The 115,343-nt window shown below is 40.8% G+C and carries 97 protein-coding genes and 5 pseudogenes (2 of these 102 cut by a window edge); 71 read left to right on the top strand and 31 right to left on the bottom strand.

The features are described 5' to 3' along the window. The 3 genes in view from L4D20_RS17055 to L4D20_RS17045 are tightly spaced (at most 25 nt apart) and all read left to right on the top strand, a layout consistent with a single transcriptional unit that may run on beyond the window. Nucleotides 1-304, top strand: partial view of a glycosyltransferase family 9 protein gene (locus L4D20_RS17055; protein WP_428802783.1) — the 3' end only. 758 nt of this gene lie to the left of the window's left edge; only the last 304 of its 1,062 coding nucleotides appear in the window; its start codon lies beyond the left edge, outside the window; the stop codon is at nucleotides 302-304. Between the two features lie 25 nt (nucleotides 305-329). Further along, complete coding sequence (gene coaD, locus L4D20_RS17050) at nucleotides 330-818, top strand: pantetheine-phosphate adenylyltransferase (protein ID WP_428802782.1); 489 nt, start codon at nucleotides 330-332, stop codon at nucleotides 816-818. 18 nt (nucleotides 819-836) lie between these two features. After that, on the top strand, nucleotides 837-1,796 hold the full coding sequence (locus L4D20_RS17045; protein WP_428802888.1) for a glycosyltransferase: 960 nt from the start codon (nucleotides 837-839) through the stop codon (nucleotides 1,794-1,796). A 48-nt stretch (nucleotides 1,797-1,844) separates the two neighbouring features. On the opposite strand, the gene lpxM is transcribed toward L4D20_RS17045, so the two are convergent. Further along, nucleotides 1,845-2,801 (bottom strand): lauroyl-Kdo(2)-lipid IV(A) myristoyltransferase, encoded by a 957-nt coding sequence (lpxM, locus tag L4D20_RS17040; protein WP_428802781.1) that lies wholly within the window; start codon nucleotides 2,799-2,801, stop codon nucleotides 1,845-1,847. A gap of 98 nt (nucleotides 2,802-2,899) precedes the next feature. Further along, nucleotides 2,900-3,841 (bottom strand): ADP-glyceromanno-heptose 6-epimerase, encoded by a 942-nt coding sequence (rfaD, locus tag L4D20_RS17035; protein ID WP_428802780.1) that lies wholly within the window; start codon nucleotides 3,839-3,841, stop codon nucleotides 2,900-2,902. A 235-nt stretch (nucleotides 3,842-4,076) separates the two neighbouring features. Between rfaD and L4D20_RS17030 the strand changes: the two genes are divergently transcribed. The 29 genes and pseudogenes from L4D20_RS17030 (at nucleotide 4,077) to L4D20_RS16890 (ending at nucleotide 35,533) form a co-directional block, all read left to right on the top strand. Beyond that, the gene (locus tag L4D20_RS17030) at nucleotides 4,077-5,243 is read left to right on the top strand and encodes a Wzz/FepE/Etk N-terminal domain-containing protein (protein ID WP_428802779.1); all 1,167 of its coding nucleotides are present in this window, start codon (nucleotides 4,077-4,079) and stop codon (nucleotides 5,241-5,243) included. A gap of 137 nt (nucleotides 5,244-5,380) precedes the next feature. Further along, entirely contained in the window at nucleotides 5,381-6,154 is a 774-nt protein-coding gene (rfbF, locus tag L4D20_RS17025; RefSeq protein WP_428802778.1) for a glucose-1-phosphate cytidylyltransferase, read from the top strand. Nucleotides 6,155-6,158: 4 nt separating this feature from the next. Continuing rightward, nucleotides 6,159-7,256, top strand: coding sequence for a CDP-glucose 4,6-dehydratase (gene rfbG / locus L4D20_RS17020; RefSeq protein WP_428802777.1), 1,098 nt, complete (start codon nucleotides 6,159-6,161; stop codon nucleotides 7,254-7,256). Nucleotide 7,257: 1 nt separating this feature from the next. Further along, nucleotides 7,258-7,677, top strand: coding sequence for a dTDP-4-dehydrorhamnose 3,5-epimerase (locus tag L4D20_RS17015; RefSeq protein WP_428802776.1), 420 nt, complete (start codon nucleotides 7,258-7,260; stop codon nucleotides 7,675-7,677). A 4-nt stretch (nucleotides 7,678-7,681) separates the two neighbouring features. After that, nucleotides 7,682-8,548, top strand: a complete 867-nt coding sequence (locus L4D20_RS17010) for an SDR family oxidoreductase (protein ID WP_428802775.1) — start codon at nucleotides 7,682-7,684, stop codon at nucleotides 8,546-8,548. Between the two features lie 255 nt (nucleotides 8,549-8,803). Continuing rightward, nucleotides 8,804-10,060 (top strand): protoporphyrinogen/coproporphyrinogen oxidase, encoded by a 1,257-nt coding sequence (locus L4D20_RS17005; RefSeq protein ID WP_428802774.1) that lies wholly within the window; start codon nucleotides 8,804-8,806, stop codon nucleotides 10,058-10,060. Between the two features lie 3 nt (nucleotides 10,061-10,063). After that, nucleotides 10,064-11,317, top strand: coding sequence for an oligosaccharide flippase family protein (locus L4D20_RS17000; protein ID WP_428802773.1), 1,254 nt, complete (start codon nucleotides 10,064-10,066; stop codon nucleotides 11,315-11,317). Continuing rightward, on the top strand, nucleotides 11,304-12,548 hold the full coding sequence (locus L4D20_RS16995) for a hypothetical protein (protein ID WP_428802897.1): 1,245 nt from the start codon (nucleotides 11,304-11,306) through the stop codon (nucleotides 12,546-12,548). The genes L4D20_RS17000 and L4D20_RS16995 overlap by 14 nt, the downstream gene beginning before the upstream one ends. A 218-nt stretch (nucleotides 12,549-12,766) precedes the next feature. Next, nucleotides 12,767-13,450: an acyltransferase family protein gene (locus L4D20_RS16990; protein WP_428802772.1), complete on the top strand. Its 684-nt coding sequence runs from the start codon at nucleotides 12,767-12,769 to the stop codon at nucleotides 13,448-13,450. A gap of 319 nt (nucleotides 13,451-13,769) precedes the next feature. Further along, nucleotides 13,770-14,666, top strand: a complete 897-nt coding sequence (locus L4D20_RS16985; RefSeq protein ID WP_428802771.1) for an SGNH hydrolase domain-containing protein — start codon at nucleotides 13,770-13,772, stop codon at nucleotides 14,664-14,666. A gap of 545 nt (nucleotides 14,667-15,211) precedes the next feature. After that, nucleotides 15,212-15,553 (top strand): annotated as a pseudogene (locus L4D20_RS16980) (ISAs1 family transposase); the annotation flags it as partial. Nucleotides 15,554-15,723: 170 nt separating this feature from the next. Beyond that, nucleotides 15,724-15,902, top strand: a pseudogene (locus L4D20_RS16975) (transposase family protein); the annotation flags it as partial. 522 nt (nucleotides 15,903-16,424) lie between these two features. Then, nucleotides 16,425-17,474 carry a glycosyltransferase family 2 protein gene (locus L4D20_RS16970; RefSeq protein WP_428802770.1) on the top strand — a complete coding sequence of 350 codons (1,050 nt, stop codon included), beginning with the start codon at nucleotides 16,425-16,427 and terminating at the stop codon, nucleotides 17,472-17,474. Beyond that, nucleotides 17,467-18,450, top strand: a complete 984-nt coding sequence (locus tag L4D20_RS16965; RefSeq protein ID WP_428802769.1) for a hypothetical protein — start codon at nucleotides 17,467-17,469, stop codon at nucleotides 18,448-18,450. The genes L4D20_RS16970 and L4D20_RS16965 overlap by 8 nt, the downstream gene beginning before the upstream one ends. Nucleotides 18,451-18,453: 3 nt before the next feature. Further along, nucleotides 18,454-19,677 carry an alkaline phosphatase family protein gene (locus tag L4D20_RS16960; RefSeq protein ID WP_428802768.1) on the top strand — a complete coding sequence of 408 codons (1,224 nt, stop codon included), beginning with the start codon at nucleotides 18,454-18,456 and terminating at the stop codon, nucleotides 19,675-19,677. A 934-nt stretch (nucleotides 19,678-20,611) separates the two neighbouring features. Next, nucleotides 20,612-21,598, top strand: a complete 987-nt coding sequence (locus L4D20_RS16955; RefSeq protein WP_428802767.1) for a glycosyltransferase family protein — start codon at nucleotides 20,612-20,614, stop codon at nucleotides 21,596-21,598. Nucleotides 21,599-21,608: 10 nt separating this feature from the next. Then, nucleotides 21,609-22,646 carry a polysaccharide biosynthesis protein gene (locus L4D20_RS16950; protein WP_428802766.1) on the top strand — a complete coding sequence of 346 codons (1,038 nt, stop codon included), beginning with the start codon at nucleotides 21,609-21,611 and terminating at the stop codon, nucleotides 22,644-22,646. Beyond that, nucleotides 22,646-23,524, top strand: a complete 879-nt coding sequence (locus L4D20_RS16945; protein WP_428802765.1) for a dTDP-4-dehydrorhamnose reductase family protein — start codon at nucleotides 22,646-22,648, stop codon at nucleotides 23,522-23,524. Before L4D20_RS16950 ends, L4D20_RS16945 begins: the two co-directional genes overlap by 1 nt. Then, on the top strand, nucleotides 23,511-24,638 hold the full coding sequence (gene wecB, locus L4D20_RS16940; protein WP_428802764.1) for a non-hydrolyzing UDP-N-acetylglucosamine 2-epimerase: 1,128 nt from the start codon (nucleotides 23,511-23,513) through the stop codon (nucleotides 24,636-24,638). The genes L4D20_RS16945 and wecB (L4D20_RS16940) overlap by 14 nt, the downstream gene beginning before the upstream one ends. Next, entirely contained in the window at nucleotides 24,638-25,843 is a 1,206-nt protein-coding gene (locus tag L4D20_RS16935; RefSeq protein WP_428802763.1) for a glycosyltransferase family 4 protein, read from the top strand. Before wecB (L4D20_RS16940) ends, L4D20_RS16935 begins: the two co-directional genes overlap by 1 nt. 103 nt (nucleotides 25,844-25,946) lie before the next feature. Next, nucleotides 25,947-27,083, top strand: a pseudogene (locus L4D20_RS16930) (IS3 family transposase); the annotation flags it as partial. A gap of 94 nt (nucleotides 27,084-27,177) precedes the next feature. Then, nucleotides 27,178-27,558, top strand: coding sequence for a GtrA family protein (locus L4D20_RS16925; RefSeq protein ID WP_428802762.1), 381 nt, complete (start codon nucleotides 27,178-27,180; stop codon nucleotides 27,556-27,558). A 99-nt stretch (nucleotides 27,559-27,657) separates the two neighbouring features. Beyond that, on the top strand, nucleotides 27,658-28,374 hold the full coding sequence (locus L4D20_RS16920) for a glycosyltransferase family 2 protein (protein WP_428802761.1): 717 nt from the start codon (nucleotides 27,658-27,660) through the stop codon (nucleotides 28,372-28,374). Then, on the top strand, nucleotides 28,371-28,715 hold the full coding sequence (locus L4D20_RS16915; RefSeq protein WP_428802760.1) for a DUF2304 domain-containing protein: 345 nt from the start codon (nucleotides 28,371-28,373) through the stop codon (nucleotides 28,713-28,715). The genes L4D20_RS16920 and L4D20_RS16915 overlap by 4 nt, the downstream gene beginning before the upstream one ends. Nucleotides 28,716-28,822: 107 nt before the next feature. After that, a complete protein-coding gene (locus L4D20_RS16910; RefSeq protein ID WP_428802759.1) occupies nucleotides 28,823-30,706 on the top strand; it encodes a hypothetical protein in 1,884 nt (627 codons plus the stop codon). Between the two features lie 175 nt (nucleotides 30,707-30,881). Then, nucleotides 30,882-31,963: pseudogene (locus tag L4D20_RS16905) on the top strand (IS3 family transposase). Between the two features lie 58 nt (nucleotides 31,964-32,021). After that, on the top strand, nucleotides 32,022-32,975 hold the full coding sequence (locus L4D20_RS16900; protein WP_428802758.1) for an NAD-dependent epimerase/dehydratase family protein: 954 nt from the start codon (nucleotides 32,022-32,024) through the stop codon (nucleotides 32,973-32,975). Beyond that, on the top strand, nucleotides 32,972-33,520 hold the full coding sequence (locus L4D20_RS16895) for a sugar transferase (protein WP_428802757.1): 549 nt from the start codon (nucleotides 32,972-32,974) through the stop codon (nucleotides 33,518-33,520). The genes L4D20_RS16900 and L4D20_RS16895 overlap by 4 nt, the downstream gene beginning before the upstream one ends. Before the next feature lie 81 nt (nucleotides 33,521-33,601). Next, nucleotides 33,602-35,533 carry a polysaccharide biosynthesis protein gene (locus L4D20_RS16890; protein WP_428802756.1) on the top strand — a complete coding sequence of 644 codons (1,932 nt, stop codon included), beginning with the start codon at nucleotides 33,602-33,604 and terminating at the stop codon, nucleotides 35,531-35,533. Between the two features lie 42 nt (nucleotides 35,534-35,575). Here L4D20_RS16890 and L4D20_RS16885 read toward each other — a convergent pair. From L4D20_RS16885 to L4D20_RS16875, 3 genes and pseudogenes are all read right to left on the bottom strand, one after another. Continuing rightward, a pseudogene (locus tag L4D20_RS16885) lies at nucleotides 35,576-36,788 on the bottom strand (IS3 family transposase). After that, nucleotides 36,782-38,122: a CDP-diacylglycerol--serine O-phosphatidyltransferase gene (pssA, locus tag L4D20_RS16880; protein WP_428802755.1), complete on the bottom strand. Its 1,341-nt coding sequence runs from the start codon at nucleotides 38,120-38,122 to the stop codon at nucleotides 36,782-36,784. The pseudogene L4D20_RS16885 and the gene pssA overlap by 7 nt, the downstream one beginning before the upstream one ends. Before the next feature lie 147 nt (nucleotides 38,123-38,269). Next, nucleotides 38,270-38,731, bottom strand: a complete 462-nt coding sequence (locus L4D20_RS16875) for a GNAT family N-acetyltransferase (protein WP_428802754.1) — start codon at nucleotides 38,729-38,731, stop codon at nucleotides 38,270-38,272. 64 nt (nucleotides 38,732-38,795) lie between these two features. Between L4D20_RS16875 and murB the strand changes: the two genes are divergently transcribed. Both murB and birA read left to right on the top strand, forming a co-directional pair. After that, complete coding sequence (gene murB, locus L4D20_RS16870) at nucleotides 38,796-39,881, top strand: UDP-N-acetylmuramate dehydrogenase (protein ID WP_428802753.1); 1,086 nt, start codon at nucleotides 38,796-38,798, stop codon at nucleotides 39,879-39,881. Next, nucleotides 39,881-40,882 (top strand): bifunctional biotin--[acetyl-CoA-carboxylase] ligase/biotin operon repressor BirA, encoded by a 1,002-nt coding sequence (gene birA / locus L4D20_RS16865; RefSeq protein ID WP_428802752.1) that lies wholly within the window; start codon nucleotides 39,881-39,883, stop codon nucleotides 40,880-40,882. Before murB ends, birA begins: the two co-directional genes overlap by 1 nt. Before the next feature lie 90 nt (nucleotides 40,883-40,972). On the opposite strand, the gene L4D20_RS16860 is transcribed toward birA, so the two are convergent. Then, nucleotides 40,973-41,314, bottom strand: coding sequence for a DUF3135 domain-containing protein (locus tag L4D20_RS16860; RefSeq protein ID WP_428802751.1), 342 nt, complete (start codon nucleotides 41,312-41,314; stop codon nucleotides 40,973-40,975). Between the two features lie 407 nt (nucleotides 41,315-41,721). Here L4D20_RS16860 and L4D20_RS16855 point away from each other — a divergent pair, with 407 nt between their 5' ends. Together L4D20_RS16855 and L4D20_RS16850 are read left to right on the top strand one after the other, a co-directional pair. Next, the gene (locus L4D20_RS16855) at nucleotides 41,722-42,663 is read left to right on the top strand and encodes a response regulator (RefSeq protein WP_428802750.1); all 942 of its coding nucleotides are present in this window, start codon (nucleotides 41,722-41,724) and stop codon (nucleotides 42,661-42,663) included. Further along, nucleotides 42,660-43,637: a sensor domain-containing diguanylate cyclase gene (locus tag L4D20_RS16850; protein WP_428802749.1), complete on the top strand. Its 978-nt coding sequence runs from the start codon at nucleotides 42,660-42,662 to the stop codon at nucleotides 43,635-43,637. Before L4D20_RS16855 ends, L4D20_RS16850 begins: the two co-directional genes overlap by 4 nt. 20 nt (nucleotides 43,638-43,657) lie before the next feature. On the opposite strand, the gene L4D20_RS16845 is transcribed toward L4D20_RS16850, so the two are convergent. Continuing rightward, nucleotides 43,658-44,275, bottom strand: coding sequence for a helix-turn-helix transcriptional regulator (locus tag L4D20_RS16845; protein WP_428802748.1), 618 nt, complete (start codon nucleotides 44,273-44,275; stop codon nucleotides 43,658-43,660). A gap of 311 nt (nucleotides 44,276-44,586) precedes the next feature. On the opposite strand from L4D20_RS16845, the gene L4D20_RS16840 reads away from it, so the two are divergent. From L4D20_RS16840 to L4D20_RS16830, 3 genes are all read left to right on the top strand, one after another. Next, complete coding sequence (locus L4D20_RS16840; protein WP_428802747.1) at nucleotides 44,587-44,880, top strand: co-chaperone GroES; 294 nt, start codon at nucleotides 44,587-44,589, stop codon at nucleotides 44,878-44,880. 80 nt (nucleotides 44,881-44,960) lie between these two features. Then, nucleotides 44,961-46,607: a chaperonin GroEL gene (gene groL, locus L4D20_RS16835; protein ID WP_428802746.1), complete on the top strand. Its 1,647-nt coding sequence runs from the start codon at nucleotides 44,961-44,963 to the stop codon at nucleotides 46,605-46,607. A gap of 356 nt (nucleotides 46,608-46,963) precedes the next feature. Beyond that, nucleotides 46,964-48,409, top strand: a complete 1,446-nt coding sequence (locus L4D20_RS16830) for an ATP-binding cassette domain-containing protein (RefSeq protein ID WP_428802745.1) — start codon at nucleotides 46,964-46,966, stop codon at nucleotides 48,407-48,409. Between the two features lie 69 nt (nucleotides 48,410-48,478). On the opposite strand, the gene glpX is transcribed toward L4D20_RS16830, so the two are convergent. Continuing rightward, entirely contained in the window at nucleotides 48,479-49,486 is a 1,008-nt protein-coding gene (gene glpX / locus L4D20_RS16825) for a class II fructose-bisphosphatase (protein ID WP_428802744.1), read from the bottom strand. 275 nt (nucleotides 49,487-49,761) lie between these two features. Between glpX and zapB the strand changes: the two genes are divergently transcribed. Then, nucleotides 49,762-50,004, top strand: a complete 243-nt coding sequence (gene zapB, locus L4D20_RS16820) for a cell division protein ZapB (RefSeq protein ID WP_428802743.1) — start codon at nucleotides 49,762-49,764, stop codon at nucleotides 50,002-50,004. 113 nt (nucleotides 50,005-50,117) lie between these two features. On the opposite strand, the gene metF is transcribed toward zapB, so the two are convergent. The 3 genes from metF to L4D20_RS16805 all read right to left on the bottom strand — a co-directional run bounded on the left by metF (nucleotide 50,118) and on the right by L4D20_RS16805 (nucleotide 54,908). After that, complete coding sequence (gene metF, locus L4D20_RS16815; protein WP_428802742.1) at nucleotides 50,118-51,008, bottom strand: methylenetetrahydrofolate reductase; 891 nt, start codon at nucleotides 51,006-51,008, stop codon at nucleotides 50,118-50,120. A 285-nt stretch (nucleotides 51,009-51,293) separates the two neighbouring features. Continuing rightward, a complete protein-coding gene (locus L4D20_RS16810) occupies nucleotides 51,294-53,705 on the bottom strand; it encodes a bifunctional aspartate kinase/homoserine dehydrogenase II (RefSeq protein ID WP_428802741.1) in 2,412 nt (803 codons plus the stop codon). Nucleotides 53,706-53,708: 3 nt separating this feature from the next. Then, on the bottom strand, nucleotides 53,709-54,908 hold the full coding sequence (locus L4D20_RS16805; protein ID WP_428802740.1) for an O-succinylhomoserine (thiol)-lyase: 1,200 nt from the start codon (nucleotides 54,906-54,908) through the stop codon (nucleotides 53,709-53,711). A 273-nt stretch (nucleotides 54,909-55,181) separates the two neighbouring features. Between L4D20_RS16805 and metJ the strand changes: the two genes are divergently transcribed. Continuing rightward, nucleotides 55,182-55,502 (top strand): met regulon transcriptional regulator MetJ, encoded by a 321-nt coding sequence (gene metJ / locus L4D20_RS16800; protein WP_248008295.1) that lies wholly within the window; start codon nucleotides 55,182-55,184, stop codon nucleotides 55,500-55,502. 176 nt (nucleotides 55,503-55,678) lie between these two features. On the opposite strand, the gene L4D20_RS16795 is transcribed toward metJ, so the two are convergent. Then, nucleotides 55,679-56,968 (bottom strand): malic enzyme-like NAD(P)-binding protein, encoded by a 1,290-nt coding sequence (locus L4D20_RS16795; protein ID WP_428802739.1) that lies wholly within the window; start codon nucleotides 56,966-56,968, stop codon nucleotides 55,679-55,681. A 361-nt stretch (nucleotides 56,969-57,329) separates the two neighbouring features. Next, on the bottom strand, nucleotides 57,330-57,545 hold the full coding sequence (gene rpmE / locus L4D20_RS16790) for a 50S ribosomal protein L31 (RefSeq protein ID WP_428802738.1): 216 nt from the start codon (nucleotides 57,543-57,545) through the stop codon (nucleotides 57,330-57,332). Between the two features lie 282 nt (nucleotides 57,546-57,827). Between rpmE and priA the strand changes: the two genes are divergently transcribed. The 3 genes from priA to L4D20_RS16775 all read left to right on the top strand — a co-directional run bounded on the left by priA (nucleotide 57,828) and on the right by L4D20_RS16775 (nucleotide 61,951). Beyond that, a complete protein-coding gene (gene priA / locus L4D20_RS16785) occupies nucleotides 57,828-60,029 on the top strand; it encodes a primosomal protein N' (RefSeq protein ID WP_428802737.1) in 2,202 nt (733 codons plus the stop codon). 205 nt (nucleotides 60,030-60,234) lie between these two features. Next, the gene (gene cytR, locus L4D20_RS16780) at nucleotides 60,235-61,272 is read left to right on the top strand and encodes a DNA-binding transcriptional regulator CytR (protein WP_428802887.1); all 1,038 of its coding nucleotides are present in this window, start codon (nucleotides 60,235-60,237) and stop codon (nucleotides 61,270-61,272) included. Between the two features lie 121 nt (nucleotides 61,273-61,393). Further along, nucleotides 61,394-61,951 carry an SPOR domain-containing protein gene (locus tag L4D20_RS16775; protein ID WP_428802736.1) on the top strand — a complete coding sequence of 186 codons (558 nt, stop codon included), beginning with the start codon at nucleotides 61,394-61,396 and terminating at the stop codon, nucleotides 61,949-61,951. Nucleotides 61,952-62,060: 109 nt separating this feature from the next. Here L4D20_RS16775 and L4D20_RS16770 read toward each other — a convergent pair whose 3' ends face one another. Continuing rightward, complete coding sequence (locus L4D20_RS16770; protein WP_428802735.1) at nucleotides 62,061-62,306, bottom strand: hypothetical protein; 246 nt, start codon at nucleotides 62,304-62,306, stop codon at nucleotides 62,061-62,063. A 302-nt stretch (nucleotides 62,307-62,608) separates the two neighbouring features. On the opposite strand from L4D20_RS16770, the gene hslV reads away from it, so the two are divergent. Both hslV and hslU read left to right on the top strand, forming a co-directional pair. Then, on the top strand, nucleotides 62,609-63,151 hold the full coding sequence (hslV, locus tag L4D20_RS16765; RefSeq protein ID WP_428802734.1) for an ATP-dependent protease subunit HslV: 543 nt from the start codon (nucleotides 62,609-62,611) through the stop codon (nucleotides 63,149-63,151). Between the two features lie 76 nt (nucleotides 63,152-63,227). Next, nucleotides 63,228-64,562: an ATP-dependent protease ATPase subunit HslU gene (gene hslU / locus L4D20_RS16760; RefSeq protein ID WP_428802733.1), complete on the top strand. Its 1,335-nt coding sequence runs from the start codon at nucleotides 63,228-63,230 to the stop codon at nucleotides 64,560-64,562. A gap of 103 nt (nucleotides 64,563-64,665) precedes the next feature. On the opposite strand, the gene L4D20_RS16755 is transcribed toward hslU, so the two are convergent. The 5 genes from L4D20_RS16755 to frdA all read right to left on the bottom strand — a co-directional run bounded on the left by L4D20_RS16755 (nucleotide 64,666) and on the right by frdA (nucleotide 68,912). Then, the gene (locus L4D20_RS16755) at nucleotides 64,666-65,283 is read right to left on the bottom strand and encodes an outer membrane beta-barrel protein (protein WP_428802732.1); all 618 of its coding nucleotides are present in this window, start codon (nucleotides 65,281-65,283) and stop codon (nucleotides 64,666-64,668) included. A 282-nt stretch (nucleotides 65,284-65,565) separates the two neighbouring features. Next, nucleotides 65,566-65,946, bottom strand: coding sequence for a fumarate reductase subunit FrdD (gene frdD / locus L4D20_RS16750; RefSeq protein ID WP_428802731.1), 381 nt, complete (start codon nucleotides 65,944-65,946; stop codon nucleotides 65,566-65,568). Nucleotides 65,947-65,956: 10 nt separating this feature from the next. Next, a complete protein-coding gene (gene frdC / locus L4D20_RS16745) occupies nucleotides 65,957-66,340 on the bottom strand; it encodes a fumarate reductase subunit FrdC (protein WP_428802730.1) in 384 nt (127 codons plus the stop codon). A 2-nt stretch (nucleotides 66,341-66,342) separates the two neighbouring features. After that, nucleotides 66,343-67,101 carry a succinate dehydrogenase/fumarate reductase iron-sulfur subunit gene (locus L4D20_RS16740; protein WP_428802729.1) on the bottom strand — a complete coding sequence of 253 codons (759 nt, stop codon included), beginning with the start codon at nucleotides 67,099-67,101 and terminating at the stop codon, nucleotides 66,343-66,345. Beyond that, nucleotides 67,101-68,912 carry a fumarate reductase (quinol) flavoprotein subunit gene (frdA, locus tag L4D20_RS16735; protein WP_428802728.1) on the bottom strand — a complete coding sequence of 604 codons (1,812 nt, stop codon included), beginning with the start codon at nucleotides 68,910-68,912 and terminating at the stop codon, nucleotides 67,101-67,103. The genes L4D20_RS16740 and frdA overlap by 1 nt, the downstream gene beginning before the upstream one ends. 418 nt (nucleotides 68,913-69,330) lie before the next feature. Here frdA and epmA point away from each other — a divergent pair, with 418 nt between their 5' ends. Next, a complete protein-coding gene (gene epmA / locus L4D20_RS16730) occupies nucleotides 69,331-70,305 on the top strand; it encodes an elongation factor P--(R)-beta-lysine ligase (RefSeq protein ID WP_428802727.1) in 975 nt (324 codons plus the stop codon). Between the two features lie 75 nt (nucleotides 70,306-70,380). Here epmA and L4D20_RS16725 read toward each other — a convergent pair whose 3' ends face one another. From L4D20_RS16725 to L4D20_RS16705, 5 genes are all read right to left on the bottom strand, one after another. After that, the gene (locus tag L4D20_RS16725) at nucleotides 70,381-71,097 is read right to left on the bottom strand and encodes a S1 family peptidase (RefSeq protein ID WP_428802726.1); all 717 of its coding nucleotides are present in this window, start codon (nucleotides 71,095-71,097) and stop codon (nucleotides 70,381-70,383) included. A 259-nt stretch (nucleotides 71,098-71,356) separates the two neighbouring features. Further along, the gene (locus L4D20_RS16720; protein WP_428802725.1) at nucleotides 71,357-73,543 is read right to left on the bottom strand and encodes a YjbH domain-containing protein; all 2,187 of its coding nucleotides are present in this window, start codon (nucleotides 73,541-73,543) and stop codon (nucleotides 71,357-71,359) included. Further along, the gene (locus L4D20_RS16715) at nucleotides 73,540-74,316 is read right to left on the bottom strand and encodes a capsule biosynthesis GfcC family protein (RefSeq protein ID WP_428802724.1); all 777 of its coding nucleotides are present in this window, start codon (nucleotides 74,314-74,316) and stop codon (nucleotides 73,540-73,542) included. Before L4D20_RS16715 ends, L4D20_RS16720 begins: the two co-directional genes overlap by 4 nt. Continuing rightward, the gene (locus L4D20_RS16710; RefSeq protein WP_428802723.1) at nucleotides 74,313-75,002 is read right to left on the bottom strand and encodes a YjbF family lipoprotein; all 690 of its coding nucleotides are present in this window, start codon (nucleotides 75,000-75,002) and stop codon (nucleotides 74,313-74,315) included. Before L4D20_RS16710 ends, L4D20_RS16715 begins: the two co-directional genes overlap by 4 nt. Before the next feature lie 70 nt (nucleotides 75,003-75,072). Further along, a complete protein-coding gene (locus L4D20_RS16705) occupies nucleotides 75,073-75,309 on the bottom strand; it encodes a hypothetical protein (RefSeq protein ID WP_428802722.1) in 237 nt (78 codons plus the stop codon). 750 nt (nucleotides 75,310-76,059) lie between these two features. Between L4D20_RS16705 and L4D20_RS16700 the strand changes: the two genes are divergently transcribed. The 17 genes from L4D20_RS16700 (at nucleotide 76,060) to cysE (ending at nucleotide 97,886) form a co-directional block, all read left to right on the top strand. After that, on the top strand, nucleotides 76,060-76,497 hold the full coding sequence (locus tag L4D20_RS16700) for a hypothetical protein (RefSeq protein WP_428802721.1): 438 nt from the start codon (nucleotides 76,060-76,062) through the stop codon (nucleotides 76,495-76,497). Nucleotide 76,498: 1 nt separating this feature from the next. Continuing rightward, nucleotides 76,499-78,232 carry a polysaccharide biosynthesis/export family protein gene (locus tag L4D20_RS16695; protein WP_428802720.1) on the top strand — a complete coding sequence of 578 codons (1,734 nt, stop codon included), beginning with the start codon at nucleotides 76,499-76,501 and terminating at the stop codon, nucleotides 78,230-78,232. A gap of 31 nt (nucleotides 78,233-78,263) precedes the next feature. After that, the gene (locus L4D20_RS16690) at nucleotides 78,264-79,049 is read left to right on the top strand and encodes an ABC transporter permease (protein ID WP_428802719.1); all 786 of its coding nucleotides are present in this window, start codon (nucleotides 78,264-78,266) and stop codon (nucleotides 79,047-79,049) included. Nucleotides 79,050-79,064: 15 nt separating this feature from the next. Further along, entirely contained in the window at nucleotides 79,065-80,495 is a 1,431-nt protein-coding gene (locus tag L4D20_RS16685) for a KpsE/RkpR family capsule polysaccharide export protein (RefSeq protein ID WP_428802718.1), read from the top strand. A 117-nt stretch (nucleotides 80,496-80,612) separates the two neighbouring features. Beyond that, nucleotides 80,613-81,776 (top strand): non-hydrolyzing UDP-N-acetylglucosamine 2-epimerase, encoded by a 1,164-nt coding sequence (wecB, locus tag L4D20_RS16680; RefSeq protein ID WP_428802717.1) that lies wholly within the window; start codon nucleotides 80,613-80,615, stop codon nucleotides 81,774-81,776. 39 nt (nucleotides 81,777-81,815) lie between these two features. Then, nucleotides 81,816-83,051 carry a UDP-N-acetyl-D-mannosamine dehydrogenase gene (gene wecC / locus L4D20_RS16675; RefSeq protein WP_428802716.1) on the top strand — a complete coding sequence of 412 codons (1,236 nt, stop codon included), beginning with the start codon at nucleotides 81,816-81,818 and terminating at the stop codon, nucleotides 83,049-83,051. 149 nt (nucleotides 83,052-83,200) lie between these two features. Further along, nucleotides 83,201-87,172, top strand: a complete 3,972-nt coding sequence (locus L4D20_RS16670; protein WP_428802715.1) for a glycosyltransferase family protein — start codon at nucleotides 83,201-83,203, stop codon at nucleotides 87,170-87,172. A 2-nt stretch (nucleotides 87,173-87,174) separates the two neighbouring features. After that, the gene (locus L4D20_RS16665) at nucleotides 87,175-89,400 is read left to right on the top strand and encodes a DUF6270 domain-containing protein (RefSeq protein WP_428802714.1); all 2,226 of its coding nucleotides are present in this window, start codon (nucleotides 87,175-87,177) and stop codon (nucleotides 89,398-89,400) included. Further along, nucleotides 89,397-90,539, top strand: coding sequence for a hypothetical protein (locus L4D20_RS16660; RefSeq protein WP_428802713.1), 1,143 nt, complete (start codon nucleotides 89,397-89,399; stop codon nucleotides 90,537-90,539). Before L4D20_RS16665 ends, L4D20_RS16660 begins: the two co-directional genes overlap by 4 nt. A gap of 184 nt (nucleotides 90,540-90,723) precedes the next feature. Beyond that, entirely contained in the window at nucleotides 90,724-91,938 is a 1,215-nt protein-coding gene (locus tag L4D20_RS16655; RefSeq protein ID WP_428802712.1) for a glycosyltransferase family 4 protein, read from the top strand. Then, on the top strand, nucleotides 91,935-93,113 hold the full coding sequence (locus L4D20_RS16650; RefSeq protein WP_428802711.1) for a glycosyltransferase family 4 protein: 1,179 nt from the start codon (nucleotides 91,935-91,937) through the stop codon (nucleotides 93,111-93,113). Before L4D20_RS16655 ends, L4D20_RS16650 begins: the two co-directional genes overlap by 4 nt. Nucleotides 93,114-93,155: 42 nt before the next feature. Next, nucleotides 93,156-93,806, top strand: a complete 651-nt coding sequence (locus tag L4D20_RS16645; RefSeq protein ID WP_428802710.1) for an ABC transporter ATP-binding protein — start codon at nucleotides 93,156-93,158, stop codon at nucleotides 93,804-93,806. Between the two features lie 193 nt (nucleotides 93,807-93,999). Next, entirely contained in the window at nucleotides 94,000-94,569 is a 570-nt protein-coding gene (locus L4D20_RS16640; protein ID WP_428802709.1) for a hypothetical protein, read from the top strand. An 83-nt stretch (nucleotides 94,570-94,652) separates the two neighbouring features. Further along, nucleotides 94,653-95,087: a rhodanese-like domain-containing protein gene (locus tag L4D20_RS16635; RefSeq protein WP_428802708.1), complete on the top strand. Its 435-nt coding sequence runs from the start codon at nucleotides 94,653-94,655 to the stop codon at nucleotides 95,085-95,087. 172 nt (nucleotides 95,088-95,259) lie between these two features. Further along, nucleotides 95,260-95,739, top strand: coding sequence for a protein-export chaperone SecB (secB, locus tag L4D20_RS16630; protein ID WP_428802707.1), 480 nt, complete (start codon nucleotides 95,260-95,262; stop codon nucleotides 95,737-95,739). A 222-nt stretch (nucleotides 95,740-95,961) separates the two neighbouring features. Further along, nucleotides 95,962-96,999, top strand: coding sequence for an NAD(P)H-dependent glycerol-3-phosphate dehydrogenase (gene gpsA / locus L4D20_RS16625; protein ID WP_428802706.1), 1,038 nt, complete (start codon nucleotides 95,962-95,964; stop codon nucleotides 96,997-96,999). Between the two features lie 65 nt (nucleotides 97,000-97,064). Further along, nucleotides 97,065-97,886 carry a serine O-acetyltransferase gene (cysE, locus tag L4D20_RS16620; protein WP_428802886.1) on the top strand — a complete coding sequence of 274 codons (822 nt, stop codon included), beginning with the start codon at nucleotides 97,065-97,067 and terminating at the stop codon, nucleotides 97,884-97,886. 122 nt (nucleotides 97,887-98,008) lie between these two features. On the opposite strand, the gene L4D20_RS16615 is transcribed toward cysE, so the two are convergent. From L4D20_RS16615 to argE, 3 genes are all read right to left on the bottom strand, one after another. After that, on the bottom strand, nucleotides 98,009-98,548 hold the full coding sequence (locus L4D20_RS16615) for a PadR family transcriptional regulator (RefSeq protein ID WP_428802705.1): 540 nt from the start codon (nucleotides 98,546-98,548) through the stop codon (nucleotides 98,009-98,011). 499 nt (nucleotides 98,549-99,047) lie between these two features. After that, nucleotides 99,048-101,681 carry a phosphoenolpyruvate carboxylase gene (gene ppc, locus L4D20_RS16610; RefSeq protein ID WP_428802704.1) on the bottom strand — a complete coding sequence of 878 codons (2,634 nt, stop codon included), beginning with the start codon at nucleotides 101,679-101,681 and terminating at the stop codon, nucleotides 99,048-99,050. A 258-nt stretch (nucleotides 101,682-101,939) separates the two neighbouring features. After that, nucleotides 101,940-103,076, bottom strand: coding sequence for an acetylornithine deacetylase (gene argE / locus L4D20_RS16605; RefSeq protein ID WP_428802703.1), 1,137 nt, complete (start codon nucleotides 103,074-103,076; stop codon nucleotides 101,940-101,942). Between the two features lie 173 nt (nucleotides 103,077-103,249). On the opposite strand from argE, the gene argC reads away from it, so the two are divergent. From argC to L4D20_RS16580, 5 genes are all read left to right on the top strand, one after another. Further along, a complete protein-coding gene (gene argC / locus L4D20_RS16600; RefSeq protein ID WP_428802885.1) occupies nucleotides 103,250-104,254 on the top strand; it encodes an N-acetyl-gamma-glutamyl-phosphate reductase in 1,005 nt (334 codons plus the stop codon). A gap of 61 nt (nucleotides 104,255-104,315) precedes the next feature. Then, on the top strand, nucleotides 104,316-105,107 hold the full coding sequence (gene argB / locus L4D20_RS16595) for an acetylglutamate kinase (protein ID WP_428802702.1): 792 nt from the start codon (nucleotides 104,316-104,318) through the stop codon (nucleotides 105,105-105,107). A 154-nt stretch (nucleotides 105,108-105,261) separates the two neighbouring features. Then, a complete protein-coding gene (locus tag L4D20_RS16590; RefSeq protein ID WP_428802701.1) occupies nucleotides 105,262-106,482 on the top strand; it encodes an argininosuccinate synthase in 1,221 nt (406 codons plus the stop codon). 284 nt (nucleotides 106,483-106,766) lie between these two features. Further along, complete coding sequence (gene argH, locus L4D20_RS16585; protein WP_428802700.1) at nucleotides 106,767-108,641, top strand: argininosuccinate lyase; 1,875 nt, start codon at nucleotides 106,767-106,769, stop codon at nucleotides 108,639-108,641. Between the two features lie 326 nt (nucleotides 108,642-108,967). Continuing rightward, complete coding sequence (locus L4D20_RS16580) at nucleotides 108,968-110,431, top strand: alkaline phosphatase family protein (protein WP_428802699.1); 1,464 nt, start codon at nucleotides 108,968-108,970, stop codon at nucleotides 110,429-110,431. A gap of 50 nt (nucleotides 110,432-110,481) precedes the next feature. On the opposite strand, the gene L4D20_RS16575 is transcribed toward L4D20_RS16580, so the two are convergent. Beyond that, complete coding sequence (locus L4D20_RS16575) at nucleotides 110,482-110,775, bottom strand: DUF3624 domain-containing protein (protein WP_428802698.1); 294 nt, start codon at nucleotides 110,773-110,775, stop codon at nucleotides 110,482-110,484. Between the two features lie 66 nt (nucleotides 110,776-110,841). On the opposite strand from L4D20_RS16575, the gene L4D20_RS16570 reads away from it, so the two are divergent. After that, nucleotides 110,842-111,189, top strand: a complete 348-nt coding sequence (locus tag L4D20_RS16570; RefSeq protein ID WP_428802697.1) for a RidA family protein — start codon at nucleotides 110,842-110,844, stop codon at nucleotides 111,187-111,189. A gap of 90 nt (nucleotides 111,190-111,279) precedes the next feature. Here the strand turns inward: L4D20_RS16570 and L4D20_RS16565 are convergent, their stop codons facing one another. Continuing rightward, on the bottom strand, nucleotides 111,280-112,752 hold the full coding sequence (locus L4D20_RS16565; protein WP_428802696.1) for a dihydrolipoyl dehydrogenase: 1,473 nt from the start codon (nucleotides 112,750-112,752) through the stop codon (nucleotides 111,280-111,282). A gap of 215 nt (nucleotides 112,753-112,967) precedes the next feature. Beyond that, nucleotides 112,968-113,696: a glutathione peroxidase gene (locus L4D20_RS16560; protein ID WP_428802695.1), complete on the bottom strand. Its 729-nt coding sequence runs from the start codon at nucleotides 113,694-113,696 to the stop codon at nucleotides 112,968-112,970. Between the two features lie 208 nt (nucleotides 113,697-113,904). Between L4D20_RS16560 and oxyR the strand changes: the two genes are divergently transcribed. Then, nucleotides 113,905-114,801 carry a DNA-binding transcriptional regulator OxyR gene (gene oxyR / locus L4D20_RS16555; protein ID WP_428802694.1) on the top strand — a complete coding sequence of 299 codons (897 nt, stop codon included), beginning with the start codon at nucleotides 113,905-113,907 and terminating at the stop codon, nucleotides 114,799-114,801. Nucleotides 114,802-114,890: 89 nt separating this feature from the next. On the opposite strand, the gene L4D20_RS16550 is transcribed toward oxyR, so the two are convergent. Further along, nucleotides 114,891-115,343, bottom strand: the 3' end of a protein-coding gene (locus tag L4D20_RS16550) for a penicillin-binding protein 1A (protein ID WP_428802693.1). Its footprint extends 2,163 nt past the window's final position; only the last 453 of its 2,616 coding nucleotides appear in the window; its start codon lies off the right edge, out of view; the stop codon is at nucleotides 114,891-114,893.

The following is a 115,343-nucleotide window of genomic DNA, read 5'->3' as shown; positions in this document are numbered from 1 at the left end:
AGCGAGCGTTGTTATTGCCCCTGATTCTGGTCCTGCTCATATTGCAACGACTCAAGGGACAAAAGTGATTGGTTTATATGCGCACAGTAACCCTAACCGAACGGGCCCTTATAATAGTTTGGATTATACTGTGTCAGCGTATAAGCAAGTGGCTGAAGAGCAGTATGGTCAGTCAGTTGAGGAATTACCTTGGGGCGCTAGAGTTAAAGGAAGTAAACTAATGCAGCATATAGAGGTTGGAAGTGTAATAGAGCGGCTTGAGCATGCGTTAGCTCCACACGATATAAGTGATAGAAATCAGTAATAATAAGAATTATTTAAGGACCGTCATGCGTATAGCAGTTTATCCAGGAACGTTCGACCCCGTAACCAATGGGCATTATGACCTTGTCAAGCGTGCAGCAAGTATGTTTGATCATCTTGTTATAGGTGTTGCAGCCAGCCCAAGTAAAAACACCTTATTTAGCTTAGATGAAAGAGTGAGCTTGTTAAGAGAAACGACAAAAGAGCTTTCTAATGTCTCTGTTGGTGGATTTAGCGGGTTATTAGTTGATTTCGCATCAGAGCAAAATGCGACAATCTTAGTTCGAGGGTTGAGAACGACCATGGATTTTGAGTATGAGTTTGGTCTTACTACCATGTACCGTCGATTGAAGCCTGAATTAGAAAGCCTGTTTCTTACTCCATCAGAAGAGTACGCTTTTTTATCATCAACTTTGGTTCGTGAGGTTGCTATTCATGGTGGTGAAATTCAACAATTTGTCCCCGAGTGCGTTCATCAAGCGGTACTTGCCAAAATTACTGCGCAAAAAAGTTAGGGCCTTATGAATATTCTAATGTATACCCGAGCCACTTTGCCTGTTGTTAACTATGGTGGAACAGAGCGAGTTATCTGGGATCTTGTTTATTCTCTGCATTTGTTAGGACACAAAGTGACTTTGCTTGCGGGAAAGGGAACTCAATGTGATTGGGCTAGAGTCATCGAGTATCAAGCTGACGTACCGCTACAGAGTCAGCTTCCTCAAGATATTGAAGTTGTTCATTTTCACTCTAATTTTGAAGAGATAGATGTTCCGTATATTTTGACTCAGCACGGGAACTCTGACGGACCGATAAATCCAAACACGGTGTTTGTATCTTCACGGCATGCGAAGAATCATGGTGGTGAAGCTTATGTATACAATGGCCTAAATTGGGATAACTATCTTAAACCGGACCTAACTTCGACTCGTGAGCGATTTCATTTTTTGGGCAAAGCAGCTTGGCGGGTGAAGAATGTACAGGGCGCTATCGATATAACCAAAAAATCGAAGCAGCCGCTTGATGTTCTTGGTGGACATCGTCTGAATCTGAAGATGGGCTTTAGACTTACGCTAGATAAACATGTACGCTTTTTAGGCATGGTTGATGATACGGTTAAATCAAAGATCATGACCCAGTCGAAAGGGCTGGTTTTTCCAGTGACGTGGCATGAACCATTTGGTTTGGCGATTACGGAGAGTCTCTATTTTGGTTGTCCGGTATTTAGCACTCCTTACGGGTCTTTGCCCGAACTTATACATGCTGATGTAGGTTTTCTTTCTGCTAAAGAGTCCGAACTGGTAGAGGCTGTAGCCAATGCTAGTCATTTTAGTGCTACTCAGTGCCATGAATATGCAAGAGAGTTATTTAATGCAGATGTGATGGCGTGCGCTTATGTAGAAAAGTATCAAGAGGTTGTGAATGGGTGCGTACTTAATTCCCCGCTTGGTGATGTAATATCCGAATTTAAGCGACTTAAATACTCAAAAGTGTAAATATAAAAGAGTTGCGTACGTTCGTATGCAACTCCATAGCTTTGTTATTTAGTATCCCACATAAGGGTCATTACCATCTCGGCGAGTTTTGAGCAACTTTAGGATCCACATGTATTGTTCAGGCTTAGGGTTAACAAAGTCTTCTACTACTTTATTCATTACACGAGCATCTATGTACTCATCACCAGAAAGCTCATCAATAGGTGGCTTTATCTCAATCTCATATTGACCAGTCTCGATATTGTAGCTAGCAAAGGTTGGAACAATCTTTGCTTTGCTAACCTTTGCCAATTTTCCTAGCCCTGGAAGAGTCGCTTTTTCTGTGGCAAAAAAATTAACAAATACGCTTTGTTGTGGGCCATGGTCTTGATCGGGTAGGTAGTAGCCGAGATAACCATCTTTGACTGATTTTATGAATGGTTTGATGCCCCCGCTACGATCATAAACACGACCACCATATTGAACCCTCTGTTTGTGCATCAGCCAGTCTGTTAGAGGATTCTTTTGACTGTTCGCCATTGCTGATACAGGTAGGCCTGTTGATGCAAGCAAGATAGCTGGGATATCAATACACCATGAGTGAGGGACGAGTAAAATCGCACTTTGATTGTTATCTTGCAGCTCTTGAAGGTATTCAAGTCCAATAATTGATGAGTTTTGCTCAAGCCACTTTTTACTTCTTAAGCTAATTGCGGGAAAACCCAATAAAAAAGCACCTGCAGTTATAAGGCACTTTTCTAAAATAGCTTCTCGCTCTTGTTCGCTTTTTTCTGGGAAACAGAGTTGTAAATTGATTCTCGCTTTTTGCACAGAGCCTTTTCTATTTTTGCACATTTTTTTTGAAACAAAGCGTGCTAAAGAAACACGAATGAGATTAGGAAGCAGTGTTAACGGAAGGCCCAAAAGTAGACCTAGCCAAGTTCCCCAGTGCTTTGGTGTGAGAAAGCTGCGTTGAAACGTAGGGTTGTATGCTTTTGGGTCGTAATCGTTGCGTGTTTTAGTCACAGGGAAACCTTCTGCGGGCATCAAAAATAAAAAAGCCAAGAGCTATAAGATAAATCCTTGGTTTAATGACGGCAAACTTAGATTATTGGTTGATAGCGCTATTGATTGATGATGGTCATATATTCAGTAACACCTTCCGAAACAGTTTTAAACTGATGTTGGCAGCCAGCAGCTCGAAGCTTGGTTAAATCAGCCTGAGTGAATTCTTGATAGGCGCCTTTAAGGTGTTCTGGAAAAGGTATGGTTTCGACTTCTCCTTTGCCGTGAAACTCAATGACTGCTTTAGCTACTTCTTCAAAAGACTCAGCATTACCAGTGCCTAAATTGAAAATCCCAGACTGACCATTTTGTAAAAACTCAAGATTGACTGAAGCAACGTCACCAACGTAAACAAAATCACGTTTAAACGTTTGACTTCCCGCAAACAGCTTTGGGTTTTCACCTGCATTCATTTGATTGTTTAGGTGAAAAGCAACCGATGCCATTGAACCTTTGTGTTGTTCGCGAGGGCCGTAAACGTTGAAGTAGCGAAAGCCTGTAATCTGAGAAAGCTTTTCACCGTGTGCCTCTGCATCTTGCCATAAACGGCGTACATAGTTATCGAACTGCTGTTTTGAGTAGCCGTATACGTTAAGTGCGCCTTCGTATTGTTTCTCTTCAATGAAGGTGTCAGTTTCTCCATAGGTTGCAGCGGAAGAGGCATATAGGAATGGGATTTCACGTTCTAGGCAATAGTGAAGAAGCTCTTTAGAGTACTCGTAGTTATTGAGCATCATGTACTTACCATCCCACTCTGTAGTGGCAGAGCAAGCGCCTTCATGGAAGATTGCTTCGATAGGCCCAAAGTTTTCACCAGACATGATCTGAACCAGGAAATCATCTCGGTCCATATAATCAGTAATATCTAAATCGACGAGGTTTTGAAATTTCTTACCGATTTTTAGATTATCGACAACCAAAATGTCGCTGACACCTTGTTCATTAAGTGTTTTGACAATGTTGCTGCCAATCATACCAGCCCCACCAGTTACAATGATCATAAAAAGTCCTAAATATTATCTGATTCACAAAAGTATACCACCACATGTTTTTAGTAACTAATCTTTAGTGTTATCGCTAGTATCTACCCCCCACATCTTGTACACTTTCGCCGATACATAGCCCTTAGCTATGGACAGTTGAAGTTACTATTTAATTAGCGATATTAGCCTTTGAGGGCTTGACTCAAGGGCGGTAGCGTATTAGAGCATTATAGGTTTCTTAAAAGGAGTTCATGTGAAGCAAGTTGGAACAAATTATCACTCGCCTGATTTACCAGAGTTGCCTCGAGAGAATCCCAGCTTTGAGCCCCGAAATGATGACGTGGATCTATTTGAACTTTTTGGGGTTTTGTTGCGTGGCAAATGGGTTGTGACTTTAACTGCTCTGGTTGTTTCGACTATTGCGGTTGTTTACGCCATTACAGCGCAAGAGTGGTGGACTAGTCGAGCACGAATAACGCTTCCTCAAACCCAAGACTATTCCCAATATCGATTGCAGATAAAACAGTTCCAACCGTTGTTTGATATATACTCTGACAAAGGTACCTTGATCGTCAGTGATGCTTTGGATGACTTGGTTGACTCAGAAGCTATCTTTTTGGCATTCATAACAGCCTTTAATTCAAATCAAAACAAGAAAGACTTTCTAGACAATAATCCACTTTTCAATAAAATTAAGGGTGAATCGGGACTGCCTCTAGAAGCCAGCACTAGCCTCTATGAGGTAGATGAAGCAACCCGAAGGTTATACCGAGAATGGTTTGGAAGGTTATTGGCTCTGAAAGTTAAAGGGTATCGAGATGAAGTCGAGGTGTTTGATGTTTCGATGCAAGCAACCACGAAATCCGACAGTTACAAAATGCTAAATGATTATGTTTTATATGTTTCGCGATTAGTACAAAGAGATTTGCTTTTAAACCTGCAGGCGCTAATAACAAGTAAGAAAAATGAGCTTCTGCAGCAAAAGTCGGCTCTAAACTCACAAGCTAAACAGATGCTAGAAGTTGAAATTCGTCGTGCGGAGTATGCATTGGATATAGCTAAATCAGCTAATGTCAGCGAGCCCATTCAGGATTTAGGTGAGCAAGAAATATTCTCTATTAGCTTAGGTTATGACGCTATTAAAGCAAAAATTAGTGCTTTGAAAAGTGTAAATAACTTAAGTTTGATTGACCCAAGGCTACATCAAGTAGAATCAAAACTGTTGTTACTTCAGAACACACAGATAAACAGAAACGTCGAGTTTAATACATTTCGATACCTCGAAAGGCCTCAACAACCTCTTGATAGAGACGCCCCAAAGCGTGTTTTGTTGGTATTAGGTGGAGGACTATTGGGGCTAATTTTGGGTGTTGCTATTGTATTGGTGCGCTATGCGTTGTCCAAAGAAGATAATCACTAGATGTGCCTTTAGGGCGTATCCATCTTGGGATATACCCAAGATGGAGGAGAGTAGACTCGCAATACTTTAAAACTAACAATTCTTTGCGTATCATTGTGCGTAAGCTATGGAAATCGAATTCAGTATTTGGAGATAAAATGAAAGCAGTAATTCTTGCTGGTGGGTTAGGTACAAGGCTTAGCGAGGAAACATCAATTAAGCCTAAACCAATGGTTGAAGTTGGTGGTAAGCCTATACTTTGGCATATCATGAAGATGTACTCATCCCATGGTGTAAATGATTTTGTAATCTGCTGTGGATATAAAGGTTATGTAATCAAAGAGTACTTTGCTAACTACTTTATGCATATGTCTGATATCACATTTGATATGAAAGAAAATAGTATGATTGTTCATCAGAAGCGTGCAGAGCCATGGACAGTTACTCTTGTTGATACTGGCGACAAATCTATGACTGGCGGTCGTTTACGCAGAGTTAAAGAGTATCTAAAAGACGAAGAGTCATTTTGTTTTACTTACGGTGATGGCGTTGGTGACATCAATATTTCCGAACTTATCGAATTCCATAAAAAACATGAAAAAAAGGCAACGTTAACTGCAACTTATCCGCCGGGTAGGTTCGGTGCTCTAGACATTGAAAATGGAACTGTAAATAGCTTTAAGGAAAAACCGAAAGGAGATGGCGCCATGATTAATGGTGGATTCTTTGTGCTTTCTCCGGAGGTTATAGATTACATCGATGATGATAGTACTGTTTGGGAACAGTACCCTCTTAAGCAGCTTGCGGCTGATAAAGAACTTATGGCTTATGAGCATCAAGGTTTTTGGCAGCCGATGGATACGTTAAGAGATAAAAATCATCTTGAAAAGCTTTGGGATTCAAACAAGGCACCGTGGAAAAGTTGGGATTAATAGAATGTATAGTCACAAATTTAAAAATAAGAAAATACTAATTACTGGACACACTGGTTTCAAGGGCACTTGGCTGACATGCTGGTTATTGAAACTAGGTGCAAAAGTTACAGGAATATCTGATTGTATCCCGACAACCCCTTCAATGTTTGAAGAATTGAGTCTAGAGAATAAAATTGAGCATATAATTTGTGACATTCGAGATTTAGAGTCGTTGTCATCTCACATTAACCGAGTTCAGCCTGATTTTGTTTTTCATTTAGCTGCTCAACCGATTGTTTCGGAGTCTTACAAGAATCCGATTGATACTATTACGAGTAACGTTGTTGGTACAGCGAATGTATTGGAATCTCTTCGAAAAGCTGATTTTGAAACAACAGCAGTCTTTATTACGTCTGATAAATGTTATGAGAATGTCGAGTGGGAATGGGGCTATAAAGAGACTGACCACCTAGGTGGTAAAGATATTTACAGTGCCTCAAAAGGCGCTGCAGAGGTTATTTTTCATTCTTATTATGAATCGTTTTTTAAAAACAATGACAAAGTAAGGCTAGTGACTGGACGAGCTGGCAATGTAATCGGCGGTGGTGACTGGGCTAAGGACAGAATAGTTGTTGATTGTATGAAAAGCTGGTCTGTTGGTGACAAGGTTGAAATTCGAAGCCCTCAATCAACGCGTCCTTGGCAACATGTTTTAGAGCCATTAAGCGGTTATCTGACACTTGCAGCCAAACTTAGTGAAGATAAGTCACTAAATGGCCATTCATTTAACTTCGGACCTAAATCCGAGCAAAACCGTACCGTTTTGGAACTTTTGCAAGATTTAGGCACTTATTGGAATATTGACTCATCTAAAGATGGCTATGCAGTTACTGATAATATCCCATTTCATGAAGCTGGATTATTAAAACTTAACTGTGACAAGGGCCTTTTTCATCTAAAATGGGAAGCGAATCTGTACTACAGTGAGTGCGTTAAGTTTGTTGCTGAGTGGTATTACTCTTTTTATAAAGAGTCTATAAATATGATGGATATGACACTGGCACAAATTGACGAGTATGAGAACAAAGCGGAAGAAAGAAAACTCACTTGGGCCAATTGAAATGAAGCTAGATGACTTTGTAAACATTGTAGAGTTAAAGAAGATAGTCAACGTTAAAGGGGATATCTACCGAGCTTTAAAGTCATCTGAGGATTCATATCATGGATTTGGTGAAGGTTACTTTACCAATATCTACTCAGGTGAAATTAAAGGATGGAAAAAGCATAATCGCATGGTGTTAAACCTGATTGTGCCGGTAGGTTTGGTAAGGTTTCATGTTTACTGTGAACAGACCGATGAAACCAAACACTATGACATTGGATTGGATTGCTACTCACGGTTGACAATACAGCCTGGCGTTTGGGTAGCTTTTGAAGGGCTTTCTAATAATACCAGTCTAATATTGAACTTAGCATCTATTGAACATGATCCTGATGAGTCAGAAAACCGCGAACTTAATGCTATTAAACTGAAAGGTTAAGCCTATGAGAATTGGAGTAACTGGATCAACAGGAATGTTGGGAAGTGAAGTTGTTAAAGCTATTTCAAGTTCAGGATACGAGCCTCTGAGCTTAACACGTAGTAAGCTATCAAATCACACTTCATTGGAAGAAGTTGTAAAGCTGCTTTCTACACTCAATTTGAAAGTGCTAATACACTGTGCCGCTAATACCAACGTAGAGTTTTGTGAGGAACAGCCAGAGTCATGCTGGATAGAGAACAGCCTTTTTTCGGAAATATTGGCAACAGCGACAGAAAAGCTTGGTATCAAGCTTGTTTTTATTAGTAGTACAGGGCTCTACGGTGACTGGAAGGCAACGCCCTATATTGAGTATGATAAAGTGTCTCCTACAACGGTACACCATAAATCTAAATATAGTGCTGAAAACTTTATTAAGAGCCATAATAAAGACTATCTCATTATCCGTACGGGATGGTTGTTTGGCGGAAATTGGCAATCAAAAAAGAACTTTGTCGCCAATAGAATTGTAGAAGCTAAAGCTAGTGATGGTATTATTTACTCTAATGCGACACAGGTAGGTAACCCTACCTATGCTCTAGATGTGGCTAGTACTATTGTTGAGCTTATAACATTAGAATATGTAGGTTTGTTTAATTGTGTTAGTGAGGGGACTGCTTCTCGTCATGAATATGTGGCTGAAATATTGAGGATAGCTCAAATTGATGTAAAAGTGTTGCCAGCAGAAAAAAACACTTTTAACAGACTTGCTAAGGTTTCTGACAATGAGTCTGCAACTAACTTTAAATTAAATGCGCTTGGAATCGGTACTATAAGGTCTTGGCAAGATGGACTTAAAAAATATCTCTTAGAACGTAACTTATTGAAATAATAATCTTTCTTATTTGTAATTTTCGGATGTATTACTATTTAGTTGATATCTTATTGCATGTATTAACTTCCATCGGAGTGGAAGTTCTTCTAATTAATAGTGATGGCTACGTATAAGAAAAGTGTAGTTCAGTATTTTGCTAACTAAGAAAAAAGGTTTTGTATTTAATCGCTAAGAATTCTTCTTCTATCAACAATAAAAGATTTTAACCTTGGACGGAGAATTTAACGGCTCAACTAACAGAGTGCATTGATTGTGAAAAATAAGCTGGTTATATTAGGCGCGGGAGCTGCGGGTCTAGGAGCATATAACAGAGCCCAAGAGTTAAATTTGGATGTGAATGTGTTTGAAGCTAACTCTACACCAGGTGGCTTACTTGATAACTTTTCTATAAATGGTTTTAGATTTGATAATGCTGTACACCTGTCGTTCACAAAAAATGAGGTTGTACGCTCTCTATTTGACATGACTGAAGCCTATAAACACGAACCTGATTGCTTTTGTATCGAAAACGGTACCTGGCTCAAGCACCCAATTCAAAATAACCTATATCCACTTTCTTCAGAAGATAAAGTTAGTATCATTTCATCTATGTTTTGTAGAAAGGAAGCCCCGATCGAAAACTATTCAGATTGGCTAAGGGCTCAATATGGAGATGTATTTTCATCGAGATACCCAGAGAAATATACTGTTAAGTACTGGGGTCTAGCAGCCAAAGAGTTGTCGACTACTTGGGTTGGCGAACGAATGAGAAAACTAGATATTGATGAAATATTGAGAGGCGCATTTACGGAAAATAGGGAAAACCATTATTACACTAAAGAAATGAGATATCCAAAGAAGGGCGGTTTTTTCAGCTTTTTATCAAAAGTACCAAATCTAGACAGAATTAACTATAACAAAAAAGTAATGGAAATTGACACTAGAGATAAAGTCGTAAAATTTGTCGATGGTACCTCTTATTCTTATGACAAACTTGTTAGCTCATTGCCTCTTCCAGTAATTATAGGCATGCTTTCCAATGTTCCGGAAAAAGTTAGTCTTGCTTGCGACAGATTGTTATGGACAACAGTTGACTTGATTTCAGTTGGATTTAATCGAGAAAATATACCAAAAAGTCTATGGTATTACATTTATGATGAAGATATTTTATCATCTAGAGCATATTCCCCTTCGGTAAAGTCTCCAGACAATGTGCCTAAAGGAAAGTCTTCTATGCAGTTTGAAATATATAATCTATCAACTGAGTCAAGACTAGATAAAAGTGAATTGATATCTAATGTAAAAACGCATCTGCTTACCGATGGAATTTGCAAAGAAGACGACATTCTTTTCATGAAACACAAGCATTTAAACTATGGAAATGTTGTGTTCTATAATGGGATGGAAAGTGACCGAAACATAGTTTTAAACTTTCTTAATGAAACTTGCATTAAGTCAGTTGGAAGGTTTGGAGAGTGGGAGTATTTCTGGAGTGACCAAAGTTACTTGAGTGGCTATAAGGCTATCTAAAAGATGCTCTTTCACAAAATAAAAACTATAGTCAAAGATCTTGCCGCTTTATCTTTGCTCCAACTCGTAACTATGGTTATGCCTGTTTTAATGATACCTTTTCTAGCAACAGCGTTGGGAAAAGAGCAATTAGGGCAGTTAGCACTATTTCAAGCGATAGCATTTTACATTGCGTTAGCTGTAGAGTTTGGAATGGATTTTAGTGGCACTCGTCATACATCAAAGTATAAAGATGATAGGGGTATTATTAGTAGTTACTTTTTTTCTGTATTAACTATAAAATCACTTATCATATTATTATGCGCTATATTACTTCTTATCTTTGAACTGATTTTTCAAAAAGTTGGATATGCGTTACTACTGTATTGCATCGGGATCGGGGTTTTTCAAGGGCTGAATATTAACTGGTTTTATCAAGGAATTGGTAAAGTAAGAATAGTATCCATGGGCGAGAGTACTATAAAAACATTAATGTCCTGCTTAATTATCTATTGTAGTGTTATATCTGAAATAAACGTCGATCTTGTCCTACTTTTACTTTGTGTTTCAAACGCACTGACATTTGTTTTTTCATATACTTTGGTTTTTAAGTGCGTAACTTACATAAAACCGTCATTGACTGATTTAAAGTCTGTAATTAAAGGTTCGACTAAATTATTTGCCTTTAAGTTTATGTCCAATACATACTCATCTGGGGGGGTAATAATTCTAGGGGTTCTAGCTCCGATTGAGTATGCAGGCTTTTATTCATATGCAGATAAAATATTACGTTCTGTGCGGGGAGCTGTTCAACCGCTGATTAGGCTCATCTTTGCAAAGGTGTCTAGCCTCTCTAGAAAAAGCGTTCATAAACCCGCATTTAAAGCAATTGCATTGATAGCATTAATTAACACTTCATTAGCGCTGGTAATTCATGTCTATAGTGACACTATAGTTAACGTTCTGTTTGGTGAGGGTTGGGATGAGGTTAGCTCATTATTGAAATATATGGTCATACTATTGCCTATTATCGGTTTTAATACTTCGGTTACGATGTTCTATCTGATGCCTTTAGGTGAAGACTCATATCTTATTAAGCTAATTTGCATATTTTCTTTGCTATATTGTTTGATCTCTCCATTTTTAGTAAATCATCTATATGATTTTGGTGCGTTGATATCTCTGGTAGTTGTAGAAGTGCTAATAATGATTTTGTTAGCTTTAAAAGTAGGCACAATGTACAGTCGAATAGAAGGTAGTATAAATGCGAATTCTTAGGATCGGGAGTACTCACGGGTCTCCATTAAGGTACTTAGATATCCTGAATAATAAGGATATTGATCATATCACTTGGGTCACTCATGAAAATGATCTGATGGTGAAGAAAGTTTTCGAAAAGTGCCAAGAATTAGAGCCAAATTTCTCTAAAAAGTTCACTTTAGTCACATTTAAAATGACCGTAGTCGCTAACTTTTGGATTAGAGTTCTTAACTTTTTAGCTAGCAAAAAGATTAAGCTACCAGGATTTCTGGAAAAGTTTTTGATATTGATAACTAATGTTGTCTTTTATTTAACTACCAGTCAAATATATCGGAAGGTGTTAACAGAGAGCAAATACGATTTTGTTTGGTCTGGAAACAATGATTCAGACGGTGTTAATTATTCAGTTTGGGCACTTAGTATAGTGTCACCTATAAATATCGTACACTCTTATCAAGAACATCGTTGTTCATATCGCGTAGATGAAAAAGTAGCTATTTGTGCTGCTCACCATTTAATTCTTCCATCGGAAAGGAATTTACAATCATTTAATACAACTTATAACGTTGATCTTCAATACAAGACATCATTTGGAAATGAGGATTGGAGATCACAATATCTGATGAACAAAATTTCGAAAATAGCAGCCGTGAACCACCATAGCTCTAATGAGCCTAGTGTTATCATATTAGCAAGATTTGCTACTTATGGTAGAAATGGATCTAGAAGAGGCTCTAGGATCAACTATGTTGATGTAATGGAAGAGCTAGCGTCACGTGGGATCCATGTCCATTTAAATTGTCTAAAAATTGTTGATGACATAGATACTATGAACTATCAAGAGGGTAACCCTTACGATTGCTTAAAAGATAAATATCCAACATTTATTCATATCGACTCAGCTTTAGATCTCAATGATTTTAATTCGTACGGCTCCCTGAAAGGATACACAGCTGGACTTTTACATAACTATGTTGAAGACGAAGATATTAACGCCTTTAGCGAAATGAATGTACCCAACCGTCTTTTTGAGTATTTGATATCAGATGTCCCTTCGGTACTTAAATTAAGCACGTTAAAGGATGCAGAAGATTTAATTAAGTCTATGGACTTTGGAATACTTTATCAAGACTATGACGAGCTGGAAGAGAAATTAAGGAATATGAATACGACCAAAGCACCTTTAGAAAAAAAAATGAAATATTCCTTTGGGAGTTTCGTAGATATTATAATGTTGTCACATAGCTAGAATAGTACGTGTTGCTTATGTTTTTAGTAGAAATTAGCTAATTATATGATGCATTAAATATAATTACATCTCAACTTTTTCCAACCTCTTGGTAAGCGTTTATTTATAAAGATGGTAATAGATATCCCTTTCGCGTGTGTGTGACAATCAAGCAATGCCTCTTACTAATAGTATTTGGGATTTTCTACTTTATATAGTTATTCCTTTGAGTATGTATAATGACGTTTAGATATGACATAAATGGCCTAAGAGCGATAGCTATTATTGCTGTTGTTCTTTTTCATTTTAACCCTATGTGGGCTCCTGGTGGCTTTGCAGGGGTTGATGTGTTCTTTGTTATCTCTGGGTTCTTGATGACAGGAATTATTTTTACGGGATTAGAGAAAAGTAACTTTAGTTTGTTCAAGTTTTACTTGGCTCGTGCTAATAGAATCATTCCAGCCCTTTCCATTCTATGTTTGGCACTTTTGATTTTTGGCTGGCTTTATCTGATACCGCAAGATTACAGTATTCTTGGTAAAGATGTAGTTAGCAGTATGAGCTTTCTATCGAATATAGTCTATTGGACGGAGTCTGGTTACTTTGACAATGCATCTTCTGGAAAATTGTTGTTACATACATGGTCTCTTTCTACAGAGTGGCAGTTCTATTTCATCTATCCTATTGTGCTTATTGTTTTAAATAAAATTGTTCCTTTAGAATGCTTGAAAGTACTAATTGCTATAGGAACTGTTTTAGGTTTTATTTTTAGTGTTGTAGCTACGGTGAAGTGGCCAGACTTTTCTTACTATCTTCTTCCTACAAGAGCATGGGAAATGATGATAGGAGGTATGGCTTTTATCTATCCTTGGAATTTATCAGATAAAAAAGTAAACTTATCGAGATTATTGGCTTGGTGCTGATACTTACATCATATACACTTGTAACAAGTGATGTGCCTTGGCCTGGCCACACTGCATTAATTCCAGTTATTGGAACTTACTTAATGATTGTTGCAAATCAACAATCTAGCTTGATTACGAAGAATGTTCCATTTCAATATTTGGGTAAATGGTCATATTCTATTTATTTATTTATTTATGGCATTGGCCATTGATTATTATAAACAAAAACTTTTTTTCATATCATGATATATCTGTTTTACTTCTTACGTTATTTCTTGGTTTTGTATCCTACAAGTTTATTGAGTATAATAAATTCCCAAACAAGATAAAGACCGTAGTGTTCATATGTATTATATCTTTCTCTGGCATAGTTGTTAACAACAATATACTCGAATTTAATGAGAATGAAAGTTCAAGACTTGTATCAAAATATAGAAATTATCTTGATTTAAAAAATAGTATATTTAGTGATGAATATTTAAATTTATATACTAGATGTAACTACTATGATTTTGTGAATGAACGTGTGCATGATGAAATTGATAAGTCTTGTACTTCTTATACTGACAGCAGTAGTTTAAAAGGCTTCATTTGGGGTGATTCTCACGCTCAGTCCGTAGCTCACGGAATAATTAAAAAGATACCTGAAATAGAATTCATCCAGGTAACTGCATCTGGCTGTGCTCCTTCAATTTTGAAGAGAAAACAAAGTTCTCCTGTAGATAGAGCTTGCGATTATTCAAATGAAAAGGCATTCGAAGTCGTGGTGCGTAATAATCCAAAATTTATAATCTTTGCTCAACGCATATATCACCATGTAAACGAGTATGAATCAATAATTAAAAAACTAAGAGTAAGAGGGGTCACGTCTAATATTATTATATTAGGTCCAGTACCACAATGGCTACCATCGCTGCCATTAACTGTAGCCAGGAGGCATATGGATAAAAATGATGTTAAGTTTTTTGATTTTACTTTTGACGATAGAGTTAAGGTTGTAGATGAAGAAATGAAATTGAAAACTTTTGACACCGATGTTTCATATATCTCTTTGTATAGCAACTTATGTGACGATGAAGGCTGTCTTGCTAAAGTTGATGAAAATAATACTCTTTTAGTATGGGACTATGGACACTTGACCTTCGAAGGTTCTAGTTATGTTGTTAGGAATATAATTCGACCTAAAGTTATACAATATTTGATTGCAGGGCAAGATTATAAAAAGCCTAAGTAAATATAGGGCACCTATGCTCTGGATATTTCGCTATTTCCACATTGAAGCGTCGAAATGATAATAAAACCTGCTTTAACTTGAAGATCAAGTGTTTCAGTATATATACAGGCTTATACCAGAATAATGTCAGTAGTATGTTTTTAGATTATATTAAAGTTATTTAAGACTTGCGGAAGTACTGTACGGTAAAATATAAGCTTTCATTCCTTGTGTAAAAAGGCACTAATGTATTTTCCCTGAAATTAAGGACGTTTAGAGCAAGTCTTCGATATATATTTCGATATAATTAGAGCTGCAATAGACAAAGGCAGTTTTTACTATAAATCAGCATGATAGATAACCCGCTAGTTCAGGGAAACCGGATGAACACCCTTGATATATAAGGGCTCGTGAGAGGCGAGTCTTTTGTATTTAGGTTATAACCATCGCAGAGTTTTTATGTAACCCTATGAAATAAATGACCACCTTGTAGATAATTCCCATTGTTTTTAATAACTCCGAGTCTATTTCGGAGGCATAATATGAGCGAATTATAGAACCAATTTATGCATTTTCATATCATCAAAGAATATCGACAAGAAAGTAAAATTGACCAATAAATTATCGGACATTATTTTGCTGACTATTTGTGGTGTCTTGTCAGGCCATGACGGTTGGGATAGTATTATTGATTTTGGCAACGCTCGCTTAGATTTCTCAAAACGATATGTTAACTTTGTAGCTAGCATTCGATCTGCAGACACGTTGTCCCGAGTGGTGGGCATGATTAGTCCAACAGCTTTGCAAAAAAGCTTTATAGCTTGGATGAAAGATTGTCACACACTCACGGAAGGTGAAGTCACGCGACTCACGGTAAGACTTTACGAGGTTCATATGACCGCTCACAGGGAAAATTCATGAACATGCCCATGTTTAATGCGTTGATGAGTTAGTGAGTTCTCAATTTTTGAATATCGTTAGTTAGCCTAATCACATAACAATCAATTTTATGATGATCGATTTGTAGTTCATTTTCAGTGTTTTCTAATAGCTCCATTGACAAATTGGAGGTCAACCTATGAGTAACCAGCACCCATTTATGCATTTCGATGTCATTCCAGATTACCGTCAACAAGGCAAAGTCGAGCACAAGTTAACTGATATCATTCTGTTAACAATTGTGTCGTTCTGTCCGGGCAAGATGATTGGAAAGCAATTCGACTTTACGGTGAAGTTAGGTTGGACTTCTTGAAGCGATGTGTGCGATGGATTCTGAGTATCTTTTGAAGGTTCTAGCGAGCCTTTATTGACGGGGGATGTTCATGATTTTTCCGTGCCGTTCCCCCTGTCTGGTATTAGCGAGCATACATTTGGTGTTTCAGCTGACTTAGAGTTTTATAGCTCAAGTATAAAAACAATGGGTCTAGTTGTTTCGTTGAGGTTAGAAAAATCCAGCTCATAGGGTTAGAATTTACGGTTCTATATTACATAAGTTCGAAGCAATCAAATGCTAAAGAATTGCTAAATTCAATGCATTCATATTTGTTAGTTGACTCTGTGCGTTGCTTTCTTTATTGCTAGTTTAGCGAAGCTGCTAGCCGGAAATGATCAGAAAATAATGTAGATAATTTTATGGGCTTAACAGAAGTGTTGGATGATTCAGAGTACCTTTGAAGATTCTAGCGAATTTAATTACGAGGATTTCTATAAATTTCCCATGTAAATAGGTCTTATTTTGGTGAGTTTTTTAATTTTCAATTCCTAATTTGGTATTAGTAAATGTCAAACAAAAAAGTACTAGTAGTAGTTTGTGCCTATAACGAACAAGATGGTATTTTCCACTGCCTAGATAGCCTTAGAATTTCAATTGAAAAGCATAATTTAAAAGGATGCTTTTCAGTTGTTTGCGTCGATAATTCATCAACAGATGAAACTCAGGATATAGCATTTAAGTTTGCTCGAGAAAATAAGGGTTTTAACTATGTTAAAATAGAGCATTGCAATTTATGCATTTCAAGGAACACGTACAAGTCATTTGAAGGTTTTAGCTACATCGCTTATATTGATGGCGATGGGTATGTGGCCGAAGATTGGGCAATTAGTTTGGTTAAAATTCTCAATCGAAATTCCGACGCTCATATAGTTTCAGGTCCTGTGTTTGATCTAGAGTCAAAAACTGAAAACCTAGTTTGGGATATGTACTTCGACAGCAATTTGTACGGCGTCGACAACTACCTAATTGGCGCAAATATGGTGTTTAGTAGAGAACTATTGGACAAAGTTGATGGTTTTCCCTCTTTCTTTCCCGTACGAGGGGATGAGAGTAGTTTGTTACTTAGAATCAGTAATTTGGGGGAGGATATAAACCATATATTCGACACAAGTTTAGTAGCATATAACTATTTTCCAAGTGATTTATCTACTTTCCTTAAAGTCCAGTATACTGACGGAAAAAGATCGTATGATATATCTCAACTCAGTGGAACCTATCTGAAAACGAAGTTAAACGGCGTACTAAAACTCGTTTCACTACTACTTTTACTATCCGCACCGCTAATAGCCTTATTATCTCCTGCACTGGCTATGCTGTCATTTTTAGTCTCTATCGGACCGTTTTTATTACGGCACAAGACATACGTTAAAAATGTTTTTGGAAAAGTACGTAGCCCTAGTTTGATGCGAAAATTTAAATACGCATCTACTATCATTCTTTCGAGGTATTTGTTTGACGTAGGCTTTCTATCTAGATTTATTGAAAATAAAGTTATAAAGAGCGAAATGCTAGCGGAAACTAAAAATCCGACAGTAGTGGAGAGCATTAATGGATAACTCACGACTCAGCTTGTATTTTAAACAATTTGATATTTTAGATTATGTTATTGTATATGGTAGTATGGGAAGAGGGGAGACCCCTTATGTAAAAAATGTTGATGGAAAAGATTGTATTTATAATGATCTAGATTTGATACTGGTAACAGAAGATAAAGCCAAAGTAACATCATTAATACCAATGTTTAAAAAAGAAATTAAAGAATTGCTTGGTGTGACGTGGGTTGATCTACTTGTATGGAATAGCAAGCAGTTGAGAAAAAAGCGTAGCACTGTCTTTTATTATGACCTGTGTTTCAAGAATCTGGTTATAAAAGGTAATAAACAAGAGTTAGATCAAATACTGCAACTATTTCCCCAAGAACGAATAAGTACATATGATTTTTATTGTATGTATCAAACTCGTATGTGGGCCGCAATGTCTTTGTTGATTAATGAAAAAGATGGCCATGAGTATAGTGATAAACAGTTTAAAAGCTATCAATGTGCAAAAGCTCTCATCGCTATCTGTGATTTTATACTTTTTTCATATGATGCCTATACACCTATGGCTGCTGAAAAGGTCAGTAAAATTCGGCCTAATAGTGGTAGCGATGTTGAAAAATTTTTGTCTTGTCACCTACGTAATGCCGTAGAGGTGAAGTTAAATCCAGATTCAAACGCTCTCCACTATTTCATTAAAGATGAGTCTTTGGTCATTGAACTGCTACACATATATCAAGTCGCATTTGAAACATTGCTAAATTCTAAGTATTTGAATCCGTCGCTGTCATGCTGGCTAGCGGTAATTCGCATGGATGTTTCTGTTGTTGTTCATGCGGCGCTTCTTAGAGATAGAAAGATACTGACAAGAAACTCCAAAAGGAAACTGCTTAACCGATTGTTCGAACTGGAATCAAATAGTAAACTCACTACATCGAATCGGAGATATGAGAAAAGTACGTTGCCTGTTTTGTTGAAGGAACTAAGTGAATAACTGATGGAAAAAACAATTTTGGTCGTCCTTGATGCATTTAGACATGACTATGTTAACTCCAAGTCGACGCCTTTCCTATATTCGTTGCTGAGTACCAGCAAGTATTATAAAAAGCTTACTCCTAGCTACGGCTTTTGCGAGCGTACAGAGCTCATGGTGGGGTTGGAAGCAAATGAGTCAAACTACTTTACCGCCATTGGCTATGACGAAAAAAATAGTCCTTATAAACATATTAGTGGTGTGCTAAGAATATTATCAAAGATAGAAAAAGCTAGCCCCAATATAGTCAGGAAAGTTATTCGACGCTTACTTTGGGAGTATATTAGTCGCAGAAACCTTGGTTTTTCAAGTGTTAACATACCCATGGAAAGTTTGGTCTACTTTTCATTAACAGAGGATGGTGAGGGTTCGATTATTAATGAATCACCTGCGTCGATCATTAATTTTGCCAAACGTCACGATAAATCAGTTAATTTGTCTTCATTTACATCGCTTGATAGTAAGATGGCCGGGAATGATGATGATCGTATTAGCAATCTTATTGAACAGTTGAATAAAACTCCTGACTCAATCTACCTGCTATATATTAGTGCAGCTGATCACTATGGCCATAAATATGGTCCCGATTCAGATAGCTTCAAGGATGAGTTACAAAAACTCGATAAGAAACTGAAGAAATTGTATCACTCGGTCAATAAGAGTCTTGATGATGTAAACTGGATGTTTGTTGGTGATCATGGGATGACTCAGATTGAACATAAATTAGATGTGGTACAAGACGTCGACTCAGTGCTGTCTGACTATCGATTTGGTGACGATTATATCTATTTTGCAGACTCTACAGTATTCAGACTCTGGTGTTTGGATAAAAGCAAAGCGGCTGATATTGAAGTAAAATTAGAGAAATTGTTTTCTCAAACAACTTATAAAGACAAAGGTAGAATGACAACAGAGCGAGAGTTAGGTCTAATCGGTGATCGAACCTACGGAGACTTGCTTTGGTTGACTAACCCAGGGGTTGTTGTTAACCCCGACTTTTTCAATACAGCATCCAAAGAGCTAAATGGCATGCATGGTTATGACCCTCTGTTGAGCGAGACTTGTCTAGGTATGGGAATATTAAATGGAAAAAGATTTAAACCGGAACAGGTTGCTAGCGATTCTTTGGTGTCCATATACCGTGAACTTAAGATTATAGTTAGTGATGAAGATGCACAAAAATGTTAGATACTATCTAGTTGTTCATTATTTATGTTTTGTATTTACATGCTTTGTTTCAATATATTTTGGGGGGCTGTATAGTGAAGGGGATCAGTATTTTTATAATATGTGGTTTGAAGAAATTCAAACTCGTGGTCTAGTTCAAGGCTATTTATACTACTCCTCTCAAGTAAACTACTTCGAAGTTCTCCACTTCATGACTAACTGGATTGGGGGGCTGTTTACCACTAAGCTGGTCTTATATACTTTTGTCAACTGTATATTTTCTTGGAATTTAGTTCGAGCTTTGAAATCGCTTAACTTTCACCCGTTTATAGCTTTCCTTATCGTAGTCACAAACTTTTATGTCCCTGTTTTACTGTTAGCTGCAGAAAGGCTTAAGTTTGGTTTCTTGATGTTCTTTATTTTTATACTTGCTCGAGAAAACCGAACAAAATTAACGATGATCTTTATGACTTTGTTAGGACACTTACAGTTTTTACTATTATGGGCTTCTGTTGCTTCCGGATTTGTTTTACAAAAAGTGTCTAGAAAGAACGCTTTGAAAACCATACCTAAGAAGTTTTTTGTACTTCCTATTCTTGGTATACTTCTCCTGATTTTGTTTAAAGACCACCTAATGTATAAGTTGCTGGCATATTTAAAGTTCGGCGGCATAGACAATATTGTTAAACCATTGGTGTTTATGCTTCTTTCTATTTACTGTTGTTACAGTAGAAAGGCATTGATTATTGGAATATTTATAGGCCTAAGTGTTGCATCGTTTATACTAGGTTCAGAAAGGATAACAATATTCGCATTTGTTGTTTTCTTATACTTCTCTTCATTCAAAAGTAGAGGGTTGAATATTCCTAACTTATTGTTAATTCCTTACTTTAGCATTAAATCGTACGAGTTTTATGCAAATATTATAGATAAAGGAACAGGGTTCTAGACAACTATGGAAAGAATTTTCGTCAATGCCTCTGCAGCAAAAAGCGGTGGAGCGGCTACGATCCTAAATAAATTTGTTGTGACTAAAGCAAATGATGAAGACGTTCAATACGTCATAGCATCTCCTATCAGACCTTCCAACCTTGGCGACAACCAAACTTGGGTCAAGAAGAGTACTAGTTTATTTGGGACTATTTTTTACGCTCTTATTGGTGCTTGGTTTTCTAGTCGTTATTATAAGTGTAATACAATAATTAGCTTTTCTAATGTTAACGCTCTATTTCCAATAAAGAAAATCACCTATTTTCATAATATCCTGATTATTAAAGGAACAACTCTTAAGTGGAAGGGTATACGAAGTTTAGCTCGCTTGACAATGAAATCAAATACTATAGTCGTTCAAACACCGTATGTGAGAAAGGAGTTTCGAGAGTGCTTTGGTAAAAGAGCTAATGTTATTGTTAGGTGGCCAGGGATTGATATTGATGGAGCTAGGCCCCATAAAAACAATGAGTTATCGAATTGTCAAGTCAAACAGATGTTTACTATATTGGTACCAATAACTAATACTAATCTTAAACATAAGAACTTTGACTTGGTCCTTGAATTGGCGAAGAAAAGCTTGGACTACTCAGTGCGATTTCTGGTCACTACGGATTATGATCCTAGCAAACATGAAGACATAGAAAATATTGAATATGTTGGCGCGAAAAGTAGAGATGACTATCTAAATTTACTCAGCTCAGTCGATGCTACAATTGTAACGTCAACGTTGGAAACAGTAGGCTTACCTATATTTGAAAGCTTGGCATATCATAAATTCTGCTTTGTATTTAGACAGGAATACTTAGTTGGAATAACAGAACTTTTTGGCGAATTATCGGGGTTGCTAGAGTTTTCTACTAAAGATGAGTTCATTAGTGCTTATCTCAAAACTAGTAACTCTCTCCCAAATTATGAATCGGCATTCTTAGATGGCGATTGGAATTTTTAAAGGTTAAATAATGTACAAAGATAAAATACTTTTGGTGACGGGCGGAACGGGCTCCTTTGGTAATGCAGTAGTGAAAAAATTCCTCAATACCGACATAAAAGAAATCAGAATCTTCTCTCGAGACGAGAAAAAGCAAGACGATATGCGTAAGCAGTTCAGTTCAGATAGGTTAAAGTTTTATATTGGTGATGTTAGAGACTATCAAAGTGTTTCCAACGCAATGCGTGGCGTAGATTTTGTTTATCATGCTGCTGCACTAAAGCAGGTTCCTTCCTGTGAGTTTTACCCTCTTGAGGCAGTTAAGACTAATGTGATTGGTACTGAAAATGTATTAGAAGCTTCTATTTCATATAATGTTGAACGTGTGGTTTGTTTAAGTACGGATAAAGCAGTTTACCCAATTAATGCCATGGGCATATCTAAAGCTATGATGGAAAAGGTTATTGTAGCTAAAAGTCGTAACTTAGAACACACCAATACTATGATTTGCTGCACTCGCTACGGAAATGTAATGGCGTCTCGAGGTTCAGTGATTCCTTTGTTTATTCGTCAGGTTGCCAGCAAACAGCCAATAACTGTAACAGAGCCATCAATGACCAGATTCATGATGACCCTCGACGATGCAGTTGACTTAGTTTTACATGCTTTCGAACATGGCGAAAATGGCGATATTTTTGTTCAGAAAGCACCAGCTGCAACAATTGAAGTTTTAATTAAAGCATTGCTCGAAATTATGGATAAATCTGACCACCCTGTGAAAGTGATTGGTACTCGCCATGGTGAAAAGCTATACGAGGCTTTATGTAGTCAAGAAGAGATGTTTGTAGCGGTTGAGCAAGGTCAATATTACAGAATACCTTCGGATAATAGAGATCTAAATTATGCTAAGTATTTCGATGATGGAGAAAAAGACCTATCGCAAATCGAAGATTACAACTCTCACAATACGGATCGACTTAACGTTGAGGAGATGAAAGAGCTTCTTAGAAAGCTTGATTTCATCAATGAAATTGAGAGTGGCAATTTTGTAGTTCCTGAAGGTGTGTAATGAAAGTACTAATTCTCGGCGCGACAGGAATGTTAGGGTACAGCTTGTACTCGAACTTATCTGCAAATCCCAAGTTATCAGTTTTTGGTAGTGTCAGGAGCATTTCTGGTAAAGAACGTTTTTTCAATGACTTGAGAAATAACCTTGTTTACCTAGACGATATTACAGACTTGGTCTCAGTTGAGGCTACTATCACTGAGCTAGTTCCTGATGTAGTCATTAACTGTATTGGTTTAATTAAACAGTATGATATTGCTAAGCAACATATCGAGGCCATTCAGATAAACTCACTGCTGCCCCATCAATTGGCAAAAATTTGCACTAAAATTGGTGCTAAGCTGATTCATTTTTCGACCGACTGTGTGTTCACTGGATCAAGTGGAGGGTACTTGGAGAAAGACACCCCAGACTCACAGGATCTTTACGGTCAATCGAAGAAAATGGGTGAGGTTGATTACGGAGGGCATCTAACTTTTCGAACTTCAATTATCGGTCATGAGCTAACTTCTTCTGTGAGCCTTATCGATTGGTTTTTAGCTCAGTCTGATAACGTAAAAGGTTTCGACCGAGCTGTTTTTTCAGGCTTTCCAACTTGCTATATCGCTAAGGTGTTACAAGAAAAAATACTGGGAAGTGACTTAGCGGGCCTCTATCATCTATCAGCTGAGCCTATTGATAAGAATAGCCTCTTAAATCTTGTAAAAGGTGTCTACTGTAAAGATATTGAAATAACATCTGATAGTAGCTTCGTGATTGACAGAAGCCTTAATTCAGAAAAACTAAGAAAATCAATTAATTTTGCACCTCTTAACTGGAAAGGATTAGTAGAGTTAATGTTTAAAGATTACGAAAAAAGGTATCAGAATGAAGAAGCTTAAAGTTGTAACGTTTGTTGGTACTCGGCCTGAGATTATTCGACTTTCTCGAGTAGTTGCTAAGCTCGACAAGTATTTTGACCATAGCTTCGTTCACACAGGCCAGAATTATGACTATGAGTTAAATCAAATCTTTTTTGATGACTTAGAGATCAGGACACCTGATATCTTCTTAGAGTGTGCAGGTAAGTCTGCAGCTGACACTATGTCGCAGGTAATTGTGAAGTCAGATGAGGTATTAGGCCAAATTAGGCCAGATGCCGTTTTAATTCTAGGTGACACCAACAGTGCTATGGCGGCTATTTCAGCAAAGAGGCAAAAGATTCCACTCTTCCACATGGAAGCTGGTAACCGATGCTTTGATCTCCGAGTGCCTGAAGAAATTAACCGTAAAATTGTCGATCATATCTCTGATGTTAATTTACCGTATAGTGACATTGCGCGAGACTATCTCATTGCAGAAGGGATTTCACCTGACCTGATTGTGAAAACAGGAAGCCCGATGGACGAAGTACTAAGTTTCTACAGCGAAAAAATTGACTCTTCTCAGGTGTTGAATAATTTTAATATCGATGAAGGTAAATACTTTGTCGTAAGTGTCCACAGAGAAGAAAATATTGATTCAAACAATATCCATAAAATGGTTGATAGTTTGAATACGTTATCAGAGAAATACGATTACCCAATTATTGTCTCCACGCACCCAAGAACGCGTAAGAAGATTGAACAACTGAACCTTACATTCCACAGCAATGTTCAGCTAATGAAACCATTGGCGTTTACTGACTATGTAAAACTTCAGAAAGACGCATTTGTTGTTCTTAGCGATAGCGGTACTATTACCGAAGAAGCTTCTTTACTAAATCTAGCTGCAGTAAATATCCGTGAAGCGCAAGAAAGGCCTGAAGGCTTTGAAGAGGGCGCTGTCATGTTTACTGGTATGGATAAAGATAGGATTCTTCAAGCAATTTCTATTTTGGAGTGTCAAGGTAAAGGGGCAGAGCGAATGCTCAATGTAGTGCAAGACTACATAGCTCCAAATGTGTCGGAGAAAGTTGTTCGTACAATCTTGAGCTACACAGACTATGTTAATCGTGTAGTCTGGAGAAAGTACTAGTGCGCATTGCCTTATTTCCTGATGAGTATTTGCCAGAAGGAACAAGAGTACACGCGAAAATGTTTAATGAGCTTGCAGTAGAGTTGCAAGCTCAAGGGCATAAAGCGATTGTAATAACGCCGGGCAAACCAGACCAAGAGACTAACCTAGAGATAGACTTTGTTAATGGTGTAGAAGTCTGGCGCTTTAGATGCGAGACTTTACGTGGAGTCGCCAAGATAAAAAGAGCGATCAACGAATCTCTGCTCTCTTACAGAGCTTGGAGGGCAATTAAAAACAAAATCAAAGAGCAGCCTATCGATCTTTGTGTTAACTACTCCCCAACGATTTTTTTTGGGCCTTTAGTTAAAAAAATCAAGCATCAACACAATTGTAAAGTCTACCTAATTCTTCGTGATATGTTTCCTCAGTGGGCCATTGATGAGGGTATTATTCCCAAATCCGGGCTAATAACTAAGTACTTTCAATATTTTGAAAAGCTTAACTATCGTGTTTCAGATCGTATTGGTTTGATGTCTAATGCAAATGTAGAGTACTTTTCTTCATTACACCCAGAGTTTGATAATCTAGAAGTCTTGAGAAACTGGTCAGATATGAAATGCCATGAGACACCACGATCTCTTATCAATGTACGAGATGAGTATGGTCTTGAAGGTAAGGTGATTTTCTTCTATGGAGGTAATATTGGTCATGCTCAAGATATGGATAATTTGGTGCAATTAGCCAATCGTATGAAAGTACATCCAGAAGCGCGTTTTTTGTTTATTGGTCAGGGAGATGAGTACGACCTCGTAGTAAGAAGAAAAGAGGAACTGAACTTGGATAATCTAACTATTTCTGGGTCCGTAGACCAAGACACTTTTTCTGATATTTTGACTCAAGTTGATGTAGGATTATTTTCATTGGCTAGAAGCCACAAGGCGCATAATTTCCCTGGAAAACTACTAGGCTACAAAGCTAATAGCTTACCTATATTAGGTAGCTTAAACCCGAGAAATGACCTAGAAGAGTATATTAATGGCAATGAATGTGGCTTTGCATACGAGAATGGGCAAGATGAAGAACTGTTTAATGCTGCAAGGATGTTGGCCCAAGATGCTAAATTAAGACAACACCTTGGCAAAAATGGTCGGAAGGTGCTCGAAAAGTATTTTTCTGTATATTTGGCAGCCCAATCTATCGTTACTTTAAAGCATAACATCTAATTATTAATATTTTATTTTTATATGGTTTTGAAGGTCTAGAGTGATCTGCTCCAATAGTTTTGGACACTGAGTTAAGTGAGTACAATCACTAACAAGGTGAACAATGACGACTAAGAAAATACGAATCAAACATGCTACTGAATTTAAAGAAGAAGCACTCAAACTAGCTGAGAAAGTGGGTGTAGCTGCGGTGGCAAGACAACTATCCTTATATGAATCTCAATCTATGGTTGGCGAAAAGCTGTCAAAAAAGACACGAGGACCAGTGATAGAGACAAAGAACTCGCCATTGAAAATGCCAAGCTAAAACGATTAATAGCTGGGCAAGCCGAAGAGTTAGACATTGTAAAAAGCCCTCCACCTACTTAGACCTCCACCTACTTAGCGAAAAATCTAAAGTAGATTGCTATGATTCTATGCTCGAACACCTGGTGCGATATAATATTGTCCGTATGGCTAAGGTGTTTGGGGTTTCTCGAAGTGGGTTTAATTATTGGATTGAGAATCGCCATAAAGTCACTCAGCGTAACGAGCACCGCAAGCAACTTTCGAGAGGCTTTTGATGATAGAAAAGAACGTGATGGTGCAAGGCGTGCTCAAAATAGCTTGAAGAAAATGGAAATAAACATGATGTGAAAACCATTGCGCTAATATGAAGCGACAGCACTTGGTGGTGAAGGCAGCTCGTAAGTTCAAATGTACAACAGTGAGTAAGCATAAGCTTCCCGTTGCCCCAAACTTACTTGACCAAGATTTCAATGCAACTGCACCAAATCTAAAATGGGCTGGAGACTTAACCTATTTTGCAACAGGTGAAGGCTGGATGTATTTAGCCGTCATTATTGATCTTTATTCTCGACAAGTCATTGGTTGGTCTATGAGTACAAGAATGATAGTAACTTTGCATTGTGATGCGCCCTCAATGGCCCTGTTCCGCGGAGGTTTACCTGAGGGTGTGATTATTCACAGCGACCGTGGCAGTCAATATTGTTCTAGGGATTATCGAGAGTTGATCGCAGCTCATAAACTAGAACAAAGTATGAGTAGAAAAGGAAATTGTTGGGACAACGCTTGTGCCGAAAGCTTCTTTCACTCAATGAAAGTAGAAGCTATCCAATATGAGCCTATTATCACGCGAGTACATATGCGCCGAGCGCTCTTTGAATACATAGAAGTTGATGATAATCGAACAAGAAGGCACTGTGCTCTTGGGTATTTAAGCCTAACCAATTTTGAAAAAAATATGTCGCTTAACAAAGTGTCCAGTCTATCTGGTGCAGATCATAACAATCCGATTATTCAATCAGCAATGAGAATAGGTAGTTAAAGCAATAATGAAATTACTAGGGCTTTATGTGTTTTTTCAAGGGTTAGTATACGTGCTTGAGCTATCTTTGTTTGTTTTTATGACTCAAGTGTTAGCCTTAAACGTGATTGAATCAAATGCTTTTTGTAAGGTCGTTGCTTCAGTTACATCATTCTATATGCATAAATATTGTACCTTTAAGCAGTCGCAAATGACGGGTGGAAATACTGGTTCACAAGCAGTTAAATACTTTTCGATAGTTATTATTAACACGGTGATAACTTCTTTAATGTTATGGTTTCTATATGATGTGATGGGGTTATTTGCTTTGTTTTCTAAGTTTATCTCGGATGTAATTGTAATTTTGATAAGCTTCTATCTAACGAAGAAGATTGTATTTGGAACTTAAAGGTTTTCTTGTGAGTTTTTATAGTTAAGATCTTATGAACTATTTCTATTGGTTATATTTTAGAAATGGAATTTGAATATTATATTTTGGAAATAATATATGTATCCCCCAATGAAAGAGCGGTCTAAAGTTAAAAACCTTGACGATGTTTGGATTGTTATTGCAGCATATAACGAAGCTGAAGTTATAGGTAATGTGATATGTCAACTGATTGATGAAGTCACCCCTAATGTATTGGTCGTTGATGATGGTTCTGTTGACGATACCAAACAAAAAGCTGTTCAAGCCGGCGCTATTGTTATAAGGCATAGTCAAAATTTAGGACAAGGGGCAGCTATACAAACTGGGTTTAGTTACCTTTGTAATAAAGAGTTTAGTTACGCAGTTACATTTGATGCAGATGGACAGCATCAGTACCAAGATGTATATAAAATGGTGGAGCTGGCTAATAGCTCGAAAGCCGATATTATTCTGGGTAGTCGATTCTTGGGTAAGACAGAAAATATGTCAGCTCGCAAGAAAATACTACTAAGCCTAGCAGTGGCTTTCACGAACTTAACCTCAGGTGTAAAACTAACAGATTCGCATAATGGTTTACGGTTACTTACAAGGGAAACAGTGCATAAAATAACGATCGATCAGCAGGGGATGGCACATGCTTCTGAATTTATTCATGAGATAGCTAAACATGATCTGAAATGGAAAGAAATACCTGTAACTATAAAATATACAGAATATTCAGTTTCTAAAGGGCAAAGACTATCAAACTCTATTTCAATAATTCTAGATCTTATTATTAGGAAGCTATATAAATGATTATTAAACTTTTATTAGTGACAGTACTTCTTATTTTTATTGTCTACTCCTTTCAACAGAGGAAATTGTCATATTTTGTGTCTGTTTTATTGGGACTCTTCTCCATACTAGGCATAATTTTTGTAGCAGACCCACAAAGTCTTAGTTATATTGCTAACTTAATAGGTGTTGGAAGAGGGGCAGATCTACTACTATATGTATATGTTGTAGTTGGTGCAATTATCCTATTTAATCTTCACTTAAAATATCGCTCGCTATTTGATAAATACACAAAGCTCATTCGCCATATTGCATTGTTGGAAAGTGAAATTGATAGAAATAATGAAACGTACAAAAATTAGGCTTGAGTTAGAATTCCAAGCTTGTATGTTTCTTTAATTTTGTATTTATCTTGAATCATATTTTTTTGTTTATCCTTTGTATGTCGAATAATTGAGTTTGAAATTAAATGTTTGAATTTCTTAAATATATTTATCTTGAGTATAATGAGTTAATGAAGATAGGAGCAATCCTCATATTTTCACTATCCGGGTGGGTGCTTGTTGTACGTAATGTATATAAAGTAGAGACGCCTCTGTCTATTATGCTTGTCTTGTGCTTATATATCACGCTTGCTTACCCCTTTTATCTATTCGAACTTGGAAGTGCATGGAGAGTTTTTTTTCTAGCCATAGGTTTTTTGTTGACGTTATTCAGTTTTTTTTATTTTTACAGTTCTCGCACTAGTGTTACTAATCTACTGATCCCTTTATTGGAAATGTCATTGGTTGGCTTCTTTGCGTTGGCTTTTTATGTGAATATTCCGTCAGAGTTTACATTGTTCGGAAATGATGATTTCTCTCATTGGGCTTTGGCTTCACGGTTAGTTTCCGATTCTGGTGGATTGTTCAAAGTTGATTCTCCTATTATTTTCAAACACTACCCACCAGGTAGTGCTATTTTAAACTCTTTGTTTATATCTTTTTTTGATTGGTCAGAGAAGGCTGTTGTTTTAGCTCAAAATATATTTATATTTTCTTGTAATTATGCTCTGGCATCACTTCTTCTTAAGAATAAAAAAGTTGTTACGCAGTTTTCGGCAGTTATTATATACTTCATGTCTAGCCAGTTTATGTTCAACACCTATGAATTGTCAGTAGATCTGCTTATATCTAGCCTATTTGCCGCGTGTGTTGCTGTTGTATATAGATATGGAATATCAAAGCGTGCTTTGTATATACTTGTTCCATCTTTATTTGCTCTTTCTACTATTAAGCAGATTGGCTTTTTGCTAAGTTTAACTGTTTCCATGTATGCATTTTTTCTTGTTCTTCGTAGCCTATTTAGAGTTGGATTCAAAGATAAGAAGATTTGGTTGAGATCTACCTTTTATTTAGTGGCCACATCATCTTATTTTATTTCTATAATTAGTTGGCAAATTTACACCAAGTATCATGGAACATGGCGTAGCTTAGGTCGAGATATGTTGACTAATAATGACATTTGCGATGGTTCTAACTGTCTTAAACTCAAAATATTCGAACAGTTCAATGAAGCATTTTTTAGTCGAGATCTAATATTGTTCGGGTCGGATACGTATTCACTTGTATTGTTTTTACTTTCAGTTCTAGTCATTCTTCTATACAGCTTTAATCTAGATAAACGTCTTAGGGTACTATCTCTATCAATAGTGCTGGGAGGATGTATATATCTATCATTTATGTTGTATAGCTATATGAATTTTTTCTCTGAATATGAAGCGCTCAAGGTGGCATCTTATAGGCGGTATGCTTCTACCTACTTTTATGCAGTGTCGATGATATTAATTTTATTTGTTATTAAAGCTATTTTTCAGTCGACTTTGAGAAAGTTAAATTGCAAAATCGCTTTTTCGATTTTTATTCCTGTAGTATTGTTTTTGTCAGTGCCGGGCTTTAGTTCGATTTATAACCCTCCTGTTGATATAGGTAATCGTGATTTGAAGAACCAAATGATTAGGTTGTCAAAAATCGCTCAAAAGCACGCTGTTCAAGGTGATAAATTTTATCATATTTCGCAAGGAACGATGGGTTACCATAACTTATTGTTTAGGTACAATATGTATCCTTTTGATACTCAGTTTTGGTGTTGGTCTATTGGAAAACCTTTGTTCTCAGGTGACGTTTGGACCTGTGATAATCGGCTCGAAGAACTTATTAAAGGCTTTGAATGGTTAGTAATTAGTAAAGCAGATAAAACATTTTGGGATGCTAACTCAGATTATTTCGAAAAAGAAGAGGTCGGAAAGCCGGAGGCTGTCTTCAGAATTTCAAGAGATGCTTTTGATAATCCTACTTTTGAGCGAGTTAGGTAAGAACTTGTTTGAGTGTGTTGGAGGCTTACATGCTAAGGTTAAACTATCGAAGTTAGGATATCGATTAAGACACGTTAGTCTTATATATCACTAGTGCAGGGTATGTAGTGATACGCTGAACTTGGTCACTTAGTTAGAGGTGATATCATCACCTCATAAGTTAACAAATGACACTATGACAAAACGTACAAGACGACTATTTAACGCTGAATTCAAATTGGAATCTGCACAACTAATCCTAAATCAGAACTACTCTGTGACTGAAGCTGCTCAAGCCGTGAATTTTTGGACATCCACGATGACGCCTGAACAAATTGAAATACGTGAGTTCAAGAAGAAGTTAGCTCCTCTTGAAGAGCATAATGAAATATTAAAAAACGCACGGCTCTGTTGATGTAGACATTACTGAACAATTCTTGATAGTCAAAAAACTTAAGCAGAGCCATAGCATAAAGACATTATGCGAAGTCTTTAATGTTCACCGAAGCAGCTCAACTATTGGCGGAAACGACCAATAAGCATTGATACAGAATCAGTAAAGCTTCGTAGCTTAGTTAGCGAGGCTCACGGCGTCAGAAATGGCTCGGCGGGAGCTGGAATTATTGCTGACATAGTAACTAATCTAGGAGCGAGCTTGAGTCGCTACGAGTGATTAAGTTATTGAAAATATTTGGTTTGGTTGGGTTGGTGGTTGCCGGAGCATAAGTACCTAAGGGCAACATAGGGGCATGTTGAAATACCAAGTTACCTGAACCGTCAGTTCGCGGTTACTGTGCCCAACAAAGTCTGGGTTGGTGATGTCATTTATATTTGGATAGCTAATAGCTGGATGTACTTAGCGGCTGTTATAAACCTTTTCGCTCGAAAAGTGATTAGTTGGGCAATGTCGCTATCGCCTGATAGTCGATTAACCGGTAGGGCTATTTCAATGGATTACGAGTCTCGAGGTAAGCCACAAGGCGCGATGTTCCGCAGTGATCAAGGGGCTCATTATACAAACAGAAGATACCGCCAATTACTGTGGTGTTTCCAGATAAAGTAAAGTTATCTCGACAAGGAAATTGCTGAGGTAGTGTACGAATGGAGCGTTTCTTTAAAAGCTTGAAGACTGAATGGGTATCGACGGTAGGTTATCGTAGCTTTATTGAAGCTCAGCAATAAATTACTTGATACATAATTCAGTATTACTGTCAGCTCAGGCCCCATCAATATAATGCAGGGTTGACACCCAACAACGAGTTAGAACTATTGTTCTAGTTAAACTCTAAGAGCGTGGCCAATATCAGTTGACCACTACAGTATGGTAGGAGGATTATTGAAAATTTTAGTAACAGGTAGTTCCGGTTTTATTGGTGGCAAATTTGTAGAACTTGCCGAAAGTCAAGGTGATACTTGTATCAAGCAGGTCAGGACTCCAAAAAACGATCAAAAAGGCACATATGATTTTGTTGCTGAGTTGGCGTCTGAGACAGATTGGTCCACAGCGTTGGAGGGTGTAAAGTGTGTTGTCCATTGCGCAGCTTTAGTACATCAGACACAAGTGCGTTGCCCACTTGATCTATATCGTAAATCAAACACCCAAGGTACGATCGCACTTGCAAATCAGGCTGCGGAAAATGGTGTCGAACATTTCGTGTTCCTGAGCTCGATAAAGGTTAATGGAGAGTGTACTGAGATAGGGCATCCCTTTACTGCGAGTGTGAAAACACCCCCGATAGATCCGTATGGCTTAAGTAAGTTTGAGGCAGAGATTGCCCTAAAGGAAATTTATGAAAGAACAGGGATGAAAGTTACGATCATTCGTCCTCCTTTAGTTTATGGACCGGGTGTAAAAGCCAATTTTAGATCTATGTTGAAAATTCTACATAAAGGAATCCCATTACCCTTAAGAAATACTAGGAACCATCGAAGCTTGGTGTATGTCGGTAATTTAGTCGATCTTTTGTGGCAGTGTACTCGAAAGAAAAATTCTGGTTGCGAAACTTATCTTGTTTCTGATGGGACGGATGTGTCCACATCTCAATTACTAGTCGATATTGGAGAGGCTTTGGGTAAGCCTGCTAAACTGCTTCCTTTTCCTGCATGGGTGATAAAGTTGGGCACAAGCATCATAGGAAAATCAGGAATTAGCGAAAGATTGTACGGAAACCTACAAGTTGATATTTCAGAGACTACAAATAGACTTGACTGGGTCCCTCCATACAAATATAAAGATGCATTGCGCTCAACAGTAAAGCATTACGTAGATAACTTGAAGATTAACAAATGATACGCATATTAGATTTCACATTTTCCTTTGTTGCTTTATTCCTTCTTTGGCCATTGCTTCTAGTGGTCACTATAATAGGCGTCTTTGATACAAGTTCACCTATTTTCATTCAACAAAGGGTTGGTCGTTGTAAAAAGCCATTTAACTTGATCAAGTTTCGAACTATGTCTGTCGATACTAAGTCAGTCGCAAGTCATTTAGCTAGTAATAGTTCAATTACTCGTTTGGGAAGCATTTTACGAAAAACAAAGATTGATGAGCTGCCACAACTGATTAATGTCTTAAAGGGAGAAATGAGTTTGGTTGGCCCTCGTCCCAACTTGTTTAACCAAGAAGAGTTAATCAAAGAGCGTGACACCTTGGGGGTGTATGAGGTATTACCTGGAGTGACAGGTTTAGCTCAAGTGAAAAATATAGATATGTCTACTCCGCATTTGCTAGCGAAGACAGATAGACAGATGATCGATACATTAACGGTTAAACGTTATTTTAAGTATATTATTATGACTGCTACGGGTAGTGGTAGTGGTGATGCTGTGAAGTAGATAGTGTTATGTATGCACTTCAAAGACATTTATTGGTAACGCCAGTACAATACTGGCGTTAGTTTTATAAAGAGAACAATAATGGCTAGGCTTAATTTCCTTTGGGGTTTATCCCGCTTTCATAAACGCTTAATTAGTATTGGCATTGATGTACTTTTTATTGTTGTATCATTTCACGCAGCTTACTGGACTAGAATTGGCCATATTCAGCCATTAGATGAACCTTCAACGCAGTATGTGGTACTTGGTACGCTTGTTGTAACGATCGTCGCTTTTACTAAGCTTGGCCTTTATCGAGCTATACTCCGCTACTTAACCTTTCATGCCCTCGCTGTTGTGAGTATCGGCACGGTGATATCTGCGGCTACTGTATCGGTTTTAGCTTTTTATCTTGACGCTTCTGTTCCTCGCTCTGTGCCTATCATTTATGGGGCTTTTTTATGCCTGCTATGTGGTGGTTCAAGGCTCGTTGTGCGTGTATTGGTTGCCCAAGTGAACAGTAAAGGTAAGAAAAATGTACTCATTTATGGTGCTGGATCAGCGGGGCGTCAGCTAGCACTAGCATTAAGAAACTCAGACACCCATCACGTTGTAGCTTTTATCGATGAAGATAAAACTCTAGAAAATACCATCATCATGGGACTTAAAGTTAAGGACATTTTCTGTGCTGATTCTCTAGTTGAAAATAATGATGTTAAGCAAGTGTTACTCGCTGTCCCTAGCGCTTCAAGAGCTAGGCGAAAAGAGATCCTAGAAGCTCTCGTGCACCTTTCAGCAGAAGTACTAACTGTCCCTGATATGAAGGATATCGTTGAGGGTAAGGCTCAAATTGATGAGCTTAAAGATGTTGCGATAGATGATTTGCTCGGCCGAGATCCCGTTATGCCACAACAGGCATTGATGGAAGCGAACATTAAAAACAAAGTAGTCATGGTTACTGGCGCTGGTGGCTCTATAGGCTCTGAGCTATGTCGACAAATTCTCCGGTTACAACCTAAAGCATTGGTGCTATTTGAATTATCCGAATTTGGCTTGTATCAAGTTGATAGGGAGCTAAATCAGCTAGTTGAAAGTAAAGGATTAGATATCGAGATAGTACCTCTATTGGGTTCTGTACAGCGAATTAATAGACTAGCTACGGTTATGAGCAGTTTTAGTGTTCAGACTGTTTATCATGCAGCAGCTTATAAGCACGTTCCTTTGGTAGAATATAACGTTGTTGAAGGTGTCCGAAATAATGTATTCGGTACATACTACACAGCAAAGGCGGCAATTGAAGCTAATGTAGAGTCATTTGTTCTTATCTCTACCGATAAAGCCGTACGTCCGACTAATGTAATGGGAACGACGAAGCGGGTTGCTGAGCTTGGCCTACAAGCTTTAGCTGAGCAAGAAAATGCAAAGCAAGACGGTACACGCTTTTGTATGGTTCGCTTTGGTAACGTTCTTGGATCTTCTGGCTCAGTGATACCACTATTTAAAAAGCAGATAGCTAAAGGTGGGCCAGTAACGGTAACTCATCCTGATATCATTCGCTACTTCATGACTATTCCTGAAGCTGCTCAGTTGGTAATCCAGGCAGGAGCTATGGGGAAAGGTGGTGATGTTTTCGTTTTAGATATGGGCGAACCAGTAAAAATCACTGACTTAGCTGAAAACCTTATTCAACTCTCTGGACTTGAAGTTAAAACAGAAGAGAACCCATACGGTGATATAGGTATTGAATTTTCAGGTCTCCGCCCTGGTGAGAAATTGTTTGAAGAGCTGTTAATTGGCGATAATGTTGGACAAACTGCTCATGAACGAATCATGACGGCAAACGAGCGTTTCTTATTACTAGAAGATTACAATCAGCTAATTAGCTCTTTAGACTCTGCTTGCCATGACTTTGACCATGATAAGATTCGCCAGTTATTACTTGATGCACCAACTGATTTTAACCCAACAGATGGTATCGGAGATCTAGTTTGGAAAGCTCAGAATCATGAACTAGATGATGAAGTTATCCATTAAGTAAGCACTGACCCGTCCTGATTTGGGGTGACACTTTTTAACTTAAAACGCCCGATGCACCTCATCGGGCGTTTTGTATTTTAAAGCCGTGTGTGGCCTCATTTGATTATAGATCTCTATTTATTCCGCTACCATCTGTCTTGCCTGCTCAACATTCTTCGGCTTTCGCAACAGATAATCCATTTTTAAAATACCATTCACACGCTCAGCTAAAGCGTTCTGATAGCAGTCGTACCCATCGGTCATTGAGCACTCTACATTATATTTATCGTGCAGTACTTATTATTCTTTCGAGCAATATTGTGAGCCTCTATCTGAGTAATGTATAGGCCTTCCTTATTACGACGCCCTCGAAGAGCTCGTATGAAGGCTAATTTTACTGCGCTCGTTCGCACGTTATCATCTACATGATAACCAACGACTTTCCTAGAGTACGCATCCGTAATTAGGCTGACGTAGCTTTCCTCGTCGTAAGTAGGGAGGTAGGCAATATCAGCAACCCACAGTTGCTCGGGCTTCTTAGGCGTAAATCCATCTTTCACTTTGTTCGGATGACACTAAAAGCGGTGGTGACTATCTGTTGTTCGGTGATAAGCTCGTTTAACTACTAACAAGTAGGCGATGGTGCTTAAGTAAAGAGGTAGCCTCTACTAATGCTAATATTTTTTCGTTCCATCAAGTGTTTAGGTTTCCTTGTGCCGATTCGAGGCTGTTTAATTCGAACCTTACATACAAAATTCAGAGCAGATTTATCATTCCGGTACTGTCTGGAATCGACTAAACATTGCTTGTAATAAGCTTGTCGTGAGATATCAAGAATATGGCAGAGTTTGGTCACGGTGAGTTGAGCTACGACTTGCTCTTTGAGGGCACACCTTTGTGCTTTTTTACAACACGAACACCCTAGTCTCGCTCCATGATTTTGACGGCTTCTTCGAAGAAGTCAGCTTTCAATATTGTCTCTTCCAGCTGTTTTCTAGCTCTTTTATTCGCAGCTCTGGTGTTGGAGGAGAGTCGAACTCAGACATAGGTAATCCTTTTTAAAGAAATCGAGGCGCTCCTCTAGACCAATCAAGTCGACCGTGCTTTCGAAGCCACACTAATACTGTAAACAACCTTGAATTCCAAATTTGTCTTGAGCTTGTTTATACGTAAGTTCTCCCTTTCCTACCTGGTCAACAACGTCCAATTTAAAGGCGAAGGAATAGTCTCGTTGGGTTCGTCTAGTTTTGACTTTCTTACTACACCCTACAATATCTGCTTCAAAACCCTGTCTGCCTTAACTCGTGTGATCTTACGAATCAGCTTCTGTACAGGCATGGGGTAATGTTCAAGCTTCTCTAACTGACGATACGCGCAAATCATCTCTGTATGCTTTAAGATGTTCTCAACTTCTAACTCAAACTTTTCAGTTAAGTGATTGTAGTTATCTTGAATCAAAATCGCGTTTTCAAGATCAAGCTTCCATGCCCTTGGATTCAAGTTGTTGCCTGTCAGTAACATGTAACGCTTATCGACCCAAATACCTTTTAGGTGAAAACTGTTGCTATCGTGTTTCCAAAGGTGGATGGAAAGCTTTCGGCTGGCAATATTGGCCTCATTGGCTTTGGCAAACTTGCGTAGGTTCATTTCATAAAGATAAGGTAGCCCACCAATTGTTTTAAACGTCTCTTCTGGAGAGATGTAGAAATCATTAGCCGTCTTATCACCGACTACTATCGTAACCTTCACGCCGCGCTTGATTGCTTTTTTAACTTCTTTAGCAACACTGCGTGGGAAGTTAAAGTAAGGCGTACAAATAAAAATTTCATCTTTCGCAGCGGCAAGCAGTTGGTTAACACTGTTATTCAGTTTGTTACGACGTTTGCCTACGCCAACTAATGGTGTCACTGCGATTTGTTCGTTGCTGACAGATTCCGGTTTAAACTGATACTTCGATTGAGCAAGTGAAGACCGTAATTGGCGAATATCTACTTTTATGTCTTTGGTGGTTGGCTTGATTTCGCAAGCAAGGTTGTTCACCGCAGGGTGATCAATTAGTGAGTCACGAATAAAGTTCACCATGCTGTCTGCTAGGGCTGTTTGCTTTAGCACATGGTAGCGGTCAAATCGATAACGGTCTTGGTAATGAAGGTAGATGTTATTTAAGCTTGCGCCGCTGTAAATGACTTCATCATCAATAACAAAGCCTTTTAGGTGTAAAACCCCAAACACTTCACGACCACGAACAGGCACACCGTACACGGGTATCTTATGCTCATATTGGTCGGCAAATGATTTGTATATTGCTGCGTTGGTTTCAGAAGGAGCTGCGCCAATTAGACCGCGTTGCGCTCGATGCCAATCAACACAGACATTTACGTCTAAATCTGGATTCTTTTGCTTCGCTTTATACAGCTCAGATAAGATCTCACGACCTGCCTCGTCATCCTCAAGATAAAGAGCTACAAGGTAAATCCGTTTACTTGCCTCCTGAATCGCTTTTATTACGCGAGTTCGAAACTCTTGCGCTGAATACAGAACACTGAAATTCTCAGGCTCTAGGGCAAGGGTTGGCAGTTGAGTTAATGGATTCCTATTCACCATCATGCTGGAGGTATCACCTTAGTCGTTAAAAGCTGGGCTTAGTTTTCCAATAATGTTCTTCTGGTAAACGTAATAACCGCTGCGAAAAAATGCAAGAGACGAATATTACCAAACTTCATCGACCCTTTACCAGAAAAGGCGCATGGATGATTAATTATCGGCCTGAAACTGCATAGGAATGAGACTTCTACCACTATTTACGTAGCGTTCGAACAGATTTTTTAGGCTGTTAGGTAGTTTATTCGGCTCAATTGTGTGAAATTGATGATGGCTATAAAAGTGCTCTAAATGCTGATAAGCAAAACAATAATCACGATTTGACAGCTCATGTGCTTGGCAATGGTCAAGTAGCTGATGCCCAACACCTTGGTCACGCATCTCAGGAATAATTAGCATTCCCGTCAGTAATCGATACTGTTCAATGTTGCGAAACCGAACCACTCCAACCATGGTGTTGTTATTGGAAACCGTAATGATACGTTCATCTTTTTTTGCTTTGCCTGAAGGATAATGTGCTTTATACAATCGAGTCACTAATGGCACTTTAATAGGGTCTAAAACAGCAATTGTCAGTTCTGGCTGTACCTTGTTTGAAATGGGCAACTCACTCATTCTGACCTTCCTCTTATCTAATCATCGTGTTGTCATGTAGAATAACCGAAGTTTAAGTTACCCGATGAATCCCATGCAATCTCTATCTAACGCGAATCTTAGCTCTTATCATACTTTTGGCATCGAGCAGCAGTGTGAGCAGCTAATCGAAGTCTCTTCAATTTTAGAGTTGAAGGAAGCCTATCAAGCTGCAAAATGGTTACCTCTACCTAAACTTGTGCTAGGTAAGGGAAGCAACATGCTCTTTACTGAACGCTATGAGGGCGTTGTTATTGTGAATGGTTTGAAGGGCATTGAAGTTAATGAGACTCGCGATGACTATTGTTTACATGTGAACGGTGGAGAAGATTGGCCGTCATTGGTGAAATGGAGTGTGGAACAAGGTTATAACGGCTTAGAAAACCTCGCTTTGATCCCAGGCTGTGCTGGTTCTGCACCGATTCAAAACATTGGTGCGTACGGTGTTGAATTCAAAGATATCTGTGATTACGTCGATGTACTTTGTTTAGATAGTTTTGAAGTAAAGCGCTTAACCAATCAAGAGTGCCTATTTGGTTATCGAGATTCAATTTTTAAGCATCAGCTTTACCAGAAAGTTATCGTTGTGGCTGTGGGCTTAAAGCTAGCGAAACAGTGGAAACCCAATATTGGTTATGGGCCGTTAAAGGCATTCGATGAAGCGACGGTTACCTCCAAGGAGGTCTTTGATTGTGTTTGTCAGGTACGTTTAGAGAAACTGCCAAACCCGGCTGAAATGGGCAATGCAGGCAGCTTTTTTAAAAACCCAATCATTTCAATATCGACCTTTCAAAGTCTACAGTCCCGCTTTCCTAATATTGTTGCTTACCCTGCGATAGATGAAAACGGTCATGAAGGGATGAAGATTGCGGCAGGGTGGCTTATCGATCAATGCGGCTTAAAAGGTATGATGGTTGGTGGCGCGCAAGTCCACCCGAATCAGGCGCTAGTCATTGTTAACAAAGATAATGCGACGGCTAATGATGTGGTACTACTTGCTACAGAGATTCGTCAAGCCGTATTAGGCAGATACAACATAGAGCTTGAACATGAAGTTCGTTTTATGAGTGCCACTGGCGAAACCAATTTGAAGACCTTATTGAGTAAAAAAGCTCAGGTGGAGAGTAAGTGATGAAAGACCACAGCGTAAAATTGACGATTCTCAACATGCTTTCTCAAGGTGGCTTTCATTCCGGGCAAGATCTTGGTGAACAGCTAGGTATGTCACGTGCAGCCGTTGGCAAACACATCAAAGGAATCCAAGAGTGGGGGGTGGATGTCTATAGCGTGCAAGGGAAAGGCTATCAGCTTTCTAAACCGATGCAGCTTTTAGATGAAGCGTTATTAAAATCAAAAGTAGATGCACCATTAGAGCTTATCCCTATTATCGATTCCACCAATCAATATCTTCTCGATAGAGTGGATCAACTAGAATCAGGATCAGTCTGTATTGCTGAATATCAAGCCAAAGGGCGTGGTCGCCGTGGTCGTGAGTGGGTTTCTCCGTTTGGCAGTAATTTGTATCTCTCCATTTACTGGCGTTTAGATGCAGGTATGGCGGCTGCGATGGGCTTAAGTCTCGTGGTGGGTGTTGCGATTGTTGAAGCGTTAGAGAAGCTTGGCATTGATGGTGTAAAGTTGAAATGGCCGAACGATCTCTATTTTCAGGACAAGAAACTTGCGGGTATTTTAGTGGAAATGTCAGGTCAAGCAGGTGCAGCAGCAAATCTTGTGATTGGTATGGGTATCAACCTGAATATGGTTGCCGATAACCAAGATGATCAGGGAATAACTTCAAGCATTACTCAGCCGTGGGTGAGCTTATCTGAAGTGTGTAATACTCTTCCAAACCAACCGTCTATTCACCGAAATGATTTGGCAGCAACACTGGTCAATACGCTGCATAACACCTTAGATGATTACGAGATGCGAGGTATGACGGGTTTTGTTGAGCGTTGGAATCGCTTGGATAATTTCTTAGGTCGTAAAGTGAAACTGATTATGGGTTCACGAGAGATTGAAGGTATTGCGCAGGGTATTAACGAACAAGGCGCTGTGCTGCTTGAAACTGAGCAGGGAGTTGAAAGCTTTATTGGTGGAGAGATCTCTTTACGCAACAATGAAGCGAACTAATAGGTTAAAGGTACTGACTGGCATTCAGTCAGTTAGTACCCATAGATTTAATGATAACCTATAAACGATTACCCTTTAGTTTGGCACGAGCTATCGCCACTCTTCATCTCTAGGTCGAAAAGGGATAATGTCAGCACTCGATTGTGCAACTCTTCCATCTCCTTCTAGCACGCTTTGAAAGCGATACACCTGCTGCGATAGCTCTTTCATTAAAATAACATTTGCTTGGATTGGGTTTTTACAGCGGTCAACGACGCGATCTATATGACTTTGCTGTGCCCATAGGCGATCTTGCATTTCAGTAGAGGCGGAGAGAATCATCTCTTCACACATGTCCTTTTTAAACTGTACGAAGGCATCAGGGTGGTGTTTAGCTAAATCCACTAACTCATCAAAAGGTGGAAGAGTTTGATTTAAAGGGGAGGCATTCATGTCCATTTCCTCTATCTACAGCATTTATTGACTATCACAGTGCTTGATAGACAGTGTTTGATAGCTCTTTTATGTTGAACCGTTTTTCAACATTACCTTAAGCGTAAGCAATGAAATAGATTAAAGTTTGAACGAAAGTCTGCATTCTCAATAGTGAGACGGTGATTTGTTGCGCAATCAGTTGCTTTTCTATTCGCCCGATTATTGTTTATTTCTATGAATAATCAGTGAAAAATAGAAATAAACATGAGCAAAGCTCTAATTTTACCATCGATACCTTTACCGTCTATTTAACATGGTGTATTGATTGGGGCTTGCTGGAGTGATCTTCATTCCAAAATATTAATAAGGGCAAGGGGATACACTCCCTGTTCCTCATAACTGATGATCCTGAATAGCCATTAATCATGAATATTCTTATCTGCGATGATTCGGCGCTTGCGCGAAAAATGCTAGCAAGAAGTATCGAGCTATTGCCTAATCAAAACGTGCTGTTTGCCGAAGATGGACAGCAAGCTTTAGATCTCTTACATCAATACTCGGTTGATGTGCTATTTCTTGATCTGACGATGCCAGAAATGGATGGCTATCAAGTCTTAAAGCTCATGCCTCATAGTTATCCTACTAAGGTTGTTGTTGTTTCTGGTGATGTTCAAGCCCAAGCGATGAGTCGATGCATGGATTTAGGCGCTTACACCTTTATTCAAAAACCATTCTCCAACAGCTACGCCGCTGAAATATTCACTCGCCTTGGGCTTATCTTCAAAGCTAACGGTGTTCGAGTTGATGATATTTCCCCACAAGTGAAATTTAAAGAAATTGCCAACATAGCCCTAGGGCAAGGGGCGGCCAGTTTAGCTAGCGTTCTTGGTGAGTTTATCCACCTACCTATTCCAACGGTCAGTACTATTGAGAAAGCAGAACTGGACATGATGCTACGTGATGCTCTATACCGCGATGGAGTCAAAGCAGTAACCCAACGCTTTGTAGGAAGTGGTATGCATGGTGAAGCTTTAATTTGTTTGCATGGACAAGGGATTAGTCACATTGGCGAACGGTTAGGTTTTACCAGTGAAGATAACTCCTATAACGAAGTGGTACTCAATGTCGCCAATTTGTTTGTTTCCTCTTTTATGACCTCACTATGTGACCAAATGGATGTCAGTGTTTCACTGCGTCAGCCTGTCGTTGTGGATAGCCGAGTGTACGCCAAGCCCAGTTGCTTAGGAGATGACACCTTGGCGCTTGAGTTTATTTATCGAGACGATCAAGCCTTTGAGTGCGAAGTGTTATTTATGTTTGATCGTGAATCAGAACAAGTCATTAATCGTGTTATGGAGTCAATATGAGTCTTGAAGGCAACTTTGATGTGGTTGAAGAGCTGCATTGGTATACCCAAGTCATCGACACTATGGACGTCGGGATTTTTGTGCTCGATCTTGAGTTTAACGTCATGGCGTGGAATCGCTTTATGCAGTCGTACAGCGGTATCCCTTCTGCTGATATTTTACATAAACCGCTGTTTAGCGTTTGCCCTGATCTTCCTCAAGCGTGGATGGAAGCAAAATGCAATGCCACGACGACATTAGGAACTCAAGGCTTCTCTTCATGGGAAGACAGGGCCTATATTTTTGAGTTTCAGAATTTCTCTCCAGCCTCTCGTGGATTAGAGCAGATGCATCAGAATATGGTGATTACTCCGCTAAGCTCTTTGTCTGGTCAGGTTTCGCATTTGTGTGTGATGATCAGTGATGTGTCGGATATTGCACAAAACAAAATGCTGCTTCATGAATCTAACCGTAAGCTTGAGCATAAAAGCCGTATCGATGGTTTAACCGGGTTACTCAATCGAGCATGTTGGGAGCAGTCTTTAATCGATGAGTGCAATAAGCTTAAAGTTGATGATGAACGAGTTTCGACACTCATTATGTTCGATATCGATTTCTTCAAGCGTGTTAATGATAATTATGGTCATAGTATTGGTGATGAGGTGATTCGGCATACCGCGTTACTAGCAGAAAAGACTTCAAGAGGCAGTGATTTTGTTGGTCGATATGGAGGGGAAGAATTTGCAGTTTTATTGCCAAATACGTGTCATGAACAAGCGCTCTATTTTGCTGAAAGGCTGCGAAAACGGGTTGAGGAAAGTGCCATAAAGACGGCTCAAGGGACGATTAATTACACAATTAGTCTGGGTGTCAGTGAGTTCAATCGAGAAATGATTGAGACCGCCACGCAATGGATTGAGGCGGCAGATACCGCGCTTTATAAATCGAAAGATAACGGACGAAATATGACGACCGTTCATTCCTTAATGGCTTAAACCGAGCTCGCTTCTATTGTTTATGCTTGTTTGATGAGGTAGGCGCAGCGTCTTTGCCCCTGTACGATATGTTCAGTGCGATTAACCTGATAGTCATCTCCAAGTAGCGATTGAAAGACATTAAGTTCAGAGGCGCAAAGCACAGGGCTACGAGTAGCAGCCTTGCAAATAGGGCAGTGATTCTCAATCAGCAAGTAACCAACTTCAAGTGGCTGTAGCTCTGCCATATACCCTTCACTTCGACGTTGCTCGACAATTACCTTCAGTTTCCCTTCTAAAGAACCACTACTTGAGATCAGTTTTTGATAGTTAGTGAGTGTTTGCTTCTCTCGTTCAGCTGCAATTTTCTCTAGACCATCTTGGCCAAAGAGCCTCTCAACCGCATCAATCATTTGAATGGTTAGTTCACCGTGACGATCGGCAAACTGAGCATGGCCTTTGCTTGTTAATGACCAATGTCTTGTGGGTCTTCCCACTTTCACTCTTATATCGTGATAACTGAGTAGCCCTTCATCTTCTAAGATCTGTAGATGTTGGCGCGCACCCATTGTGGTCATGTCTAAATCAAGAGCCAACTGCTTTGCGGTGATCTCTCCATTTTCTTTAATCGCCTGCAGTATTTTTTCGCTACTTTTCATCTTTCCCTCGCATCCGCTGTTTAATTATGCGGTAACGGTTTAATTATGTCGTATCGATTTAATAAAGCAAAGAATTTACTATTGAGATTCATCCAAGCCAAAGTCAGTTACAGCGTTAATTTGCAGGTTTGGTCACAAAAAAACGGCCTCGCCCCCTTGGGATTATTTGTTATGCCCCCACATCAGTTTCACAAGCTGAAACACCTTTGAAAACAGATCCATTGAAAACAGATCCATTGAAAACAGATCCGTTGAAATAAAGGGTGTCAGTATTTATCAAACCTCATGGAAATTTTTAGGAGAGACGACCGATGAACATTCGTCCATTACACGACCGAGTTATCGTAGAACGCAAAGAAGCTGAATCAAAATCTGCTGGTGGTATCGTACTTACCGGTTCTGCTGCGGAAAAATCGACTCGCGGTACAGTGGTTGCTGTGGGTAAAGGCCGCATCCTAGAAAACGGTTCTGTTCAAGCGCTAGATGTAAAAGTAGGTGATGAAGTGATCTTTGCTGAAGGTTACGGCACCAAGACTGAAAAGATCGACGGCAAAGAAGTCTTGATCATGTCTGAAAATGACATCATGGCGATTGTAGAAGCATAAGCATTCGTTGAGTAATTTACTTTTCTCATCAACATTTACTTTCGAGTAAATCGTGAATAAAAAATTTAAAGGAAATAAAGATGGCTGCTAAAGACGTAAAATTTGGTAATGACGCACGAGTAAAAATGCTAGAAGGTGTTAACGTTCTGGCTGACGCTGTAAAAGTAACGCTAGGTCCTAAAGGCCGTAACGTTGTTCTCGACAAATCATTTGGTTCACCAACCATCACGAAAGATGGTGTTTCTGTAGCGCGTGAAATTGAATTGGAAGATAAATTCCAAAACATGGGCGCACAAATGGTTAAAGAAGTTGCTTCTCAAGCAAACGATGCGGCGGGTGACGGAACAACAACAGCGACAGTACTTGCTCAGTCAATCATTACCGAAGGCCTTAAAGCGGTTGCTGCGGGTATGAACCCAATGGACCTTAAGCGCGGTATCGATAAAGCAGTTGTCGCAGCAGTTGAAGAACTAAAGAATCTTTCTGTTGAATGTAAAGATACTAAAGCCATCGCTCAAGTAGGTACTATCTCTGCAAACTCTGATGAGACGGTTGGTAACATCATTGCAGAAGCGATGGAAAAAGTAGGTCGTGACGGTGTTATCACTGTTGAAGAAGGTCAAGCTCTACAAGATGAGCTAGACGTAGTTGAAGGTATGCAGTTTGACCGCGGTTACCTATCTCCTTACTTCATCAATAACCAAGAAGCGGGTTCTGTTGATCTAGAAAGCCCATTCATTCTTCTTATCGACAAGAAAGTATCAAACATCCGTGAATTGCTTCCAACTCTAGAAGCGGTTGCTAAAGCATCTCGTCCACTTCTAATCATCGCTGAAGATGTAGAAGGCGAAGCACTTGCTACGCTTGTAGTGAACAACATGCGCGGTATCGTTAAAGTGGCTGCTGTTAAAGCGCCTGGTTTCGGTGACCGTCGTAAGTCAATGCTTCAAGACATCGCTATTCTAACTGGCGGTACAGTGATCTCTGAAGAGATTGGTCTGGATCTTGAAAAAGTAACGCTAGAAGACCTTGGTCAAGCTAAGCGCGTAACCATCACTAAAGAGAACTCAACTATCATCGATGGTGCGGGTGAAGAAGTGATGATTCAAGGTCGCGTTGCTCAAGTTCGTCAACAAATCGAAGAAGCAACGTCTGACTACGATAAAGAGAAGCTTCAAGAGCGTGTTGCTAAACTTGCTGGTGGCGTTGCCGTTATCAAAGTTGGCGCAGCAACTGAAGTTGAAATGAAAGAGAAGAAAGACCGTGTAGAAGATGCACTTCACGCAACTCGCGCAGCGGTTGAAGAAGGTGTTGTTGCTGGTGGTGGTGTTGCACTTATCCGCGCAGCATCTAAAGTGGTTGGTCTTGAAGGTTCTAACGAAGAGCAAAACGTGGGTATCCGCGTAGCACTTCGAGCAATGGAAGCGCCAATTCGTCAAATCACAACTAACGCTGGTGATGAAGAATCAGTGGTAGCTAACAATGTACGCGCTGGCGAAGGTAACTACGGTTACAACGCTGCTACAGGCGAATACGGTGATATGATTGAAATGGGTATCCTAGATCCAACAAAAGTAACGCGTTCAGCACTACAGTTCGCAGCATCAGTTGCGGGTCTTATGATCACAACAGAAGCGATGGTGACTGACAAGCCACAAGACGCTGGTCCAGCTATGCCTGATATGGGTGGCATGGGCGGTATGGGTGGCATGCCGGGCATGATGTAATTTGTTGTTTATCTTGTCGCTGTAAAGCTTGATAGCGGCGTCGAAAGTACTCATTTACTAACGTAAACTCCGTGCTTTCTTCTTGCTCTAAAACGTTACAGCTTAAAGATAATTAGACAAATATCAGATAGAAAACCGAGGCTTATTAGTCTCGGTTTTTTTATGTCTGTCATTTGAGATGTTTGTAATGTGAGGGGATTTAAGCTTGAGGTTAATATTTTTTGAAACCGATGGTGATGTGCTACTGGAAATTAATGTCGTTATTTTGCACTATGGATACAAAGACTTGAAAAATTGAATACAATATTTCGAGTCCCCCAAATAACCACAGGAACAAACAATAACAAGGATAAGTTATGCACATTCAAAAGCTTCGCTACGAGAGTGAAGCCATTTCGCTGAAGATTGATGATTGGAAGCTTGAACCAAAGCAGCATTGGGGGATCTTCGCTGCCCACAGTCACAGTGCTTCGTTGGTGGCTCAAATCCTAAGTGGGGAACTAACGCCTGATAGTGGTGATATCTTCGATCTTCCTAGTCCAATTGCATGCGTCTCTCTAGAAATGCAACAACAGCTATTAGAAGATGAAATTGCTAAGGACGAAACGGACTTTCAAGACAGTCTGGATTACGGAACGTCAGTAGAACAACTGTTGTTAGAAGTAGGTTGTGAGGTCGAAGAGCTTGAAGCGATGTTAAAACAAACGGATCTTCAAAATTTACGTCAACGTCAGTTTAGACAGCTATCGACAGGGGAAACTCGCCGAGTGATGCTTGCTCGAGCATTAGTACAAAAACCACAACTGCTAATCCTTGATGAACCTTATACCGGCTTAGATGCAAAGCATCGTGTTGCCTTGACTGAATTGCTTAATCAATGTGCCAACCAAATACAGTTAGTTATTATCACCTCACGAGAAGATGAGTTGCCTAAGTGCATTACTGATGTCGCACTGTTTGATCATCAAAGCCTGACTCAAACTATGAGTGTCGAGCAATGGAACGATCACCCTGTAAGAGAACAAATTCAAGCGCTATCTGAACAGAAAAGTGAGGACTTACTTCGACTTATGGCAGAGAAAACGGGTGAATTTAATTATCCTGAAACTCTCGTTTCGATGAATGATGTAAAAGTCGAATACCTAGATGGTTTGATATTCAAAGATTTCACTTGGCAGGTTAAGCAAGGTGAACATTGGCAGGTCCGTGGCCCTAATGGTTGTGGGAAAAGCACCTTACTTGGGCTGATTTTGGGTGACCATCCTCAGTGCTATTGCAACGATATCAGCGTATTAGGATTTAAGCGTGGCAGTGGTGAGAGCATCTGGGATATTAAGCGCCAAATCGGTATCGTCTCATCAGCTCTGCATCTGCAATATCGCGTGGGTTGCCAAGCGTTGGATGTACTGTTATCCGGCTACTTTGACTCAATAGGACTTTACGATCAGCCAAGTAAAAAGCAGATAGAATCGGCGCATCAATGGCTAGAAGTGCTGGAAATGAACGAGTTTGCTAATGTCAGCTTTCGTAGCCTAGATTACGGTCAGCAGAGGTTGTTATTGATTGGACGTGCGTTGATTAAACAACCTGCACTACTGGTACTTGATGAACCTTACCAAGGGCTTGATTTTATTAACCGTAAACTGGTGTATTTCGCGTTAGAGCGTATTGCTAAAGCGAATCTGAGCCAGCTTTTGTATGTGACTCACTATCAAGAAGACGCGCTAGATGCGATTACCCACTTCGTGGACTTTGTACCTGATACAGAGGGGCATAAGGTAGTGGTTACTCACTCGGAGTAATTCTTGCCAGATGTGACGATCAAAAAAGGCTTCCAGAATGAAGCCTTTTTCTATATCAATACACGCTAATTAAAGAATATGATCACGTACTTCAGCGTCTTTACGCTCTAGGTAGTGAATAGACTTAATGCGTCGAATCGTACGGCAGCGACCACGGATCACTAACGTCTCTGTTGTTGCGATATTACCTTGGCGAGTGATGCCTTCTAGAAGGTCACCTTTGGTGATGCCTGTTGCTGCAAAAACAACATCATCACTGCGCGCCATATCTTCCATTTTTAGAACGATATTTGTCGTTACGCCCATTTCAGCACAACGTTTTAGCTCTTCTTCACCGAACTTACGGTTCTCTTCTGTATCACCCTTAACTTCGTGGCGAGGAAGGAGCTTACCGTGCATGTCACCGTCAAGTGCGCGAATAACAGCAGCAGAAACCACACCTTCAGGTGCGCCGCCGATGCAGTACATCACATCAACTTCGCTGTCTGGCATACAAGTTAGGATAGAAGCGGCAACATCGCCATCTGGCACAGCAAAAACGCGTACGCCCATCGCTTGCATATCTGCAATCACTTTATCGTGACGAGGCTTTGCAAGAGTGGTAACTACTAGCGTATCCAGAGTTTTACCGAGTGCTTTAGCAATGTTCTCTAAGTTTTCTGTTAGTGGTTTATCAAGGTCGATACAACCTTTAGCGCCAGGGCCAACCACGAGTTTTTCCATGTACATATCTGGTGCTTTCAAGAAGCTACCTTTCTCGCCAGCAGCAAGAACAGCAAGAGCGTTCGATTGGCCCATCGCTGTCATGCGAGTACCTTCGATAGGGTCTACTGCGATATCAACAGCATCACCACCTTTACCTACATTTTCACCAATGAAAAGCATCGGAGCATCATCAATCTCACCTTCACCGATAACGATCTCACCGCTAATTTCGGTTTTATTTAGTAGTGTGCGCATAACTTCAACAGCAGCGCCGTCAGCAGCAATTTTATCGCCACGGCCAAGCCATTTATAACCTGCTAGTGCAGCACCTTCAGTAACTCGTGAAAAAGCCAAAGCTAAGTCGCGTTTCATGATGACTCCAAAATAAGAAAGGGAATAGGAAATTTCGGCGCGATTTTACCACATCAAAAAGAAAACGTTTGCATTTTTGTCTAATCGCTTCCAATTGAGGGATTTTGAGTGAAATTTACTGGCTTATCGGTACGCGAGTCAGGTGTTTGTCAATATGCGTATGAATTTTGAGCGAATGATATGAATTATCGAATATAGCACGTGTTTATCAGCGCACGGCTGAGTAGAATGGGGGTAAGAGCAACACTCACCATATAATGTAAAGGTAGGCTAAAATGTCTTTTGAAGTATTAGAGCAACTGGAAGCAAAGATTCAAACAGCAGTAGACACAATTTCTTTGCTACAAATGGAAGTTGAAGAATTAAAAGAAGAGAAGCAGCAACTAGCAAGCGAAGCGAGTGAGCTGAAAGCCAACCGTGAAGCTCTAGAGCAGAAAGCAGAACAGATGCAACAAGAGCAAGCTGCATGGCAAGAACGCATCCGTGGTCTACTTGGCAAAATGGATGAAGTAGAATAAGCGTTACGTTTATTACAGCTTGGTTTATTTGAACTAGGCTTATTACAGATTCAATAAAAACGCCAACGAGAGATCGTCGGCGTTTTTGTTTTTATAGATTGTGTAAAGTCGTACTAACCTTGTGGGCGAACACCTAGCGTATGACACAGTGCATATGTCATCTCAGCTCGGTTTAGTGTGTAGAAGTGGAAGTCTTTTACACCTTCACGGCTTAGTGTTCGAACCATATCGATCGCTTGACTAGCACCAACCAGTTGACGAGTTGTTGGGTCGTCATCTAAACCTTCAAATTGTTTTGCCATCCAGCCCGGCACTTTTACGTTATTCATCGCAGCAAAGCGAGAAGCTTGCTTGAAGTTAGAAACTGGAAGTATCCCCGGTACGATTTCAGCATCAATACCAGCCGCTACACAGCGGTCGCGAAAACGCAGGTAGCTTTCTACATCAAAGAAGAACTGCGTGATCGCGCGATTTGCACCCGCATCAATCTTACGTTTAAGGTTAATTAAATCTGCTTGGGCACTTTTTGCTTCAGGGTGAACCTCAGGGAAGGCTGCTACTGAAATATCGAAATCGTGACGCTCTTTAAGTAGCGTAACTAGGTCTGACGCATACATCTCTGGTGCGCCGCCACCTGCTGGAATATCGCCACGCAGGGCAACAATGCTTTGGATGCCATTATTCCAGTAGTCATCAGCAATTTGAATTAGCTCGTCACGAGAGGCGTCGATACAAGTTAGGTGAGGGGCAGCAACAAGGCCAGTTTGATCTTTAATATCTTTGATGATGGAGTGAGTACGGTCACGTTCACCAGAGTTTGCACCGTATGTTACAGAAACAAACTTAGGCTGTAGAGTTTTCAGACGGTGAACAGAGTTCCACAACGTTTCTTCCATCTTCTCACTGCTTGGTGGAAAAAACTCGAATGACACATTGATGCTATCTGAAAGCTCAGCAACATTTTGATTTAGTGCGTCTATGTGACCTGCGTGTGTATATCCCATCTTACTCTCCCTGTGATCAATCCAATCACCAAACTTTTGAAATCGACGTTTAGACGTCTATATGTCTACAGGATGTAATGAATACGTTTTAATGTCAACAGCGTGACTATGAATTTTTCTCATGTAGATGATGAGACTATTTCAATCAGGACTGATTAAAAAATTCAAGGGGAAGAGGGAGTATCTAAAATAAAGGATTAGAAATGGCTCTAATCCTTTATTGATTTTATTTTTCGGAATATAACCTTTAACTTTTAATAAAAAGCAGAGGCTTTGGCTATTACTCTATAACTGACTCGAAAGTAGGTTTAAGTCAGACTGAATCGCCCCTGCGGTGACTTCACGTCCAGCACCTGGGCCACGAATTACTAGTGGGTTGTCTTTATACCACTTACTCTCAATGGCAAAAATATTGTCACAAGGCAGCAGGTTCGCAAGCGCGTGTTCTTTATTGAGCGCTTCAATTCCTACAGTTGCATCACCATTTTTTTCTAGTCTTGCTATGTAGCGTAGTACTTTATCTTCGCGCTGAGCTTTCTCTAAACGCTCGGCCAAAATTTCGCTCAGTAGCGCGCTCTTATCAAGAAAATCATCCAGTGGCAGGTCGGCAAGTTCACGAGGAACAAGAGACTCAACCTTAACGTTTTCTGGTTCAATATTAAGCCCAGATTCACGAGCTAAGATCACTAGCTTACGCATCACGTCTGATCCATCTAGATCAGCGCGTGGGTCGGGTTCGGTTAAACCTTGCTGCCACGCTAAATCAACCAACTCACTAAAGGGAACTGAGCCATCAAACTGCTGGAATAACCATGACAGCGTGCCAGAGAAAATTCCAGATAGCGCCATGATGTCATCACCACTCTCACGCAAATCGCGCACAGTGTGGTTAATCGGTAAACCAGCACCTACTGTTGCATTGTACAGCCAGTGGCGGTTTATCTTACTAAACGCATCTTGAACTTGATTGTAGTACTGGCTTGATGCTGAACCTGCCACCTTGTTTGCAGAGATCAGGTGCATACCTTGCGCTGCAATATCGAGGTATTGATTAGCCAAAGCTTTACTTGCAGTGACATCAAGAACAATCACATCGTCATAGCCTTGAATTGCTCCAAGACGCTCTATCCACTCTTTACCATCGTTTGCTACTGCTTCATCACTAAAGTGCTTTTCAACGCTGCTAGCATCGATTCCTTGGTCATCAAACCAATAGGTCTGGCTATCGACAACCGCGACAAGGTTAAAACTCATGCCTCGGCGTTTTTCAAGTTCACTTTTTTGCGTTGAAAAGAGCCCAAGCCAGCTAGCGCCAATATTGCCTTTACCACATAGGGCAATCGCAACTCGTTTTTGTGCTTGGAATAGCTGACTGTGGATAGCGTTAACTAATGGGGTAATCGGTGTTTTACGTGTGACGGCAACCAGACTTAATCCAGATTGAGCCTCAGAGATAAACTCAACAGGTAATGACTTTAATTGCTGATAGAAGCCATAGCAGTGATTTGGATTCTTGGTTACACCTGCGCCAACAGCAGCCACTAGCGAATAACCTTCCTTGAGTTTAATTTCAGCTTCAATCGCGGCATCTTGCAAGTGGCTTAAAGCACCGCTGGCAATTTCCGCCGTATAAGCAAGGCGAAGTTGGTATTGATCTGCTTGAGCTTCATAGGCAAGCGGCTCTAGTTGAGTACGTTTCAGACTTTGAAGAACTTCTGCTTCTAACCGTTCAAAGTCATGACTATGAGCAAAAGAGAGTTGAATCAGTAGCACTTCATCAAGTGAGGTAATGATTTTTGCTCCGCGACCAGACGCCAGTACACGCTCGATACGTGTAGAGCCTGATTCTGCTTGATAGCTACAGCGCAGGTGAAGATCCATCGAGCTTTGAGCAACAGGCTGTAAAGTGCGGCTATGAAGTACAGGGGCGGCAAGACGTGCTAGCTCACTTGCTTCATCTAAGCGAAGAAGAGGGAGCAGGCAGGCATCGTTTACAATGCGTGGATCAGCGCTATACACGCCAGCTACATCGCTCCAAATGGTAACTTGAGAAACCTCAGCTAGTGCGCCGATCACCGTCGCTGAGTAGTCAGAACCATTGCGGCCAAGCAGTACAGTATGACCTTGGCTATCTTGTGCCATGAAGCCTGTGATCACTACTCGATTGTGAGTGTGTTGAGCGAGTACATCTTTGATTAATGCGTAAGAGCTTGCGCGATCAACTTCAGGTTGAGTACCTGCTTCGGTGCGTAAAAATGCACGCGCATCTTGTGATACGGCATCAAGCTTATGTTGAGTTAATAAATTCGCGAGTAATCGAGCCGACCAAACTTCACCGTGGCCTAAAACAGCGGCACGTTCTGCTTCTGTTAGAGGTGCGGTAAGTTCGCCAAGCGTACTAAATTCGTCATTAATTTGAGCTATTAATTGCTGCTGGGTGTCACCAGTGAGCAGTGTGTTAATCAGTTCAATTTGAAATTTACGCAGTTCTTGTAGTGCTTCATGAGCAAGGCGACCATCTTTTGATAGCGCATCTACAAAAGCAATTAAGCGGTTGGTGGTCTTTCCGGCTGCTGAAACAACAACAAGATCATCACTCTGTGAGTATTCCTTTAGAATATTAACAACGCGCAAGTAGCACTCAGGATTAGCTAGGCTACTGCCACCGAACTTATGTAGCTGACGTGAAACAGTCATTAATTAAGCCTCTTTCTCTGAGTTGTCTTGTTCTGAGTTAACTTGCTTTTCAGTCTTAGCAAAAGCTTGCTTCAAATCGTCAATCAGATCGTCTGCATCTTCTAAACCTACCGATAAACGTAATAGCTGTTGAGAGACACCGGCTTCAGCTAGTGCTTTTTCACCCATCGCTCGGTGAGTCATAGACGCGGGGTGACAAATTAGGCTTTCAACACCACCTAGAGATTCAGCCAGAGAGAATAGCTCTAGCTTGCCAACAAAATATTTTAGTTGTTCAAAGGTTCCGCCAAATTCAAAACTAAGCATTGAACCAAAACCAGATTGTTGCTTCTTAGCAATGTCATGACCAGGGTGGCTTTCAAGACTTGGGTGATAGATGACTTTAACCAATTCTTGTTTTTGCAGTTCCGTTAAAATGGTTTGAGAACTCTCTTCATGAACGCGCATACGGGCACCAAGCGTGCGAATACCGCGCAGCGTCATGTAGCTATCAAACGGTGTGCCCGTTGCACCTATGCAGTTGCCCCACCAAGCCAGCTCTTCAGCGTGCTCTTCTGTTTTAGTGATCACCACGCCGCCAATAACATCAGAGTGACCATTGATGTACTTAGTGGTTGAGTGAATGACAAAGTCTGCACCAAGCTCTAAAGGCTTTTGGAACACAGGTGTTAAAAAGGTATTGTCGACGGCCACTAATGCGCCCACTTCTTTCGCTTTTTCACACGTACGCTCAATATCAACAACACGAACCAAAGGATTAGAAGGAGTTTCAATAAGAATTAGCTTTGGTTTTTTAGCGATAGCGGCGTCAAAGGCTTTAATATCCGATTGATCAACAAACTCAACCTTAAAGTCACCTTTCAGGCTGCGAGTATTGAACAGACGATAAGTACCGCCGTAACAGTCATGAGGCGCGATGATAAGATCATCAGGGCCGATAAAAGCAGAAACCCAAAGGTTCAGCGCTGAAGTGCCACAATTTGTGACGACCGCGCCTTTGCCTGACTCTAATTCAAACAGAGCAGTCTCAAGTAGACCGCGATTTGGATTACCAGAGCGGGTGTAGTCGTACTTAGGCACTTTACCAAAAGCAGGGAAACCATAATTAGTCGAGAGATAAATCGGTGGCACGACAGCGTGATGTTGCGTGTCTGACTCGATACCAGTACGAACTGCGATGGTGGCTGGTTTGCGGGTGCTCATAGGTCCTTCCTTTGTGTATGACTGTACTTAAACCGTACTTATAAAATATGCATAATGACGTTGTAATGATAACTTTTAAAGAGAAACACTACCTAGGTAAGTGACTAGGATATATTTGTTCTATGTTATTCCTACTTCCATTTTTTACACTTTACTTCTCAAAAATGAAGACGTCAACACTTCTAGACGTCTATATGTCTTTGCTTATAGACTTGAATCCGGCTAAAATTGCGCCTTGACTCAAATTACACACAATAAAAACGAAGGTGCGCAATGGCAGACTGGAATGGTGAATACATTAGTCCATACGCGGAACACGGAAAGAAAAGCGAACAAGTAAAGAAAATCACAGTATCGATTCCGCTTAAAGTATTGAAGGTATTGACTGATGAGCGTACACGTCGTCAGATTAATAACTTACGCCATGCGACAAACAGCGAACTTTTATGTGAAGCATTCTTACATGCTTATACAGGCCAACCTGTACCAACGGATGAAGATTTACGAAAAGATCGCCCAGACGATATTCCAGCGGAAGTGAAAGCACTGATGACTGAGATGGGTATTGAGTTTGAAGCCTACGATCAAGAATAAAAAAGGCTCAGCTAACTATTACTTTAATCGTGTAGTTAGCGCAGTAATACTATCGCTTGCTGTACATAAATAAACGGTACAGAAATAAAAAACCGCAGTGACTTTATAAAAAGACTGCGGTTTTTTAATGCCTAGAATACTTTTAGCAAAGAAATACCTTTAGCAAAGAAAGCTGATTAAGACTCCATGTAGTTCGCTGGCATTTCAATGCGAGATACACCAGACTCAACTGCTGCAATCGCGACTGCTTTTGCTACGCGTGGAAGTAGACGTGGGTCCATTGGTTTTGGAATGATGTAACCAGAACCAAACTCAAGGCTATCAACACCCGCCGCTTTTAATACTTCAGCAGGTACTGGTTCTTTTGCAAGTTCACGAATGGCGTCAACAGCTGCAAGCTTCATTTCATCGTTAATCACGCTTGCACGTACATCAAGTGCACCACGGAAAATGAATGGGAAACACAACACGTTATTCACTTGGTTAGGGTAATCAGAGCGACCAGTACCCATGATTAAATCACTGCGTACTTCGTGTGCCAATTCAGGTTTGATCTCTGGATCTGGGTTTGAGCAAGCGAAAACGATTGGCTTATCAGCCATTAGTTTAAGTGCTTCTGGTGGAAGAAGGTTCGGTCCAGATACACCTAAGAACAGATCGGCGCCTTCAATAACATCTTCAAGCGTACGTTTATCTGTGTTGTTGGCAAAACGTTGTTTGTATTCGTTAATGTCGTCACGACGAGTGTGGATCACGCCTTTACGGTCAAGCATGTAGATCTTTTCACGCATCGCGCCACACTTAATCAGTAGCTCCATACAGGCAACGGCCGCAGCGCCAGCGCCAAGACAAACGATAGTAGCTTCTTCAAGCTTCTTACCTTGAAGCTCAATTGCATTCAGCATGCCAGCCGCTGTTACGATAGCAGTACCGTGTTGGTCATCATGGAATACTGGAACATCACAACGCTCAATTAGACGACGTTCAATTTCAAAACAGTCAGGGGCTTTGATGTCTTCTAGGTTGATGCCACCAAAGGTATCAGCGATGTTGGCTACCGTATCAACGAACTCGTCAATGGTGCGGTGTTTCACTTCGATATCAATCGAATCAAGACCTGCAAAGCGTTTGAATAGTAGTGCTTTACCTTCCATTACAGGTTTTGAAGCGATAGGACCTAAGTTACCTAGACCTAAGATTGCCGTACCGTTAGAAATAACTGCGACCATGTTTCCTTTTGCGGTGTACTTGTAGACGTTCTCTACATTCTGTGCGATTTCACGAACAGGTTCAGCAACACCTGGGCTGTATGCTAGCGCTAGGTCTTCAGCAGAATCAGCGGCAGTAGTAAGTGCAATCGCAATCTTACCTGGGTTAGGAAAGGCATGATAATCAAGAGCTTGTTGACGAAAGGCTTCTTGGGCAGATAACTCAGCAGAGTTTTCTTGACGGTTGTCATCGGACATAGGTGCAGGTACTCATCGAAAATGTGACTAAAAGGGGGAAGCATCATTCTAAAGGATGTAAGTCAACCTGCCTAGGTAAGAATGCGACTCATATCATTGCAGGCTGTGAATAGACTGCTGATAAGACCAGATCAAGTTTAATCAAACTAAGTCGTTGAGGTTGTTTGCGATAAAATACTTTAACGTAAAGATAAAATGAAATTATTAGCTATATGAAGTAAATAGATAAGAGGATGGAAAAGGGCCGTAAAAAGGGTAGAAGAGAGGGGGGTAAGGGAACGTGAGGCCATGAAACTAGGAACAACAGAAACAAAAAAGGACGCCTGAGCGTCCTTTTTCTAATTCGGTATAGCTAAAGCTATTACTTGCTTGAAAGAGCACCGAAACGTTTGTTGAACTTATCAACACGGCCGCCTGTATCTACGATACGTTGCTTACCAGTGTAGAATGGGTGACATTTGTCACATACGTCTAGGTGAATTGCTGGCTTAGTTAGAGTTGAGTTGAACTCAAAAGTGTTGCCGCAAGAACAAGTAGCTGAAACTGCTTTGTATTCTGGGTGGATTCCAGTTTTCATGGGATAACCTCAATTAGGCCGTGTCGCCATCCGAGTCTATGCCGGACACCACACGTAGTTAAAAAATAATATGGATAATTTGTAATGCTCTTTATCAATAATAAATACCGAAAGAACATAACAAGCCCTATCCTAAGGCGCAGTATAGTAATGAATCCTAGCGTGAGGATCAACAGATTTGCTAATTATTTCGCCACTTTTTTAGTCGGTTTTTACTTCCCTCTATACTAAGCAATCATTTAGACTGTGTTTTCTTGTCGCTGTAATAAGTTGCCAACCACTATGCGCCCATCTATTGCCCGAGTTGCTTTGCCCGTTCCACTGGACAAGCAATTTGATTATCTCATTCCAAATCATCTATTTCCTGTGATTGGTGGGCGAGTCAGTGTGCCTTTTGGCCCAAGAAGCCAGATTGGTATCGTAACGGCAATGGTCAGTGAATCTGAATTTGAAATATCTAAACTCAAACCGATTTATAAGGTACTGGACGCAGCGCCAGTCTGGCCTGAAAAACTCTACAGCTTACTCAGTTGGTGTAGCCAGTTTTATCAATATCCCCTAGGTGACACACTCGCCAATGCACTGCCGAGTGCGCTAAAAAAAGGTAAACCAGCGGATTTCACTTCGTTGGTGGAGTGGCAGTTAACTTCAGCAGGCCGAGATCAACTGATGCAAGGCTTTGGTAGAGCGGTTAAGCAAGCTAAAGTCATGCACATGCTCGAACATGGTCCGTTGTCGCATCAATCGTTTATCGACCAAGAGATCACCAGTAGCGTATTAAAGACACTGCAAGATAAAGGCTGGATAGAGAGCCGAGAAATAAAACCGACATTAGCTAAGTGGCCTCGTGAGATTGAAGCAAGCGTTGATAAGCCGAAACTCAATGAGGAACAAGCGATTGCGATTGCCACCGTTAATAGCAATCCGGGTTTTGGCTGCTATTTACTAGAAGGGGTGACCGGTTCAGGAAAAACAGAGGTTTATCTCAATATGATAAAACCAGTGCTAGAGAAAAAGCGTCAAGCATTGGTGCTGGTTCCTGAAATTGGCTTAACGCCACAAACCATCAATCGATTTAAAAAACGCTTTAATGTACCGGTTGCGGTAATGCACTCTGGATTAAATGAGACTGAGCGACTCAATGCGTGGTTGTCAGCACGAGATGGTATTGCAGGCATAATAATCGGTACACGGTCAGCATTGCTGACGCCTTTTGCTGATCTTGGCATTATTATTGTTGATGAAGAACACGACGGCTCTTATAAACAACAAGATACCCTTCGCTATCATGCCCGTGATGTTGCGGTCATGCGCGCGAATAAAGAGCAGGTTCCAATCGTACTTGGCTCGGCTACCCCTGCATTTGAAACACTGCATAATGCACAAACTGGAAAATATCATTACCTGACATTGACCCAACGCGCAGGTGTTGCCAAGCCCGCGACTCATAGCGTACTTGATATAAAAGGGCTCTATTTAGAAGGGGGACTGTCTGCACCATTGATTGCGCAAATGAGGCGACACCTCAATGCGGGTAATCAGGTAATGCTGTTCTTGAATCGCAGAGGTTTTTCTCCTGCTTTGATGTGTCATGAATGTGGTTGGATTGCCGAGTGTAATCGCTGTGATGCCTATTATACTTTCCATCAACACAGCCGAGAAGTGCGCTGTCATCACTGTGGCTCACAAGAGTCGGTGATTCATCAGTGTCATGGTTGTGGTTCAACTAATTTAGTGACCGTTGGCGTCGGGACAGAACAACTAGAGCATCAGTTACTCGAGCTATTCCCTGAATACAAAACCATTCGTATTGACCGTGACAGTACTCGCCGAAAAGGCAGCTTAGAGAGCGCGCTAGAGTCGATTCGAAAGGGTGAATATCAGATTCTCATTGGCACACAAATGTTGGCTAAGGGGCATCACTTTCCTGATGTTACGTTAGTCGGTTTGTTAGATGTCGATGGCTCTTTATACAGCAGTGACTTTCGAGCCTCAGAGCGATTAGCTCAACTGTTTATTCAAGTGGCAGGGCGAGCAGGGCGAGCGAGTAAGCCGGGTGAAGTGATTTTGCAAAGTCATCACCCTGAGCATGAGCTGTTACAAGCTCTGCTTCATCAAAGTTATGGGCACTTTGCAAAAACAGCATTGCAAGAGAGAAAATTAGCTCAACTTCCCCCTTATAGCTTCTTAACACTGTTTAGGGCAGAGGCGAATGACAATCAACTTGTTGAAGATTTTCTTCGTCAGGTTAGACACACATTAGAAGCACATCCATTGTTTGATGAATACTGTATGGTTCTTGGGCCAACACCTGCGCCACTAGCAAAGCGTGCGGGGAAATATCGCTGGCAGTTACTTTTACAAACGGAAGTGCGATCGTTGATGCAAAAGCTACTTATGAGCGCCAAACCAGCGATCAACTTATTGCCAATTTCCAAGAAGGTACGTTGGTCGATTGATATTGAGCCGCAAGACCTAAGCTAGCTCTGCAATTGAGCCGAATGTGATCTGCTACGTATTAAAAAAATGACAAACAGGCGATTTGTGAGCAGTCTCACGCTAGTTGTGCAAAATGTGTTAATCTCACCGTAACTTTATGTTTAGAAATGAATAAACTATCAGAACATAGAAAAACAAGAGTGAACGACAGTTCGCCATAACAACTTTAATTATATGCAATGCAGCATGGCTGTATACAAAGGAAAAGAGGGTTAAAAATATGGCGACAATGAAGGATGTTGCCCAGCTTGCAGGAGTCTCAACGGCCACCGTGTCTCGAGCGCTGATGAATCCAGAAAAAGTCTCTTCCTCTACACGAAAACGTGTTGAAGATGCTGTTTTGGAAGCTGGTTATTCACCAAACTCTTTGGCGCGCAATCTGCGTCGAAATGAATCTAAAACCATTGTCACCATTGTCCCTGATATTTGCGATCCTTATTTCTCTGAAATAATCCGTGGTATTGAAGATGCCGCAATGGAGCATGGTTACCTCGTCTTACTTGGCGATAGCTCACAACAAAAAAGACGCGAATCTTCTTTTGTAAATCTCGTTTTCACTAAGCAAGCCGACGGTATGTTGCTGCTTGGTAGCGATCTTCCTTTTGATGTGAGTAAAGCGGAACAGAAAAACCTGCCACCTATGGTGATGGCGTGTGAGTTTGCTCCAGAGTTAGAACTTCCAACGGTTCACATTGATAACCTCACTTCGGCTTTTGAAGCGGTGAATTACCTGACTCAGATGGGGCATAAACGTGTTGCTCAAATCTCTGGCCCGCAACATGCGGTTTTATGTCAGTTTCGTCAGCAAGGTTACCAGCAAGCATTAAGACGTGGGGGCATTATGATGAACCCAACTTATACAGCATATGGTGACTTTACCTTTGAAGCCGGTGCAAAAGCGGTGCGTCAGTTACTTGCTCTTCCAGAGCCGCCAACGGCGATTTTCTCTCACAGCGACGTTATGGCAATTGGTGCGATACAAGAAGCGAAAAAGCTTGGCCTTCGCGTTCCACAAGATCTCTCTGTGGTTGGCTTTGATGATATTCAATTTGCTCAATACAGCGATCCACCTTTAACCACTATTTCTCAACCTCGCTATGAAATTGGCCGTCAGGCAATGCTGATGATGCTTGAACTATTGAGAGGGCATGATGTACGTGCAGGATCTCGTCTATTAGAAACACACTTAGTTGTTAGACAAAGTGCTGCGCCACCTCGAGTGATGTAATTTCTTACTAAAAACTGACCGTCTAGCAGCGCATTTTGGTGCGCTGCTTCCATTTCTGTACTGTTATCCCTCATAAAACTGAATTACCATGTCTATTGAGTTTTCAACGTGATATTCCATTGTGGCAAATAAAGATTATGTAAAGCGTGGCCGAGGCGGTAAAAAGTCGACCGGCAAAAAAGCGTCGCAAAAACGCACTTCAGGAAAAAAACCTTGGCGGAGTGGGCTGATAGCCATTACTTTACTTGGCGCGTTTGGCTATGGGCTTTATACCTTAAGCAATGATCCTGAGCCTCCAGCACCAGTTGTTACTCCTGTCGCTAAACCGAAGCCGAAACCAAAACCGGCAACAGCGCTTCCTAAGCCTCCTGAGGAAAAGTGGGACTACGTCGAGTCGCTACCAAATCGCAAAGTAGAAGTTCAAGCGAAAGAGCAAGTTGTCTCTGAAATCCCATACATCATGCAGTGCGGAGCCTTTAAGCTTTCTAGTCAAGCTGAGGAGCGTAAAGCCAACATTGCGTTCCAAGGTCTTCAAAGTGAAGTAAGAAAAAAAGAGGGCAGCAGTTGGTATCGAGTTGTTCTAGGGCCGTATACACTCAAGCGTGACGCTGAACGAGATAGACACAAACTGCAACGAGCCAAGATTGAACCGTGCGCGATTTGGAAGCAAACACAGTAATATATCGGGCATCTTTGAAACAAAAAAAGGCTATTCATCTGAATAGCCTTTGTTATATCGAGCGTTTGTAATGTCACCAGAGTTATATTTCTCTAGTTGAAGTTAAGCCTTATTTTGCTTGAAATCGCTCTAAGCCATTCTTAGTCAACTGAACGTTATTATTATTTAAGTGAATGTATCCGTGGTGGCGCATTTCATTAATTATTTTTATGGGCGACCCATTTACATAGGTAGAAGCAGAGTCTAATAAACTTGCAACTGTGCTTCCTCCTGATTGATTAAGGTGACGAGCAAGAGACATATAGTCTTTATTTGTTGTGTGAGAAGGACAGCAGCCTAGCGTTTTAGTTTTCATAGTAATCCCTTATTTTTATCGTTCTTTAAAGTGATTCTCTTAAATGCACACGCTAATTAATGTTATTAAAGTCACGAATATCGTAACTACACTTTAGGGGTATGTCATGGTTATGTCAGAGTGATTTATCCCCCTGTTTTGCATGGTGTTTTATTCTTGTAAAAAGAGTATTTTTTTGTTGCAGTTTGTTTCTGTGCTTAGGGTTGCTCTATTGCCATGAGATATTCGTTCACTCTTGAAATTTGCCTTTTCGACCTCATATAAATGTATAACTCCCTAATTAAGAACAAGAGGCCCTACTCGTGACTACCATCGTATCAGTACGTCGAAATAACAAAGTTGTCATCGCGGGAGATGGACAAGTATCGCTAGGCAATACCGTAATGAAAGGTAACGCTAAAAAAGTTCGCCGCTTATACAACAATAAAGTACTGGCAGGCTTTGCAGGTAGTACTGCAGATGCATTTACTCTATTTGAGCGTTTTGAAAGTAAGCTTCAGATGCACCAAGGACATTTAACCAAAGCGGCGGTTGAACTGGCTAAAGACTGGCGCAGTGATCGAGCCCTTCGCAAGCTAGAGGCGCTTCTGGCCGTAGCTGATGAAACGGCATCGTTGATCATTACTGGTAATGGTGATGTTGTTCAGCCTGAGAATGATTTGATTGCCATTGGTTCGGGCGGTAATTTTGCTCAAGCAGCCGCGACAGCGCTATTAGAAAACACCGAATTAGACGCACTTGAAGTTGCTCAGAAATCACTGAAGATTGCTGGTGATATTTGTGTCTTTACTAACCACCACCACACTATCGAAGAACTAGAAATTCCTACTGAAAAAGCTGAATAGCGGCTGCCATTAAGTTGGATAAAGTAGCGAGATAATAAACAAAGATAGCTAGTGACACTGTTTTAAGGAAAATAATATGTCTGAAATGACTCCTCGTGAGATTGTTCACGAACTTAACCGCCACATCATTGGTCAAGACCAAGCGAAACGTTCAGTGGCCATTGCACTGCGTAACCGTTGGCGTCGAATGCAGCTTGAAGAGAGCTTGCGCGTAGAAGTAACCCCAAAGAATATTCTTATGATTGGTCCAACGGGTGTCGGTAAAACTGAGATTGCTCGTCGCCTTGCAAAACTGGCTAATGCGCCTTTTATTAAAGTAGAAGCGACTAAGTTTACTGAAGTGGGCTATGTGGGTAAGGAAGTGGAAACGATCATTCGTGACTTAACGGATGTTGCGATTAAGATGACGCATCAGCAAGCGATGGAGAAAGTAAAATTCCGCGCTGAAGAGCAAGCGGAAGAGCGTATTTTAGATGCATTGTTACCACCTGCACGTGATGCTTGGGGTGAAAATGAGAAATCAGACGATACCTCATCTAATACTCGTCAAATCTTCCGTAAGAAATTACGTGAAGGTAAGCTCGATGATAAAGATATTGAGATTGATGTCGCTGCGCCACAAATGGGTGTAGAGATCATGGCGCCTCCTGGTATGGAAGAGATGACCAATCAGCTTCAAGGTATGTTCCAAAACCTTGCAGGTGATACTAAGAAAAAACGTAAGCTAAAGATCAAAGATGCATTTAAAGCGTTAGTTGAAGAAGAAGCTTCTAAACTTGTCAATCAAGAAGAGCTTAAAGAAAACTCAATCTTTAACGTAGAGAATAACGGCATCGTATTCATCGATGAGATTGACAAGATCTGTAAACGTGGAGATAGCTCTGGCCCTGACGTGTCACGTGAAGGTGTTCAGCGTGACTTACTGCCATTGATTGAAGGCAGTACCGTGTCAACCAAACATGGCATGGTGAAAACTGACCATATCTTGTTTGTGACTTCGGGTGCTTTCCAAGTATCTAAGCCATCGGATCTTATTCCTGAACTGCAAGGTCGTTTGCCGATTCGTGTTGAACTTGAAGCGCTATCTAGTCACGACTTTAAGCGTATTTTGACTGAGCCGAAAGCGTCACTGACTGAGCAATACATTGCGTTGATGAAAACTGAAGAGGTGGACATAAACTTCACTGAAGATGGCATTACTCAGATTGCTGAAGCTGCTTGGCATGTAAACGAGACAACTGAAAATATTGGTGCGCGTCGTCTTCATACTGTTATGGAACGCTTGATGGATGAGATTTCATTTGAAGCGACAGACAAAGCAGGTACAAACTTAACGATTGATGCTAAGTACGTTAAAGATTGTTTAGGTGATTTGGTTGATGATGAAGATCTAAGCCGCTTTATTCTATAACGAATAGTTACTTACTTAGATAAGAATGAGAAAGGGTTGGTACAGTGCCAACCCTTTTTATTTCTAATTCAATAACTAAAGTTCAATAGACTAAACAGGGTAATTAGAAGCGGTAGTCTAGAGAGATAGAAAATTCACTATGGTTATCTACTGCTGCGCGTAGTCCAGACTCTTTTTCTTCCCAAGAAGTACCCATGTAGCGGTATGTACCATCAACCGATACATTTTTTGTAAGTTTATATTGAACACCAGCTTGAGCACCTAGTGTCAAATCAGTTTCACTTCCTGATTCGTTAAATGCTCTTCCCCATTCCTCACCAGATGCAGTTAGCTTGTTTTTAGTAAAGCCAGCTGTAACACCACCAAATACTGAGAATTCATTATTAATTGAGTGTACATAGTCATATGAAGCTAACCATTCTGTTTGTGCTAGCTCAGCTTTTAACCAGTCTCCATCCTCATATGAATTACTAATAATAGTATTATCACCAGTGAAATTAGCAGTTAACGTTAAGCGATGGTTCTCTTCTAGGTATACACCACCACGAACATGAAATGCCGCACCGCTAGCATCATTTTTTAGAGAGTAACCCTCATATGACAATTTTGTATTTGCAGAGTGGTAACCCAAGCCGCCACCAACAAAGTATTCAGCAGAAGTAGCGAATGCAGAAGGTGCAGAGACAGCAGCGAGTAGAGCAAGACCAATAACTTTTTTCATTTTCAAGTACCGTATAAATTGTATTTAAATAAATATTGAACACCGTTCAATTCGATGTGGCTGATTATGAACACCGTGCAATTGAAAATAAAGTTATCTCGATCATAAGCGATAGTTATCAGGCGGACGTGAGCATTAAGATGAAATAGTAAGAAAGGTGTTATTTGAAGAAGTGTTGTTGCTTTACAGGTTGAACGAGCAACGTGGCGAATATTAGGCAATAAAAAACCACCTAGAGAGAACTAGGTGGTTTAGGTAGGTGTTAACGTATTTGGCGGCTAATTAAATCATCAAAATAAAGATGATGGATAGCGCACTAATAAGCGCAGCAAAGAAGTAACAGCCTACTTTACCTACCACACCGGTATGGAATTTTAGATCGTGCATACCATGGTGCAGTCGGTGCATTGCATGCCACATAGGCAGAGCTAGCGTACCGATGATAAACAGTGCACCGATAATGCTGGTGGCAAAGGCGCTAACACGCTCATAGCTAAGAGATTCAGCGTCAATAATCCCCAGTGGTGCAAGAATACCGAGTACTAATATCGTAACTGGCGTGATCATGGCAAACCATGTACCGCCTGCGCCAAATAGCCCCCACCAGATAGGTTCATCTGAACGGTTTGGAGTCTTATTCACTGCGTAGTTATTCGTCGTCATAATAAGCTCCTTAAACGATGATGAGAACAATGAGTGAGATAAACGCAACCGCTGCCCACTGAGTTAATACAATCACTTTCTTATCAACGGTTTTACCCTTCAAGCGAATTGGCATCACTTGCGGCATCATGCTAAAGAAAGTCTGCGCGTGGAGTAGGCTACCTGCTAGCGCCACTATATTGATGGCGATAACAACCGGATTTGCCATGAAGCCAAGCCATGTTTGCCATGCATCAGGACCTTTGACCAATGATGCTAATCCAACTGTTAGAAACAGCGTAAATAGGATCAGAGGCAGTACCGTTGCTTCACGCAACATATAGAAGCGGTAGAAGGGGTGATTACTCCACCACGTACGCTTCATTTCACGAACGTAAGGTTTACGATTACTCATCCTTATGCCTCCTCTTTTTGTTTTGTTCCGTCAGGCTTTAGCATTGCAATGACAAAATCCATTGAAGATTCAATTTTGCCTTGGTTTACCGCAGCGGCAGGGTCGACGTTCTTAGGGCACACATCAGAGCAGTAACCGACAAAAGTACAACCCCAAGCGCCATTATCACCGTTGATGACCCCCATACGCTCACTCTTACCGTTATCACGGCTATCAAGATTGTAGCGATGAGCCAGTGTCAGTGCTGCAGGGCCAATAAATTCAGGATTCAGACCAAACTGAGGACACGCTGCATAACACAGACCACAGTTGATACAACCTGCAAATTGCTTGTATTTCGCCATCTGTTCTGGAGTTTGGATATTGGTACCATCTTCAGGCGTGCGGTCGTTACCAATGATGTAAGGCTTAATTGCTTCAAGACGCTCGATAAACGGCGTCATATCAACAATCAGATCTTTCTCAATTGGGAAGTTTGCCAGTGGCTCAATGGTTAGGCCATCTGGGTAATCACGTAAGAAGCACTTACAAGCAAGCTTCGGTACGCCATTGACCATGATTCCACACGAACCACAGATCGCCATACGACACGACCAACGGTAAGACAGGTCTTTGTCTAGGTTGTCTTTGATGTAACCAATCGCGTCAAGCACTGACATGGTGTCATCAAATGGGATCTCAAAAGCCTGCTTATGTGGCTCGCTGTCTTTTGCTGGGTCATAGCGCAGAATGTCTATTTTTTGAATTCGATTCGCTGGCATTACTCTTGCTCCTCTTTCTGTTTCGCTTGAGCAGCTTCCTCTGCCGCTGCTTTTTCAGCAGCTTCACCGTATAGGCGCGCTTTCGGTTGAGATTTAGTGATCGTCACTTTGCGGTAATCGATGTTTGGTGCCGCATCTTCTTGGTAGTAAGCCAATGAGTGCTTCAAGAAGTTCTCATCATCACGCTCGGTGCAGTCTTCATCCAAGCGTTGGTGAGCACCACGAGACTCTTTACGTAGAATGGCCGAATGAGCCATCGCTTCAGCAACTTCAAGACCATAGCCAACTTCAATAGCGTAAAGAAGGTCAGTGTTGAACACTTTCCCTTTATCTTTAATACCAATGTTTTTGTAACGCGCTTTTAGTTCTGTGAGTTTCTCGATCGTTGCTTGCATCAAATCTTCTTGGCGGTAGATACCACAGCCTGCCTCCATGGTGTGACCCATTTCAGTACGGATATCAGCCCAATTCTCATCACCTTCTTGAGCCAAGATGGAAGCAATGCGTTCTTCTACTGCTTTCACTTGCTTATCAATAGACTCGTCATTCCAGCCATTGAACTCTTCAGCGCGTTTAACGGCATTTTCACCAGCCACGCGACCAAAGACAACAAACTCAGCCAGTGAGTTAGAACCTAAACGGTTTGCACCGTGAAGACCAACAGAGGCACATTCACCAACGGCAAACAGACCTTTGATTTGTGTTTCACAATCGCCATTAGTTTCAATACCACCCATGGTGTAGTGAACGGTAGGGCGAATCGGAATAGGCTCTTTAGCTGGGTCAACGTTCACGTATGCTTTTGAAAGCTCACAGATAAACGGTAGACGCTCTTGCAGGTACTCTTCACCAAGGTGGCGAAGATCAAGGTGGACCACATCACCAAGAGGGTGCTTGATGGTGTTGCCTTTTTGCTGCTCATGCCAGAACGCTTGAGAAACTTTGTCACGAGGACCCAGTTCCATGTATTTGTTCTTTGGTTCGCCAACTGGTGTTTCAGGGCCCATGCCATAATCTTGCAGGTAACGGTAGCCATTTTTGTTGACGATAATACCGCCTTCACCACGACAACCTTCGGTCATCAAGATACCAGTACCGGGTAGGCCGGTTGGGTGGTATTGAACAAACTCCATATCACGAAGCGGTACGCCATGACGATAAGCCATTGCCATGCCATCGCCGGTTACGATACCGCCATTGGTATTGCAGTGATAAACACGACCAGCCCCGCCAGTTGCCAAGACAACCGATTTTGCTCTGATAGTGATTAGCTCGCCTTCTGCCATATGAATAGCAATCAGGCCTTGAATCTCACCCTCTTCAACAAGAAGGTCGACAACAAAGTACTCATCAAAGCGATTGATTTGGCTGTACTTCATTGAAGTTTGGAATAGGGTATGCAGCATGTGGAAGCCGGTTTTATCTGCGGCAAACCATGTACGCTCTACTTTCATACCACCAAAACGACGAACGTTAACTTCGCCATTTTCTTTACGACTCCACGGACAACCCCATTGCTCCATTTGGATCATTTCACGGGTTGCGTTTTTAACGAAATATTCAACAACATCCTGTTCACAAAGCCAGTCACCACCACCAACGGTATCGTTGAAATGATTGTCTAGGCTATCTTCATCCTTGATAACAGCAGCGGATCCACCTTCTGCAGCAACCGTATGGGAGCGCATAGGATAAACTTTGGAAATAAGTGCAACTTCTAGTTCAGGGTTTGCTTCCGCAGCTGCAATAGCAGTACGAAGACCAGCGCCACCAGCGCCGATGACTGCGATATCTGTGGTGATTGTTTTCACAGTTATCCTCCAGTGAGTGATTGTTATTATTGAATGCTAGGTGCGTTCTTCTTGTTGCCCCTAGAGTCTTTATATTGAGTTTAGAGTGTTGAAGTAAAACAACTTTTCGTTTACTCAGCTCAGGCCGTTTTTTAATGGCAATGTTTCAAGAGCCAAGCCAGTTTAGAAGAGCGGAATGACGAATAAATTGACTCAGTCATCCTTTTTACTCGGAAATGCAAACATGAGCATACTTATTCCACTTTGTGTGATCGATGTCATAATTTTGTCTGATTTGAACAGTGAGATATATTGATGGAATAAAAGGAGCGAAAGGATAAATTTCATTTTAGAACTCAGCGTTTATCGTTAGAATACTCAATGTGTGGCTACCTTCGTATAATCATCATCGTTAATACAAACAGAGAAAATTAAAACCATGACAGAACAAACTTGGCAACCGACTGCTTCTATTGAACAGTTAAAGCAGCGTGCAGCTATATTAGCTAAGATACGTCAGTTCTTTGCCAAGCGAGATGTGATGGAAGTGGATACACCAGCAATGAGCCATGCAACGGTGACCGATGTTCACTTGCATACCTTTCAGACCAACTTTATTGGCCCAGAATACGCACAAGGTTGTTCGCTCTATTTTATGACAAGCCCTGAATTTCATATGAAGCGTTTGTTAGCGGCGGGCAGTGGTTGTATTTATCAAATCTGTAAGTCATTTCGTAACGAAGAGAACGGTCGTTACCATAACCCTGAATTCACCATGCTTGAGTGGTATCGAGTTGGTTATGAGCATCATCAGCTGATGGATGAGATGGATGAGCTTCTTCAGCTAATCTTAGGTTGCCATCAAGCTAAGAGAATGAGCTATCAACAAGCTTTCATTGATGTTCTTGGTATGTGCCCACTTGAAGACTCAATGGATAAATTGAAAGAGGCAGCGTCCAAGCTTGGTTTAAGTGATATCGCTGAGAATGAGAAAGATAGGGATACACTGTTACAGCTTCTATTCTGTATTGGTATTGAACCTAAAATAGGTCAAGACGCCCCCGTCATGGTTTATGACTTTCCCGCTTCACAAGCGGCACTAGCGAAGATTAATAAAAAGGATGCTCGAGTCGCCGATCGATTTGAGGTCTACTTCAAGGGCATTGAACTTGCCAATGGTTTCCACGAACTGGATAACGCCAAAGAGCAACTCGCACGCTTTGAGCAAGATAATCAGAAACGCCTTGAGATGGGCCTAGCTAAGCAGCCCATTGATCTAAATTTAGTCTCTGCTCTAGAAGCGGGTCTTCCTAGCTGTGCAGGCGTTGCGTTAGGTATTGATCGCTTGGTTATGTTAGCCCTTGATTGTCAGCATATAGATGAAGTGACGGCCTTTGCGTTTCCTAGGGCTTAGGGTAGGAAAAAGAGAGGATGAAAAATAGGAGGGTAAAAGCTAGAGAGAGGTTGCCAACGCTAGCTTTTACTTTGATCAATGCTGATTGTAGTCAGGCAGAGTAACTGTGGATGTATCTTTTGTTGACTGCTGAGCAATCGATAAGTTACTTCTATAGTAATTCGCCATATTCTCTTCTATCCAAGGTTGTAAGTAGTGAGTTGGAATGAAAATACTGAGTCGTTCAATGTCTAATGGCTCTCCGTTTAAAAGCCTTGTGTCTCTTTTATCTGCAATGCCAGTAAGAATTCCAACCAGTTCGTCTTTTTCATTGTAGGCACCGCCACCACTCATGCCACCTTGTATAGCCGCATCCGTAATACTCGAAGGGCATTCTGCGTAGTTCTTGTCATTCACAAAGTTGAGATCAAGGTGATAAATACCACTACTGGTAATGACATCGCCCGTAGCATTCATACCGAATGCCTTTACTAGCTCACCAGGATACACAGACCCTAATGGAGAAAGGTTATCAAGAGTATTATCAGACTGGATGAGTGCAATATCGCAATGTGGATGATAAGCAATGACTTTGTTGTAGCTAAGCAGGGCAACGTGAGCAGCTGTTAGGCTTAGCTCATTGGTGATGGGTACACTGGTTCCATACCCTTGAAAGAGTATCGGAACACCGAGAAACTCGTAATTAATATCGGGGTGTTTCATTGCAGATTGAGTGACTCCGTTGCTGTGAACGCAGCCAGATAAAGCGATTGAGGCTAAAATAATGATAAATATCGTTCGAATAGTATGCATCTTCTCTCCTCCATGGCTCGTTGGCCTCGGATGGTTGATTTATATAGAGAAGTAATGCGCACTCTTCTTTTATTGACGTTCCATATCTAATGAAACCATAGTTGAATAACGACGAATTGACGATAGCGATGTAACAAAAGTGTGACTATTTATGAATTTATCATTAGAGGTGTGATATTGAGCCAAGAATCAATAAGGTGAAACTCAGGAGTGATGTTATCACTCCTGAAGCAAGGTCACATGTGACTTTGTGTGGTTTTTATTTGGCTGGGCGAGTATTCCATGGAGAGCGAATATCGGTTGTATCGTAAAGGTGATACTTACGATTTAACATTTGACCGCCGTCTCGTTGTAGTGGCAACCAAGAAATTCCGACGCGTTCTCGACTTGGTTTCACAGTCAGTAAGTCTAATGGGATCGAGACATAAAACCCTTTAGTGTAACTACCTTCACCGTACTCTTCTGCTGAGAGATTGGTTTTAGTAAGAAAAGCACCTGCGGTTACACCACTATCAAATTGTTTTGAGTAATCTAGGGTGACACCTATATCTTCAGTTAAGTAACGACCAGCACTGACTTTAAGTAGAGTATTATCAATCAACGACCAAAATTTAGGTTGCCAATACAGAGTTGTATGACCAGTCATGGTTCCTGTTTGTACACGGTAATACCCATCTGTCGAATCAAATTGTTGTTCTTCAGTAAATAGTCCGAAGGTTGAATCAGGATCACGCTGTACAACGTAGTTAACGTCGGCACCAATTGCCCAGTTTTTGCCAAATGGGCGATACACGACTTCTGTACCCACACCAGCAAACATAGCCTCTAAATAACCACCATAAGCTTGGGTATAAAAGCTCTCTTGGTAGCGATCGAAATGAGTGAGTTGCAGGTTATCAATCCGCAAGAATTCATCATAATATTGACGAGAAAGTGTGCGGACACGTTTTAAGTCAGTACCATCGGGTGGAACCGCATAATTAAATTTATCATAGTTATCTATTAGGTTTGCATAGACACTACCTGAAGCGCGCCAGTTTTTACCAAAATCGTAGCTAGCATCAGCGCTAATGCCCACGGCATAGAGATAGAAATTTTCTGCCCCGCCAATAGACTGTTGAAGAACCGGCGAGAAGCCGTAGTAGAATGGGTCTTCTAGATCGGCTTTAACATTTTTACCTTGATTGGTGGAGCTTTTGCTATAGCTGGCATCTTCAAAACTCGCATCAGGGTAGTCGTTGTCTGCAACGCGCTTAAAAGCGTTCGCGTTGACAACGGTTTCTTGCATTGGCTGGTGGTGAGCGGTATCAATAATATGGTAGCTCTTTGCATCAATACCGCTATTCGCAATAGAAAGCGCAGCGCGATGGTGGGCTTCGTTCGCATCGCGATATTTTACGGGTTCACCTTCAATAATAATTTCACTATCATCTTTAGAGATACGTAATTCTCTGTAACCGGCGACTTGCGCGACTTCTTCGGTAAGTGCGATCCATTCTTGTTCACTCAGCTCATCACGGCTTTCCACTTGTTTATAGGTAGGTTTAGGCTCATCTACCCAGTTGGATTTTAGGCTCGATAAGTTGGTAGCCATCGTCAAGCCTGCTGTAAAGGTATTCCCTCGTTCATAGCTTAAGCGCAGGTCCGCCCAATCAGTTAACCCGTAAACAACACCAAAGTTCCAAGGGGTGGCTACTGTAATGTCGGTTTTTCCATTAGTAACAGGATAGTCACTACTATAATCGTTACCGTCGTACTCGACTTTTAATCGCAATGGCTCATAAGGTGTTTGGTATTCAACTCCACCAAATAAAGATACACAGCCTGCAAACATTCTGTGTAGATCAACGCTACCTCCACTTCCTTTAAAAGTAGTATCACGGCCACAGTCGACAGATAAAGACTTATCTCCAGCGAGGTTAGCGCTATTGCCTAGGTAGCCCCAGCCAACACCTAAAGTTACGTCTAAAGGACCGACTTGTTTACTTGCCGCGACAAACTCACCGTCAAAAAGACCGGTACCACCAAAGTCGCGTACACCAACGGATAGCTCTGGTAACCAATAGCTCTCTTTGATTAGACGAACCTTAGCATCCATTGATTTATCTGTGTATTTTGTATCACCACTAAAACCAGGATCAGAACTATAAAGCATGTCATGAACTTGGGTGTAGCGAATGGTTGCTTCTAACCAAGGAAAGAGTTGTAGGGTAGCGGTATAATGAAGGTATTCGTCATTGTTGGTTGAAGCTGCGCTAAACTCACCTTCTTGCATCATACGGGCAGTAGGCATTTGAATTAATCCAACACCACCAAAATCAGTGTAGGAGTGTTTTAGTTTTGGGGGACTAAATTCGTCGGCAATAGTAGGTGAGGTAAGTGCGTAACTTAGAACCCCAAGTGGTGTTAACCAACGGAGTGATGTCGTATTCATGGGATTCTTCATAATGGGTGTTTGTGCGTCAATAGCTCTAGAATTAACTGATTAGTGTCTTTATTTGTGTTGGTTTTGCTACTTACTGTATTTAGCGGCATCGGAACATAAATGATGGCTCCCGGCGCAATATTGTGAAATTGATGATTCCAGTAAGCAATAGGGTATTCTAACGTGATCCCATCAGGTTGAATTACCCATACAGTGCTCACACCAACAGCTTCGAGTTGAGCTACTTCTAGATAGTCAACGGCACTTTTTCGTGGGTACCAAGTCAATGTTTTAGGTTGCTTTACATGACCTATTACTTGTACCGTCTTTTTACTTTCTATATCTGTGAGGAATATTTGATAGTTCCCCGGAAGTCGAGGGTTTTGAGCAGCAACTAAACGGGTTGTATCTGGGTCGAGAGTTGTAAATATTCGAGATGAAAATTGCCATTGCTGGATTTGCTGTTCTAATGCTTGCCAGTGTGGTTTTTCTTCCCCCTCAGCGGTCAATAGCTGTTCTTTTATTGATTTTAGAGTCTCATCTTTTAAATTGAATGGAGAGTTTTTGTCAAATAATCGAGACTCTAACCAGTTAATATCCATTAAACTGAATTGGTAGTGGTTAGTAGCTGCCATTACAGCTCCGTCTAACCTTGGTGCTTGATCAAACGTTAAAGTAATAGACTCACGCTGGCTATGCTGAACTTCAACTATTGACTCAGAAGCTATCGCATAGCCAGTTAAGCTTATTAATATCGTTAAGTTGATGATCCATGAAGCGAATAGTGTCTTCATTGTGTTATTTCCTGCTGGTAAGGCTTGGCAATAGTAAGTTTGAATGTAGCGCTATTTGGGATCACCGTTTGTTCACTAGAAATGACTTCCCCTGAGCTGGGATCAAGCCAGTAATGGTTGTTTGACTTGTGTTTGATCACAGGTATAGAGACGATCTCTTTTACATGCAGCAATATTCGTTTTTCAAATGGCAGCTGTTTCTCTACTTCACCAATGACTTCAAATCGAGACTGTGCTTCATACTCAATGTGGTAACCCGGTTGCCAACTAATTGTGTATGACCAGTGATGTGGTGTTGTCGGCAGGTGCAGCCCCCGAGCTAAAGGATCGGTTTTATCAGCTTTTATCGATATTAAATTTGTGTTTGGGAAGTTAGCTGTTTTTGTAACTCGACCTGCTTGGGTCACAATCATCTCATTGTTTGCTGATAACCATTTTAGTGCTTGAGGTTCCTGTATTACTCCTGACTCTACCCAAGCTAAAACGACGAGAGCTTGAGGGTTATTACCAAACTCGATGATTTGGCTAGCATAAGGAATATCATTTACTTGGTTTTGAGTTAACGTCGCGGGTTCATGACCAAAGAGAGCGAGTGAAAAGGAGTCAGACAAGTCTTGGGAACTTTGTGTGCACCCAAACAGTATAAGGAAAGGAGCTAGAAGAAGCAGTCGAATTGCAGTTTTCATGCTAGAGAACGTCTTTTAAATAAGATGAATGAAAAAACAACCGCCGAAGCGGTTGTTTTAAAGGCTCTGATTAGCGAGATACAGTGACTGACGTCGTTGTACCTGAACCAGAGTTACTTGCTGCAACAACAACACCAGCTACAAGTGCGCCAGTTACTGCAACAGCTGTTGGTGCGACAGTACCAACAGCAGCAGTAGCTGCATTTGCACTACCAGCAGCAGTGCCAGTCGTTGTTGTAGTTTCAGCAGCCATTGCTGCACCGCTGAAAACGACAGAAGTTAAAAGCGCGATAGCTGTTTTCTTCATTGGATATCTCCGTTATGTCATTTATTCAATATTCAAATTTCAATGAATATACCCATCTATATAAAAATAGGCGCGACTACAATATAGATAAAGGTAAATAAAGTAAATTGTAATAATTAAATATAGACTATATTTATCTCTTTAATTGTAGTGGGATTGGTTAGAATATTAAAACACGAGCGACATTTACATTTAGTAACAATATTACACCACTTAACATGTTTGCTATAAGATATTGGAATAATCGATATTCCAAAAGTGAGTTATGACTTATTACTGACTAAGGTTAAACTTTACCATCCAAGAGTTGATATTGAATCAGTGTCTCAAATTCGCAATACAGTGTCGTTTAATGCTTATTTACTATTGACCTTTCTTTCGTTTATTGGCCTGAAGTGGCTGTGTTATCAATGTAGACTTATTTTGGTTAATTTCTAGTCTCCCATCGGTTGCTATACGCCTGTATCAAGGACTTTATTACTTTTATATATATCGAAATCATGATGTATTCGATGTGCGATATATATATGTTGTTATTTTGTTAATTAATGTTGGTTGTCAGTGTTACTGATAAAGTGGTTATTATAATTGTTTTGACGGAAAAATTAACTTTATGGATAATCGCCGGGTTTTAACGGCAGACTGCTTATGGATCGAGCTGTTATTAATATATAAATAGCTTTGATTTATACGTAGTGTGGTTTCGTTTACCAATGGGCGGTAGCATGTTTAATATGTTTTGTGGTTGCAATGTCATCTAATTTTAATATAAATGCAAAAAAGAAGGCTCAGGGCTCTTTTATTACTCTCCTGTCTATTTTTATTGTTGGTTGCTCTTCTGCACCGCGGGAAATAACAGCCAAAATACCATTATTGGAAAATCAAGACGTCATGATGAACTTCTCGTTAGTCGACGAACAGTACTGGTCGATTTTTGAGAATGATGTAATTACTCAAATACAGTATCAAACTAAGATGGCTCAACTCGATACGAGTTATACGTCAGCTCTTGGATTACACTGCCGCACATTAACGTATCAGTCTCCATTAAAGGACAGTTCGGTGATCAACCGAGTAGTTTGTCGAGAGGGTACACAAACAGAAAATGCTTCGCCTTGGTATATGACCAATGCTCTTGTTGAAGATCACACCCTGCTACATAACTCTCAGTTAAGTGGGGTGCAATAATATGATGCTCAATCGTTTAGCTAGAGCAGCGCTTTCAATCATGACTTGTATTTCATTCGCAGCGAGTGCCATGGATGCTACCCAGTATCTTCAAGCACAAAATGCGATGCAGATGAGTTCTTCAGAAGTGCCGACAAGTGCTGCTACGACGCAAAGCAGTGACATGGGTACCTACAGCGCTACCAACCGTGAAAACCTTGTTTTACCGGGTGAAACTGATGTTCGAAAGCTGCTTCCTTCATCAGGTGAAGATCTTCCGCCACCTTACGGTGCGAACTTATTTGCTGGTGGCTATGAAACAGAACGTGTCGATGGTCTAAATGATAACTACCTTATTGCTGCGGGTGACAAGATTAATCTGTGGATTTGGGGGGCGGTTACTTATTCCAACGTTGCAACCGTAGACAACCAAGGCAACATCTTTATTCCTGAAATTGGCCCAATCTCAGTACTAAATGTGCCAGCGAGTCAAGTTAATCAAGTAGTAACTTCTCGCATCAAGCAGGTGTATACCAACAACGTTAGTGTGTACGTGAATTTGCTTACATCTACCCCTGTTAGTATTTATCTATCCGGCCCAGTGATTCGCCCTGGTCAATATGCAGGTATGGCATCAGATAGCGTACTGTATTTTCTTAAGCGTGCAGGTGGTATTGACCCTGAACGTGGTAGCTACCGTGAGATAGAAGTCGTTCGTCAAGGTGATGTCATCGCCAATATCGATCTCTACGATTTTATTCGTAAGGGTAAAATGGTCAATGTACCGTTTAAAGATGGCGATGTGATCTTGGTTAAGCCTCAGAAATCAGCGGTAACGGTTGCTGGCGGTGTACGTAACCCATTTCGTTTTGAACTTGAAGAAAAAAAGACAACCGGTGAGCAGCTTTCATATTACTCTCGCCCATTAGCGAAGATAAGCCACGTAGGTGTTATTGGTAACCGTCCTGAAGGGCCTTTTTCACTCTACATGACAGCTGATGAGTTCAACCAGTTTGAACTCAGTGATGGCGACAAAGTGATCTACAACGATGATCTGCATGCGCAAGTGATTGATGTACAGATCTCTGGTAGCTATTTAGGCCCTTCGTATTTCACAGTGAAAAACAACACGCGCCTTCATGATGTACTTAACTACATTCCAGTAGAGCCTGATCTTTCTAACTTTGGTTCTATTTACGTGTTGCGTAAAAGTGTGGCAGAAAAACAAAAAGAGATGATCAATGACTCGCTTGAGCGTTTGGAGCGAAGTGTATTTACCGCGCCAGTAGGCTCAAGTGGTGAAGCTGCTATTCGAGCTAAAGAAGCTGAACTCGTTTTAGCCTTTACTGAGCGAGCAAGAAGAATAGAGCCACTAGGTAAAGTGATTGTGTCTGAAAAAGGCAATGTCGCCAATATTCTTCTTGAAGCGGGTGACCAAATTATCATTCCTCGTAAAACCGATTTGATTCAAGTCGGTGGTGAAGTGTTAATGCCTCAGGCGGTGGTCTATAACCCTAAAGCCTCTATTGATGATTATATCGCTTGGGCTGGCGGCTTTAGTGAACGAGCAGAAGATGAACGTATTGCCGTGGTTCGTGCTAACGGAATGGTTGTATTTGATAGTAAAGCAACGATTCAACCTGGTGATCAAGTGTTGGTTATGCCAAAAGTCGACGTGAAGACGATGCAAGCGGTGAAAGATATTACTCAGATTATCTATCAAATCGCTGTCGCAGCGAACGTTGTTCTTAACTAATCACCTTACAAAAAATTAAGCCGAATAAATTATGGCAAAAGTAATTCAGCGCTCGAACCTGCAAGTTTGGGGAGATGTCATATTCGCCATCTTCCTAAGAGAGATAAAGAGCAAATTTAATGACAAGTTTGGTATTGCTTGGTCAGTGATATCACCTCTTGCTTTTATCTTCATGTTAGCTTTTATTCGTGGGTTAATGGATGGCGGTGAGACTCATGGAGTCCCAACCTTCTTCTTTATGGTTTACGGGTTATTGCTTGTTCAGTTGTTTCTTGGCGTAGTAGGTTCAGTCTCAAGTGCAATTAAAAAGAACAAACCGCTGTACGCTTTTAGGCAGGTTCAGCCAATTAGTTCCGTAATTGCTATTTCAGCCTTTGAAATTCTATCAAAATTGTTTGTTCTGCTCATTATTGGAGTGATCAGCTACTACCTAAATTATGAGGTTATGGTGTATGACCCACTAAAGCTCATTCTTAACTTTTTCCAAGTAGGCCTACTAGCTACATGTATTGGTTTGCTGTTTGCATTATCAAGTTGCTTCGTTCCTGAAATTGATAAATTACGAACGTTAGTTATGCGACCGATATTTTTCATCTCAGGGATATTTTTCAGTTTACAAGATATTCCCAGGGAGTTTTGGCCATATCTTACTTGGAATCCTTTATTGCATGCTGTTGAACTAACTCGGTTTGCTGCTTACCCGCATTATGGTGATGCCGGTGTAAGTAGCTTTTATTTGAGCCTGTGCACTTTAATTGCCTTGTTTTTTTCGTTGGCGTGTTACCAAATTAGTTGGAAACAAGCGATTAGTCGCTAGTTCTTTATCTTTATTATGATTGAACAAAAATATACAGATTTTAAGAAATCTCTTTCTAAAGAAGAACTCAATAATATTGATTTTCTTGTTGCAAAAGCAGAGCAAGTTGAAGCGGCAGATCCTGAGCTTTCAACGCAGATACTCAAGCAAGTAAAAGCATTAAGAGATGCTAGCTCAAAGAATCAATTACGAACTATAGATAAGAAGTCTAATGCTCTTCCTACACCAATAAGTTCAAAAAACGTAATCATGAGAGCGGCCGAAAAAACGCCAAAGTTGATTCGTTTTTTTATTCGCTCCCCTAGGTTATTTGCTAAGCGATCAGTTGAGGTCATCAGTCAGCAAGCGACAATAGCTTTATTAGTGAAATCTCCGTTTGTCGCGTTAGTCGTTCTTCCAAGTTTATTATTTACTGCCTACCAAGTTTTTTGGGCTAGTGAGCGATACCAGAGCCAGGCCCAAGTCATTGTTCAGCAGCCTGATGGCATGGCAACAATGGATGCTTCAATGGCCTTATTAACAGGCCTTGGAGTTAGCAATACTGGTGTGTCAGATACAGAACTAGTTAAAGCATATATCTATTCAAATGACATGCTTCAATACTTGGACACGAAACTCGATTTACGTGGGCACTATAGCCAAGGATCAATAGATTTTTTTAGTGGTATGGCTGAAGACGAGAGCAAAGAAAAATTCTTAGAGTTTTATCAAAAGCACCTTGAGGTTTACATCGACAATAAATCTCAGGTTGTACATATCTATAGTCAGGCTTTTGAATCAGAAGTCGCGCATTTATTAACTCAAACGATTGTTGATCGTGCTGAATGGTTCATAAACTCGATTGGTCATCAATTAGCAGAAGCTCAGTTAGAATTCATTAAAAACGAACATCAAATTGTAGAAGACAAACTCGAATCAGCGCAAAAGAAACTGCTGCAATTTCAACAACGATACAATCTATTAGACCCTATGGCTGAGGGGTTAGCAATGCAGCAAATTACTTATACCCTCGAAGGCCAAATCACAGCAAAAGAAGCTGAGTTAAAAGGGCTCAACAACATTATGAGTCCAATTGCGCCTCAAGTTGTTCGTGTGAAAAATGAATTAAGTGCTTTAAAAACTCAGCTTAAACGAGAGAGAAGTAAGCTTTCAGAAGAGAACGGTATTGATATTCCCGTTAGTGAAATTTTAGCTAATTTCACGGACCTAAAAATCAAAATGGAGCTGGCTCTACAAGCGTACACTTCGTCTCAAGTGTCACTTGAAAAATCAAGAATCGAAGCTTACCGACAACTGAAGTATCTAGTTGTTGTCGAAAGCGCAACGATGCCGGAAGAAAATCAATATCCCAAAGTATTTTATAACGTGAGCCTTTTTATACTCCTCTCTGCAATCACGTTTGCCATTGGACGGATCATTTACTTAGTCATTAGAGAGCTTAAGTAAATTTGAATTAGTACTTTATAAGAATATACAAATTTAATGTTTTATCGCCTTGGCTTAAGCAAGGTGGTAAGTCTTTGTTATACCCATAAAATGAGTAACAATCGTTCAGGAGGCAATATGCAAAAGGTTCTAGTTGTTTTTGGTACACGTCCGGAAGCCATTAAAATGGCTCCAATTGTTGAAGAGTTTCAAAAATCTAATGAAGTAGATGTTCGCGTGTGTGTAACTGGTCAACACCGTGAAATGCTTGACCAAGTACTCGATCTTTTTGATATTAAACCTGAATATGATTTAAACATCATGAAGAAAGGGCAGGACTTAACGGATGTAACTACTGCTATTCTAGATGGTCTTAAACCAGTATTTGAAGATTTCAAACCAGATCGAATTATGGTTCACGGAGATACAGCCACTTCTTTTGCAGCGACACTTTCGGCTTATTATCACCAAGTTGCAGTCGGTCATGTTGAAGCTGGTTTACGTACTGGTGATATTTATTCACCCTGGCCAGAAGAAGGCATGCGACGTTTAACGGGCAGTATTGCTGATCAGCACTACACACCAACAACAGGTTCGTTAAAAAATCTGATTCTTGAGAATATTGCCCCTGAAACCATTTTTATTACGGGCAATTCAGTTATTGATGCTTTAATTGAAGTTTCAGATCGCATTGATAGTAGCATGGTTTTACAAGCGAAATTTAAAGCGAAATTTGATTTTATTGATGAAAATAAAAAGCTGATTTTGGTTACAGGCCACCGCCGTGAAAACCATGGTGACGGATTTGAACGTATTTGTAAGGCACTTAGTAAGCTTGCCCAACGTGATGACGTGCAGATTGTTTACCCTGTGCATTTAAACCCGAATGTTCAAGAGCCAGTTAAACGCCACTTAAGTGATTTAGATAATGTTCACCTGATCGATCCGCAAGACTATCTACCATTTGTTTACTTAATGAAGCGATGCTATCTAATTTTAACAGATTCAGGTGGTATTCAAGAGGAAGCCCCATCACTTGCCAAACCAGTACTTTGCATGCGCGATACAACAGAACGCCCAGCAGCAGTAAAAGCGGGAACAGTCAAACTGGTAGGTACTTGTGATGAATCTATCTACAGTGAAGTAGTGAATCTATTAGATAACAACATCGCTTACTCAATGATGAGCCATGCTAACAACCCATACGGTGATGGGCATACTTCAAAGCGTATTCTGCAAGCTGTACTTGGGAACGATATTTCAATGTCGCTCTTTATCGATCAGTCGTTGCACGTAGCCTAATTAATTATATTTTCCTATTAAAAAATCTCAGAGATTATCATGAAATTTGAAACTATTTCAGTTATTGGCTTAGGCTATATTGGCCTGCCTACTGCAGCGGTTATTGCGAGTAACAACATTCGTGTTGTTGGTGTAGATGTAAATCAAAATGCTGTAGACACCATCAACCAAGGTAAAATCCACATAGTAGAGCCGGGCCTTGAAGAGTTAGTTAACACGGCGGTTAAAGAAGGTTATCTATCTGCTCACACTGCGCCTCAGAAAGCTGACGCGTTTCTTATGGCGGTTCCAACGCCATTTAAAGGTGAAGATTACGAGCCTGACTTAAAATATATTGAAGCAGCTTCAAAATCGTTGGCCCCTCAACTGGAAAAAGGCAACTTAGTTGTTCTAGAGTCTACTTCTCCAGTCGGCGCAACGGAAAAAATGGCAGCATGGTTACAAGAAGCTCGCCCTGACTTAAGTTTTCCTCAAACCGTTGCTGAAGGCGAAATTGCGGATGTTCTAGTTGCTCATTGCCCTGAACGTGTACTGCCGGGCCATGTAATTCGCGAGCTAGTTGAAAATGACCGTGTCATTGGTGGTATGGATCAAGCGAGTACTGACGCTGCAACAGCGGTATACAATCTGTTTGTTCATAAAGGGAACTGTATTGCTACGACAGCTCGTACTGCAGAAATGGCGAAGCTAACAGAAAATGCCAGCCGTGATGTGCAAATTGCGTTTGCCAATGAACTTTCGATGATTTGTGATAAACAAGGCATCGATGTATGGGAACTGATTGAACTTGCGAACCTTCACCCACGTGTCAATATTCTTCAGCCTGGCGCTGGCGTAGGCGGTCACTGTATCGCAGTCGACCCTTGGTTCATTGTGAACCAGAACCCAGAAGAAGCTAAGCTAATCCACCAAGCGCGTAAAACAAACGATGGCAAGCCACTTTGGGTTATCGACAAAATAGAAGCAGCGGTATCACACATTGAAAAACCGACGATCGCTTGTTTAGGCTTAGCCTTTAAACCTGATATTGATGATTTGCGTGAAAGTCCTGCACTTGATATCACCAAAATGCTAGCCAAGAAGGGTTATAACATTCTGGCTGTTGAGCCAAATATTGAAACATTACCAAAAGAGTTTAGCGCTTTGGAAAATGTTCAATTAGTTGACTTAGAAACGGCTAAAGCGAATGCAGATATAGTGGCTGTTTTGGTTAAGCATAAAGAGTTTGTTGGGGGAAGCTACCCCCTAGGAACTATAGATGCAGTGAACGCATAATACCTGAGAGTATAGGCAAGACATTTAAAGTAGTCGCGATATCTTTTAAAGGTATCGCGACTAATTGTATCTACCGTAACTTACTCTTTATAGCTTTATTTATATTTTACTATATAGCGGCCATTCAAGGTCTAATGATATTAAAAATTATGAAAAACAGTACGACTAGAATTGAAAAGAAAAAATTGAAGAAAATAAAAAACACTGAAACTATATCAGTAGACTCATTGGAATTAATGCTAAGAAAAGTAGTAGAAGAGAAAATATCCGCAACACCTGAGAATAATAATAGCTCTCAGGAAGTTGTGAATGAAGAGTTAAGATCTCTAAAGGAGCAGCTTGAAGAAACAACTGAAAAGCTAAGAGAAGCTAGACTAAAATACAGAGATGTTACCAAGACTAACGCTGAACTAAAGACTTTAGTGGACTCTACAGGTTGTAATAACCTTGAAGACAATGAAAAATTAGATGCGTTGAAGAAAAATTTTGATGATACAAGTGCAAAATTTAATGTTGCTAACACTAAAGTCAAATCTATTGAACTTATCAATAATGAATGCAAGAGAGATAACTTAAAAATAAGAATTGAAGTCTCAGATAAGAATATGGAGATCGAAAAGCTTCATCGAGAGCTTTCTATAGAGCGCGACAAGTTGATGAAAGTAAAAGATCACCTGTCATATAAGTTAGGTAATGCATTGGTACAGTCGTTGAAAAGTTGGAAAGGGTTTTATCAGCTTCCAGGGCGATTAGTATCAATTGGATCTATTGCATTAGAACGAAAAAAATCTCTGAAAACTCACGGGCAAACAGTTGTTTCAGAGTTGCCTTTGATTAGAAGTGAAGATCATGACTCTGAATTAAAGATTTATCGTGAAAAATTACTTCAACTTCCGAAAGTGACTAAAGCAACAAAGCTTAAAAAGTTAAAAGTTGCCACAGTAATGGATCAATTCACATTTTCTTCTTATGACCCTGAAGCAACGTTATTCCAGTTAACTCCAGAAAATTGGCTAATTGAAATTAGTGAATTTGAGCCTGATTTCTTGTTTATTGAATCCGCTTGGCGAGGAAAAAATGATCTTTGGGGAAGTAAAGTTGGACATACTTCGCAAGAGCTTGTTGGTATCGTAGATTGGTGCAATAAAAATAAAATTCCCACACTGTTTTGGAACAAAGAAGATCCAATACACTTTGAAACTTTTTTAAATACTGCAAAACTATTTGACCATATATTCACAACAGACATTGATTGCGTAAGTAGATATAAAAAATCATTAGGGCACAATAATGTCTTCTTTTTACCTTTTGCCGCTCAACCAACAGTTAATAATCCAGTAGAAAAATATCAAAGGAAGGATAAGCTATGTTTTGCGGGTGCATACTACGTAAAATATCCAGAGCGTACTAAAGATCTTAATAATTTTGTGATTAATCTGCCTGAATTTAAAGATATTGAAATATACGACAGAAACTTTGGGAAAGATGATCCTAATTACATGTTCCCTAAAGAATTTGATCCATACATAGTTGGAACATTAGCTTATGAAGAAATTGATAAAGCGTATAAAGGATATAATTACGCAATCAATTTGAACTCTATAAAGCAATCACAATCAATGTTCGCGAGACGAGCTTATGAGCTATTAGCATCAAATACCATAACAGTGAGTAACTTTTCTCATGGCCTAAGGTTGTTGTTTGGTGATCTGGTGTTTACAAGTGACTCTGGCTCGGAAATTGTACGCCGCCTAGAAGAGTTTACTGGTAGTGAACTTCAGCTTAAGCAGTTTAGGCTTGAAGCCTTACGTAAGGTGATGTCAGAGCATACCTACCAAGATAGAATTAACTATATTTACAGCAAGCTTTCTAACAGTGAAAAGCTCACATTGTTGCCTAATATTAAAATTATATCTTATGTGAAATCTCAAGAGGAACTAGACGCTATCCTTGAGTCATTTGAAGCTCAAACTTATATGTATAAGACAATTTCGGTCATCTTATCAGGCTTTACACTGCAAGATAATGTAATTGAAAATCAACGGATAAGCGTACTAACAGCAGAAGAGGCGAGTAAGTCTTGCCTGTTAGAGTTAGTCGAGGAAGAAGACTGCTGGTTAGGTGTAATGGTTGTTGAAGACTTTTATGGGGAGAATTACTTAACTGATTTAGCATTAGCCACACGTTATACCAACCATAGCATAATTGGTAAAAAAGCGTTTTACCGATGGGATAATGGGCTTCATGTTAGTTATCCAAACGCAGAATATAATGAAACTAGCGGTTTAACGTTAAGACATGCGATAGTCGATAGCACTCTATTAGAAAAACAAACATTGCGTGAGTTTATATCGACGTTATATACATGGAAGCACAACTCCTCGCAATTTGGTATTGATAGTTTTAATTACTGTATGGACGGTAGAGGGGAGTGTGAAAGTCTAGCTGAATTTAACAATATTGCCTGTATTAATAAAGGGGCTTCATTACTAGATTTGCAAACTCAGGCTGAGGCTATGAAGCCTTCAGAGGAAGATATTAGCTCTCTTAAAGCCATCTCCCCTGAGCAGATGTTATCACTAATTAAACCTATTAAAGGAAGCCAGTGTGTAGCTCAGCTACGTAATGATAAGTTGCAGGTATCCTCTCAAATCCCTGATGGAAAACATGAGTATTGGTATTCCAATAGTGATTTTAAACTCAAAGATATAAATGCAAACGGTAGTAAAGCTGTTATGCATTTAGAAACAACACCGGGTCTGAATTTACAGGTAGTGTTGCTCTTCTTAGATGCTAATAAAGAGCGCTTATCTCATACGATATTCCCGGCTAATAAAAATAGTGAAATTACCATACCTGAAGGGACTCATTATATTCGTCCTGGGCTTCGAGTTTATGCATCGGGTATAGCTGAGATCAGTAATCTATACTTGGAAGCAAAGCCTGTTCAAGTTCCAGAAAAAGTGGCTTGTAGCGACTACCTGTTGTTGACGAATAACTACGCAAGTTATGACGACCTATATAAAAATGGATTCGTTCATAGCCGAGTTAAAGCCTATAAGGAACATGGATTAAAGTGTGATGTATTTAGGTTTAAGCCTGATCTCAATGTCTCTTATCACGAGTTTGAAGACATAGATGTGGTTACTGGAGGGCGTGAAGTTTTAGAGTCTCAATTAAGTAACCATAAATACAAAACCATTATGGTGCACTTTCTAGACGCAAAAATGTGGGAAGTATTAAAACACCACATTCATGACACAAAAGTGATTGTATGGTGTCATGGTTCTGATATTCAGTCGTATCGACGTAGAGAGTTCTTGTATGAAACTGAAATTGAAACACAAAGAGCGAAAGAAATCGGCGAAAAAAGAGATAGTTTTTGGCAAACTCTTTTAGAGGATATGCCAAGAAATCTGCATATGGTATTCGTATCTCAATATCTAGCGACCTGTGTAGAAGAAGACTTAAACCTAAAGTTGCCTAAAGATAAGTACAGTATTATATCTAACCCTATTAATACCGATAAGTTTAACTATATTGCTAAACCTGTAGAGCAACGAAAGAAAGTTTTGTCTATTCGCCCATACGCTTCAAAGGTTTATGCTAATGATCTCTCGGTGAAGGCGATCTTGGAACTAAGCAAAGAACAATTCTTTAACGAGCTTGAATTTAGATTGGTTGGAGATGGTCCACTATTTGATTCTACGTTAGAGCCACTGAGCCAATTTGATAACGTAATTATTGAAAAGCGATTCTTAAACCATAATGAGATAGCAGAATTGCATAAGGAGTATGGTGTTTTCTTATGCCCTAGTCGTATGGACACACAAGGTGTGTCTAGAGATGAGGCTATGTCGTCTGGACTAGTACCTGTGACTAATGCGGTAGCAGCCATTCCAGAATTTGTAGATGATAAAATCGGTTACCTGAGTAATGAAAATTGCTATTTAGGTCTAGTCAGTGCCTTGAAATCACTATATGAAAATAAAGAAGAATTTATAAGTATGTCAAAACTTTCATCGCAACGAGTATTAAATAAAACTTCTAATAAAGTTATTACCACCGAAGAGATTACTCTAATTGAAACAATGTCCGTTGAAGCTGTAGATAAGGATTAGAAATGAAAGTTTTTATTTACGGTGGTTGTGTTAGTCGTGATATTTTTAATTACATGGATGAGTCGAAATATGAAATATCAGGGTATTATGCAAGAAGTTCTTATGCTAGTTCATTTTGTACTGAAAAAGTTATTGATAAGTGGAGTGAAAATATAAGCTCTAACTTTCAACGGAGAATGGTAGAGAGTGATCTAGGAAAGTTACTAGAGTTTAACATCGTCAACTCTGAGTTTGATATTATTTTATTGGATTTCAATATGGAAAGGCATCCATTGTTTATGTTTGATGATGGTAGTAGGTGTACGTTAAGTACTGAACTTAGAAGTGGAGGGTTTAACCATAAGGATAATAATGGAAGAATTATTCAACCTTTTACTGATGAAATGTATGAACTATGGGAAGAGGGTTGGGTTAAATTTATAGATCTGGTCGATTCTATAGGTGTTAGAAATAAGATAGTAGTTAATAAGCTGCAATGGACATATGAAATAGATGATAACCTCTCAAATTTAAATGATTTAAGCCATGATGAGACGAAAAGTGCGAAAGGTTTTATTTCTGAAGTATGTTCTAGTGTAAGCGGATTTATTTCGTCGAAGTCAAATGAAAAAGTCACTAATTTTGATGCTTTAGGGGGGAGGGAGTTTTCCGATAAATTTACTTTTGAATATATAAGGGAAACTAACCTTTACTTAAATAAAATATATAAAAGGATATCTTACGACCTCAAAGAAGAGCAGTTCTTATCTGTGAGTGATAATAATAACATTGCATCGAGATTACATAGGTGGGGCTTGAGTCCGTTTCATTATGTTGATAGATATTATAATGAGCTTTCACAAAAGTTATTGATATTATCAGAACGCATGAGTAGCAATGTTCAGTCTCGTAAATTATACTTCCCTATTAATAATAGTGAGTCAGTATTCAATACCTTAGAGCCAATAAGTCAATCGGAATTATTGGGAAGTAATAATAATGAATTTAGAGTGAGTAATAAAAAATACGGATTTACATATCACTACTACTCAATTGATGACTTTAAATTTAAGTTTAATGGAGGTAGTGGACTTCACTCTATATATGTAAATGATAATCCTCTTGAAATACTTATTTCTAACGGTGAGTCTCAAGAATGCAACCAAGATGCAGTGCTGTTTTTTACTTCTGCGATAACAAAAAGAACTAGCATCAATGAACCATACTTCAATGGATATAATTATGCAAAAAGCTCTGACAGTCTCTGTGTGATGATTGCAGATCCTGTAATGAGAAAAAGCGAAGAAATAGCTACGGGGTGGTATAATAATTTATTGGACTTTGATGTAATTAGTACAATAGAAATAGTAATTGAGGTTATTTCTAATTATTACAGAACTGAATTTATTGCAGTAGGTGGTTCTGCCGGTGGGTTTGCAGCTCTTAATTTTGGGGCAAGGTGCAAACAAATAAATAAATGCTTTGTTTTTGGACCTCAGACTGATCTGCTCCAATATCACAAGAAATCTGTTTCAAGGTACTTCAAAGTTGCCTTTTCCATGGATATTGATATTGATGACTGTAATAATAAGTCGTTGTTTGAACGTTGGAATGTAGAGCCTAATCTATCTGAAATATATGGGAGTACTAGTGTTAAGCCTAAAGTTGTGTACTTGGTTAACGATTCAGATTATGTACACTTAAACAATCATGCAGTCCCATTTATTTCTGGAGCATACTCTAAGATAGATAATACAGTTCGAAAAACTATCACTCCGGAGTTATTGTATATAAAATGTAGTTGGGGGAAGGGGCATATTCCTCCCAATAAAGAGCTTATTTATTCAGTTTTAGATAGTATTATCACTACCGGAGGTATTATCGAATCAGAAAAAATCATTGATGATGTGGGTGCGTTGAACAGTTTAACAAATAGAAGCGAAAATATTTTTGATGAATTTAAAAAAAATCTGATATGTAATGTTGAAGTTAATGATAATACTATGACTTGTAGCGTATCCTTACCTAAGGAGCAGTCTTGTAAAGATGTGGTTTTTGCATTTTATTTACTCGTTGATGGAGTTGCGAAATGTAAAAGGATGTACAGTAAGAAGTCAATTGTAAACTTTGAGTTAGATTGTTTTGACATTGAAAATGATCCTATTTCAGTCAAGTTTTATATTAAAACTGGCAGTTTGGTGGTAACGATTGAACATAATTTTGTAGATAAGAAAGTGGTCCTAAATTGAAATCAACAATTACTCTAATAAAAGATGAAGATTCTGTTTCTATTAAAGTAAATGTGGCAGGTGTACCATCTGGTAAATACGCATTCTATCTTTATAGAAATAAGGAAAAGATTGATACTATTTGGTACTCTAGTAATTCCTCAGTCATATTTAATATATCGAAAACTGGAATGTATTATGCTATGGCATTTGTTAGGGATGATACTGGAAGCACAAAGTCATATAGGTCAAATACAGTATCTTTTCTTGGGAATACTATTGATATTAGCTTGGACGATTTGTTTATTCATAAGGATGAACTTGGTAGTTCAATTACAAGGTTCAATGTTTTATCTGGGAAATATAAAATACCCTGCTATATATCGTTAAATGGATTGAGTTTACATCAGGAAAGAAAACTATTTGTCCTACTTAGTGGTGCGGCTCCAATTGGTGCTCCTACCCCTCTTTTTAATAGAATATCATGGGAGTCTGATTTTCCTGGGGTTGTAATAGCTATAGCAGATCCTGTAATCAATGAAAAAAACTTGATCGATGGTGTCAGGGCTGGTTGGTACATAGGTTGTTCTTCGTTTGATCTAACATCCATAATAGCTGGTCTAGTCATAAAGTTATCAAATGTTTTAAATGTTGATCTAGGCAATGTAACTACATATGGTTCTTCTGCAGGAGGCTTTGCTGCAATTCAAATTGCAAGGAAAGTATCAAGGAAAGCATTAGCGATATCGATAAACCCAAGATTAGATGTATTTACTAGTAATAAAGTAATGTTTCGTAATTTTTGCAAGGTTTCATTTGATAGGCAGGAGCCAGATGAACTAAGGAAATACTACTTAGATAGATTCCAAGTGCCAAAAAACTCGAGTGAGATTAGTTGCCGAGTATTACTAGTACAAAATATAAATGACCTAGATTATTATAACGGTCAATTTCTCCATTACTTTTCAAAACTGAATGTTCCTTTGATAAACGTACGAAAAAATTTATCTATTGAACAGTCAGGCCTAGAGGAGTTGAATTCGCATGTACTGGCCTTAACATATGAAGGACCGAATTCTCACTCCGGAGAGCCAAGAGAACTAGTATCTGTTTTATTGAGCATTGCAAACTCTATTAAAACTCATACCTACGCAGTTTAATGAAAGCTCATCATACTCAGATTAAGTTTTAATATGATGTAGGTATACTTAAGCGTATTTTGGATAAGTGCCGATGTATAGAATATGCTTAATACATTGAAAGGTTAGCATTTGGCAGTGCAGTGAAGTAACCGATAAACGATGCTATCAAGTTCTATATTGACGGTCTATTTGGATTATAATTGTGAAAATCGCCATGTTGGTCTGGAACGAGTTTCTAAATGATGCTCGAGTCCTAAAAGAAGCGCAAACCCTACACAACGCAGGCTATCAAGTCTGCGTTCATGCGTTATATACCCCAGGAAAGAATAAGCAACAAGAGGCACTTGAGTGCGGTGTGAATGTTAAACGCGTGCCTCGTAGCCCGTTTTGGAAGTTAAGGAAACGAAACGAAACTGTTGAGAGTAGTTCGACAACAACAGTTAAAGTGAAGTCCTTATCAACCCATAGGCAGTTACTTAGATTGATCGCTCGCAGTTGGACTCATTTATCCCTTTGTAAAGAATTGGTGAAGAGTAAGCCTGATGTTATTCATGCCCATGACGTTAACGTTCTTCCTACTGCTTGGTTAGCGGCTAAGATCTGCCGAGTTCCTTTAGTTTACGATGCTCATGAGATTAGTACGAGTAGAGAAGGATACCAAGCTTTTCGCAAGGTAGTGGGGTGGGTCGAAAAAAAGTTAATGCCAAGGGCATCAGGCACCATTACCACAACAGATATGAGGGCCAAGTACCTTGCCCGCGCTTACGGTATTGCTCGTCCAATCGTATTGCAGAATCGACCTAGGAGAAGTGTACCTACACAAAAGACAGATTATTTGCACAGTTATTTATCTCTTGAAAATGATTGGCCTATTATTCTGTATCAGGGGGGGCTGCAAAGTGGTCGAGGGTTAGACACATTCATTCGTTCAGCGGCATTGGTTGATAATGCTTATTTTGTCTTGATTGGTGGTGGGCGCTTAACTGGTGAGTTACATGAACTAGTGAAATTACTGAAGCTAGAGAATCAAGTCCATTTTATTTCTACGGTTTCTTTGGCAGAGCTACCACTTTTTACGGCTTCGGCTGATATTGGTGTTCAACCTATCGAAAACACCTGTATGAACCATTACACTACAGACTCAAACAAACTATTTGAATATGCACTTGCTGGGCTACCTGTAATAGCGACTGATTTTCCCGAAATAAGAAAAGTCGTCAATGGTTATCAAATTGGACAATTAATCACCGAGCAAACAGAGCAAGCACTGGCTGTTGAACTTAATGACCTTATTGATCACCCTGAAAAGCGAGCTCTATACAGGTCTAATACTTTGGAATATAGAGGAAAACTATGTTGGGAAGAGCAAGAGTACAAATTAGTTGAGTTATATCAATCGATTCTGGAGGGTAAGTGAATCCTAAACGCCTGCTCATACTGAGTTTTCATTACACGCCTGATTTGTCTGCCTGCTCGTTTAGAACTGAAGCGCTCGTCAAGCATTTATCTGAAGCCTACCCTGATGTAGAAATTGATTTGGTGACGACGTTTCCATCTCGCTATGTCTCATATTGTCCAAGTTGTGCTGATGGCAGTCCATACCCTAATGTGAATATATACAGGGTAGAGGTTCCATTTATTTATACAGGTGTTGGCTTTGTGAGCGAAATGCTCTCGTTTTCTTACTTTGCGGCAAAAGCAAAAGCTCATGTTAAAAGTAGAGATTATGATCTTGTGTTCGGTACGAGTGCTAAATTAGCGACAGCAACGTTAGCTCGATTTTTGGCGAACAAGAAGTCAGCTAAGCTTTATCTTGATATTCGAGACTTGTTTGTCGATAACATCAAAGATATGTTCCCTCGCTTTTTTGGTGCCGTTTTTCTTCCAGTTTTTAAGAAAATAGAATTCTATACATTTAAAGATGTTGATCGTCTCAATATTGTCTCGGATGGTTTTTTAGCTCATGTCGGTAAATATGTCAGCGATGAGCGCCTTCGAAGCTTTACTAATGGAATAGATGAGAACTTTACGCAGTTACCTGATAGGCCGCGTTATTGCCAGTCTATTAATATTCTTTATGCAGGAAATATTGGACGAGCTCAATCACTTGAAAAAATCATCCCTAAACTAGCTTCAATTGAGGGTTTGAGTATCAATATTACAGTTGTAGGTGACGGGCGAAATGCTAAACAATTAGAAATAATATTGAGCGAACGCAATATTCAGAATGTAACGCTGCATCGACCTGTTTCTAGAAATGAGCTTATTCAATATTATCAACAAGCGGATATTTTGTTCTTACACCTTGATGATTGCGAATGCCTAACACGAGTTATTCCTTCAAAAGTGTTTGAATATGCGGCAACGGGCCTACCTATGTTGTGTGGCGTCAATGGGTACACAAAAGAGTTCATCGAGCAAAATATTCCTAATGCTATTACCTTTAGGCCAAATGATGTTGATGATTGTGTTCAGAACTTCAAAGCGTTGTCTTTAGGTATCACAAAAAGAGAAGAGTTTAGCTATAAATATTCTAGGCGTAAGATTATGCAAGCAATGACGAAAGATATTGGCGATGTTCTTTATAGTTAAAACTCGATTCATGATTGGTTTATCAGAGGCAGTAAAAGCAATATGATCACGCTACAAAACTTGACTAAATATTACCCTTCTAAACTCGGGAATCAGTATATATTTCAAGATCTTGATTTTACGTTCCCTAAAGATAGAAATATCGCGATTCTAGGGTCAAATGGCGCTGGTAAATCGACACTTTTTCGTATCATTGCTGGAAGTGAGTACCCAAACTCCGGCCGCGTTATTACGGATCAGTCTATCTCTTGGCCAGTAGCGCTAGCGACGGGTATTCATCCTCAGATGTCAGGGCGAGAAAATACTCGATTTATAGGTAGGGTTAATGGTGTCGCTGACTTGGATGAATACGAAGAGAAGGTCAAGCAATTTGCTGAATTGGGCGTTAAGTACGATTTACCCGTTCAAGGTTACTCTAGTGGTATGCGTTCTCGTTTGGCATTCGGTTGCTGCATAGCGATCGACTTTGATGTGTACCTCATTGATGAAGCTACGTCTGTTGGTGATCAGAAATTTCGTAAGAAAGCGAAACAAGCACTGCTAGAAAAAAGTCAATCTGCTAGTGTGATTATGGTGAGCCATGATATTAAAGAAGTTAAAGAATTCTGTGATAGTGCGATTATTTTACATAAAGGTGAGTTAACGTATTACCCGGACTTAGATGAAGCGCTGAAAATCTATAAAGAATTGTAATTAATTAAGTTTACGGTTTCAGCTACATATGTTTATGGCTTAATGGGTCATTCCTTTGAAAATAATAAAATATCTATTCTTTATCTGCATCTTACCTATAAGCTTTTATTCATCTGGCACACCCTCCTCTCGTTCCCTGTGCTCTAAACAACTCAATTACACTCTTTACCTAACCGGTATTAAAACTGGATACATGCATAAAACAGAGCAGTGGCAAGATAGTCGTGTGCTGTCAAAAAGCCAAAGTCGTGCAAGTATTTTAGGTATTGGATCATCGTATACCCAAAGCTCAGAAATGTCCTTGAACGACGGTCAATGGTTGACTCAATCGTTTCACCAAAAAGTAACAGGCTTTCGTAAGCGAGACATGCAAGTCTCTTTCCCTGATTCCTCACATCAATCTTTGGTGACACTCAATAATAAAGAGTATCGCTACGAAAGCATCGGTGAACCGCTTCGTGATATTGATACGATTACTATGCAGTTACGACAGAATCTATTAGATGATAGAGAAAGCTTCTCTCTAGTTCGTCAGGCGTCAGACGGCGTTGAGCTGTATCAGTACGAAGTGTTAAGCCTTCAATCAAAAGAGTATGACAGGTGGGGAAGTATGGACGTGATTCCAGTTAAGCAAAGTGGCGCAGACAAAATTACCTATTACTTTTCTCCTGAACTCGATTATCAAATTGTGGAAGCGTATTACCATGGCTTCCTATTAAATGGTCGAGCTGAGTTGGTTGACTTCACGTCTAGTTGCAATTGAACTCTATCCTGACTAGCCTCATCAACGCTTCCTCGCTATACTCCTGACTGAATTTTAAGCCAAAAACAGTAAGAGTGCAGGATATGCAAGAATACATAGATTTTTTCCAAGAAAATATGATCCTATCTTTGGTATGGGCCGGTCTTTTTGTCGCTTTAATCATGAGCTTCGTAAAATCAGCAACCGCTGCATATAAAGAGGTCACAGCGTCTCAAGTGACTCTGCTTATGAACCGTGAAGAAGGTGTTGTGGTTGATATCCGCTCTAAAGATGAGTTCAAAAAAGGTCACATTACTGACGCAGTTCACATTTTACCTTCAGATATTAAAGAGGGTAACCTGAGCAACCTTGAAAAGCACAAATCTAACCCAATCATTGTGGTATGTAAGACAGGTCAAACGGCAGCAGAGAGCGCTAACCTACTTGCAAAAGCTGGCTATGAAAATGTAAACCTTCTTAAGAATGGTTTAGCTGGTTGGAGTGATGCAAACTTACCACTCGTTCGTGGTAAGAAATAAGCACAACCCAGTGATAGTAAGCCTAGCTTGATGATGTGTTGCCTAAAATGGCAGCACTTATCATATAGAGATGTGATAGTTTCCACGAAATTGCGGATTTAATTACGCAATGTAACATCTCTCGGTTAGTCTCAATGACAGAATTTATTACCCGAATTTAAAGGATTTCAACATGGCTGAAGCAGCACCACAAGAACAAGCGCAAGATTTCGCTATCCAACGTATCTTTCTAAAAGATATCTCTTTCGAAGCACCTAACTCTCCAGTTATGTTTCAAAAAGAGTGGAACCCAGATGTGAAACTTGACCTAGATACGCAAAGCCGTGAGCTTGGTGAAGGCACTTACGAAGTTGTTCTACGTTTAACTGTAACAGTTAAAAACGCAGAAGAGACAGCTTTCCTATGTGAAGTTCAGCAAGGTGGTATCTTCACTGCTGGTAACATGGAAGCGGGTCAACTAGCACATTGTCTAGGTGCATTCTGCCCTAACATCCTGTTCCCATACGCTCGTGAAACAATTTCTAGCCTAGTTGTTAAAGGTACGTTCCCTCAACTTAACCTTGCACCAGTTAACTTTGATGCATTGTTCATGAACTACCTACAGCAACAAGCTAAAGAAGGCGAAGCGTCTCCAGAAGCTGAAGCAAAATAATAACCTAAGCAGTCCGTTGCTAAGCGATTACTTTGCTAAGTAATAGGTTGCGATAGGTGAACAATACGTGGGTTTAATCACTAGCGTATTAAAGAAAATGCACAAAGCATCAAATTAGAATGATGCGATGTGCATTTTTTGTTTAGAATGACAATAAACTCATCTCTATAAACAAGTTCTTATTAACTCGTTCTTGTAAAACAAAAGTGATCAGGCAAAGTAATGACAAACTCAAATGTGAATAATGCTTACGGAAAAGAGATTGCGATGACCGTTATAGGGGCAGGCTCTTATGGCACCTCGCTAGCTATTTCTCTAGCCCGTAATGGCGCTAACGTTGTAATTTGGGGACATGAACCTAAGCACATGGCTCAATTAGAAGCAGATCGCGCTAATCATGAATTCCTACCGGGCATAGACTTTCCTGAAAGCTTGATTGTTGAATCAGACATAGAGAAAGCCGTTCAAGCTAGTCGCGACTTACTTGTCGTTGTTCCTAGCCATGTGTTTGGATTTGTTCTTGGCAGCTTAAAGCCTCACTTACGTGACGATACTCGAATTTGTTGGGCAACTAAGGGGCTTGAGCCTGAAACTGGCCGCCTATTAAAAGACGTAGCTAACGAAGTACTTGGTGAAGGTTATTCTCTGGCTGTGTTATCGGGGCCGACTTTCGCGAAAGAACTTGCGATGGGCATGCCAACTGCGATTTCAGTTGCTTCTCCAGACGCTCAGTTTGTCTCTGATCTCCAAGAAAAAATCCACTGTAGCAAAACGTTCCGTGTTTACGCCAATAGCGATTTTACTGGCATGCAACTTGGCGGTGCGGTTAAAAATGTTATCGCGATTGGCGCTGGCATGTCTGATGGTATTGGCTTTGGTGCAAACGCTCGTACTGCATTAATTACCCGTGGTCTTGCTGAAATGACACGTTTAGGCGCAGCGCTTGGCGCACAACCTGAAACCTTTATGGGTATGGCAGGTCTTGGCGATTTAGTTCTTACTTGTACCGATAACCAATCACGTAACCGACGCTTTGGTTTAGCCCTTGGTGCCGGTAAAGGTGTGGAAGAAGCTCAAGTAGAGATCGGTCAAGTGGTTGAAGGCTACCGGAACACTAAAGAAGTGTGGATGTTAGCTGATCGTATGGGCGTAGAGATGCCAATTGTTGACCAAATCTATCAAGTACTGTATCAAGGAAAGGATACACGTTTAGCGGCGCAAGATTTACTTGCTCGTGATAAGAAGTCAGAAGGGAAGTAAGAGTCACCTTGCATGCAGCTCATGTTACATAGAAGCGCTTAGGTGAGTTTGGAAAGGGATTAATGATGAAGCATTGTGAAAAAAATAAAGTATGGAAGGCGATCACGCGTGAAGCCCGTGAACAGTCTGAACAAGAACCAATGCTGGCGAGCTTTTATCATGCCACCATCATTAATCACGATAGCTTAGCCGCTGCGCTGAGCTATATTCTTGCGAATAAATTAAAAACTCCATCAATGCCTGCGATGGCTGTGCGTGAAGTGGTAGAACAAGCCTTTGCTGCCGATCCTGAGATCAGCCGTGCAGCGGCGTGTGATATCTGCGCAACGGTTACTCGAGATCCAGCTGTCGCGATGTACTCATTGCCATTACTGTATTTGAAAGGTTATCACGCGCTGCAAGGTTATCGTGTCGCTAACTGGCTGTGGAAACAGGGCCGTGTTGCACTGGCTACCTATCTTCAAAACCAAATCTCAGTTGCCTGCCAAGTGGATATTCACCCTGCGGCTAAAATTGGTCGTGGCATTATGCTCGATCACGCGACGGGTATTGTGATTGGTGAAACCGCGATTGTTGAAGATGACGTTTCTATTTTGCAAGACGTAACACTTGGCGGTACGGGTAAAGAGTGCGGAGATCGTCACCCTAAGATTCGCGAAGGCGTGATGATTGGCGCGGGCGCGAAAATACTGGGTAATATTGAAGTCGGTGAAGGTGCGAAGATCGGCTCGTGTTCAGTCGTGCTACAAGCGGTACCAGCTCATACAACGGTTGCAGGTGTTCCAGCCAAAATAGTGGGTCGCCCTAAAACGGATAAACCATCACTGGATATGGATCAGCAGTTTAATGGCAAATCTCAGAGCTTTATTGGTGGTGATGGGATTTAAACTTATCAGTAAGCTTTAGCTAAATTATAAAGAGATAAGTAGGGTATTCAAGTTAGACAAATCTTAAAGGACGATGTGAAAGCATCGTCCTTTTTCTTTAATTCGAATTAACCTATTTCGAACTATCCGATAGCACCAAGTTCAACCAGCACTTCTTCAGCCCAGACTAACCAAGCTTGACGAAGTAACAGGTTACGACGAAGTGTTAGGCGCTCTAGACGTTGCTGTTTATCAAGCGTTGATGGCGTTGCGTAATACGCCGCTTCAATTTCTTGATAGTGAGCAACAAGCTTATGAGATTCAGCCACTAATTCATGCAGTTGAGTGTGGTAAGGCGCTGAATCTTGTACTGCGCATGCCATTAGCTTCGCTGAAAATTCATCTCTAACGGTTGGGTGTGCAGTCGGTTGATCAAACCATTCACCTAATGCGCCACGGCCAGCGTCTGTGATGGAGTAAACTTTGCGATCAGGCTTGCCTTCTTGAGGTTCAAGAACACAGGTAACGAGCTCATTTTGAGCCATTTTATTGAGTTCACGATACACTTGTTGGTGGCTAGCTTTCCAAAAATAGCCAATGCTAGCGGAAAACTCTTTCGTGATATCGTATCCAGTTGCGTTGCGTGTACTAAGTACAGTGAGGATTACGTGTGGTAATGACATGTCTTTAATCCAAATAGGTCAATAAACTACAAAATAACGATGTTCAAACATTGGTTGTGCTTCATGGCACTTATTATTTCTATGTTTAAACAACACCAACTTTATCGTGTTGGTTATGTCACCTTTTAAAAGCCGTTTATCACCTAGCCGGAGTCGAGCTGATATTGAGTTGTTATTATGACTGCGAGATATTTAGTATATGTGTGCTATCGCAGTGGTGCAGTAGTATATCTAAATATAAGCATAAAGTGGAATAGAAGGCGGGGTTTACAATAAAAACTGATAATTAACTCAATAACGTTGCAAAAATGGAATATTAATCTGCAATAATGGGTCGTTTTGTGCCATTTCTAGTGTTGTTTTTGATATTTGATAGGATTAATAGAAGATAAAAATAGAAATGCAGCACGCTAATTGTGCTGCATTTTCTTTGTTTCATAGATTTTAGAGCTTATTTCATAGAACTACAAGGTAGATCAAGAAAGTGCATATTGCTCATCTAACCTGTATTTCGCATACCTGCGGCTATTCCGGCAATGGTCACCATCAGTGCTTCTTCAAGCTCAATCGCTGGTGTGTCTGTTTGACGAGTACGGTAGAGCAATTCAGCTTGTAACATATTCAATGGCTCAACGTAGATGCTACGTAAACGAATAGATTCAAGGCCCCAAGGGTCGCTCTGCATTAGGTTCTCGTTGTTTTCAACATTCAGTACTGCTTTGATGTCTTTTTGCAGTTGATCTCTTAGGCGGTCACCAAGTGGGATCAATGCTGGATCAGCAAGACGCTCATCGTAATAACGTGAAATATCGATATTACATTTTGAGTAAACCATCTCAAGCATACCAAGACGAGTCGAGAAGAATGGCCATTCACGACACATTGTCTCTAGCAGTTCTTGATGGCCTTTATCAATTGAGTATTGAATAGCTTCACCGGCGCCTAGCCATGCTGGCAAAACCAAGCGGTTTTGGCTCCATGAGAAGATCCATGGGATTGCACGTAGACTTTCAACACCACCATTAGGGTTACGTTTTGACGGGCGAGAACCGAGTGGCAGTTTGCCTAGTTCTAGCTCAGGCGTTGCTTGGCGGAAATACGGAACAAAGTCAGCTTCGCCTTGCACGACATTACGATAAGACTCACATGAAACCTCAGACAGCACATCCATAAGATCGCGCCAGTCCTGCTTAGGCTCAGGAGGCGGAAGAAGGTTCGCTTCTAAAATGGCACTCGCATACATATTAAAGCTATTCACCGCAACTTCAGGCAAACCAAGCTTAAAGCGAATCATCTCGCCTTGTTCAGTAACACGTAGGCCACCTTTCAAGCTTTTTGGTGGTTGAGATAGAAGTGCAGCGTGCGCAGGTGCACCACCACGACCAACGGTACCGCCACGGCCATGGAACAAGGTCAGTTCAATGCCTTCTGCATCACAAACCTTAACCAGTGCGTCCATCGCGCTGTATTGAGCCCAACCCGCAGCCATAACACCGGCATCTTTGGCTGAATCAGAGTAACCAATCATCACCATTTGGTGGTTTTGGATAAAGCCGCGATAAAGATCGATGTCCATCAGCTGCTTAATAACCGCTTCAGCATTGTTTAAATCGTCAAGCGTTTCAAACAGCGGGCAGACATCCATACGGTACGGACAGCCTGACTCTTGAAGCAGTAGGTGAACAGCCAATACATCAGATGCTGTACGTGCCATTGAAATCACATAAGCGCCAAACGCTTCACGTGGTTGAGTTGCCACAATCTTACAGGTGTCTAAAACTTCTTTAACTGGTGCTGAAGGCTCCCAATCACGCGGTAATAGTGGGCGTTTAGAGCTTAGTTCGTTGGTTAAGAAAGCAATCTTGTCTTGCTCACTCCATTGGTCATAATCACCAATGCCAAGGTATCGAGTAAGCTCAGAGAGAACATCAGAGTGACGCGTACTCTCTTGACGGATATCCAAACGGACAAGATGAACACCAAACGCTTTAATACGACGCAAGGTATCGAGCAGTGAGCCATCAGCAATAACGCCCATACCGCATTCATGCAGTGATTGGTAACAAGCGTAAAGAGGAGTCCATAATTGGTCGATATGTTGCAGTGGTGCTTTAACTGCAAGCTTTTGACCATTTACTTTGGCATCGAGAATTTCTAGCGTTTCGTTAAGTAGTGAACGAAGCCCTTTTAAAACGGCGCGGTAAGGTTCGTGTTGATCATCGCCAGCAAGTTCACGAACGGCATCGTTACACTGAGTCATCGATAGTTCAGAAACGAGCTCGTTGATATCGCCTAGGTACAGATCAGCGGCTTTCCAACGAGAAAGTAGCATAACTTCACGAGTGATCGTGTGTGTTACGAATGGGTTACCATCGCGATCGCCACCCATCCATGATGAGAAGTGAACCGGGCGAGCATCAATTGGCAAACCTTCACCAATGTAGCTCTCAAGGCGCTCATCAAGCTCACGTAGGAACTCTGGTACACCTTCCCATAATGAGTTTTCTACAACCGCAAAGCCCCATTTTGCTTCATCGATTGGCGTTGGGCGCTGCTTACGCATGACATCCGAATGCCAACCTTGAGCAATAAGTTGCTCTAAGCGACGCTCTGTCTTTTGGCGTTCTTTGTAAGAAAGATCACTAAGCTCTAATTTAGACAAGCACTCATTGGTTTTAACCAACTTGTTGATCATCGTACGACGGGTGATTTCTGTAGGGTGAGCAGTCAGTACCAGTTCAATATTCAGATCTCGAACCGCTTGAGCAGTATCTAACTTACTGATGTCATTTTTACTAAGCTTGGAAAACAGACTACTAATGGCGTCTGGCTCACATACATGCTCTTCACAGTGGCGTGAAATGGTATGGTATTGCTCGGCCATATTGGTCAAATTTAGGAATTGGTTAAATGCGCGTGCAACCGGCTTAAGCTGTTCATCAGGTAAGCTCTTAATCTCTTCAATCAGAGTTTCGCGGTCGGCTTTATTGCCTGCACTTGCTGATTTAGAAAGCTTACGAATAGTCTCAACTTTCTCTAAGATAACGTCACCATGTGCATCTTTAATGGTGTTGCCAAGCAAGCGGCCTAGCATGCTTACGTTACTTTTGAGTGCAGCGTATTTTTCGTTCATTTGTCATCCTGCCTTGTAAAAAAATTACATCCAGTGTTCCTTCATTAGTAGACAATCTAGCGAAAAATGCTAGTAAGAGTCAAACATTGAAGCATAAGTTTGCATTTATTGTGTGAGTGAATGTAAATCAATAGAAGTGCGATTTGATTGATGAATTACTGAAATTTTATTACAGGAACTGGGTAGGAAAGCGTGCTAGTTACTTGATAACAGCACGCTTTTTCGATTAAAGGCTGGGTGTAGGATGTTGATATAGGGTTAAAAACAGTACTTATACATGGCCTTAGAAAGAATATTGATGGTTGGGTCGATAAATTCGAAAGCTAAGAATTCATCCGGTTGATGCGCTTGATCAATCGAACCTGGGCCTAAAACTAGTGTTGGGCATAGCTCTTGTAGGAAAGGCGCTTCGGTGCAGTAGTTCACCGTTTCTGATGGAGTTTCGCAAATGGACTCTACGCCCGCTATAAATGGGTGGTCATGTTGGCATTCATATCCAGGGATCGGTTCGTGCAATGGCGTGACTTCTACGCGTCCAGGCCACTTCGCCTCCACTTCTTTTAGTGACGAACGCAGCATATTATCCAATCCATCAAGGCTTATGCCAGGAAGTGGACGCACATCGTAGTGAAGCTCACAGCAGCCACAAATGCGGTTTGCACTATCGCCACCATGAATGTGGCCAAGATTAAGCGTTGGGCTAGGAATGGCAAAGCCCGGGTGGTGATACTCTTTGATTAGCCTGTCGCGAAGTTGCATCAGTGCAAACATCACTTCATGCATGATCTCGATGGCGTTGACACCAAGGGCAGGATCGGATGAGTGACCTGATTTACCTGTAATTCGCACCGCATTAGCGACGTGCCCTTTATGGCCTCTGACGGGCACTAAGCTCGTCGGCTCACCAATGATGCAGTAGTCAGGTTTAAAAGGGGCATTCTCAGTAAAGTGACGCGCACCGAGCATGGTGGTCTCTTCATCACAGGTGGCCAAAATATACAGTGGCTTAGTCTGCTTACTCCAATCGACTTTCTTTACCGCTTCAATGATAAAAGCAAAGAAGCCCTTCATATCTGCAGTACCTAAGCCGTAAAAGCGATTGTTTGCTTGAGTTAATGCATGCGGTTCAAAGCTCCAACGCCCGTCATCAAAGGGTACAGTATCGCTGTGTCCAGCGAGTAATAGTCCGCCTTCACCCGTGCCTTTTTTGGCAATCAGGTTGTGCTTTCCTTTTTCGACTTCCGTGACTGTCACTTCAAAGCCGATGTCTTTTAACCAGGTAGCGAGCTTTTCGATTACCTGACTATTGCCTTCATCCCAACTTGGGTCGGTTGAACTGATTGAAGAGGTTGAAATAAGACCTTCATAGACCTCAAGGAAACTGGGTAATTGCATATTATCTTCACTTCTACTGTTGACAGAAATACGTTAAGAGGGTAAAACACATATTAAATCATTATTTGTGAATAAAAAATCAATTTAAACGGTTTTTTTAAAATTAATAGTCAATTTTGCTTTAAGTATGAACTTGAGCCTGAACTTGGAAGTTGTAGATGTCACACGCTGAAATACTAAAAACCACAATTATTGGCGCTAGCGGTTATACCGGAGCTGAACTGGCGGTGATGGTGCAAAAACACCCACAGCTTACGCTATCAGGTTTATACGTTTCCGCCAACAGCGTCGATGCAGGAAAAAATATCGCTGAACTTCATGGCAAGCTGGCTGGCGTTATAGATATGCCTGTTCAACCTTTGGTTGATGTACAGAAAGCAGCGGCAGAGTGTGATGTGGTTTTTCTCGCGACAGCACACGAAGTGAGTCACGATTTAGCGCCAGTCTTTTTAGAGAATGGCTGCCAAGTGTTTGACCTTTCTGGTGCATTCAGAGTGAAAGGTGAAGGTTTCTATCAACAATATTATGGCTTTGAACATCAGCACGCAGCGTGGCTAGACAATGCGGCTTATGGCTTAGCGGAGTGGAATGAAGACGCGATTAAGCAAGCTCAATTAGTTGCGGTTGCCGGGTGTTACCCAACGGCATCACAGTTAGCGATTAAACCTTTAGTAGAGTCGGGACTACTCGACCTTAATCAATGGCCAGTGATCAATGCAACCAGTGGTGTGACAGGTGCGGGCCGTAAAGCTTCGATGGTGAACAGTTTTTGTGAAGTGAGCCTTCAGCCTTACGGTGTGTTTGCTCATCGTCATCAACCTGAAATCGCGAGCCACTTAGGTCGTGATGTCATCTTCACTCCGCATTTAGGTAATTTCAAACGTGGCATTTTGGCGACGATTACAATGAAGCTCGCATCGGGTGTAACGGTTGAACAAGTTAACCAAGCTTTTGCCATTGCGTATGAAGGCAAGCCAGCAGTTCGTTTGCTTGATGAACAAATGCCGAGAATACAGAACGTAGAGTTCACCCCATTTTGCGACTTAGGTTGGAAGGTCCAAGGTGAGCACATCATCGTAGTTTCTGCGATTGATAACCTGCTTAAAGGCGCTTCAAGCCAAGCGATGCAGTGCTTAAATATCCATTATGGATTTAATCAATTGACGGCCTTACTTTAAGAATCGCCAGTCATTGAAATAAAACGTTAACTAGATAAGACAGACGCAGTAAGGAACAGCCATGACAGTAAACCAAACAATGCCACTCGTGATTAAGTTAGGCGGAGCTGCATTATCGTGCAGTGATACGCTAAGTCAGCTATTTGCTGCCATTGAAACTTATCAGCAGCAGGCTCGACGACAAATCGTCATTGTTCATGGTGGTGGTTATCTGGTGGATGACCTAATGGGCAAGCTGAATCTGGAAACAGTAAAGAAAAACGGTTTGCGTGTTACGCCTTACGATCAAATTCCTGTGATTGCAGGTGCCCTTGCTGGAACTGCGAATAAGCTGTTGCAAGGTCAGGCGATTAAAGATGGTCTTAAAGCTGTGGGTTTGAGCCTTGCCGATGGTGGATTGTGTCACATTGAAGAGCTAGATCCTGCACTTGGTGCAGTTGGTAAAGCGACTCCAGGTGACTCTACTGTACTACAGGCGATATTAAATACCGGAACACTGCCAATCATTAGCTCTATCGGGCTGACAAAGGAAGGGCAGCTAATGAACGTGAATGCTGACCAAGCCGCTGTTGCAGTTGCTGGGGCGCTTGATGCAGAGCTAGTACTGCTTTCTGATGTGAGTGGTGTACTCGATGGTAAAGGGCATTTAATTGAAAGCCTTACTGAGCAGCAGGCCGATGCTTTAATTAAAGGTCATGTTGTGACTGATGGCATGATTGTTAAGGTAGAAGCAGCGCTAGAAGCTGCGAATGATTTAGGTCGCTCAATCCAAGTTGCGACTTGGCGTTACCCTGAAAAATTAGTCAAATTATTTGCAGGTGAGAATATAGGAACGCTTTTTTTGCCTAAATAACGTCTTACCTAAGTAGCTGATGCTCTGATGGAAGAGAGCATAGATAAAACGAATTAGGATCTTACGCATAGATGTGAGATTAAAAACAAACAATTTTAAATAGAAACCTTAGCACTGACCGCCAAGCGCAGCGCAAGGAATTTGGAGAAAGAAAATGAGCAAAGTTCAAGTTAAAAAAGTAGTTGTCGCATACTCTGGCGGTCTTGATACCTCAGTAATCATCCCATGGCTTAAAGAGAACTATGACTGTGAAGTGATAGCGTTTGTTGCAGATGTAGGCCAAGGCGCTGACGAGCTAGAAGGTATTGAAGCAAAGGCAAAAGCATCTGGTGCTTCTGAGTGTTACATCGCAGATCTTAAAGAAGAGATGGTGGCTGACTACATCTACCCAACGCTTAAAACCGGTGCTTACTACGAAGGTAAATACCTTCTAGGTACATCAATGGCGCGTCCGATTATTGCTAAAGCGCAAGTGGAAGTAGCACGTAAAGTTGGCGCTGACGCACTGTGTCACGGTTGTACTGGTAAAGGTAACGACCAAGTTCGTTTTGAAGGTGCATTTGCAGCCCTTGCACCAGACCTACATGTGATAGCCCCTTGGCGTGAATGGGATCTAGTAAGCCGTGAAGAGTGTCTAGATTACCTAGCGGAACGTAACATCCCTTGTACTGCTTCTCTTACAAAGATTTACTCACGTGATGCAAACGCATGGCACATCTCAACAGAAGGTGGTGTTCTAGAAGATACATGGAATGCGCCAAACGATGATTGCTGGGATTGGACCGTTGATCCAGAGAAAGCGCCAAACGAATCAGAGTCAGTGACGCTGAAAGTTGTTAAAGGTGAAGTCGTAGCTGTTGATGGTGAAGAGATGACGCCATACAACGCATTGGTTTACCTTAATGAAAAAGGTGCGAAGCACGGTGTTGGCCGTATCGATATCGTAGAGAACCGTTTGGTTGGCATGAAGTCTCGTGGCTGTTATGAAACTCCGGGTGGCACCATCATGATGGAAGCACTGCGCGCGGTAGAGCAATTGGTTCTTGATAAAGCGGCATTCGAATTCCGTGAAGAGCTAGGTGTTAAAGCTTCACACCTTGTCTACGATGGTCGTTGGTTCACTCCTCTTTGTAAGTCTATTCTTGCAGCAACAGAAGAGTTAGCTCAAGACGTTAACGGTGAAGTGGTTATCAAGCTTTACAAAGGCCACGCAACGGTGACACAAAAACGTTCTGCAAATAGCTTGTACTGTGAAGAGTTCGCGACATTTGGTGAAGATGAAGTTTACGACCAAAGCCACGCTGAAGGCTTTATTCGTCTTTACTCACTATCAAGCAGAATCAGAGCGCTTAATGAAGTGAAGAGAGCCAAATAGGTTCGCTTAAATAGACTTCAGCTCGTAATGAATAAAGAAAGCCCACTTGTTTTTGCAAGTGGGCTTTTCTTTTTCACAGTGTTTTAATCGGCAGTGGCTACGCATCAAAATATTAAATCGCATTTAAATTGAAAATATATGAATAATTATGTGAAATAAGTGCATTTTTACCTTGTTTTTATATTGAATTACTGTAAGTTTGAATCATACAAAAAGAGAAGCTGAATTTAATCAGAGTAGATCGTTGCACAAGCAGTAGATACTGAGCATTTAGGAGAGACACAATGGCATTATGGGGCGGTAGATTTACCCAAGCGGCAGACACTAGGTTCAAAGACTTTAACGATTCACTTCGCTTTGATTACCGATTGGCTGAGCAAGACATTGTTGGTTCTATTGCTTGGTCAAAAGCACTGCAATCTGTAGATGTTCTCAAAGAAGAAGAGCAGCAGAAGCTCGAGCTAGCACTCAATGAATTAAAACTCGAAGTGATGGAAGACCCTCATCAGATTTTGCGTTCTGATGCGGAAGATATTCACTCATGGGTTGAAACGCAACTGATTGGCAAAGTTGGTGACTTAGGTAAAAAGTTACACACTGGCCGTTCACGTAATGACCAAGTGGCGACAGACTTAAAATTATGGTGTCGTCAACAAGGTCAGCAGCTACTTATCGGTCTTGACCGTCTTCAAGCTAAAATGGTCGAGGTTGCCAGAGAGCACCAAGGGACTGTTTTACCAGGTTACACTCACTTACAACGTGCACAACCGGTTACGTTCGCTCACTGGTGCTTGGCTTATGTTGAGATGTTAGAGCGTGATTACTCTCGTTTGAGTGACGCGATTAAACGTCTTGATACCTGTCCTTTAGGTTCAGGTGCACTAGCTGGAACGGCGTATCCAATGGATCGTGAAGAGTTGGCGCATAATCTTGGGTTTCGTCGTGCAACACGTAACTCGCTAGATTCTGTATCTGACCGTGATCATGTGATGGAGCTAATGTCGATTGCTTCTATCTCAATGCTTCACCTTTCTCGTCTTGCAGAAGACATGATTTTCTATAACTCAGGTGAGTCAAACTTCATCGAGTTAGCGGATACCGTGACATCAGGATCGTCACTGATGCCACAAAAGAAAAACCCAGATGCATTGGAACTTATCCGTGGTAAAACAGGCCGTGTATATGGTTCATTAGCCGCGATGATGATGACAGTAAAAGCATTGCCACTGGCTTACAACAAAGATATGCAAGAAGACAAGGAAGGGCTGTTTGATGCGCTTGATACTTGGAATGATTGTATGGAAATGGCAGCGCTTTGTTTCGAAGGCATTAAAGTCAACGGTGAACGTACGCTAGAAGCGGCAAAACAGGGTTACGCAAACTCAACAGAACTTGCTGATTACCTAGTGGCGAAAGATATCCCGTTCCGTGAGGCTCATCATATTGTGGGGGTGGCGGTTGTTGGAGCGATAGCCAAAGGCTGTGCGCTCGAAGAATTATCAATTGCTGAACTCAAAGAGTTTTCAGATGTGATTGAAGATGATGTTTATGACATCTTGACCATCGACTCCTGTTTGGAAAAACGTAGCGCATTGGGTGGCGTATCACCGAAGCAAGTCGCTTACGCGGTAGATCAGGCAAATAAACGTCTGGCTCAACGTGATACCTCAGCAGTTAAAGTACGTGCTGCGCGTCTTACTGATATCGAATCATTAGAAGGCATGGTCGCTTACTGGGCGAATATGGGTGAGAACCTACCTCGTTCACGTAATGAACTGGTGCGTGATATTGGCTCGTTTGCTGTGGCTGAGCATCATGGTGAAGTGACAGGTTGTGCATCACTCTATGTGTATGACTCTGGCTTAGCTGAAATTCGTTCGCTCGGCGTCGAAGCTGGTTGGCAGGGGCAGGGACAAGGTACGGCTATTGTTCAGCACCTTGTTGAGAAAGCGCGTCAAATGGCGATTAAGAAAGTATTCGTTTTGACTCGTACACCTGAGTTCTTTATGAAGCACAGCTTTATTCCAACATCTAAATCGCTGCTACCTGAGAAAGTCCTGAAGGATTGTGATCAGTGTCCTCGTCAGCACGCTTGTGATGAAGTTGCGTTGGAAGTGAACTTGGTTGAACAGATCATTGCCAAAGTGAATGTGGCTTAAAGAGCATTTGGTCGTTATGTAAGCGATTGAATAAAAGGCCGAAAAATAAAACTTAAAAAAAGATCAAAAAAGATCCTCTTTTAAAGGAACTAATGAGAAAAGCGGTAGTCCTAATATGTACCACTGCTTTTTCTTAGAAGAATCTAAGAAGGCCCCGCACCAGATTTGGCTGCGGGGCTTTTTTCTTTTTATCGGTTCACACTCTCTTATCCCCTATGCTTATTACTGATGATGTGTTGTCAAATAAGCTTCAATAATCATTCATTAAACTGATATATAGCTTGGCTACCTTTGTTTGCGGACATTCATCCCATCGGAGAGAAGTAGTGAAAGGATTTCAACTAGGTTTAGCATTAAGCGGACTTGTCGCATCGACAGTGACAATGGCGCAACTGCCTCAACAGAGCGACACTTGGTACACGCAAGGGCGCAGTGCGATTGCTGCAGCAAAAGAACTTCAACCGATCAATGGACCGGCAAAGAACGTCATTCTATTTGTTGGCGATGGCATGAGTGTCGGCACAATGACTGCCGCTCGAATTTATGCAGGACAAAATCAAGGGATGAAAGGGGAAGAGTACTCGCTCGCAATGGAGAGCCTACCTCATACTGCACTCGCTAAAACTTACAATACCGATATGCAAACGCCAGATTCGGCGGGAACAGCGACCGCCATGGTTGCAGGTGTGAAAACCAAGGCGGGCGTGATCAGCGTGAATGATAACGTTCAGCGGGGGTTTTGTAGCAGCATGAAAGGTAATGAAGTGAAAACGGCCTTTCAATCAGCAGCAGAAAAAGGGTTATCTCTTGGTGTGGTGTCCACCGCACGTTTAACCCACGCCACGCCTGCGGTGACTTTTGCTCACAGTGCCGACCGAAACTGGGAAAACGATGCAGTGATGCCTAACATTGCTAAGAATAATGGCTGTAAAGACATCGCTAGTCAGTTTGTTGAATTTGATTATGGCAATGGTTTTCAAGTTGCTTTTGCTGGTGGTCGCCGTGAATTTCTACCTGTCGATCATCTTGATCCGGAAGGCCAAAAGGGCAAGCGCAAAGATAATCGAAACCTGATTGAAGAGTGGCAAGAGCGCTACCCACAAGGCCAGTATGTCTATGACCGTAAAGGTTTCGACAAATTAACAGGTAAAGAGCGTGCATTTGGCCTGTTTGAAAGCAGCCACATGCAGTATGAGTCGGATCGTAAGCTAAACGACAAAGAACCGTCTTTGGCTGAAATGACCGATAAGGCGATTCAAATCTTAGCCAACAATGAAAATGGTTATATTCTGATGGTCGAAGCGGGGCGAATTGATCATGCTCACCATGATGGCAATGCGGCGAGAGCATTAGAAGATACCATCGCTTTTGATGATGCAATTCGTCTTGCGATGAAAAATACCAATCCACAAGAAACTTTAATTATCGTTACCGCTGACCATGCACATACTTTGATTTCAAATGGTTATGCAGAGCGTGGCAACCCAATCTTGGGGTTGTCTAAGCAGAAAGGTAAGCTCAATCAAGATGACTTTGGTAAGAACTACACGACTCTTGCTTACGGTAATGGACCGGGCGCGGTAAAAGGTGAGCGTGACAACCCAACAGCGGAAGAAGTGAAGAAGCTAGATTACTTGCAACAAGCATTGGTTAAGCTCAGTTCAGAAACACACTCTGGTGAAGACGTCGCGATATTTGCTCGTGGCCCGCAGGCTTGGTTATTTCAAGGCGTGGTAGAACAGCACTACATTTACCATGTGATTGATGAGGCGCTTAAGCTTAACCGATAGTGCGAAAGCTCAATCGAAAATGAAACAGAGTAAACGGTAATAACAAAACTCTAGTGCTTGCCTGAAGTGCTGGAGTTTTTTTTATCCTCTCTCTTTTTCAGTTGGTTCTCTTGGTAGGGAATCACAATAAACTTCATCCATAGGTGCAAGAACAGTAAGCAGTTAAAGGCAAAGCCCGCCATGATCAATGCAATAGATTCGATACTAAAAGGGGTTTCTCGGCAGGTGAACCACCAGACCACGCCACACAAAACAGACAGTGATGTAAGCTGATCCATACATCGTTTACAGCGACCAATTTTTTTCCAAAACCAACCGGGCTTATCACACGTTTTACATGTCATGAAGATTGCTTATTAGGTAGTATATAAGCCAATAGAATATCGCAAATAAACAAGAAAGTGAGCAAAATGATTGAACGTCTAGAAACTAAGCAGCGCATGAGCCGTATCGTTAAACACAACGGTACGATCTATTTATGTGGTCAAGTTTGTGCCGATGCTGAAAAGGGCATTAAAGAGCAAACTCAAACCATGCTAGATAAAGTGGAAGCACTGTTAGAGCAAGCGGGCAGTAATAAAGAGCACATGCTGTCAGCGACTATTTATCTAAAAGATATGAAAGACTTTAAAGAGATGAATGAGGTTTGGGATCATTGGGTTCCAGAAGGTCATGCACCTGCTCGAGCTTGTGTTACTGGAGACATGGCTCGTGAAGCGCTATTGGTTGAGATCTCTGTGATTGCGGCTGAAAAGTAATTTCTACTTTCTTTCGAAAAGTAAAAAGCGAGCACCTTACAAAGGGACTCGCTTTTTGTCTATTTAGAGTTCATTAATTGGATAAAGCAATTAACAGCCTGGTCCACAGTCTAGGCAATGTTTAACCATTTCCGGCCCTAAATGCAGTTTCGCGTTTAAATCACGCAGTGCAGTACGAACACCTTCTTCAATCACAGGGTGGTAGAAAGGCATATCCAGCATTTCAGAAACGGTCATCTTATTTTGGTGTGCCCAAGCTAATAGGTGCGCTAAGTGTTCAGCATTAGGTCCCATCAACTCTGCTCCAAGGAAGCGTCCTGTGCCTTGTTCACCGTAGACATGCAAAATACCCTTGTTACGTAGCATGACACGTGAACGACCTTGATTTTCAAAAGAGACTTCACCTGTTGCAAAACATCCGCATGTGCCAAGACGTTGCTCTAGCTGTTTAAAGGTTTCACCGACCATCGCTATTTGAGGGTCAGAAAAAACTGCTGAGATAACAGAGCGACGTAGGCCTGCTCGAATATCAGGGAATCGACCCGCATTATCACCTGCGATTCGCGCCTGGTCTGCCGCTTCATGCAGCAGTGGAATCTGGTTGCTAGCGTCACCGGCAATAAAGATGCTTTCGACCGATGTTTGCAGCGTGTAGTAATCCGCTGTTGGGACGCCGCGATCATCAAGCTCTAGACTTGTAGTTTCAAGCGCCAGCTTATCAACGTTTGGACGACGACCAGTCGCCGCTAATACGTAATCAACAATGAAGGTTTCGAGTTCACCATCGTGGTTGATGAACATGATTTCTACTTTGTCCGTTTCGTTGCCATTGGAATCGAGTACGCGTCGCATAGTTTCGATTTTCACATCAGCATCAAGATAGAACTCTTCTTTGAATGCTTTGTCTGCGTAAGCCATCACTTCAGGGTCGGTGATTGGACCTACTTGTCCACCCAAACCAAACAGCTTTACCTTAACGCCTAAACGATGAAGAGATTGACCTAATTCTAGGCCGATAACACCAGGGCCAAATACGGCAACAGCTTCAGGTAGGTCATCCCAATCAAAGACATCATCATTAATCACTAAGCGATCGCCGAGTTCGTTCCAAACCGCAGGGTAAGCAGGGCGAGAGCCTGTTGCAATAACAATGCGCTTAGCGGTAATCGTCGTATGGTCATCCACAATTAGAGTATTGTTATCAATGAACTTCGCGTAGCCAATAATTTTGTCTTCCGCTGGGATTTCATCAACACCTTCAACAACAAAGCCAACGAAGCGGTCACGTTCACGCTTAACACGGTCCATCACTTCACGACCGTTAATGATGGTATCACCTTGAGGGTAAACGCCAAATCCAGGTGCTTTCTCAATTTGGTGAACACTTTCAGCCGCTGCTATAAGTAACTTAGAAGGCATACAACCAACACGAGCGCAGGTTGTGCCAAATGGGCCACCTTCAATCATCACGACACTGGTTGTATTTGCTTTTGCTGCTCGATAAGCGCCTAAACCTGCAGTACCACCACCAATAACAGCTACATCTACGTTTAATTGTTTCATAATGACTTCTCTAATTATGTTTCTAATGCCTTTAAATAAAGGCGAAAGGAAAATTTATTGTATTGACGAGTTCTATATTGAAGTGACCTTATGTGACGAAATAAGCCTAAAAGTCACTTGGATATAGCTCGTTATCTAGATATTGCTTGTTATCTAGCTAGAGATACCTAGTGCCCGATACACTAGGTAACTATTTTTCAAAGAGTTAGGAGGAATTAACCTAGGTAAGTCTCTAGCTCTTCGCTACCACCGATGTGCTTACCGCCGATGAAGACTTGAGGAACGGTTGCTTTACCGGTTACAGCGCGAAGACTCACTGTTGTAGCGTCTTTACCAAGTACCACTTCTTCGTAGTTCAAACCTTTGTCGATTAGTGTTTGTTTCGCTTTCACACAGAATGGGCAGCCCGGCTTGGTGAAGACAGTGATTGATTCTTGTGTTTTGTAGTCTGGTGCAATATGGCCAAGCATTGTGTCCGCATCAGAAACTTTGAACGGGTCGCCTGGTTCGTTAGCTTCGATGAACATTTTCTCTACCACGCCATCTTTCACTAACATGCTGTAGCGCCATGAACGCTTGCCAAAGCCAAGGTCATTTTTGTCGACTAGCATGCCCATGCCGTCAGTGAACTCAGTGTTGCCATCTGGAATGAAAGTAATGTTGTCCGCTTCTTGGTCATTTTTCCAAGCGTTCATTACAAACGTATCGTTCACTGAGACACATAGAATTTCGTCTACACCGTGCTCTTGGAATACAGGGAACAGTTCGTTGTAGCGTGGAAGGTGGCTTGAAGAACATGTTGGTGTGAATGCACCTGGCAAGCTAAATACGATAACGGTTTTGCCTTTAAAAAGTTCTTCAGTTGTTACGTTTACCCAAGCATCACCTTGACGAGTTGGAAAAGTAACTTGTGGTACGTTTTGGCCTTCTTTAGATGTAAACATAATCATTTCCTATCTTTAAATATTGCTGAATTAGTTTGAAGTCTTAATCAGCGTTTTGCTGTGCTCCGTTTTGTTGAAGCTATTATTGATAATTTCCTTTGATAGGGATAATCGTTTGGTGCTATCGTTTCGATAGGAATTTTCTATTAGGGTAATTAGACCATTGAGGTCAATCGACCTTAATTAGTTGATATTGAGTAGAGCAGATATGAACATTCGTGATTTAGAGTATTTGGTGGCACTGGCTGAGCATCAGCACTTTCGCAAAGCTGCAGAGTCGTGCTTTGTTAGCCAACCTACGTTGAGTGGGCAAATACGCAAACTAGAAGATGAAATTGGTAGCGCATTGTTAGAGCGTAATAGCCGTAAGGTCTTGTTTACTGACTCTGGATTACAGCTTGTTGAACAAGCCAAAGTCATCCTTGGTGAGGTGAAACGGTTCAAAGATATGGCGAGCGGTCAAAGCGGTGAAATGGTAGGCCCGATGCAAATTGGTTTTATTCCAACTGTTGGTCCATACATATTGCCAAAGATCATCCCGCAGCTTAAATCCACTTACCCTGAATTAGAGATGTTTCTTCATGAATCTCAAACCCATGACTTAGTAAGAAAGCTTCAAGACGGAAAGCTCGATTGTTTGGTCTTGGCTTCGGTAGCAGAAACCGCACCGTTTAAAGAGATTGAACTCTATGAGGAGTCACTTGCTCTGGCTGTGCCTTGTGATCATGAGTGGGCAGGATTAGAGTTTCTTAATGTGGAAGAGCTTAACGGGCGTACTGTTTTGATGCTCGGAGATGGTCACTGTTTGCGTGACCAAGCATTAGGTTACTGTTTTGCCGCGGGTGCAAAAGAAGATAAACGCTTTAAAGCGACCAGTTTAGAGACACTACGAAATATGGTCGCAGCCGGTGGGGGGATTACATTGCTGCCGGAGCTTTCCGTGCCAAAAGAGTCAACTAAGGACGGAGTGTGTTACGTGAAAAAAATGGACCCACAGCCTTCACGCAAAATAGTATTGGCTTACCGTGCTGGCTCACCATTACGTGCTCGCTTTGAGCTACTTGGAAAAACCATTAATGAAATTTTGCAGGCTGAATCGGTATAGATTTACGCTTTATAGATGCAGTTAAAGCAGAGAAAAGAAAAAGGGTTGGCTATCATAGCCAACCCTTTGATTTTTAATTAAACGATTCGTTAGAACAGCTCTTCACTACCACCAGAGCTTGAGTAAATCGTGTCAGTGATTGATTCCTCAACAAACTCTGTTGGCTCTGTCCCTTCTAGGAAATATTCAAACATAGAGCTTGAATCAAACTTATTGGTTAACAGGCCTGAGTCTCGGTCTATACGTACACGAACAATATTTTTTGGCAGTTGCTTACGTTGAATAGGGACGCCATCTAGTGCGACTTCCATAAAGTCTACCCAAGCTGGTTGAGCCGTTTTAGCGCCAGCTTCACCACCAGTAATCTGATTCTTACCGAGATTTTTATTTGCGGTTGTTTTGCCTAATTTACGGTTGTGATTGTCAAAGCCAACCCAAGATATAGCGACCATTCCGGGTCCATAACCGTTGTACCAAGCATCTTTAGAGTCATTGGTTGTCCCTGTCTTACCACCAATATCACGGCGTTTCAGAGGCTGTGC

It is taken from the genome of Vibrio kyushuensis (genome assembly GCF_050337325.1).
Lineage (GTDB): Bacteria > Pseudomonadota > Gammaproteobacteria > Enterobacterales > Vibrionaceae > Vibrio > Vibrio kyushuensis.
The sequence above is the reverse complement of the archived record's forward strand: the minus strand, read 5'-3'. Positions and strand labels throughout refer to the sequence as shown.

What these genes read in the sequence shown, in the direction of transcription:
- L4D20_RS16700 (WP_428802721.1), top strand. Translation starts at nt 76,060, where the DNA reads ATGTCATCTAATTTTAATATAAATGCAAAAAAGAAGGCTCAGGGCTCT.
- L4D20_RS16560 (WP_428802695.1), bottom strand. Translation starts at nt 113,696, where the DNA reads ATGTTTACATCTAAAGAAGGCCAAAACGTACCACAAGTTACTTTTCCA.
- L4D20_RS16945 (WP_428802765.1), top strand. Translation starts at nt 22,646, where the DNA reads ATGAAAGTACTAATTCTCGGCGCGACAGGAATGTTAGGGTACAGCTTG.
- pssA (WP_428802755.1), bottom strand. Translation starts at nt 38,122, where the DNA reads ATGATGGTGAATAGGAATCCATTAACTCAACTGCCAACCCTTGCCCTA.
- L4D20_RS16860 (WP_428802751.1), bottom strand. Translation starts at nt 41,314, where the DNA reads ATGAATGCCTCCCCTTTAAATCAAACTCTTCCACCTTTTGATGAGTTA.
- groL (WP_428802746.1), top strand. Translation starts at nt 44,961, where the DNA reads ATGGCTGCTAAAGACGTAAAATTTGGTAATGACGCACGAGTAAAAATG.
- L4D20_RS16890 (WP_428802756.1), top strand. Translation starts at nt 33,602, where the DNA reads ATGGCTAGGCTTAATTTCCTTTGGGGTTTATCCCGCTTTCATAAACGC.
- L4D20_RS16670 (WP_428802715.1), top strand. Translation starts at nt 83,201, where the DNA reads ATGAAAAACAGTACGACTAGAATTGAAAAGAAAAAATTGAAGAAAATA.
- L4D20_RS16920 (WP_428802761.1), top strand. Translation starts at nt 27,658, where the DNA reads ATGTATCCCCCAATGAAAGAGCGGTCTAAAGTTAAAAACCTTGACGAT.
- birA (WP_428802752.1), top strand. Translation starts at nt 39,881, where the DNA reads ATGAAAGACCACAGCGTAAAATTGACGATTCTCAACATGCTTTCTCAA.
- L4D20_RS16850 (WP_428802749.1), top strand. Translation starts at nt 42,660, where the DNA reads ATGAGTCTTGAAGGCAACTTTGATGTGGTTGAAGAGCTGCATTGGTAT.
- metF (WP_428802742.1), bottom strand. Translation starts at nt 51,008, where the DNA reads ATGGGATATACACACGCAGGTCACATAGACGCACTAAATCAAAATGTT.
- L4D20_RS16995 (WP_428802897.1), top strand. Translation starts at nt 11,304, where the DNA reads ATGCGAATTCTTAGGATCGGGAGTACTCACGGGTCTCCATTAAGGTAC.
- L4D20_RS17015 (WP_428802776.1), top strand. Translation starts at nt 7,258, where the DNA reads ATGAAGCTAGATGACTTTGTAAACATTGTAGAGTTAAAGAAGATAGTC.
- L4D20_RS16845 (WP_428802748.1), bottom strand. Translation starts at nt 44,275, where the DNA reads ATGAAAAGTAGCGAAAAAATACTGCAGGCGATTAAAGAAAATGGAGAG.
- L4D20_RS16615 (WP_428802705.1), bottom strand. Translation starts at nt 98,548, where the DNA reads ATGTCATTACCACACGTAATCCTCACTGTACTTAGTACACGCAACGCA.
- L4D20_RS16645 (WP_428802710.1), top strand. Translation starts at nt 93,156, where the DNA reads ATGATCACGCTACAAAACTTGACTAAATATTACCCTTCTAAACTCGGG.
- L4D20_RS16720 (WP_428802725.1), bottom strand. Translation starts at nt 73,543, where the DNA reads ATGAAGAATCCCATGAATACGACATCACTCCGTTGGTTAACACCACTT.
- L4D20_RS16590 (WP_428802701.1), top strand. Translation starts at nt 105,262, where the DNA reads ATGAGCAAAGTTCAAGTTAAAAAAGTAGTTGTCGCATACTCTGGCGGT.
- argE (WP_428802703.1), bottom strand. Translation starts at nt 103,076, where the DNA reads ATGCAATTACCCAGTTTCCTTGAGGTCTATGAAGGTCTTATTTCAACC.
- oxyR (WP_428802694.1), top strand. Translation starts at nt 113,905, where the DNA reads ATGAACATTCGTGATTTAGAGTATTTGGTGGCACTGGCTGAGCATCAG.
- L4D20_RS16740 (WP_428802729.1), bottom strand. Translation starts at nt 67,101, where the DNA reads ATGCCAGCGAATCGAATTCAAAAAATAGACATTCTGCGCTATGACCCA.
- metJ (WP_248008295.1), top strand. Translation starts at nt 55,182, where the DNA reads ATGGCAGACTGGAATGGTGAATACATTAGTCCATACGCGGAACACGGA.
- L4D20_RS16640 (WP_428802709.1), top strand. Translation starts at nt 94,000, where the DNA reads ATGCATAAAACAGAGCAGTGGCAAGATAGTCGTGTGCTGTCAAAAAGC.
- epmA (WP_428802727.1), top strand. Translation starts at nt 69,331, where the DNA reads ATGACAGAACAAACTTGGCAACCGACTGCTTCTATTGAACAGTTAAAG.
- L4D20_RS16970 (WP_428802770.1), top strand. Translation starts at nt 16,425, where the DNA reads ATGTCAAACAAAAAAGTACTAGTAGTAGTTTGTGCCTATAACGAACAA.
- L4D20_RS16770 (WP_428802735.1), bottom strand. Translation starts at nt 62,306, where the DNA reads ATGAAAACTAAAACGCTAGGCTGCTGTCCTTCTCACACAACAAATAAA.
- L4D20_RS16725 (WP_428802726.1), bottom strand. Translation starts at nt 71,097, where the DNA reads ATGCATACTATTCGAACGATATTTATCATTATTTTAGCCTCAATCGCT.
- L4D20_RS16950 (WP_428802766.1), top strand. Translation starts at nt 21,609, where the DNA reads ATGTACAAAGATAAAATACTTTTGGTGACGGGCGGAACGGGCTCCTTT.
- L4D20_RS16830 (WP_428802745.1), top strand. Translation starts at nt 46,964, where the DNA reads ATGCACATTCAAAAGCTTCGCTACGAGAGTGAAGCCATTTCGCTGAAG.
- rfbF (WP_428802778.1), top strand. Translation starts at nt 5,381, where the DNA reads ATGAAAGCAGTAATTCTTGCTGGTGGGTTAGGTACAAGGCTTAGCGAG.
- gpsA (WP_428802706.1), top strand. Translation starts at nt 95,962, where the DNA reads ATGACAAACTCAAATGTGAATAATGCTTACGGAAAAGAGATTGCGATG.
- zapB (WP_428802743.1), top strand. Translation starts at nt 49,762, where the DNA reads ATGTCTTTTGAAGTATTAGAGCAACTGGAAGCAAAGATTCAAACAGCA.
- rfbG (WP_428802777.1), top strand. Translation starts at nt 6,159, where the DNA reads ATGTATAGTCACAAATTTAAAAATAAGAAAATACTAATTACTGGACAC.
- L4D20_RS17045 (WP_428802888.1), top strand. Translation starts at nt 837, where the DNA reads ATGTATACCCGAGCCACTTTGCCTGTTGTTAACTATGGTGGAACAGAG.
- priA (WP_428802737.1), top strand. Translation starts at nt 57,828, where the DNA reads ATGCGCCCATCTATTGCCCGAGTTGCTTTGCCCGTTCCACTGGACAAG.
- murB (WP_428802753.1), top strand. Translation starts at nt 38,796, where the DNA reads ATGAATCCCATGCAATCTCTATCTAACGCGAATCTTAGCTCTTATCAT.
- L4D20_RS16875 (WP_428802754.1), bottom strand. Translation starts at nt 38,731, where the DNA reads ATGAGTGAGTTGCCCATTTCAAACAAGGTACAGCCAGAACTGACAATT.
- rfaD (WP_428802780.1), bottom strand. Translation starts at nt 3,841, where the DNA reads ATGATCATTGTAACTGGTGGGGCTGGTATGATTGGCAGCAACATTGTC.
- argH (WP_428802700.1), top strand. Translation starts at nt 106,767, where the DNA reads ATGGCATTATGGGGCGGTAGATTTACCCAAGCGGCAGACACTAGGTTC.
- cysE (WP_428802886.1), top strand. Translation starts at nt 97,065, where the DNA reads ATGAAGCATTGTGAAAAAAATAAAGTATGGAAGGCGATCACGCGTGAA.
- L4D20_RS16805 (WP_428802740.1), bottom strand. Translation starts at nt 54,908, where the DNA reads ATGAGCACCCGCAAACCAGCCACCATCGCAGTTCGTACTGGTATCGAG.
- L4D20_RS16810 (WP_428802741.1), bottom strand. Translation starts at nt 53,705, where the DNA reads ATGACTGTTTCACGTCAGCTACATAAGTTCGGTGGCAGTAGCCTAGCT.
- L4D20_RS17000 (WP_428802773.1), top strand. Translation starts at nt 10,064, where the DNA reads ATGCTCTTTCACAAAATAAAAACTATAGTCAAAGATCTTGCCGCTTTA.
- coaD (WP_428802782.1), top strand. Translation starts at nt 330, where the DNA reads ATGCGTATAGCAGTTTATCCAGGAACGTTCGACCCCGTAACCAATGGG.
- L4D20_RS16925 (WP_428802762.1), top strand. Translation starts at nt 27,178, where the DNA reads ATGAAATTACTAGGGCTTTATGTGTTTTTTCAAGGGTTAGTATACGTG.
- L4D20_RS16715 (WP_428802724.1), bottom strand. Translation starts at nt 74,316, where the DNA reads ATGAAGACACTATTCGCTTCATGGATCATCAACTTAACGATATTAATA.
- L4D20_RS16570 (WP_428802697.1), top strand. Translation starts at nt 110,842, where the DNA reads ATGATTGAACGTCTAGAAACTAAGCAGCGCATGAGCCGTATCGTTAAA.
- L4D20_RS16895 (WP_428802757.1), top strand. Translation starts at nt 32,972, where the DNA reads ATGATACGCATATTAGATTTCACATTTTCCTTTGTTGCTTTATTCCTT.
- L4D20_RS16635 (WP_428802708.1), top strand. Translation starts at nt 94,653, where the DNA reads ATGCAAGAATACATAGATTTTTTCCAAGAAAATATGATCCTATCTTTG.
- frdC (WP_428802730.1), bottom strand. Translation starts at nt 66,340, where the DNA reads ATGAGTAATCGTAAACCTTACGTTCGTGAAATGAAGCGTACGTGGTGG.
- L4D20_RS16855 (WP_428802750.1), top strand. Translation starts at nt 41,722, where the DNA reads ATGAATATTCTTATCTGCGATGATTCGGCGCTTGCGCGAAAAATGCTA.
- L4D20_RS16990 (WP_428802772.1), top strand. Translation starts at nt 12,767, where the DNA reads ATGACGTTTAGATATGACATAAATGGCCTAAGAGCGATAGCTATTATT.
- L4D20_RS16955 (WP_428802767.1), top strand. Translation starts at nt 20,612, where the DNA reads ATGGAAAGAATTTTCGTCAATGCCTCTGCAGCAAAAAGCGGTGGAGCG.
- L4D20_RS16565 (WP_428802696.1), bottom strand. Translation starts at nt 112,752, where the DNA reads ATGAAACAATTAAACGTAGATGTAGCTGTTATTGGTGGTGGTACTGCA.
- glpX (WP_428802744.1), bottom strand. Translation starts at nt 49,486, where the DNA reads ATGAAACGCGACTTAGCTTTGGCTTTTTCACGAGTTACTGAAGGTGCT.
- L4D20_RS16685 (WP_428802718.1), top strand. Translation starts at nt 79,065, where the DNA reads ATGATTGAACAAAAATATACAGATTTTAAGAAATCTCTTTCTAAAGAA.
- argB (WP_428802702.1), top strand. Translation starts at nt 104,316, where the DNA reads ATGACAGTAAACCAAACAATGCCACTCGTGATTAAGTTAGGCGGAGCT.
- L4D20_RS16910 (WP_428802759.1), top strand. Translation starts at nt 28,823, where the DNA reads ATGTTTGAATTTCTTAAATATATTTATCTTGAGTATAATGAGTTAATG.
- L4D20_RS16690 (WP_428802719.1), top strand. Translation starts at nt 78,264, where the DNA reads ATGGCAAAAGTAATTCAGCGCTCGAACCTGCAAGTTTGGGGAGATGTC.
- wecC (WP_428802716.1), top strand. Translation starts at nt 81,816, where the DNA reads ATGAAATTTGAAACTATTTCAGTTATTGGCTTAGGCTATATTGGCCTG.
- wecB (WP_428802717.1), top strand. Translation starts at nt 80,613, where the DNA reads ATGCAAAAGGTTCTAGTTGTTTTTGGTACACGTCCGGAAGCCATTAAA.
- secB (WP_428802707.1), top strand. Translation starts at nt 95,260, where the DNA reads ATGGCTGAAGCAGCACCACAAGAACAAGCGCAAGATTTCGCTATCCAA.
- L4D20_RS16710 (WP_428802723.1), bottom strand. Translation starts at nt 75,002, where the DNA reads ATGAAAACTGCAATTCGACTGCTTCTTCTAGCTCCTTTCCTTATACTG.
- L4D20_RS16960 (WP_428802768.1), top strand. Translation starts at nt 18,454, where the DNA reads ATGGAAAAAACAATTTTGGTCGTCCTTGATGCATTTAGACATGACTAT.
- frdD (WP_428802731.1), bottom strand. Translation starts at nt 65,946, where the DNA reads ATGACGACGAATAACTACGCAGTGAATAAGACTCCAAACCGTTCAGAT.
- L4D20_RS16965 (WP_428802769.1), top strand. Translation starts at nt 17,467, where the DNA reads ATGGATAACTCACGACTCAGCTTGTATTTTAAACAATTTGATATTTTA.
- L4D20_RS16840 (WP_428802747.1), top strand. Translation starts at nt 44,587, where the DNA reads ATGAACATTCGTCCATTACACGACCGAGTTATCGTAGAACGCAAAGAA.
- L4D20_RS16915 (WP_428802760.1), top strand. Translation starts at nt 28,371, where the DNA reads ATGATTATTAAACTTTTATTAGTGACAGTACTTCTTATTTTTATTGTC.
- L4D20_RS16695 (WP_428802720.1), top strand. Translation starts at nt 76,499, where the DNA reads ATGATGCTCAATCGTTTAGCTAGAGCAGCGCTTTCAATCATGACTTGT.
- L4D20_RS16665 (WP_428802714.1), top strand. Translation starts at nt 87,175, where the DNA reads ATGAAAGTTTTTATTTACGGTGGTTGTGTTAGTCGTGATATTTTTAAT.
- hslU (WP_428802733.1), top strand. Translation starts at nt 63,228, where the DNA reads ATGTCTGAAATGACTCCTCGTGAGATTGTTCACGAACTTAACCGCCAC.
- L4D20_RS16755 (WP_428802732.1), bottom strand. Translation starts at nt 65,283, where the DNA reads ATGAAAAAAGTTATTGGTCTTGCTCTACTCGCTGCTGTCTCTGCACCT.
- L4D20_RS16705 (WP_428802722.1), bottom strand. Translation starts at nt 75,309, where the DNA reads ATGAAGAAAACAGCTATCGCGCTTTTAACTTCTGTCGTTTTCAGCGGT.
- wecB (WP_428802764.1), top strand. Translation starts at nt 23,511, where the DNA reads ATGAAGAAGCTTAAAGTTGTAACGTTTGTTGGTACTCGGCCTGAGATT.
- L4D20_RS17010 (WP_428802775.1), top strand. Translation starts at nt 7,682, where the DNA reads ATGAGAATTGGAGTAACTGGATCAACAGGAATGTTGGGAAGTGAAGTT.
- rpmE (WP_428802738.1), bottom strand. Translation starts at nt 57,545, where the DNA reads ATGAAAACTGGAATCCACCCAGAATACAAAGCAGTTTCAGCTACTTGT.
- L4D20_RS16795 (WP_428802739.1), bottom strand. Translation starts at nt 56,968, where the DNA reads ATGTCCGATGACAACCGTCAAGAAAACTCTGCTGAGTTATCTGCCCAA.
- ppc (WP_428802704.1), bottom strand. Translation starts at nt 101,681, where the DNA reads ATGAACGAAAAATACGCTGCACTCAAAAGTAACGTAAGCATGCTAGGC.
- L4D20_RS16575 (WP_428802698.1), bottom strand. Translation starts at nt 110,775, where the DNA reads ATGACATGTAAAACGTGTGATAAGCCCGGTTGGTTTTGGAAAAAAATT.